The sequence below is a fragment of the Amycolatopsis dongchuanensis genome, assembly GCF_039542405.1.
GTDB lineage: Bacteria > Actinomycetota > Actinomycetes > Mycobacteriales > Pseudonocardiaceae > Amycolatopsis_E > Amycolatopsis_E sacchari.
Window position 1 is genome coordinate 1 of record NZ_BAABIB010000051.1, and the last position, 94656, is coordinate 94656.

Here is a 94656-nt window from a genome sequence, read left to right on the forward strand (position 1 = left end):
CTGGCCTGCGTCCTCGTCTGCTACCGCAAGCTGCCGACTTCATTATGAAACCAGCTGTAAGTGCGTTCGAGCAACAGATCTTCGCCGTAGGCACGGAAAACCATGCCGTTCGGGTGCTCGGGCAGCGAACGTCGCCGGTGCATCACCAGATCCCGGTCCTCGTCGAACCGGATCTCCTGCCTGCCACCGAGGCACAACCGCCCCGAAGACCGGATCGCCTCGACGAGTGCGGGCACGGCGTCCGTGTCGACGTCCTCCGGCGTCTCCCCCGAAAGTCCTAAGAGGACAGCGCGATCGCTGCCGTGCCCGAAACCCGTGGCGCCCAGGGAACCGAACAGCTCCGCCTTCACCCGCCGGACACGCGGCAGGTCGTCGCCGAGCGCCTCGACGAACAACCGCGCCGCGCGCATCGGACCCACGGTGTGGGAACTCGAAGGCCCGATGCCGATCGAGAAGAGGTCGAAGACGCTGATGGCCATCTCAGGCGCGCCGGTAGAACGGCATCGGCACGACCTCGACCGGCTCCACCCGGCCGCGGATGTCGACCGACAGGCCCGTGCCCGGCTCGCTCAGCTCCTTCGCCACGTACGCCATCGCGATGGGATGACCGAGCGTCGGAGAAAGCGCACCGCTCGTCACCACGCCGACCTCGCGCTCACCGTCGAGTACCCGGTACCCGTGCCGGGGCGCACGCCGCCCGGAACCCTTGAGCCCCACCAGGACCTCGGCCGGTTCGCGACGACCCTCCAGCGCGGCCTTGCCGACGAAGTCCGGCTTCTCGAACTTCACCACGCGCCCCAGCCCGGCGTCGAACGGCGCGCGATCGGTGCTGAGTTCGTTGCCGTACAACGGCATCCCGGCTTCGAGACGCAACGTGTCGCGGCACGCGAGGCCCGCGGGCAACAGGCCGTGCTCCTCACCGGCGTTGGCGAGCACGTGCCACAAGTCCACCGCCTCGGTCGCCGGCACGTACAGCTCGAAGCCGTCCTCGCCGGTGTAGCCGGTGCGAGCCAGCAGCACGTCGTGACCGCGTACCTGAGTGGGCATGCTCGCGTAGTACTTGAGCCCGGAGAGATCGGCGTCGGTCACGGAACCGACGATCGCCGCCGAATTCGGGCCCTGCACGGCGATCAGCGCGGTGTCGGCCGACCGGTCCTCGACCGTGACGTCGAATTTCGCCGCACGGGCGCGCAGTTCCGACGCGACCAGCGCCGCGTTCCCCGCGTTGGCGACGACGAGGTACTTCTCCTCGGTGAGCCGGTAGACCACGAGGTCGTCGAGCACCCCGCCGTCCTCCGCGCACATCATCGTATAGCGTGCGCGGCCGGGCTGGACCGCCGAAAGCTTGCCGACCAAAGCGAAGTCGAGCGCGTCCGCCGCCTGCGGTCCGGTCAGCTCGATCTCGCCCATGTGCGACAGGTCGAACAGCCCGGCCGCCTCACGCACGGCGCGGTGCTCGGCGAGCTCGCTGGAGTACCGCACCGGCATCTCCCAGCCGGCGAAGTCGGTGAACAGCGCATGCAGTCCTTTGTGGACGCCATACAGCGCGGTGTGCATGTCAGCTCCCGTAGGCTTCGATGGGCGGGCACGAGCAGACGAGGTTGCGGTCGCCGTAGGCGCCGTCGATGCGGCGCACCGGCGGCCAGTACTTGCCCTTCGGCGAAACGCCCGCCGGATAAACCGCCGTCTTGCGGTCGTAGGGCAGGTCCCAGTCGCTCGTCAGCGTCTCGGCGGTGTGCGGGGCGTTGCGCAGCGGGCTCTGCTCCACCGGCCAGCGCCCCTCCGCGACCTCTTCGATCTCGCGGCGAATCGCGATCATCGCGTCGCAGAAGCGGTCGATCTCGGCGACGTCCTCGCTCTCGGTGGGCTCCACCATGAGCGTTCCGGCGACCGGGAAGGACATCGTCGGCGCGTGGAAACCGTAGTCCACCAAGCGCTTCGCGACGTCCTCGACGGTGACGCCGGTGCGCTTGGTCAGCGCGCGGAGGTCGAGGATGCACTCGTGCGCGACGAGCCCGCCGCGCCCGGTGTACAGCACCGGGTAGTGCGGGGCCAGGCGTGCGGCGATGTAGTTCGCGGCCAGCACGGCGACCTTCGTCGCGGCGGTCAGCCCGGCCGCGCCCATCATCCGCACGTACGCCCACGAGATCGGCAGGATCGAGGCGGACCCGTACGGCGCCGCCGAAACCGGGCCGACCGCGGAGTCGCCGGCCAGGTTCGGGTGGCCGGGCAGGTACGGCGCGAGGTGCGCGCGCACCGCGACCGGGCCGACACCGGGGCCGCCACCGCCGTGCGGGATGCAGAACGTCTTGTGCAGGTTCAGGTGCGAGACGTCGCCACTGAACTCACCGGGCTTCGCCAGCCCCAGCAACGCGTTCAGGTTCGCACCGTCCACATAGACCTGTCCGCCCGCCTCGTGCACGATGCGGGCCAGCTCGCCGATCCCGTCCTCGTACACGCCGTGCGTCGACGGGTACGTGACCATGATCGCGGCGAGGGTGTCGCGGTGAGCGTCCACTTTGGCCTTGAGGTCTTCGAGGTCCACGTCACCGTTCTCGCGGCAGGCGACGACCACCACGCGCATCCCGGCGAGCACGGCGGACGCGGCGTTGGTGCCGTGCGCCGACGACGGGATCAGGCACACGTCGCGCTCGGGCTGCCCGTTGGCCTTGTGGTACGCGCGGATCGCGAGCAGACCCGCGAACTCGCCCTGCGAACCGGCGTTGGGCTGCAGCGAAACCTCGTCGTAGCCGGTGACCTCGGCGAGCCAGCCGCACAACTGGTCGATCAGCTCGCGGTAGCCCTCGGCGTCCTCGGCGGGCGCGAACGGGTGGATGCCTGCGAACTCGGGCCAGCTGATCGGCTCCATCTCCGCGGTGGCGTTGAGCTTCATGGTGCACGAGCCCAGCGGGATCATGCCGCGGTCGAGCGCGTAGTCCTGATCGGACAGTCGGCGCAGGTACCGCAGCATCGACGTTTCCGAGCGGTGCTTGTGGAACACCTCGTGGGTGAGGTACTCGCTCTCGCGCGCCAGCCCGGCCGGGAGCGCCGACGGGCCGGGCTCGGCGTGGGCTTCGAGGTCGAAGGCCAGCAGCACGCGGCGCAGGGTGTCCACAGTGGTCACTTCGTCGCACGCGATGCGCACGTGGTCGTCGTCCACGCGACCGAGGTTGATGCCGAACCGGCGCGCGTCCGCGAGCACCTGCCCGGCGCGGCCGGGAACGCGGGCGAGCACGGTGTCGAAGAAGCCCTCGTGGACGACCTCGACGCCGCCTTCCCGCAGCGCGGCGGCGAGCCCGGTGGCCAGCCCGTGCACGCGCTGCGCGATGGCCTTCAGCCCGTCGGGGCCGTGGTAGACGGCGTACATCGCGGCGAGGACCGCGGGCAGCACCTGGGCGGTGCAGATGTTCGAGGTGGCCTTCTCGCGGCGGATGTGCTGCTCGCGGGTCTGCAGCGCGAGCCGGTACGCGGGGTTGCCGTCGGCGTCGACGGATACACCCACCAGCCGCCCCGGCAGCGAGCGCTCAAGCCCCTTGCGGACGGCGAGGTAACCGGCGTGCGGGCCGCCGTAGCCGAGCGGCACGCCGAAGCGCTGCGTGGTACCGGCGGCGACGTCGGCGCCGAACTCACCGGGCGCGGTGACGAGCGTGAGGGCGAGCAGGTCGGCGGCGACGGTGTAGAGCGCGCCCGCCTCCTTGGCGACCTTGCCGATCGCCTCGTAGAAACCCTTGCCGCGCAACACACCTGAGGCACCGGGGTACTGCACGACGACGCCGAAGAAGTCCTCGGGCAGGCCGGTGTGCAGGTCGCGCACGTCGACCTCGATGCCGACGGCCTCGGCGCGCGTGCGCACGACGGCGATGGTCTGCGGCAGGCATTCCGCGTCGAGGACGACGCGCGAGGACTTCGCCTTCGACTGGCGGCGCATGAGCATGACCGCTTCGGCCACGGCGGTGGACTCGTCGAGCAGGGAGGCGTTGGCGGTGTCCAGGCCGGTCAGGGTGGAGACCATGGTCTGGAAGTTGAGGAGCGCTTCGAGGCGGCCCTGCGAGATCTCCGGCTGGTAGGGGGTGTACGCCGTGTACCAGGCGGGGTTTTCGAGGACGTTGCGGCGGATGACCGGCGGCGTGACCGTGTCGCTGAAGCCGAGGCCGATCATCTGCGTCATGGGCCGGTTCTTCGTGGCGAGCGCGCGCAACTCCGCGGTGGCTTCCTGCTCGCTCGCGGGCGGCGGCAGGCGCAGGTCGCGGTCGGTGCGGATACCGGCGGGCACGGCCGCGTCGACGAGCGCGTCGAGGCTCCCGTACCCGCATTCGGCGAGCATCTTGGCCTGTTCGTGCTCGGCTGGACCGATGTGGCGATCGGCGAAGGTGGACATCGGGAGCTCCTCGTTCAGCGGCTGCGGGAACTCCCCCTCTGTCATCGGCACCTGAGAGTTTCACCGCTGTGGGGCGGCTTTCACCTTGGGTGAGGCGCGGACGTGCGCCTGCTTTCCAGAGTGGCCTGGCCAGAGCGGTAACTGGTACCTGAGAGATTGGCGGGGAGGTTGCTCCTTCGGTGCCCCGTGTGTCGACGGGGGCTCTCCCGCTCCGGCTCGTGACGGCCCATGTTCAGTTGTGGCGTCAGTCTATAGCCAGGGGCACCGGCGAGCGAGGGGACGGCGGGGCAGGTCTCCGGGGCCCTTTCGCGCCCCGGAGTTGTCGACGGTGCGTGATGCGTTGTGCGCGATCCGCTGTCCGGGCAGCGGCCCCCGCCTAGATCGGGGTGACGTAGGCGCCGCTGATCCCGCCGTCGACCAGGAACTGCGAGGCGGTGATGAACGAGGCGTCGTCGCTGGCGAGGAAGGCGACGGCGGCCGCGATCTCCGTCGGCTCGGCGAACCGGCCCATCGGCACGTGCACCAGACGGCGGGCGGCGCGTTCCGGGTCCTTCGCGAACAGCTCCTGCAACAGCGGCGTGTTCACCGGACCGGGGCACAGCGCGTTCACCCGGATGCCCTCGCGCGCGAACTGCACGCCCAGCTCCCGCGTCATCGACAGCACGCCGCCCTTCGACGCCGTGTACGAGATCTGCGAGGTCGCCGCGCCCATGACCGCGACGAACGACGCCGTGTTGACGATCGCGCCCTTGCCCTGCCGCTGCATGTGCGGGATGGCGTACTTGCAGCACAGGTACACCGACGTCAGGTTCACCTCCTGCACCTTCCGCCAGGCGTCGATCCCCGTGGTCAGGATCGAGTCGTCCTCCGGCGGGGAGATGCCGGCGTTGTTGAACGCCACGTCCAACGACCCGAAACGGTCCACAGTGGTCTGGAACAGGGCCTCGACCTGGGCTTCGTCGGTGACGTCCGTGGCGATGAACTCGCCGCCCACCTCGTCGGCGGCCGCCTTGCCGCTCGCCGCGTCGACGTCCGCGACCACCACCTTCGCGCCCTCGCTCGCCAGCCGCCGCGCCGTGGCGAGGCCGATCCCGCTGCCGCCGCCGGTGATGACGGCGACCCGGCCCTCGAACCGCTGCATGTCAGACCTCCGTGCTCAGAAAGACGTTCTTGACCTCGGTGAACGCGTCCAGCGCGTCCGGCCCCAGCTCACGCCCCAGCCCCGACTGCTTGAAGCCGCCGAACGGCGTCCAGTACCGCACCGACGAGTGCGAGTTGACCGACAGGTTCCCCGCCTCGACGGCGCGGGAGACCCGGAACGCTCGTCCAACGTCGGACGTCCAGATGGACCCGGACAGCCCGTACTCGGTGTCGTTCGCCAGCCGGATCGCGTCCGCCTCGTCGGTGAACGGCACGACGGCGACCACCGGCCCGAAGATCTCCTCGGTGACCAGCGGATCGGTCAGCGACGTCGGCGTGACGACCGTGGGCGGGAACCAGAAACCCGGCCCGTCGGGTGCGCTTCCCCGGAAAGCGACTGGAGCATCAGGTAGGACGTAGGACGTCACACGTTCCTTGTGCTGCCGGGAGATCAGCGGGCCCATCTCCGTGCCCTCGGCACCCGGATCGCCCACGACGACCCCCTTGACCGCGGGTTCGAGCAGCTCCATGAACCGGTCGTAGACCGGGGCCTGCACGAGGATCCGGGACCGGGCGCAGCAGTCCTGCCCGGCGTTGTCGAACACGCCGTAGGGCGCGGTCGCCGCGGCCTTCTCCAGGTCGGCGTCGGCGAACACGATGTTCGCACTCTTGCCGCCGAGCTCCAGCGTCACGCGCTTCACCTGCTCGGCGCAGCCGGCCATGATCTGCTTGCCCACGGCCGTCGAGCCGGTGAACACGACCTTCCGCACGGCCGGGTGCGTCACGAACCGCTGCCCGACGACGGCACCCCGGCCGGGCAGCACCTGGAACACGTCCTCGGGGATGCCGGCTTCCCGCGCCAGTTGCGCCAGGCGCAGTGCGGTCAGCGGGGTCAGCTCGGCGGGTTTGAGCACGACGGTGTTCCCCGCGGCGAGCGCCGGCGCGAAACCCCACGCGGCGATCGGCATGGGGAAGTTCCACGGCACGATGATCCCGACCACGCCGAGCGGCTCGTGGAACGTCACGTTCACCCCGCCGGGCACCGGGATCTGCTTGCCGTGCAAGCGTTCCGGCGCGGCCGCGTAGAAGTGCAGCACGTCGCGGACGTTGCCGGCCTCCCACCGCGCGTTGCCGATCGTGTGGCCGGAGTTGGCCACCTCGAGCCGGGCCAGGTGCTCCACGTCGGCGTCGACCGCCTCGGCGAACCGCCGCAGCAGGCGCGCCCGGTCGCCCGGCGCCACGGCCCGCCACGACGGCAACGCCGCCTGCGCCCGCGCGATCGCCGCGTCGGTCTCCTCCAGCGAAGCGAGTTCGACCGTCCCCACGACCTCCTCGGTCGCCGGGTTGATCACGTCCATGTCGTTCCTCACGTCCTTCACGAGCGGGTCGCGTCGACCAGTGCGGCGAACAGGCGCACGTCCTCGACGTCCTGCTCCGGATGCCATTGCACGCCCAGCACGAACCGCGAGCCGGGCACCTCGACGGCCTCCACCGTGCCGTCCGACGCCCAGCCGACCGCGCGCAGGCCCTCGCCCAGCGAAGCGACCGCCTGGTGGTGGTAGCAGTGCCCCTTCGCCTCCACGCCGAGGATCCCCGCGACCCGGCTCCCGTCGGCCAGGGTGATCCGGTTGTGCCCGTACACCGCGGGCGCGGGCTGGTGGTCCGCGTGCCCCACGACCTCCGGCAGGTGCTGGGTCAGCGTCCCGCCGAGCGCGACGTTCAGCACCTGCATGCCCCGGCACACCCCGAGCAGCGGCAGCCCCCGGTCCAGCGCCGCCCGGGTGAGCGCGAACTCGAATGCGTCCCGCTCCGGCCGGGAAACCGTTTTCTCGTGCGCCTGCTGTCCGTACCGCGCGGGGTCAACATCCGCGCCGCCCGCGATCACCAGAGCGTCCACTGCGGACAGTGCCGTGACATCGCTTCCCACAGACGGCAACAGGACTGGCACACCACCGGCCGCGACGACAGCGTCCACATAAGACCGGGGCAGCAGCGCGGCAGGCGTCTGCCACACACCCCAACTCGCCGTCTCGACGTAGGTGGAGATGCCGATGACCGGCCTAGAGCCGCTCGAAACCACGGATCCGCTCCCAGTCGGTGACGGCCGCGTCGAAGGCCGCGAGTTCGACGCGGGCGGCGTTCAGGTAGTGCTCGACGACGTCATCGCCGAACGCGGTTCGCGCGACCTTGCTCTCCGCGAGCAGCTGCGCGGAGTCGCGGAGGTTCGCGGGCACGGTCGGTTTCTCGGCACCGTAAGCGTTCCCGGTGAACTCCGGCTCCAGCGGCAGCTCGTTGTCGATCCCGTGCAGCCCGGCGGCCACGAGCGCGGCCACGGCCAGGTACGGGTTCACGTCGCCGCCGGGCACGCGGTTCTCCACGCGCAGCGACTGGCCGTGCCCCACGACGCGCAGCGCGCACGTCCGGTTGTCGGTCCCCCAGGCGACGGCGGTCGGCGCGAAGCTGCCGGGCATGAACCGCTTGTAGGAGTTGATGTTCGGCGCGAAGAAGTACGTCAGCTCGCGCAGGCACGCCAGCTGCCCGGCCAGGAAGTGCGTCATGAGCGGCGAGAACCCGCCAGGGCCGTCACCCGCGAGCACCGGCTCGCCGTCGGCGGAGCGCAGGCTGATGTGGATGTGGCAGGAGTTGCCCTCGCGCTCGTTGTACTTCGCCATGAAGGTCAGGCTGCGCCCCTCCTGCGCGGCGATCTCCTTGGCACCGGTCTTGTAGATGCTGTGGTTGTCGCAAGTGGACAGCGCCTCGGCGTACCGGAAAGCGATTTCATGCTGGCCCGGGTTGCACTCGCCCTTGGCTGACTCGACGTACATCCCCGCCGAACCCATCTCGTTGCGGATGCGCCGCAACAACGGCTCGATCCGCCCGGTGCCGAGCATCGAATAGTCCACATTGTACTGGTTGGCGGGCGTCAGCTCACGGTAACCGCGTTGCCACGCCTGTTCGTACGTGTCGTCGAAGACGATGAACTCCAGCTCGGTGCCGACGAACGCGGAGAGCCCGCGCTCGGCCAGCCGGCCGAGCTGGCGGCGCAGCACCTGCCGCGGCGAGACCGGCACGTCCCCGCCCTGCACCCGTTCGACGTCGGCGAGCACCAGCGCCGTACCCGGGTGCCAGGGCAGCAGGCGCAGCGTCGTGAGGTCCGGGCGCAGCACGAAATCGCCGTAACCCTTCTCCCACGAGGACAGTTCGTAGCCGTCCACGGTGTTCATGTCCACGTCCACGGCGAGCAGGTAGTCACACGCCTCGGTCGCGTGCGGCACGACCTCGTTGACGAAGTACTCGGCGGCGCACCGCTTGCCCTGCAGCCGCCCCTGCATGTCGGTCATCGCGACGAGGACGGTGTCGATCACACCTTCTTCGACCAGTTCCCGCAGGCGGTCGAGGGTGAGCATGCCTCTGGCACTGTTCATCCGCACACCCTTCCGCGCCACCACAACCCCGTCAAAGGGCTACTATTGGTCCATTGACGAGCGCTGTCAAGGGGGCGGAATGGCCGACGAGATCATCGACGTCTGGATGCAGCAGCCGAACCAGCGTTTCCTCGACCAGCGGTGGCTCGAACCGTTGCTGCGCTGGACGGACCTCGACCGCGCAGCGCCCCCGGTCGCGGCGACGCTCGGCGCGATGGACCGCGCCGGCGTGCGGATCGGCCTGCTGTCCGCGTGGCACGGCCCGCAGGGCGCGCTGATCTCGAACGACGAGGTCGCCGAACTGGTGCAGGCCCACCCCGACCGGTTCGCGGGCATCGCGACCGTCGACCTCACCGATCCCGTGCGCGCCGTGCGTGAGATCCGGCGCTGCGTGCGGGACCTGGGTTTCGTCGGCGTGCGGGTGGTGCCGTGGCTGTGGAACCTGCCGCCGAACGACCGCCGCTACTACCCGGTGTACGTCGCGTGCGTGGAGGAGGACGTGCCGTTCTGCACGCAGATCGGGCACACCGGGCCGCTGTGCCCGTCGGAGCCGGGGCGGCCGATCCCGTACCTGGACGAGGTGCTGCTGGACTTCCCGCAGCTCGTGGTCGTCGGCGGGCACGTGGGGTACCCGTGGCTGGCGGAAGTGCTGTCGCTGGTGCGGAAGTACCCGAACTTCCACGTGGACACCTCGGCGTACGCCGTGCACCGGCTGCCGGCGGAGCTGGTGGAGTTCATGCGCGGCCGGGGCCGGACGCGCGTGCTGTTCGGCAGCAACTACCCCATGCTCACCCCCGCCCAGTGCCTCGACCGGCTGGACGACCTGGGCCTCGGCGCGGAGGCGAGGGAGCTGTTCCTGGGCGGGAACGCGCGGCGGGTGTTCTCGCTACCGCTGTAGAGCCGGGAGATCATCGTTGCCCGCCCGGAAGGGCAGTTGATCAACGGAGGCGCCGATCCGGTCGTACCCTCGCGGTACCGACTGGGGAGGCAGTGCATGAGCGAGGGAAAGACCGTCGTCATCACGGGTGCGAGCGATGGCATCGGCGCCGCGGCGGCGCGCACGCTCCACCGCGACGGTCACCGGGTGGTGGCCGTCGGCCGCTCACCGGAGAAGACGGCCGCCGTCGCGGGCGAACTCGGGGTGGACTCGTTCGTCGCCGACTTCACCCGGCTCGACGAAGTGCGCAAGCTCGCCGACGATCTCAACGCCGCGTACCCGCGCATCGACGTGCTCGCCAACAACGCCGGCGGTCTCTTCGGCGAACGCGCCAAAACCGTCGACGGCTTCGAGAAGACCTTCCAGGTCAACTACCTCGCGCCGTTCCTGCTCACCCAGCTGTTGCGCGACAAGCTGATCGCCTCCGACGCCGCCGTGCTCCAGACGGCGAGCATCAGCGCCCGCCTGGCCGCCAAGCTCGAACTCGACGACCTGAACCACGACCGCGATTTCGCGCCGGTCCGGGTCTACAACTTCACGAAGCTCGAAATCGTCCTGTTCACCAAGGAACTGCACCGCCGGTACCACGCGCAGGGCCTCTCGGCGGCCGCGTTCGACCCGGGCGGGGTCGCGACGAACTTCGCCACCGGGTCCACCAGCCGGCCGATGCGGATGCTCTACACCACCCCGGCGCTGCGAGCCCTGCTGCCCGGCCCGGACAAGGGCGCCAGGACGCTGCGGTGGCTCATCCAGGGCAAACCAGGCGTGGACTGGGAGTCCGGTGGCCTCTACGTGCGGCGCAAGCCCGGGCGGACGAACCGGCAGATCGAGGACGCCGACCTCGCGCGCGCCCTCTGGGACCGCACCGAAGAACTGCTCGAGCGGGCCTAGCCGAGGCCGTCCAGGTACCGGCGGATCTCGGTGACCGCGGCCCGGCCCGCCCGGTTGGCGCCGATCGTGCTCGCCGAGGGGCCGTACCCGACCAGGTGCAGCCGCGGGTCCGCGACGACGCGGGTGCCGTCCATGCGGATGCCTCCGCCGGGGGCCCGCAGGTGCAGCGGCGCCAGGTGGTCCAGGGCCGCCCGGAAGCCGGTCGCCCACAGGATCGCGTCGGCGTGCTGCTCCGTGCCGTCCGCCCACACGACGCTGTGCTCGGTGAGGTGGTCGAACATGGGCTTGCGGTCGAGGATCCCCTGCGCCAGGCCGCGCCGGACGTCCGGGGTGAGGGCCAGCCCGGTCACGCTCACGACGCTGCCCGGCGGCAGCCCCGCGCGCACCCGGCGGTCGACCTTCGCGACGGACTCCCGTCCGACCTCCGGGCTGAACTCCACGTCCAGCCACTCGGGTTCGCGGCGCGTCACCCACGTCGTACCGCTCGCGACCTCGGCGATCTCCAGCAGCAGCTGCACGCCGGAGGCACCCCCGCCCACGACGACGACGTGCTTGCCGCGGAACTCCTCCACGCTCTCGAAGTCCGCGGTGTGCAGCTGGCGGCCGCGGAACCGCTCCTGCCCCGGGTAGTACGGCCAGAACGGCCGGTCCCAGGTGCCGGTGGCGTTGATCACCGCCCTGGCCGCCCACGTGTCGGTCGCGCTCTCGACCAGCAGCCGCTCACCCTCGTCGTGCACGGACAGCACGTCGACGGGCCGCAGCACGGGCAGGTCGAACGTCCGCTCGTAGCGGCCGAAGTACTCCGACACGACCTCCGACGCGGGCCGGTCGCGGTCGGCCTCGCCGAGCGCCATCCCCGGCAGGTCGTGGATCGCGTGCGCCTTGCCCAGCTTCAGCGACGGCCAGCGGTACTGCCACGCGCCGCCCGGCCGCTTGCCGTGGTCGAGCACGACGAAGCCGGTGCCGTTCCGGAAGCCGGTGCGACGCAGGTGGTAGGCGGCGGAAAGGCCGGCCTGACCCGCGCCGATCACCACCACGTCGGTTTCTGTACGCACGCCACGTACAACGGCGAGCGGAGGCCGGGGCTTCCCCCGGCCTCCGAAGTCACTTCCGGCGGATCGCGCGGACGATCGCCACGATGACCAGGAGCCCGGCGACCCCGGCCAGCACCGGGGCGAGGCGCTTGAGCACCGAGTTGCCCGCCAGGTCGAACAGGTCGATGGCCTCGGCCTCCTTCGGCTCGGCCGGCTTGACCGACTCCAGCTTCGGCTTGGGCTCGGCGGCCTCCGGAGCGGCCGTCGTCTCCGGCTCCGGCTCCTCGCCGCCACCCAGCTTCTCCGCCAGGTTCGCCGCGAACTGGTCCAGGATCTTGCCCCCGACCTCGGAGATCATCCCGCGGCCGAACTGGGCGGGGCGGCCGGTGACGTTCAGGTCGGTCGAGACGGTGCCCTTGGTGCCGGTGCCGTCCTCGTGCAGCGTCACGGTGACCGTCGCGGCCGCGGTGCCCGCGCCGCGCGAGTCCTTCCCCGACGCCTTGATGACGATCTTGCGCGCGGCCTCGTCCTTCTCCAGGAACTCGCCCGAGCCCTTGTACAGCAGGGAAATCGGCCCCAGCTTGACCTTGACCGTGCCGGTGAACGTGTCACCTTCGACCTTCGTCAGCGTCGCCCCGGGCATGCACGGCGCGACGCTCTCCGGGTCGATGACAGCCTGCCAGACCTGGGCGGGCGGCGCCGGAACGGTGAACTCGTGGTCAAGCCGCACGGCCTGACCTCCCTTCGTCCTCGTAGGGCCAGGTGCCGGAAAGGGCATCCTGACGGCACTTTACGCCGTCAGGATGCCCTCCGAGCGGTTCCTCTCACCCGGCGACAGCCGCGCTGACCGCCCTACCCGTCAGTACTCGCGCCAGCTCCTGCCGGTACTCCACGTCGGCGTTGCCGTCCGCGGTCGGGTTGGTGCCCTCCGCGGCGTGCGCGGCGGCGGCACGGATCGTCTCCTGCGTCGCCTCCTGCCCGACGAGCGCCTGCTCGACCGCCGTCGCGCGCACGGGCGTCGCGCCCATGTTCGTCAACGCGATGCGGGCCTCGGCGATCCTGCCGCCCTCGGTCCGCACCGTCGCCGCCACGGCCACCATCGACCACGCCTGCGCGACCCGGTTGAACTTCTCGTAGTGCGCCCGCCAGCCGGTGTGCTTGGGCACCCGCACCTCGACCAGGATCTCGTCCGGCGCCAGCGCCGTCGTGAACATGTCCTGGAAGAAGCCGGCGGCGGGCACCGTGCGGCGGCCCGACGTGCCGGCGATGACCATCTCCGCGTCCAGCGCGAGCGCCGGGGCGAGCAGGTCACCCGCCGGGTCGGCGTGCGCGATGGCGCCACCGAACGTGCCGCGGTGCCGTACCTGCGGGTCGGCGACCGTGTCCGTCGCCCTGGCCAGCAGTGCGGCGTGCTCGGCGACGAGGTGGTCGCGCTGCACGTCGTAGTGCGTGGTCATCGACCCGATCACCAGTGCGTCGCCGTCCTCGCGGACGCCACGCAGCTCCGCGATCTTGCCGAGGTCGACGATCGTCGACGGCGCCGCGAGCCGCAGCCGCAGCACCGGCAGCAGGCTCTGCCCGCCGGCGAGCACCTTGGCGTCCTCGCCCGCGGCCGACAGCGCCTGGACCGCCTCGTCCACTGTGGACGGAGCGGTGTAGTCGAAGGCAGCGGGGATCACTGCGCACCTCCCGAAGCGTCGATCGAACCGAGCCCGCCGCCCGCCTCGCTGCCGAGGCCACCGGCGTCCTTGCTGCCGCGGTGGATCGCGGCCCACACCCGCATGGGCGAGCACGGCATCTCGATGTCGTTCACACCCAGGTGCCGCACCGCGTCCACGATCGCGTTCACCACCGCCGGGGTCGAGGCGATCGTGCCCGCCTCGCCGACACCCTTGACGCCCAACGGGTTCGTCGTCGACGGCGTCTCCGTGCGGTCGGTCGTGAACGAGGGCAGGTCCGCCGCGGACGGCAGCAGGTAGTCGGCGAACGTGCCCGTCGTCAGCGTGCCGCTCTCGTCGAACACCGCCTCCTCGAACAACGCCTGCGCGATGCCCTGCGCCAGCCCGCCGTGGATCTGGCCCTCGACGATCAGCGGGTTCACCACCGCGCCCACGTCGTCCACGCACACGTACTTCCGCAGCGTCACGCGGCCCGTCTCGGTGTCCACCTCCGCCGCGCACAGGTGCGTGCCGTGCGGGAACGAGAAGTTCTCCGGGTCGAACACGGCCTCGGAGTCCAGCGTCGGCTCCATGCCGTCAGGCAGGTTGTGCGCGGCGAACGTCGCGAAGCAGACGTCCTGGATCGTGGTGGACTTGTCCGTGCCGCGCACGGTGAACTTGCCCTGCGCGAACTCCAGGTCGTCCGGCGAGCACTCCATCAGGTGCGCGGCGATCGTGCGGGCCTTGGCGACGACCTTTTCCGCCGCCTTGACCACGGCGATCCCGCCCACGGCCAGCGACCGCGAGCCGTAGGTGTCCATGCCCTTGTGCGAGGACTGCGTGTCGCCGTGGATCACCTCGACGTCCTCGAACGGCACGCCCAGCTGGTCGGCGACGATCTGGCTCCACGCCGTCTCGTGCCCCTGGCCGTGCGCGGACGCGCCCGTGACGACCTCGACCTTGCCGGTCGGCAGCATCCGCACCGACGCGTGCTCCCAGCCGCCCGCGGCGTAGTCGAGCGAACCGAGCACCCGCGACGGCGCCAGCCCGCACATCTCGGTGAACGTCGAGATGCCGATGCCCAGCTGCACCGGGTCGTTGCGCTCACGGCGTTCCCGCTGCTCACGCCGCAGACCGTGGTAGTCGAACAACTGCATGGCCTTCTCGGTCGCGGCCTCGTAGTTGCCCGAGTCGTAGGTCAGCGTGGAAACGGTGGTGTACGGGAACTCCTCGTGCTTGATCCAGTTCTTCTCGCGCAGCTCCATCGGGTCCATGCCCAGCTCGGCGGCGAGCTCGTCCATGATCCGCTCGATGCCGAACGTGGCCTCCGGCCGCCCGGCGCCGCGGTAGGCGTCGGTGAGCGTGGTGTTGGTGAACACGTTGGTGCACGCGAAGTGGTAGGCCGGGATCTTGTAGATCGCGTTGAACATGAACGCGCCGAGGATCGGCACGCCGGGCCCGACCAGCCCGAGGTACGCGCCCATGTCGGCGAGCAGCTCGACCTTCAGCCCGGTGACCGTGCCGTCGCGCTTCGCGGAGATCGTGATGTCCTGGATCTGGTCGCGGCCGTGGTGCGCGGCGAGCATCGTCTCCGAGCGCGACTCGGTCCACTTGACCGGCTTGCCCAGCTTCTGCGCGAGCAGCAGGCACATCGTCTCCTCGGGCAGCACGGCGATCTTGCCGCCGAACCCGCCGCCGACGTCCGGTGCGATCACCCGCAGCTTGTGCTCGGGGATGCCGAGGGTCAGCGCCGCCATCGTCTTGAGGATGTGCGGCACCTGCGTGGCCGACCACATCACGATCTGGGCGCCCGTCGGGTCCACCACGCACGAACGCGGCTCCATGAAGGCGGGGATGAGCCGCTGCTGCCGGAACCGCCGCTTGACGACGACCTCGGCGCTCGCGATGGCTTCTTCGACGTTTCCACCCGAGCCCGCTTCGCCGCTGTCGAACACCCACAGGGCGTTGCGGTTCGTGCCCAGTTCCTCGTGCACGAGCGGCGCGCCCTCGGCGAGGGCGTTCTCCAGGCCCAGCACGACGGGCAGTTCCTCGTAGTCCACGTCGATGGCTTCGAGCGCGTCCTGCGCTTCGGCCTTGCTGCGCGCGACGACGACAGCCACGCCTTCACCCGCGAAGTTCACGCGGTCGGCGGCGAGGATCGGCCGTCGCGGGCTCTTCATGTCCGGGGTGATCGGCCACGCGCACGGCATCCCGATGCTGCCGTCCGGGTCCAGGTCGGCGGCCGTGTAGACGGCGACCACGCCGGGCTTGGTCTTCGCCTCGGAGGTGTCGATGCCGTTGATCTTCGCGTGGGCGTACGGGCTGCGCAGGACCGCCACGTGCAGCAGGCCCGGCAGCGTCAGGTTGTCCGTCCAGCGCGTGCGCCCGGTGATGAGCCGGGCGTCCTCCTTGCGGGTGCGGGCCTTGCCGACCTCGGGCTCGATCGTCGCGGTCACGTCACTCGCCCCCGATCGCGCTCGTCTCGCGGACTTCGCTGACGCGCTCGGCCTCGGGGCCGGCGCCGGGGCTCATGTGGCGGGCGGCGTCCTGCACGGCGCGCACGATGTTCTGGTAACCCGTGCAGCGGCACAGGTTGCCTTCGAGACCCTCGCGGACGGCCTTCTCGTCGGGATCGGGGTTGTCCGCCAGCAGGTCGATCGACTGCATGATCATGCCGGGCGTGCAGAACCCGCACTGCAGCGCGTGGTTGTCGTGGAACGCCTGCTGCACGGGGTGGAGCTGCCCGTCGCGCGCCAGCCCCTCGACGGTGGTGATCTCGCAGCCGTCCGCCTGCACCGCGAGCACCGAGCAGGACTTCACGCTCTGGCCGTTCAGGTGGACCGTGCACGCCCCGCAGTTGCTCGTGTCGCAGCCGATGACGGTGCCGACCTTGCCGAGCGTCTCCCTCAGGTAGTGGACGAGCAACGTGCGGGGTTCGACCTCGTCGGAGTACTGGGTTCCGTCGACGGTGACGGTGATACGCATTGAGGCCCTCCAGTGGTGGGAGCTGGGGTGATCGCCTTCACACCGGGAGCCTGCTCCTTCTGTCGCGGTGGGACAAGTCCCCGCTCGGGGAACTTGACAATGCCCTTCCGCGAATGCGCTTTCCTGTCACCGTTCGCTCCGCATCCGCGGAGATCCACAGTGCACGAAGTGACAAAAATCTGCACTTCGATCACCGAGTTGTGGAACTACCCGTGGATGCGCCCCGACAGCTCGGCGAGCCGCTTGCCGCCGCCACCCCACCGCATCGCGATGATCTCCGCGGCGATCGACACGGCCGTCTCCTCCGGCGTGCGCGCCCCGAGGTCGAGCCCGATCGGCGACGACAGCCGCGCCAGCTCCTCGTCGGTCATGCCGATCTCCCGCAGGCGGGCCATCCGGTCTTCGTGGGTGCGGCGCGAGCCCATGGCGCCGACGTAGCCGACGTCCAGGCGCAGCGCGACCTCCAGCAGCGGCACGTCGAACTTCGGGTCGTGCGTCAGCACGGCGATGACGGTGCGGCGGTCGATGCGGCCGGCCTCGGCCTCCGCCTTGAGGTAGCGGTGCGGCCAGTCGACCACGACCTCGTCCGCGCTGGGGAACCGGCTGGCGGTCGCGAACACCGGCCGGGCGTCGCACACCGTGACCTGGAAGCCGAGGTACGCGCCCATCCTGGCCATCGCGGCGGCGAAGTCGATCGCGCCGAACACCAGCATCCGCGGCGGCGGCTCGAACGAGTTGACGAACACCGACATGCCCTCGCCGCGGCGTTCGCCCTCCAGGCCGTAGTGCAGCGTGCCGGTGCGGCCGGTGGCGAGCAGGCCGCGCGCGTCGTCGACCACCGCGTCGTCGATGCGGGCCGTGCCGAGGGTGCCCTTCGTGCGGTCGGGCCACACGATCATGTGCCTGCCGACGCGGTCGGCGTCCTCGTGCTCGATCACCGTGACGACCGCGACGGGCTGTCCTTTGTGGACCGAATCGACGACGTCCTGCAGCTCCGGCATGGTGTCCTTGTCGACGCGCTCGACGTAGATGTCGATGATCCCGCCGCAGGTCAGGCCCACCGCGAAGGCGTCGTCGTCGCTCACGCCGTAGCGCTGCAGCACGGGCTTGCGCTCGGCGACGACCTCCTGCGCCAGCTCGTAGACGGCGCCTTCCACGCAGCCGCCGGACACGCTGCCGACGACCTCCCCGTCCTGCCCGACGAGCATCGCCGCCCCCGGCGCGCGCGGGGCGCTGGAGAACGTGGAGACCACCGTGCCGAGACCGACGGCCTCGCCCTCGGCCCACCGCTTGTACAGCTCGTCAAGTACGTCATGCATCGCGTATCTCCACCAGCAGTCGTTCCAGGGTGGCCAGGCTGTGGCCGGCCAGCAGGTGATCGAGGTGCGGGAGCGCGGCCGCGATTCCGGACTGCACCGGAGCGTAACCGGCCCGTCCCGCGTGCGGGTTCACCCACAGGACAGCGTGCGCCAACCTCCGCATCCTGGCCAGCTGCTCACCGAGCAGGCTCGGGTCGCCGCGTTCCCATCCGTCGGAGAACACAACGACGACGGCACGCCTGGCGATTCCCCGTTGTCCCCAGCGATCCAGGAAAATCCGGAGCGTCTCGCCGAGGCGCGTGCCACCCGCGAAGTCCGGCACCGCCTGGCCGGCACCGAGCATCGCGCGTTCCGGGTCGCGCTGGCGGAGCTGGCGGGAGACGCGGGTCAGGCGCGTGCCGAGGGTGAAGACCTCGGTGCTGGCGGGCGCGCTGCGCACGACGACGTGCGCGAACCGCAGCAGGGAGTCGGCGTACGGGGACATCGAACCGGACACGTCGAGCAGCAGGACGACCCGGCGCGGGCGCGTGGCCTTGGCGCGGCGGGCGAGCTTCACGATTTCGCCCTGGGCGAGCATCCCGCGCAGCGTGCGGTCGGGGTCGAGCGTGCCCTTGCGGGCGGGGCGCCGCCGCAGCGAGCGTTTGACCGGGGGGACCGGCTTGAGCACGGCGAGCAGTTCCCGCAGGTGGCGGCGTTCGGCGGCGGTCAGCTCGGCGAGGTCCCGCTGGCGGAGCAACTCGGTGTCCGTGGCGGCGACGCGCAGTTCGTCGGCCTGGTCCTCGGCCTGGCCGTCCCCGGCGGGCTCGCCGGACATCGCGGCCATCCGGGCCTTCTTCTCCTTGGCGACCGTGACGGGCTTCGGCCCGGGCGGCTCGGCGGCGAACCACTGGGCGAAGGCGTCGTCGTAGCGGGGCAGGTCGTCGGGATCGGCGCACAACGTCACCCGTCCGGCCCAGTACAGGTGGTTGATGTCGGCGAGGTCGACCTGCTCCACGGCGTTCAGGTACGCCTGCACCCGCTGGGGGTTCGCGGGCACGCCGGCCTCGCGGAGGGCGGTGGCGAACCCGACCAGTGCGGGCAGCGGGTCCGTGGTGGTCACCAGTTCATTGTGCCGCCGTTCGGCGGAACCGTCCGCTAGGCTCTTGCGTCAGACGGTCACCGTGGTGGGAGCGGGCCGCGTTGACTTCTCCGGAGAACTCGGGCGCACGATGAGATCGAGTGGACTCCTCTTACTCGCGGTCGCCGCTTCGGTCCTCGCGCTGGCCGCGGCCTGTACCGACAGAACCGGCGGATCCCCGCTCCCACCAGCGACCTCCGCTACCTCGGCGCCGACCGCTCCGAAGGTGAGCAACCCGCTTCCCGCGCTCGCCTCGTACAGCGACAAGCCCTGCGAACTGGTTCCCCCGTCGCTCATCAGCCAGCTCGGCTACTCCGATCCCGAACCCAGTGCCGCCCACGGTCCGCTCGGCCCTGGCTGTGGCTGGATCGATGTCCGCACGGCCCACGGGAAGAACCTGAACGTCGCCGTCGGCGTCATCGACGGCAAGGGCGACGGAGGAATCGCCAGGGTGCAGTCGCTGAACGGCAGCCTCTACGGGTTCGTCGAACCGACCGAGATCTCCGGCTATCCGGCTGCCTACGCGGACACCACGGACCGTCGAGGCCAGGGGAAGTGTGCTCTCGTCGTCGGGGTCACTGATGACAGCACCTTCTCCGTCGACACGGACGGCTACTCCGGCCAACAAGATTCGTGCGCGGCGGCTGAGCAGGTCGCGGCCGCCGTGATCACCACCTTGCAGGGAGGCTCGTGAAGCGGGAGTTGGCCGTGATCGGCGATTCCCGCAGGCGCCCGCGCCCGGGGTGCTGATCAGTTCATTGTGCCGCCGTTCGGCGGAACCGTCCGCTAGGCTCCTGCGTCAGACGGTCACCGTGGTGGGAGCGGGGGAGGTAGCTGTGCTCGAAGCGGACGGAGGGGGCTTCTGGGAGCGGGCCCTCGGCGTGGAGCCCCAGCAGGGCGCGTACACCGTCTGGGGGTCCGACGGCATGATCGGCACGAAGGTGGCCGAAGCCGGCGGCGAGGGCGGGTTCGTCTTCCCGAGCATCGACGAGATGAACGCCGTGCTCGGCATGTGGAAAGACCGCCAGGCGAGTATCACCAAGAAGAAGAACCTGATCGAGTTGGCCCGGGGCCAGCTGAGCCAGCTCGCCGACGACCCGGAGAGCCAGGGCTACCTCCGGCGGGCGCGGGAGTCGCTCGACCTGCTGTACAACCAGCACCAGTCGATGTTGGACTACGTCGGCAACTACATCCAAAAACTGACCGACGCGACCAACGCGAAACAGGCCGACGAGGACGCGCACAAAGCCGCGTTCAAGGGCACTACGGAGAACTAGTCAGCGTGATGAAGCGGCCTCTCGCGATAACCACCGGCATCGTCGCGCTTTCGCTCGCGCTCCTTTCGGGCTGCTCCCAGCCACAGGCCGGAAATCCGGCTCCGTCGCCGACCTCGTCGGGAGCCGCCTCCGCCGCGCCGCGCGTCTCGAACCCGCTGGACCCCAGCGCCTACGTCGGCCGCCCATGTGACCTGGTGCCACCGCAGCTGGTGTCCCAGCTCGGCTTCAGCGATCCGACCCCCACCGACGCCGACAGCCCGTTCGGGCCGGGATGCGGTTGGATCGACGTCAGCGGGGCGAAGCCGAAGAACCTGAGCGTCGGGCTCCAGATACTCCGGGGCGAGCGCAACGGCGGTCTGTCCGCCGTTTACCGGACCCGCGACGCCGGTGGCTACGCGTACGCCGATCCCACCGACCTTTCCGGATATCCGGCGGTCTTCGCCGACACCCAGGACCGGCGTGCACAGGGGAAGTGCTCGGTGTACGTGGGAATCGCGGACGATCTCACGTTCAGCGCGGGAGTCGACGGCTACTCCGGGCAGCAGGATTCGTGTGCTGCGGCCGAGCAGGTCGCGGCCGCCGTGATCACCACCTTGCAGGGGGGCTCGTGAAATGGGGATGAACGGGACCGAGGTCTACCACAACTTCACGCAGGGCAGCTCGCAGTCGCTTCAGGCGGCGGCTCAGGCCGTGCAGCAGCTGGCCAGTGAGTACGAGCAGGAAGCGACCGCGATCCGCGACCTGCAGAACCGCATGAACGCCGCCTGGACCGGCAGCTCGGGGAACGCCGCGTACGCCGGTGCCAACCCGCTCGCGCAGGCGTTCACCGACTCCGCCGAGCCGCTGGTCATCACCAACGCCTCGATGAGCGTTCAGTCCGATCTGTTCGAGAACGCCCGCTCGAACGTCGTCCCCGTCCCGCCCGCGCCCGAGAAGCCCAGCGGGTGGAACCTCGCCTTCAAGTCGGCCATCCCGATCGTCGGGCCGTCGCTTGCGGTGAGCGACGTCAAGTCGTACCAGGAAGGCATGGCGAAGACCAACGCGGCCAACGAGAACAACGTCCGCGTCATGGAGCAGTACAGCTCGGCCACCGGTGACACACGCGGCCGCATCCCGACCGACTACAAGGTGCTGCCCACCGACACAGCCTCCATCAGCCTCGGCTCGTCGAGCGTCACCCACGTCGGTTCCATCGGCTCCGGGTACACCGACGTCACCCGGGCCTCGTCGTCCACGGCCTATTCCTCCGTGGGCAGCCCGCAGGGCGGCGGTCCCGTCAGCGCGCCCCCGACCTTGAGCGGTGCCGCGCCGGTCAACACGCCCCACGTGCAGACCGGCGGCAACCCCGGGCCCGTCAGCGCGCCGCCGAACCTGTCCGGCACCGGCCCGAACACGGGCGGCGGCACCGGTACGAGCGCGTACGTGCCGAACGTTTCCGGCGGCTACGACAACACCCGGCGCCCCGGCCCCACGCCCAACCGCGGCACCACCTCCACAGGCACCGGTGGCGGGCGTGGCAGCGCCGCGAACCGGCTGTACGACGACGAGAACCGTCGCACCACAGGCCGCGGGAGCAGCGCGGCCGAAGAGCGGCTCGGGCGTGGCAGCGCGTCCGAACGACTCGCACGCGGCGGCAGCGGCGAAGGACGTCTCGGCAGCGGCGAGGGTCGGCTCGGCAGTGGCGAAGGGCGCCTCGGCAGCGGTGAGGGCCGCCTGGGCGCGGGCAAGAGCAGCGGAGCGGGCAACCTCGCCAGCGCGGCGTCCGCCGAGGAAGCGGCCGCGAGCCGGAACGCGGCCCGCAGCGCGAACGGCGCCCCGATGGGCGCGGCCGGGCAGCGCGGGCGCGGCGAGGAGGACGAGGAGCACCAGCGTCCCGACTACCTCGTCGAGGCCGATCCCGACTCGATCTTCGGCACCGACGTCCGCACGACTCCGCCGGTCATCGGCGAATAGCCATGCCCGCCGTCCGCAGTGACTACCTGTCCCTGCCGCTCGACGCGCTCGCGGGCGCCGTCGAGCGGGAGAAGGCGGGCACGCTCCACCTCGTCCTGCGGCCCGAACCCCTGTGGCTACCGGACGACGAGAAGCGCGCGGCCGAACGGCGCATGCTGGAGTCGCTCGACGCGGCCGGCCTGCTGGACCGCCAAGGCCGCCTCGACGTCGAGTTCCTCGACTGGCTTCCGTTGCTCACCAACGCTTCCGTCGAGTACTACGGCTGGGTCCACGACGGCCGTCGCACCTACGGGGTCCTCGCCGCGGCCCGCGGGCTGCAGGGCATCGTCGCCGTGCGGGTGGACGACGGGATCGCGCTCAAGCCCGTCCACCGCGACCGGCTGGCCGAATCACTCGTGGCCGAGCTGCCCGACGTGCGGCCCGGCGGCGGGCGCCCACTCGTGATCCGCGTCGCCGAGCTGGAGGAAGCCGGCCGCGAAGACCGCATCCCCAGCTGGGACATCCGCGACCTCGTCAACGTGTTGCAGCGCCCGGTGAGCGGCACCGGCGAGCTGTACGTCGCGCACCGCGACGAGCTGAACCGCTACCACCAGCTCGACACCCCGCTGCACTACGCCGACACCGACTGGGGCCGCTACCTCAACTACGCCACCGGCACCGGCAGCGACGCCCAGATCTACCTCGCGCCGGGTCACCCCACGGCGATCATCGAACACCTGCGGAAGCTGGAGCAGACCCTCCCGAGCTGACGGGCGCACCGAACCACGTCCGGAAAGCGCTTTCCAGGCCCGCCTGTCCCCCGTCGCCCGCCCAGGCGACGAAACCGTCCGGCCGGACCAGCACCGCGGACAGCTCCGGATGAGTGGTGCACTTCGCGCTCAGCACCCGCACCCGAGGCGCCCACCCGGCCGCCAGCCGCCGCAGTTCCGCCGAATCGGCCAGGTCCAACAGCACCCCGCGACCGTCGTGGCAGTGCTCGCCGAACCGGCTGCCCTCGGCGAACTCGAAGTCCGGCGCACTGGAGCCGACGAGCTCGTGCTCCCCCTCGATCGGGTAGCGGTGCAGCATCCCGGATACCTTCCGCGCCACGTAGGTGGCCCCGTCCCGCGTCGCGAGCAGGTCCGCCACCACGTTCCGCAACGCCTTCGTGCGCGGGTCCGTCCGCATCAACGCCACCTGCGCCCGCGTCCACTCGAGCACCCACTCCCCGATCGGGTGCCGCTCCGCGGTGTAGGTGTCCAGCAGCCCTTCCGGCGCCCAGCCCCGCACCGTCGCCCCGAGCTTCCAGCCCAGGTTCACCGCGTCACCGATGCCGAGGTTGAGCCCCTGCCCGCCGAACGGCGAGTGCACGTGTGCCGCGTCGCCCGCCAGCAGCACCCGGCCACGCAGGTACGTCGAGGCCTGCCGGGCGTTGTCCGTGAACCGGGTCGCCGAGTGCACGGCCGTCACGCGAACGTCCACACCGGACACTCGGCGCAGGCTCTCCTCCAGTTCCAGGGCCGTGACCGGGGTCGTCCGGTCGTCCGGCGCGCCTGACTCGACCGTGAGGATGCGGCCGGGGACCGGGCCGTGCACGTAGATCCCCCGGTCCGTCCGGTTCCAGCCCGGCTTCAGCGCCTCCTCGCCGGTCAGCTCCACCAGGGCCTGCCTGCCGGTGATCTCCGGGTCCGTGCCGGGGAAGTCGAAGCCGGCCAGCTTCCGCACCAGACTCCGCCCGCCGTCGCAGCCGACGAGCCAGCCCGCCCGCACGGACTCCTCACCCAGCCGCACGGTGACGCCCGATTCATCCGCGTCGAAGCCGGTGAGTTCGGTGCCCCTGCGCAACTCCACGCCCAGTTCACGCACCTTGTCCGCGAGCACCGTCTCGATCGCCTGCTGTCCCACGGGCAGCAGCCGCATCGCCGGTCCGGCGTCGCGGAGACCACCCACATCCACCAGGTCGGCGTCCACCATCAGTCCCGCGAAGTGCCCGGCGATCCTCGGCATCGCCTTCGGCTTCCCCTGGAACGCGGCGATCCGCTCGAACGCCCGGCGCTGGTGTTCCTCCAGCGCCGCCCACAGGCCCCGCCGGTAGAACGCCTCGGCGGTGGGCACGTTGATCGAGCCCGCCTTGATCGTCTGGTCCACTTCGGACAGTCGCTCGACCACGAGCACCCGCACGTCGGCGAGCCTCAGCTCGAGCGCCAGCATCAACCCCACCGGGCCGCCCCCGGCCACCACCACGTCGAAGTCCATGCCGCCAAACTTATACCGAGTCAAAGTTTTGGTCCAGTAAAATTATGCGCATGGGGCTCCGCGAGCAGAAGAAGCAGGCCACGCGACGGCACATCTCCGACGTGGCGAGCATGTTGTTCCTGCGCCGGGGCTTCGACAACGTCACGGTCGCCGAGGTCGCCGAAGCGGCGGGCGTGTCGAAGATGACGGTGTTCAACTACTTCCCGCGCAAGGAGGACCTGTTCCTCGACCGGCACGCCGACCGTCTGCGGGACCTGGAGCAGGTGATCCGCGCCCGGCCGGAAGGCGAATCACCGGTCGCGGCGCTGCGGCGTTACCAGCACGAACTGCTGGCGCAGCGGCACCCGCTGTCCGCGACGGTGCCGGGGGTGGTCCACTTCGCGCGCGTGGTGGAGGCGAGTCCGGCGCTGCGTGGCCGGGTGCTCGAACAGTCGCGCGAGATCGCGGAGACGCTGAACACGCTGCTGGCCGAGGAGTTCGCCCCACTGGACGCCGAACTCATGGCGAACCTGCTCGCCGCCGCGCTGGAAACGATCTACCGGCACGCCACGAACCGCATGCTCGCGGGCGCCGACCCCGACGAGGTGTACCGCGACCAGCCCGCGGTGGTGGACCGGGCCTTCGATCTGGTGGAGCGGGGGCTGGGGACGGTTGGGTGACCTCGGGTGGGGGTTGAGGGGTGGGGCGGCGGCGCGGCGCGCCGGGCGGCACCACCGGCGGGGCTGCGCGAGGCGGCGGCGCGGGCTAGCGGCGGGGCAATGCGGCGCAGCGGCGCGCGGCGGCGCGGGCCAGCGACGGAGCCGCGAGGGGGGTGGCGCGACACCAGCGGGGAGTGGCGCGCGGGCCGTGCCGGCGGCAGGAAGTGCGGAGGCGAGTGGCGGCGCGGTGCGACGGGCACCGAGGCCGCCGCGGCGCCCCTTGAGCGGCTGGTGGCGCGGCGCGGTGAGGCGAGGCGGGCGTGATGTGAGGCGGCCGCGCGCCACCGGCGGCGCAACACCCTGCGGCCACCGTGAGTAACGGCAGGAAATGCCGCAGTGCGAGCCAGTGGGGGGCCGTTGGGGTGTCGCAGGGGACAGGAGCGCCACGGGGCGGCGGCGCAATACCCTGGCACAGCCCGGTCGCCCGCCCCGCAAGCGCTTTCCGAAGCGCCTCAGGCCAGGAGGGCGTCGAGCTTTGCGCGGACGCGTTCCATGTCCTCGGTGTACTTCAGCACCGCGCCGAGGGTGCGCGCGGCTGCCTCCACGTCCAGCTCGTCGCGCCCCAGTGCCAGCAGCGCCTGCGCCCAGTCCAGCGACTCCGCCACCCCGGGCGGCTTCAGCAGCTCCAGCTCCCGCAGCCGCCGCACGGCCACCGACACCTGCGTCGCCAGGCGTTCGCCGATGCCGGGCAGGCGACGGCGCAGGATGGCGACCTCGCGAGCCAGATCCGGGTGCTCCAGCCAGTGGTACAGGCACCGGCGCTTCAACGCGTCATGCACCTCGCGGGTGCGGTTCGACGTGAGGATCACCAGCGGCGGCTGCTCCGCCCGCACCTCCCCGTACTCCGGGATCGTCACGGCGTTCTCGTCGAGCAGCTGCAGCAGGAACGCCTCGAACTCGTCGTCCGCGCGGTCGATCTCGTCCACCAGGAGCACGCACGGCGCGGTCGTCAGCGCCTTCAGCAACGGCCGCGCCAGCAGGAACCGCTCGGTGTACAGCGACTGCTCCGCCGCCTCCACGTCCAGGCTCTCGCTGCCCGCTTCGAGCGCGCGCAGGTGCAGCAGCTGCCGCGGGAAATCCCACTCGTACAGCGCCTGCGCCGCGTCGATGCCCTCGTGGCACTGCAGGCGGATCAGCGGCAGCTCCAGCGAGCGCGAAAGGGCGACCGCGAGCGACGTCTTCCCCGTGCCGGGCTCGCCCTCGCAGAACAGCGGACGCTGCATGCGCAGGGCGAGGAACGCGGCCGTGGCGACACCTTCGTCAGCGAGGTAGCCGGCGCTCTCGAGCGTCTGCGCCAGCTGTTCGGGAGAGTTGACCGTCACGGTTCCACCCTACGGTGCAGATCGGCCGGAGTGTCCACGTCGAAGCCACTGCCGAGATCACCGCACTCGATCAGACGCACGTCCTGCCGCGGCGCGAGCCAGTCCCGGGCACCGCGATCGCCCCGGGCGCTGTCAGCGATCTCGGTCCACCAGCGGCGTCCGAAAAGCACCGGATGTCCTGGTTTGCCGTCGTACGCCGCGCGCGCCACTACTTCCGGCGACGCGAGCGCGGCCAGCCGGGCGATCACGCGGGCGTCCACCTTGGGCAGGTCGACGAGGTGCACCAGCACCGCGTCCGCCTCCGGCAGCGCCCGCAGCCCGGCCCGCAGCGACGCACCCATGCCCGTCTCCCAGTCCTCGGCGTGCACGGCGAGCGACCGGTCCGGCAACAGCGCCCGCACGTCGTCGGCCTGAGCGCCCACAACCACGCGCACGGGCTCGCACCCGCCCTCCGCCAACGCCCGCAACGCGCGGCGCACCAACGGTTCCCCGTCGAGTTCGACGAGTGCCTTCGGCCGCCCGAAACGCCTGCCCGCGCCCGCGGCGAGCAGCAGACCCGCGCAGCTACCCACGGCGGCGCGCCTGCGGGGCGTGGGCGAGGTCGCCCTCGATCCGTCGCGCCGTGGCGAGCAACCGCGGCAGCATCTCCTCGGCGACCTGTTCACGCGTGGTCCGGCTGGCGTGCGTGGACACGTTCACCGCCGCGACCACCCGGCCCTGCCGGTCCCGGATCGGGGCGGCGATCGAGCGCAGCCCCTCCTCCAGCTCCTGGTCGACGAGCGCCCAGCCCAGCCGCCGCACGGCTTCGAGCTCGGCCCGCAACGCCTCCGGCTCGGTGAGGGTGTGCGAGGTCAGCCTGTCCAGCCGGGTCTCCGCCAGGTACTTCTCCAGCTCCGGCGCGTCGAGACCGGCGAGCAGCACGTGCCCCATCGACGTGGCGTACGCCGGGAAGCGCGTGCCCACGTTGATGCTGACGGTCATGATCCGGGAGACCGCGACCCTGGCCACGTAGACGATGTCGGTGCCTTCCAGCACCGAGACCGAACTCGATTCCCGCACCTCGGCCGACAGCCGTTCGAGGTGCGGCTGCGCGACCTCGGGCAACGTCATGCTGGACAGGAACGAGTACCCGAGTTCGAGCACCCGCGCGGTGAGCGAGAAGTACTTGCCGTCGGTGCGGACGTAGCCCAGGTCCACCAGCGTGAGCAGGAAGCGCCGGGCCGCGGCGCGCGTCAGCCCCGTCGCCCTGGCCACATCGGACAGTGTGAGTTCGGGCGCGCCCGCCCCGAACGCGCGGATCACCGCGAGGCCGCGTTCCAGCGACTGTACGTGGTGCGCCGCGCGCTCCTCGTTGTCCATGCCGAGCAGACTAACGTGGCTGCGCGGAGGGCTCGCCCAGCTCCGCGAGTGTGCGCTGCGCCAGCGCGAACGCGGCGTTCGCGGCGGGTACACCCGCATAGACGCCGGTGTGCAGCAGCACCTCGCCGATCTCGTCCGGGGTGAGGCCGTTGGTGATCGCGGCCCGCACGTGCATCGGGATCTCGTTCTCGCAGTGCAGCGCGGTGAGCACGGCGAGGGTGATGCAGCTGCGCGTCTTGCGGTCCAGGCCCTCGCGGGTCCAGATCGAGCCCCACGCCGCGCGCGTGATGTAGTCCTGGAACTTCTGGGTGAACTCGGTGGTGTTCGCACCCGCGCGGTCGACGTGGGCGTCGCCCAGCACCTCGCGGCGGACCTTCATGCCGGCTTCGTACAGCTCGTCACTCACGCGTCGGCCCCCTTCAGGTGCTCCAGGATCAGCTGGGTGAAACGCTCGGCCTGCTCGTAGCTGCCCAGGTGGGCGGCGTGCTCGACGACCTCGAACCGCGCGCCGTGCACGCCGTCGGCGATGACGCGGCCGTGGTCCGGCGGCAGGGCCTTGTCGTCGGCGCCGGAGATGACCAGCGTGGGCGCGGTGATCTTCGGCAGCGCGGGGACGAGGTCCAGGTCGGCGAGCAGCTCACAGCAGGCCGTGTAGCCGTCGGCGGGCGTCTCCGCCGTCATCGCCTGCAGTTCCTTCGCCTTCTCGGGATGCGCGTCGATCCACTCCTGGGTGAACCAGCGGGTGATGCTGCCCTCGGCGATCTTCGCCATGCCCTGCGCCCGCACCTGCTGGACGCGGTCGAGCCACATCTGCGTGTTGCCGGGCTGGGCCGACGTGCAGCACAGCACGAGACTGCGCACGCGGTCCGGCGCGTTCTGCCCGAGCCAGATGCCCGTCATGCCACCCAGCGACAGCCCCACGAAGTGGGCCGCGGAGATCTCCAGCCGGTCGAGCAGCGCCAGCACGTCACCGCCCACGTCGTCGATGCCGTACGGGCCCGGCGGCACCGGCGAGCGGCCGTGGCCGCGGGTGTCGTACCGGAGCACGCGGAACCCGTTGTCCAGCAACGGTTTCAGCTGCGGGTCCCACATCTCCAGCGTGCTGCCGATGGAGTTGCTCAGCACCACGACGGGCGCGTCGGCGGGACCTTCGAGCACGTGGTGCACCTCGACGCTCACGAACTCCCCTTTCGCTCGGCATGGGCGGCCAGCGCGCGTTCGACGAACACACGCGCGCTGCCAAGATAGTCCGCGGGGTCGAGCAGCCGCTCGATGCGCTCCCGCGAGAGGTGCTTGCCCACCAGCGGATCCTCCGCCAGGAGGTCGGCCAGCGCACCTTCACCGGCCAGTGCGCGCTTGGTGCACGCCGTGACGGCGTCATGGGCCGCGAGGCGCCCGGTGTCCTTCGCCAGCTCGGTGGTGACCCGCTCGGACAGGATCGCCCCGCCGGTCGCGTCGAGGTTCTGCCTCATCCGTGCGGGATCGACCCGCAGCCGCTCGAAGCTGGTGCGCAGCCAGTGGACCGCGGAACCCGTGCCGCGGAACAACTCCGTGAGCGGCCGCCATTCGGCGTGCCACGAGCCGGCGGCACGCTGGTGTTCCTGGGTCATCGCGGCGAGCAGCGTGGCGACCAGCCCCGGCGCCTGCTGCGCGGCCGCCTGCGCGGCGACCGCCGCCACCGGGTTCCGCTTGTGCGGCATGGTGGAGGAGCCACCGCTGCCCTCGGCGATCTCCGCGACCTCGGCCACCTCGGTCTGGGCCAGCAGGGTGATCGTGCGGCTCGCGCCGCCCACCACTCCGGACAGCTCACCGAGCGCCCCGGTCAGCTCCGCGATGCGGGTGCGTTCGGTGTGCCACGGCAACGCGGGCTCCGCCAGGTCCAGCCGACGGCTGAACGCCGCCAGCACCGCGGGCCCGGCTTCACCGAGGGAAGCGAGGGTGCCCGTCGCGCCGCCGAGCTGCGCGGCGGGGCGCAGCTGCGCTAGCCTGCGCGCCGCACTGTCCAAACCGGACAGCCAGCCCGCCGCCGTGAAGCCGAACGTCACCGGGATCGCCTGCTGCAACAGGGTTCGCCCGGCCTGCACCGTGCCCGCGTGCTCCCGGGCAAGGCGCGCGGCGTGCTCGGCCGCTGCCTCGACGTCCTCACGCAGCGCTTCGAGTGCCCGTTTGGCCACGAGCATCGCGGCACTGTCCACGATGTCCTGGCTCGTCGCGCCCAAGTGCACGTACCGGGCCGCCTCGCCGCCGACCTTCGTGGTGATCTCACGGACGAGCGGCGCCGCCGGGTTGCCGACGCCGACCGACTTCGCCCCGATCTCCGCCACGTCGAAGTAGCCCTCGCGGCACACCTCGGCGATGCGCTCGGCGTGCTCGCGCGGGACCACCCCGGCGTCGGCCTCGGCCTGGGCGAGCGCCGCCTCGACGTCGAGGAGCGCCCGCAGCCAGGCCGCGTCGCTCACCTCGTCACGGACGGCACCCGCGGCCAGTACCGGGTCGAACAGCTCAGACATCGAAAAATACTGTCTCGCCTTCGCCCTGCACGCGCACGTCGAACCGGTAGCCGTCCTCGGTCTTCTCCGCGACCAGTGTGTGCCGCCGGTCCTCGGGCACCGACCGCAGCACCTCGTCGGCCGCGTTGGCGTCGGTGTTCTCGGGGAAGTAGATCCGCGTGACCACCCGGTCGAGCATGCCGCGGCCGAACACCGACACGTCGATGTGCGGGGCCTGCGTCCGGCCGTCCTGCCCAGGCACCGCGCCGGGCACGAGCGTCAGGATTCCGTAGCTGCCGTCGGGCTCGGTCGGGCAGCGGCCGAAGCCGCGGAAGCCGGGCACCCGGCCACGCGGGTCGTCGGGGTGGTCGAAGCGGCCGTTCGGGTCGGCCTGCCACGTCTCCACCAGCGCGTCCGGGATCGGGTTACCCGCGCCGTCGGTGACGACGCCGCGGATCCACACCGCGCCCGGGGTGCCCTCGGGCACGACGGTGGGGCCGTCCTCCCAGGGCAGGCCGAGCGACAGGTACGGGCCGACGGTCTGCGAAGGGGTGGTCATTCGTCCTCTTCCTCCTCGTTTTCGAAGACCGACGCCTCGCGGCCGCGCACCACGATGTCGAACTCGAACGCCAGCGCCCAGTGGTCGACGGTGCGGCTCAGGTCGAACTTCGAGATCATCCGCTGGCGGGCCTTCTCGTCCGGGACCGAGTTGAAGATCGGGTCCTGGAAGAACAGCGGATCGCCGGGGAAGTACATCTGGGTGACGAGGCGCTGGGTGAACGCCGTGCCGAACACCGAGAAGTGGATGTGCGCCGGACGCCAGGCGTTGTCGTGGTTCTTCCACGGGTACGCGCCCGGCTTGATCGTGGTGAACTCGTACCGGCCTTCCGAGTCGGTGACCGTGCGGCCGGCACCGGTGAAGTTCGGGTCGAGCGGGCCGGGCCAGTTGTCCCCGATGTGCCGGTAGCGGCCCGCCGCGTTGGCCTGCCAGATCTCGATCAGCGAGTTCGGGATCGGCTTGCCGTTGCCGTCGAGCAGCCTGCCGTGCACGATGATCCGCTGCCCGATCGGCTCACCGTCGTGCTGCTTGGTGAGGTCGTTGTCGTGCTCGCCGAGCCTGCCGGGGCCGAGCAGCGGGCCGGTGACCTCGGTGAGCATGTGCGGCAGCAGGGTCAGCGGCTGCTGGGGGTGGCGGAGCGCCGTGGACCGGTAGCCGGGCGAGTCCAGCGGCGGGTGCGTGCCCTGCGGATCCCGCCGGTACCGCGGCAGGATCAGCTTGTCGCTCGTCGGTGCTGCCATAGCACTTTCCCTTTCCTCTCAGGCTTCCAGGACAACGGCCAGCCCCTGGCCGACGCCGATGCAGATCGCGGCGAGCCCCCAGCCGCCACCGCGGCGGCGCAGCTCGTACGCCAGCGAGCCGAGGATGCGGCCGCCGGACGCGCCCAGCGGGTGCCCGATCGCGATGGCCCCGCCGTTGACGTTGACGATCGACGGGTCCAGCTTCGGCCAGTCGGCCAGGCACGCCAGCGACTGCGCGGCGAACGCCTCGTTCAGCTCGACGGCCTTGAGGTCCTCCCAGCCGATGCCGGCGCGCTCCAGCGCGATCTCCGCGGCCCGCACCGGGCCGATGCCGAAGACGTCCGGGTCGACGCCCGCGGCACCACGCCCCGCGATGCGGGCCAGCGGGGTCTTGCCGAGCCGGTCGGCGGCCTTCTGGTCACCCAGCAACACGGCGGACGCGCCGTCGTTGAGCGGCGAGGCGTTGCCGGCGGTGATCGTGCCGTCCTTGCGGAAGGACGGCTTGAGCTTCGCCAGCTTGTCCAGAGTGGAATCGGGCCGGATGCCCTCGTCGCGGGTCAGCTCGGTGCCGGGCACCGGGACCACGTGGTCGTCGTAGAACCCGGCGTCCCACGCCTTCGCCGCGTTGAGGTGGCTGCGCAACGCGAACTCGTCCTGCGCCTCGCGGCCGATCCCGTAGCGCTCGGCGAGCCGCTCCGTGCTCTCGCCCAGCGAGATCGTCCACTGCTCGGGCATCTCCGGGTTGACCATGCGCCAGCCCAGCGTGCTCGAGTGCAGCGTCTGGTTGCCCGCCGCGAACGCCTTCTCCGGCTTCAGCAGGATCATCGGCGCGCGGCTCATCGACTCCACGCCACCGGCGACGACGAGCGACGCGTCCCCGGTCGCGATCGAGCGGCTCGCCTGCATGACGGCGTCGAGCCCCGAGCCGCACAGCCGGTTCACGGTCGTGCCCGGCACGCTCGTCGGCCAGCCCGCGAGCAGCGCGGCCATGCGGGCGACGTTGCGGTTGTCCTCCCCCGCCTGGTTCGCGTCACCGAGGACGACCTCGTCGACGGTGGCCGGGTCGAGTTCGCTGCGCTCACGCAGCGCCTTCAGCACGTGCGCGGCGAGGTCGTCGGGGCGGACCTTCGCCAGCGCGCCGCCGTAGCGGCCGAACGGGGTTCGGATGGCGTCGAGAACGAATGCGTCTGTCACTTGGCCGCCTTGAGTTCGCGGAGGGTCTGCAGTTCGGCCTCGGTGGGGGGCGGCGTGCGGGACAGCTCGGGCGAGACCTTCAGGTCCCAGCCCGTCGCCTCACGCACCTGCTCGACGTCCACCCCTTCGTGCACCTGGGTGAGCACCAGTTCGCCCGTCTCGTCGGGCCGGAACACGCCGAGGTCGGTGATCACCAGCGTCGGGCCGGCGCCACGCAGGCCGAGCTTCTCCCGGTCACCCCGGCCCGTGCCGTGCCCGAACGAGGTGATGAAGTCGACCTTCTCGACGAAGCTGCGCTTGCTCTGCCGCACCACCACGTACACCTCGTGGCAGGACGCGGCGATCTCCGGCGCGCCACCGGCGCCGGGCAACCGGACCTTGGGGTGCGCGTAGTCGTCCCCGATCACGGTGGTGTTGATGTTGCCGAACTTGTCCAGCTGCGCGGCGCCGAGGAAGCCGACGTCGATGCGGCCGGGCTGCAGCCAGTAGTTGAACACCTCGGGCACGCTGATCACCGCGTCCGCGGTCTCCGCGAGGATGCCGTCACCGATCGAGGCGGGCAGCCTGCTCGGCTTGGACCCGAGCGTGCCGGATTCGTAGATCAGCACGAGGTCGGGCGCGTGGGTGCGGCGCGCCAGGTTGGCCGCGGTCGAGGGCAGGCCGATGCCCACGAAACACCGCTGGCCGCCGGACAACGCGCGGGCCGCGGCGATCGACATCATCTCGTCGGACGTGTACGTCCGCTCTTCGGTCGTGGCCGTCACTTCGCCGCTCCCTCCATGCCGAACACCTTCTCGTCCAGCCACTGTTCGAACGAGTCCCGATTCCGGCCAATGGAATCCCAATACTCGTAGTACTCGTTGTCCCGTTCGTAGTAGCCCTGCGCGTACGACGGGTGCGCCCCGTGCGGCACCTCGGCCACGGCCGTGACGGCCCACGAAGGCAGGATCAGCTGACCCGGCACCGGTTCCAGCTCGTCGACGACCTCCTCGACGGTGACGAGACTGCGCTTCGCGGCGAGCACGGCCTCCTTCTGCACGCCCACCAGACCCCAGATCTGCACGTTGCCCGCGCGGTCGGCGCGCTGCGCGTGGATGATCGACACGTCCGGGTTCAGCGCGGGCACGGCCGCGAGCTGCTCACCCGTGAACGGGCACGTGATCTGCTTGATCGTGTCGGTGTACTTCGGCAGGTCCGTGCCGGTGTAGCCGCGCAGCACCGCGAACGGCAGCCCGGACGCGCCGGCCACGTACCGGTTGGCCATCCCCGCGTGGCTGTGCTCCTCGATCTCCAGCGGCACCGGCCACGAGTTCTGCACCGCGTCACGGAAGCGGTGCAGCGAGCCGACCCCCGGGTTGCCACCCCACGAGAACACCAGCTTGCGCGCGCAGCCGGCGCCGATCAGCTGGTCGTACACGATGTCCGGCGTCATCCGGACCAGCGTCAGGTCCCGGCGGCGCTGGCGGATGATCTCCTGCCCGGCCGCGTGCGGGATGAGGTGCGTGAACCCCTCCAGCGCGACGGTGTCACCGTCGTGCACCAGGCGCGCGACGGCGTCGTGCAGGGACAGTATCTCGGCCATGAGCTACAACCTTCGTTCGCATTACGCACACTCGTTCTGTATGAGAACATACTTGGTGCGGGCCGGTCGCGCAAGGAAAGGTGTGGGGCATGCGGATCGTGGTGACGAGGCGGGTTCCGGAGGCGGCTCTGGTGGAGCTGCGCGCACTGGGCGAGGTGGTGGTTTCGGACGCGGACCGCCCCCTCACACAGGAAGAGCTGCAGGAGGCCGTGGCCGGCGCGTCGGCGATCGTGAGCATGCTGCACGACCGGATCGACGGCGCCGTCGCCGATGCCGCGGGCCCCCAGCTGCGCGTGGTCGCCAACGTAGCGGTGGGGTACGACAACATCGACGTGCCCGCGCTCGTCGAGCGCGGAGTGGTCGTCACGAACACACCGGACGTGCTCACCGACGCGACCGCCGACCTCACCTTCGGCCTGCTGCTCGCGCTCACCCGCCGCATCGCCGAGGGCGACCGGCTGCTGCGGGCCCGCAAGCCGTGGTCGTTCCACCTCGGGTTCATGCTCGGTTCGGGACTGCAGGGCAAGACACTGGGCATCATCGGTCCGGGCCAGATCGGCAAGGCGGTGGCGCGCCGGGCCGAGGCGTTCGGGATGCGGGTCGTCTACAGTGGACGGTCACAGCCGAAGGAGGACCTGCTGCGCGTGGCGGACGTGGTGTCGCTGCACTGCCCGTTGACGCCGGAGACGCGGCACCTGATCGACGCGAAGGCGCTTTCTGCCATGAAGCACACCGCGTTCCTCATCAACACGACGCGTGGCCCGGTGGTCGACGAGTCCGCGCTCGCGGATGCGTTGCTGGCCAACGAGATCGCGGGTGCGGGGCTGGACGTGTTCGAGCGCGAGCCGGAGGTCGAGCCGCGGTTGCTGGAGCTGGACAACGTCGTGCTCACGCCGCACCTCGGTTCGGCGACGGTCGAGACGCGCACGGAGATGGCCCTGCTCGCGGCGCGCAACGTCGCCGCCGTGCTGAACGGCGAGGAGCCGGTAAATCCCGTGCGCCGCTGACTGGTACGGAAGTACTGTTCCGGCGTGCCCACGCTGATTCTCGACGCCGACGACACGCTCTGGGAGAACAACGTCATCTTCGAGCGGGTCATCGACGACTACCTCGACTGGCTCGCCCACCCGACACTGGACCGCGCCGCGCTGCGTGCAGTCCTGGACGACATCGAACGGGCGAACGCGAGTGCGCACGGCTACGGCACGAAGGTGTTCCTGCGCAGCCTGCGCGACTGTTTCGAGCACCTCCGCGAACGCCCGGCGACGCCGGCGGAGCGCGAGGAGATCCTCGGTCTTGCCGACGCGCTGATCCAGCACAAGGTGGAGCTGATCCCCGGGGTCGCCGAGACCCTGGAGGAACTCGCCTCCCGGCACCACCTGCTGCTGCTCACGAAGGGCGACCGGGAGGAGCAGCAGCGCAAGATCGACGCGTCCGGGCTCGACCACCACTTCGCGGCCGTCCACATCGTGCGGGAGAAGCACGCCGGCACGTACCTGGAGCTGATCGAGGAGCACTCGCTGCGGCCCGAACGGACGTGGATGATCGGCAATTCGCCCAAGTCGGACATCCTGCCCGCGCGGCGCGCCGGGCTGAACGCGGTGTTCATCCCGAACGAGCACACGTGGGTGCTGGAGCACGACGAACTCGACCCCGGCGACGACCGCGTGCTGCGGCTGGAGCGGTTCCCGGAGTTGCTGGCGCATTTTTGAGGTGAGCGGGCGGGGGCTGGGACGACGGGCGACGCGGCGGGACCCGGGCGGTGGGCGGGGCTGGAGCGGTTGCCGGGTGGGCGAACCTCCGGGGGCGTGACAGGGACAGGCGGATCAGCGCGGCGACGGCGCGAAGGGGGTGGTCGCCGGATGGGGCCGGGGCCGGAAGCGGGCCAGCGAGATGGCGGTAGCCGACGGGCTGGGCCCCGGTCGGGAGCGGGCCAGTGGCTTGCCTTCGAGTGGCGGGAGCCCGCCGGGCCGGAAGCGGGCCAGCGGGGCTCCAGTGTAGCTGCCGGGCCGAGCTGGGATCGGGCCGGAACCAGCCAGCGGATTGCCTCGGGGGCGACGCCGACCGCCGCGACGGCGCGAAGGTGGCTATAGCTGCCGTGGCGGACTTGAATTGGCTCAGCGGCTGGCCAGGGCGGGGCAGCAGCGGGCCCCGGGCCTGACCGCGACGGGGAGTGGCGCGGCTCCGCCGCAACCCCACCGAAAACGCCAACGGCCGGCTCCCCGCACCCAGGGGAGCCGGCCGTCGAGTGCTGGAGCCGTCAGACTCCCGCGGCCGCGCCGGGGGCCGGCATCACGGCGAAGTTCAGCTGCCCCTGGTCGTCCTGCTGGACGTCGAGGACCTTGTCATCCAGGAACTGGGCCGCCTGCGGCTCGAGGAAGACCCTGGCTCCGCCGTCGGCGCCGAGGACCTGGTCACCCGCCTCCGGCTGCTCCGCCAGGGAGAGCGCGAGCTGCGCGCCCTCGTCCTGCTGGGCCTGCACCGCGAAGCGCAGCCCACCCGTTTCCTGCTTGCCTTCCTGGGCGGTCAGCGCGCTGATCGCCTCGGCGGCGGCGTCGGTCATCGCGAGCATGGTGTTCATCCCTTCGGTTTACGTGCGCTCGTATCCGCGACCGTAGAGGTCTCGGAATGGTCACGCCGGGTGACACCGGCAGCTTCCCCGAAAAAGCGGCCATCTCCCCAGTTCATGCGCTGCGTGACCGATATCACTCCGGCCGCGTGGGCGGGGTCCGGAAGGTCTCCGCGACCGAGCCGCCGGGCTTGTCGGCGTTCTGGTTCTCCTCGACCGAATCCACGCCGTTGGACGACTCGGCGTCCTCGTCCACGAGGGTCGTGGGTGCGCCCGACTCGTCGTCGACCGTCTCGTCGAGCTGCTCGGCCGGGGTCGTCGCCGTCGTGGGCTGGTCCGGGTCCTCGGGCTGGACGTCCGGGCGCTCCTCGCGCAGCCGGTCCTCCAACGGCTTGCCCTCGCGCTCCTCGTTCGGCGTCGTGCCGAAGCCGTCGGAGAAGGCGTAGCGCTCGGGCGGCTCGATGCCCTCCTCGAGCGGATCGACGCGCAGCCGGTCTTCGTCGAGGTCCTCCGCGCTGTTCAACGCGGCCGGGTCGGATTCGACGGAATCGGGTACTGGGTGTCCGTGCGCCTCGCTCATGGGGAGGCGATACCCGAGGTCAGGACCGGGCAAACCCGAGATCAAGGTCACTCGGTTGTAGAGTGCAAGAAGTTGCTGAGGCTAGGTAAATTGAGCGTCATGACCACCGCGCAGTGGAGCGGGCCGCGGGCCGACCGCGGGCTCGACGTCACCCATCCGGTGGTTTGGTACGTGGTGGCAGGCGTGGTCACCACGGGGCTGCAGGAACTCGTTTTCCTCGCCGCCCGCCCCTTCGTCGACTCGTTCGCCGCGAACGTCCTCGCCATCGGGCTCACCACGATCGCCAACACGGAGTTCCACCGCCGCGTCACGTTCGCGCACATGAAGGCTTCGGTCGCGAAACTGCATTTGCAGTCCGCAGGCACTTTCGCGTTCTACGCCAGCTACGGCTCGCTCGTCCTCGTACTGCTGCACTGGCTGGTCGGCTCGCCCTCGGCGACGCTGGAAGCGGTGGTGCTCGCCGCCACGAGCGCGGTGGGCGGCATTTTACGATTCATCGTCCTTCGTTGGTGGGTTTTCACCACTGGCTGACATTTCCCACGCACCGGTATCGGGTGCGCACAGAACTCGCACGTAACCGCCCTGAGTAACCGCGAAGAATGCATTCGTGAGCATTCCGCTGCTGCAAACGGGGTATCTCTTGAACAGTCCTTGTTCAACTTTCACTCGCCGCTTACGATTACGCTCAGTCGCTTCGGGAGCGGGTCGGCAGGGATCTTTTAGGGGAGTGTCCGCTCACCGTGGGTGACAGACGAGGGCCCGACGATGACCGGTCGTAGGGTCGCCGTTGTCGTTGGGGAGTCGACCATGAGAACCGAAGTCCCGCCTGTCACCGCCGTGCCCGCCGAGGCGCAGGTGCCCGGGTTCACCACGCCGCAGTCCTTCCCGCGTGGAGCCGCCTCTCGGCTCACGAAGGAAGAGCTCGACCCTGCCGTCAAGGAGGCCGCCGGAGGAGACCCCGTCGCAGTCAGCAAGCTGATCGCGCTGATCACGCCCGTCGCCGTCCGGTACTGCCGGGCCCGGCTCGGCGGCCGCGACCTGTCCTACCTCTCGGCCGACGACGTCGCGCAGGAGGTCTGCCTGGCCGTCCTGCACGCACTGCCGAACTACCAGGACCGCGGCGGCTCGTTCCTCTACCTCGTGCACGCCATCGCGTCCAACAAGGTCGCCGACGCCTACCGCCTGGTCTCCCGCGACCGGTCGGACCCCGTGGCCGAGCTGCCGGAACGGCCGCTGACGGACAACGAGCCCGAGAAGCGCGTGCTCGACGGCGACCTCGGCGACCGGCTGAGCAAGCTGCTCGCCACGCTGCCGCCGCTGCAGCAGGAGATCCTCACCCTGCGGCTGGTCGTGGGCCTGTCCGCCAACGAGACGGCCGAGGCGCTGGGCATCTCCGCGGGCAACGTCCGCGTCACCCAGCACCGGGCGCTCACCAAGCTGCGCGCGATGATCACGCGCGACGGCGACCTCGTGGACTGAAACCGCTCTCAGCCGAAAGCCTTCTCCAGCGCGGGCAGCAGGTCCGACTTCGCGAACTCGAAGAACGGGTCCTGCTGGTCGCCGCCGATCTGGACGAGCGCGAGGTCGGTGAACCCGGCCTCCGCGAACGGCTTGACCGCCTCGACGATCGCGTCCACGTCCGCCCCGCACGGGATCGACTGGGCCACGTCGGCCTGCCTGACGTACTGCGTCGCGCCCGCGAACGCGACCGTGCCCGGCAGTTCGGCGTTGACCTTCCAGCCGCCCGAAAACCAGCGGAACTGTTCGTGCGCCCTGCGCTCGGCGGCCTCGCGGTCGGTGCCGAACGACACCGGCAGCTGCGCGAACTTCCGCGTCGTGTCCTCGCGCACCTGCGTGCGCTCGGCGTCCCACGCCTTGACCAGCTCACCGTTGGGCTCGGTGGTGATCATCGCGTCGGCGACCGGCGCGAACCGCTCCACCGACTGCTGCCCGGACACCGCGACCGCGATCGGGGTGCGCCGCTCCGGCAGGTCCCACAGCTTCGCCGAGTCGACCCGGAAGTGCTGTCCCGAGAAGTTCACGTACCCGCCGTCGAACAGCTCACCGATGATCTCGACGGCCTCGCTGAGCATCTCGTGCCGGACGTTGGCCGGCGGCCAGCCGCGGCCCACGACGTGCTCGTTGAGGTTCTCGCCGGCCCCCAGCCCGAGGATGAACCTGTTGTCGGACAACAGGGACACGGTCGCGGCCTTCTGCGCGACCACCGCGGGGTGGTACCGCACCGTCGGGCACGTCACGAAGCTCAACAGCTCCACCCGCTCGGTGACCTGGCTGACCGCGCCCAGCACGCTCCACGCGTACGGCGCGTGCCCCTGCTCGTCGAGCCACGGGAAGTAGTGGTCGCTGGAGACCTCGAAGGCGAACCCGCACTCCTCGGCCGCCCGCGCGTGCCGGACCAGCTCCTTCGGCCCGGCCTGCTCGGTCATCAGCGTGTAACCGAAACGCACTCCTGCTCCTTCTCCGCCTCGGCCTGCAGCTGCTTGCGGCGCGCGATGGCGGCGCGGCGCTCGGTTTCGTCGAGCCCACCCCAGACCCCGAACGGCTCCTCGACGGTCAGCGCGTGGTGACGGCACTCGACGATCACCGGGCAGGACATGCAGATGCGCTTGGCCCTGGCGACCCGGTCGGCGCGCGCGAAGCCGCGTTCTCCGTCAGGATGGAAGAAGACCGAGCTGTCGAGGTTCCGGCAATTGCCGTGGCGCTGCCACTCCCAGGTTTCGGCGACCGGGGTGGGCAGCCGTGACGTGTCCGCCATGTTCGAACTCCCTCGCGACGTGCTGTCGCGCCGGGACTACCCCGGTTCTCCCGTCGCTACACCCTGCGGGCGGCAGGAAAGTTCTTCACGAGCCAATGATCCGCGTACAACCGCTCCCCGTACGGCTCGACCTCCTGGTATCCGTGCTTCGCGTAGAGCGCCCTCGCTTCGACGAGATCGGCACGGGTGTCCAGGCGCATCACTTGTGCACCGTTTCGCACCGCTTCTTCCTCCGCCGTCCTCAGCAGGGCCGACGCGAGCGCCCGGTCGATCTCCTCGCCAGTCGCGTGGCTGGGTGGTCTACGGGTACCCGCGTGATCTTCACCGGCGGAGCACGAAGTTCAGCGCCAGCGCGGAGAAGACGATCTCCTCGTCCTGGTTGAGCAGTTCGATGCGGCTGCGCACCAGACCGCGGTCCGGCTTGGACTTCGAGGGCCTGCTCTCCACGACGTGCACCCGCAGCCGCAGCTCGTCCCCCGGCCGCACGGGCTTCGGCCAGCGCAGCTCGTCGATGCCGGGGCTGCCGAGGCTCGACACCGGGGACAGGTAGTTGTCCGCGAGCAGGCGCATCATCAGGCTCGCGGTGTGCCAGCCGCTCGCGATCAGCCCGCCGAACGGACCGTCCGCCGCGGCGGCGGCGTCGACGTGGAAGGGCTGCGGGTCGTACCTCGTCGCGAACTCGACGATCTCGGCCTCGGTCACCTTGACGTTGCCGAACTCGTGCGTCGAACCCGGGACGTAGTCCTCGAAGTACCGGTCGGTCATGAGCGTAGCTAACCATGTGCCGGACATACTCCCGGTATGGTCTTCCGCATGGCTGAGCAGCGGAGCTTCGACCTGGTCCTCCTCGGCGCGACCGGCTTCACCGGCGGGCTGACCGCCGAGTACCTCGCACGGCGCATGCCGGAGGGAGGGCGCTGGGCACTCGCCGGGCGCAACCGGGACCGGCTCGAAGCGGTCCGGCGGCGCCTCGGGGCGAAGTGGGAGTCGTTGCCGCTACTGGAGGCCGACGTGGCAGATCCGGTGTCGCTGCGGGAACTGGCGGGGAAGACGAAGGTCGTCGCGACGACGGTCGGGCCCTACCTCGCCCACGGCGAACCGCTCGTGGCCGCCTGCGCCGAAGCGGGCACGGACTACCTGGACCTGTGTGGTGAACCGGAGTTCTTCGACCGGATGTACCTGCGCCACCACGCGACGGCCGAGCGCACCGGCGCACGGCTCGTCCACGCCTGCGGGTTCGACTCGATCCCGCACGACCTCGGCGTGTTCTACACCGTCAAGCAGTTGCCGGAGGGCGTGCCGCTGCGGATCTCGGGGTCGGTGAGCACGAACGCGACGTTCTCCGGCGGCACGTACGCCTCGGCGCTGGGCGTGTTCGCCCGGCCGCTGCCGATGGTCCGCGCGGCACGCGAGCGGGCCGCCGCGGAGGGCAGGCCGGCGGGACGCCGTGTGCACAGTGGACCGGGTTCGCTCCACCGCGACGCGGAAACCGGGCGCTGGCTGGTGCCGCTGCCGACGATCGACCCGAAGGTGGTGGCGCTGTCCGCACGGCTGTTGCCCGCGTACGGCCCGGATTTCCGCTACCGGCACCACGCGGCGTTCCGGCACCTGTCCTCAGTGGTGGGAGCGACGGCGGGCCTCGGCGCGCTCGCGGCACTGGCCCAGGTGCCCCCGGCCAGGAAGGCGCTTTCCGGACTGCGCTCCCCCGGCAGCGGCCCGGGCGAGGAACGCCGGGCCCGGTCGCGGTTCACGGCGCGGTTCGTCGGCGAGGGCGGCGGCAGGCGGGTGGTGACCGAAGTGTGCGGCGGCGATCCCGGTTACGACGAAACGGCGAAGATGCTCGGCGAATCCGCCCTGTGCCTTGCCTTCGACGACCTGCCCCCGACGTCCGGTCAGGTCACGACGGCCGCCGCGATGGGCGACGCGTTGCTGGGCAGGCTCGTGGACGCCGGGCTGGTGTTCCGCGTCGTGTGATCACCGGCGTGGCAACGGGTGCAGCTCGACGTCGCGCAACCGTCCCTTCGCGATCGTGGCGGTCAGGTACGTGCAGACGGGCTGGCGGCGGCGGTCGGTGGGCGAGCCGGGGTTGAGCAGGCGGAGACCGTTGTCCGCCACCGTGTCCCACGGGATGTGGCTGTGCCCGAACACCAGCACGTCGGTGTCCGGGAAGGCGGCCGCGCACCGCTGCTCGCGCCCCTTCGCCGCGCCGGTCTCGTGCACCACCGCCAGCCGCACGCCGTCCAGCTCCTCGCGGGCGATCTCCGGCAGGCGTTTCCGCAGCTCAGGGCCGTCGTTGTTGCCGTAGACACCGATCAGGCGGCGGCTGCGGGCCGCGAGTTCGTCGAGTAGAGCGACCTCCACCCAATCACCCGCATGGATGACAACGTCAGCCTTGTCCACGGCCTGCCAGACCTCCTCCGGCAGAACGCGGGCGCGTTTGGGCACGTGGGTGTCGGCGAGGAGCAGAAGGCGCATGTCCCACCTGTACACACCCGCTTTTCCGGGCGCCACCGGGCGCCCGTAACCTTCATCCCTGTTGTCCGGATTCCGCCGCCCACCTCAGGGGAAGGTGACCCTTTGCCGCAGGAACCCGTGTGGCCCACGGCCGACGCCGAGCAGACCGACTACCTCGAACCCGTCACGGAGATCATCCCGCCCGCCACGCCGAAGCGGCCGCGGCGCGCGCTCAAGCGCGCCGCCGTCATCGCCGGCTCGGTGCTGGGTGTCCTCGTCGCGCTCTACGCGGTCGACCTGCTGGTGAGCCAGGGCAACGTGCCGCGCGGCGTCACGGTGGCGGGAGTGGACGTCGGCGGGCTCAAGCGCGCGGAGGCCGAGGAACGCCTGCGGGCGCAGATCGAGCCGCGCCTGGTCAAGCCGGTGGCCGTGCGGGCGGGCGACGTCGACACGACGATCGACCCGGCGCGCGCGGGGCTGAGCCTCGACTGGCCGTCCACTTTGGACCAGGCTGGCGACCAGCCGCTCAACCCGTTCACCCGGATCGGTTCGTTCTTCACCAGCCGCGAGGTCGGCGTGGTCACCCAGGCCGACAAGGCGCAGCTGGTCAACACGCTGCAGAACCTCCGCGCCCAGGTCGACCGGGAACCCACCGAGGGCGGCATCCGGTTCGAGGGCGCGACCCCGGTCGCGGTCGAGCCGAAGCAGGGCCAGCAGCTCCAGGTCGACGACGCGGCGATCGCCGTGCTGGCGGACTGGGCGTCGGGGCACCCGGTGACGTTGCCGGTGCGGCAGACGCCGGTCGCCGTGTCGCCGGAGGCCGTGCAGACCGCGCTCACCCAGCTGGCGCAGCCCGCGGTGTCCGGCCCGGTCGTGATCCACGGCGACGGCAAGGACGCCACCGTCAAACCCGAGGCGATCGCGGCGGCGCTGCGGTTCGAACCCGCCGACGGCGGCACGCTCGCGATGAAGGTGGACAACGCCAAGATCGTCGAGGCCGCCGGCCCGCAGCTGAAGTCCACCGAGAAGCAGGGCAAGGACGCGCAGATCGTGTTCTCCGGCGGGCAGCCCACCGTCGAGGAGTCCGTGGACGGCCGGGGCGTGGACTGGAACCCGACCCTGGAACCGCTGCCGGAGCTGCTCAAGCGCACCGGCCAGCGCGAGCTGACCGCGAAGTACGTGGACACCCCCGCGAAGGTCACCACCGAGCAGGCGAACCAGCTCGGCATCAAGGAGGTCATCGGCGAGTTCACCACCGGTGGGTTCGCGGCGGACTCCGGCGTCAACATCCGCACGGTCGCGCAGAAGGTCAACGGCGCCATCGTGAAGCCGGGCGACACCTTCAGCCTCAACGGTTTCACCGGACCGCGCGGCGCCGCGCAGGGCTACGTCGAGGCCGGCGTGATCGAGAACGGCGCGCCCGCGCGCGAGGTGGGCGGCGGGATCTCGCAGTTCGCCACGACGCTCTACAACGCCGCGTACTTCGCCGGGCTGAAGGACGCCGGGCACAAGGAGCACAGCTACTACATCAGCCGCTACCCCGCCGCCCGCGAGGCGACCGTGTTCCAGAACCCGGACGGCTCCAGCGTCATCGACCTGAAGTTCACCAACGACTCACCGACCGGGGTGGCCATCCAGACCATCTGGACCCCGTCGTCGATCACCGTGAAGCTGTGGGGCACGAAGCGGTACACCGTCGAGTCCGTGCCGGGCGAGCGCGTCAACTTCGTCGACCCCACGCCGAAGCCGGGGCCGCCGCAGAACTGCCACGCCTCCAACGGCTCGCCCGGGTTCACCACGTCGGACACCCGGATCCTCCGCGACGCGGCGACCGGGCGTGAGGTGCGGCGCGACAAGCGCACCGTGCACTACAACCCGCAGCCGAAGATCATCTGCGGCGGATGACCGCGAGCCGCGCCTCGACGCCGTCGAGGCAGCGCTCGATGGCGTAGTCGAACAGGTTGTGGTCGGCGTGCTGCTCGGGGTTGGTCACGAGGGTGTGCAGCCAGGCGCTCATCGTGGCCAGCCCGGGCCTCGACTGGTCGTCGACGTGCCGCGTCCAGCGGGCGGCGTCGCGCGCGTAGTCCTCGCTGTTGCGGCGGTGCTCGTCCTCGACCGAGATGAAGTGGCAGATGATGTTGGCGAGGAAGCGGTAGACCTGGGCGCTCTCGTCGCCGAACCCGCCCTGCTGCAGGATGCGGACGCCGCGGTCGATGGACGGGCCCGCCGCCTCCGGGGACAGCCCGTGCACGGCGATCCGCCTCGCGACGCCGGGGAACCGCGTCAGCACGGCGCGCATCTCCGTGGCGAGCGCGGCGAACCACTCACGCCACGGCAGGCCCTCCGGCGGCACGGCGACCATGCCCACGACGCGGTCCACCACCGCGCTCACGACGGCCTCGCGGTCACCGACGTGGTGGTAGATGACCGCGGGGTAGGCCTGCACCGCGCCCGCGAGCTGGCGCAGCGTCCAGCTCTCCAGGCCCTGGCTGGCGGCCAGGTCGAGGGCCGCGGCGATGATCCCGTCCGGGGTGACGGCAGGCAGGCCGGCGGCATCCCGGGAACGGGGCCTGCCGGGGACCGCAGCTGAGTTCGCCATGGGGTTCACCCTAGCTGGCCGCCCCCCGTTACTGGCAGGCTGCCAGTTTCTCCCGGGGTGTCCTACCCTGGGCGGAAAAACCCGGTGGCCAGATGGGTTCGGGCATGCCAGGGTGAGGTGTTCGCGCGTTTTCCCAGGAGGCTGCCATGCCCGAGACCCCGTCCTCTTCCGGTTCCCCGGAGGACGACCAGAAGCGCAAGTTCCGGGAGGCGCTGGAACGCAAGCAGGCGGCGAGCCGCGCCGGTGCCCAGCACGAGCACGGCGGCGGCAAGGGGCAGCACGCACACGGCCCGGCGGCCGCGAAGCGCACCTTCCGGCGGAAGTCGGGGTGACCGGGGGTCGGTGAGGCTGTCCGGGGGGTCGGCTGTCCGGGGAGCGGTGAGGCCGTCCGGGGAGCGGCTGTGGCCGGGCTCGGGGCTTGGCCGGGGCTCGGGGTGGCGGTGCCTTGGCTGCGTAGCGGCGGAGCCGCTATGGCGGCGCGGTGCGGCGACGGGTCGCTGCGGAACCGCTGAGGCGGCGCAGGGTCGCGGGTTGGCAGCGGTGGCTGTCCTGCCGGATCCAGCGATGGCACCGCGGCGCCGGGCTGGCGGTAGCGCCGCGTGGAATCGGAGCCGCCAGGAGGCGGTCGCGGCGGCGGAGCCGTCGCCGGATGGCCGCGGCGGTAGGGCCGCGCCCTGGATCGCGGTGAAGGCTGCGCCTCCGCCGGGTCGCTGGCGGCAGAGTCGCCGCGGGACGGCCGCGATATTCGAACCACCGCCCGATGGCCGCGGTCACGGAGCCGCCCGGTGGCGGTGGTGGCGAAGTCGCCTCGGGACGGCCGCGGCCGCTGAGCAGCCATGCGGATGGCCGTAGTCGCGGAACCGCCCGGTCGCGGAGTGGCCAAGTCGCCACGGGGCAGCAACGGCCCGCGGAGCTGCTGCCGGATAGCCGCGGTCACGGAACCGCCCGGTCGCGGAATGGCCAAGTCGCCACGGGGCGGCCATGGATGCGGAGCCGCCGGATGCGCGGTAGCGGAGCCGCCCGGTGGCGGAGGCCGCGGAACCGCCCGGTCGCAGAGGCCCCAACCCGCCCCCGGGAGGCGGCCACCCGAGCCCCCGCAGGCGAACCGCCGGAGGGTGGCCCGCCCGGGGGGACGGGCCACCGAGCCAGCCGCCTACGCGGGCGTGAGGATCGACCGCAGGCGGCCGACCTCCGCCATGCGCCGTTCCGCCAGGCGGTCGGCCGCCGTGGCCGGGGGGACGCCTTCCGCCTCTGCCAGGGCGAAGACCGCCTTCGTGGTGTCGTAGATCGCGCTCGCCTTGCGCTGGGCCCTCGCGAAGTCGAAGCCGTGCAGCTCGTCACTCACCTGGATGACTCCGCCGGCGTTCACGAGGTAGTCGGGCGCGTACAGGATCCCGCGCTCCTCGAGCACCTTCTCGATGTCCGGGTGCGCCAGCTGGTTGTTCGCCGCCCCGCAGACGACCTCCGCCCGCAGCTCGGGCACGGTCTCGTCGTTGAGGGCGCCGCCCAGCGCGCACGGGGCGAACACGTCCAGCTGCGACCGGACCAGCTCGTCGGCGTTCGCCGCGACCTCGACCTCCGGGTGTGCCGCCCGGACCCGCTCGATCGCCGCCGCCGAGACGTCGCTGATCACGACCCGTGCGCCCGCCTCGACGAGGTGCCCCACGAGCAGGTGCCCGACCTTGCCGACCCCCGACACGCCCACGCGCCGCCCCGCCAGCTCCGGCGACCCCCAGCGGTGGTCGGCGCAGGCCCGCATGCCCTGGAAGACCCCGAACGCGGTCAGCACCGATGAGTCGCCGGCGCCGCCGTCGTCCGTGGAACGACCGGTGACGAACCGGGTCTCCTTCGCGACCACGTCCATGTCCGCGACGTAGGTGCCCACGTCGCACGCCGTGATGTAGCGCCCGGCCAGCGACTGGACGAACCGGCCGTACGCCCGCAGCAGCGCCTCGGACTTCGCCGTCGCCGGGTCGCCGATGATCACGGCCTTGCCGCCGCCCAGATCGAGCCCCGCGAGCGCGTTCTTGTAGGCCATGCCCTTCGACAGCGCCAGCACGTCGGCCAGCGCGTCGTCCTCGGAGGCGTACGGGTAGAACCGCGTCCCGCCGAGCGCGGGCCCCAGCGCAGTGGAGTAGATGGCGATGATGGCCTTCAGGCCGGACGCCCGGTCCTGACAGAACACGACCTGCTCATGACCGCTTTCGCGGCCGAAAACCCCTTCGGTCAAGGTGGCTCCTCGGGTGGGCGGCCCCCGCTTGTGGCGACGACCGGTTTCGGTTGTGGTGAGCCGGCTGGGAAGGTCGTTCCCCGGCCCAGCAGCAACATAGCGCTCCAGCAGCCACGCGACTAGAGATCGCGCCGAACGGCCCACAGCTCGGGGAACAGCGGCCGGAACAACGTCGAGCGCAGGTACTCCGCCCCCGACGAGCCGCCCGTGCCCGCCTTGTCGCCGATCGTGCGCTCGACCATCTTCACGTGCCGGTAGCGCCACTCCTGCAGGCCTTCGTCGAGGTCGACGAGGTGCTCGGCGACGACCGCCGCGCCCTCGTCGTCGGCATAGACGCGCAGGAGGTCGCCGTCGTAGCCCTGGGTCTTGAGGTACGACTGGAACGACTCCCACAGCGAGGGCCGCGCCATCGCCTCGACGATGCGGCGCCGCCCCGGGTCGTCCTCCGGGTAGTGCGCGAACGCGCCCTCGTCCCGGCGGCCCAGCACCACCTCCAGCTCGCGGAACTGCGCGGACTGGAACCCGCTGGACGCGTCGAGCCGGGCGCGGAAGCTCGTGAACTGGCTCGGTGTCATCGTCTCCAGCACGTCGATCTGGGCGACCACGACCTTGAGCACCGTCAGCACCCGGCGGAGCGTGCGGATGGCGCGGGCGGTGTCCCCCGCTTCGAGCCGTTGCTGCAGGTAGGCCAGCTCGTGCAGCAGCTGCTTGAACCACAGCTCGTACACCTGGTGGATGACGATGAACAACATCTCGTCGTGCTCGGTGGAGCGCGGGCGCTGCGCGGCGAGGACCTCGTCGAGCGCGAGGTAGGAGGTGTAGGTCAAAGCGGCGTCATCGGACATGCCGCCAGGCTAGAGCCGCGCCACCCGCCGAGGACGGCACCGACCACCACCTCAGGCCAGCGCCGCGGTCACGTCCAGCTCCACCAGCTGCCCGGGAAAGCCGAGGCAGGCTACGCCGAGGAGCGTGCTCGCGGTGCTGAACGCACGGCCCAGCGCGGATCCCGTGAGCCGGTCCCAGACCGCGGAGAGGTCCGCCCGCTCGCCGCTCGCCACGTAGATCACCGTGCGCACGACGTCGTCCGGGGTCGCACCGGCGTCTTCGAGTGCGGTGAGGGTGTTGGCGACGACCTGGTCGGTCTGCCCGGGCAGCGTGGGCGGGATCGTACCGTCCGGCGCGAGCGGGCACTGCCCGGCGAGGAACACGAGGCGACGGGCCTCGACGACGGTGACGTGGTGGTAGCCCGGAGTGGCGTGCAGCCCCTCGGGATTGCGGCGTTCAATGGGCACGAGGACCAGCCTGGCACGGGAGGCGCGATGCGCAGGACGATCGACTGGGCAGACGGCGCGATCGAGATCCTCGACCAGTGCGCGCTGCCGCACGAGGTGCGGGTGCTGCGCCTGACCACCGTGGACGAGCTGATCGCCGCGATCCGCAGGCTCGCCGTGCGCGGGGCGCCCGCGCTGGGAGCCGCTGGGGCGCTCGGGACAGCGCTTTCCGCCCTGCGCCACAGGGACGAGGACGCCGTGCGGGCGGACGCGAAACGGCTCGCCGACGCGCGGCCGACCGCCGTGAACCTCGGGTGGGGGGTGCGGCGTGCGCTGAACCGGTTGCCGGAGGGTCCGCAATTCGTGCTCGAAGAGGCAATGGCCGTGCTCGACGAGGACGAACGGGTGAATCGGAAAGCGTCCGAACGGGCGGCCGAATTCCTGCTCGACCGTTGTGCGCGCCGTCCGCTGCGGTTGCTCACGCACTGCAACGCGGGCCGGCTGGCCACCGTCGGTTGGGGGACCGCGCTCGGCGTGGTCTGGCACCTCCAGGCCGCCGGGCAGCTGGAGTACGTCTTCGCCGACGAGACCCGGCCGCTGCTGCAGGGCGCCCGGTTGACGGCCTGGGAACTGGGCGAAGCCGGTGTGCCGTACCGCCTGCTGCCCGACTCGGCGGCGGCCTCGGCGATCGCCCGCGGGCTGGTGGACGCCGTGGTCGTGGGCGCGGACCGGATCGCCGCGAACGGGGACGTCGCGAACAAGGTCGGCACCTACCCGCTGGCGCTCGCGGCCGCGCGGCACGGGATTCCGTTCGTCGTGGTCGCCCCGATGTCCACAGTGGACTCCCAGGTCCCCTCGGGCGACGGGATCGTCGTCGAGGAGCGGGCGGCCGAGGAGGTCACGCACGTCGCCGGGCGGCCCGTCGCCCCGCCCGATGCGGCGGTCTTCAACCCCGCTTTCGACGTGACCCCGGCCGATCTCGTGACCGCGATCGCCACGGAAGACGGGTTTTTCCCGTTAGAGTGATTTGCCCGTTTACCGACGAAGTATGGAAATCCGACTTTCCCGCTCGTTACATTTTTTTCCTTCCCCTGGCTCGTTTTCGGATCTAATCTCTGCGCAGTTCCACCTGCTACGTCAAGAGGGGAAGTCCCCAGTGCGAAGAGCTCTGACCCTGTTCGTTTCGCTCGCCCTCGCGGGCGGCGCGGCCGTCGCGGCACCCGCCGTGGCCAGCGCGCAGGGACGCGCGGTGATCCCGCTGTCCCACCCCGACTGGGCCACGCCCCAGTCGAAGGTCGCCGACGCCGCCCCGTCCTCGAAGCTCAGTTTCCGCGTCTACCTGTCGATGCGCGACCAGGCGGGCGCCGAGGCCGCGGCTCAGGCCGTGAGCGACCCGTCGAGCAAGACCTACCGCCAGTACCTCAGCCCCGACCAGGTCCGCGACCGGTTCGCGGCCACGGACGCGACCGTGAAGTCGGTGCGCGACTGGCTGGCCGGCAGCGGCTTCGCCATCGGCGACGTGCCGTCGAACAAGGCGTACGTCGAGGCCAGCGGTACCGCCGACCAGGTGGAGAAGGCGTTCAGCGTCGACCTGGCCAAGTACAAGGTCGACGGCCAGGTGCTGCGTGCCGCCGACAAGGAGCTGTCGGTGCCCGCCGCGCTGGCGAACCAGGTGCTCGGCGTCGTCGGCGTCGACCAGGCCACCCAGCTGCTCAAGCCCGACCACACCGACGGCACCCCGAGCGACGTGCCGCCGTCGGACGGCTTCCGCAACGCGCGCCCGTGCAGCGCCTACTACGGCGAGAAGGTCGACACGACCGACCCGGCCTACGGCGGCAAGGTCCTGCCGTACGCGCCGTGCGGCTACACCCCGGCGCAGCTGCGCTCGGCCTACGGGCTGGACAAGGTCGGCGCGAACGGCAGCGGCACCACCGTCGCGATCGTGGACGCCTTCGCCTCCCCCACCCTGTACGCCGACGCCGCCGAGTACGCGCGGCGCAACGACCCGGCGCACCCGCTGCTGCGTTCGCAGTTCTCCGAGAAGATCTTCCCGACCAACCCGGAGATGGAGCCGCCGGACCAGTGCGACGCCGCCGGCTGGTACGGCGAGCAGACGCTGGACGTCGAGGCCGTGCACGCCATGGCGCCCGGCGCCAAGATCCTCTACGTCGGCAGCGCCGACTGCCAGGACGCTTCGCTGGACGAGGCGCTGAACTGGATCGTCTCGAACCACAGCGCCGACATCATCAGCAACTCCTACGGTGACACCGGCGAGGACATCCCCGCCTCCGAGGTGCGGGTCTGGAACCAGATCGCGGTCCAGGCCGCGATCGAGGGCATCGGCGTCTACTTCTCCTCCGGTGACAACGGAGACGAGGTCGCGCGGCTGGGCACCCCGTCGGCCGACTTCCCCGCCTCCGACTCGTGGGTGACCGCCGTCGGCGGCACGAGCCTCGCGATCGGCAAGAACGGCCAGAAGCTGTTCGAGACCGGCTGGGAGACCGGCAAGAGCACGCTGACCAACGGCGCGTACGTGCCCGGCCCGCCCGGGGCGTACACCAGCGGTTCCGGTGGCGGCACGAGTGTCCTGTTCGACCAGCCCTTCTACCAGAAGGGGATCGTGCCGGACGCGCTGTCCACGCAGAACCAGCACGGCAAGGCCAAGGGCCGCGTCGTGCCGGACATCTCGACGGTCGGTGACCCCAACACCGGCTTCCTGGTCGGGCAGACGCAGACCTTCCCGGACGGCGTGTACTACGACCAGTACCGCATCGGCGGCACGAGCCTGTCGTCGCCGCTGCTCGCCGGGATCGTCGCGGTGTCGGACAGCCTGGCGCACTTCCACCACGGGTTCCTCAACCCGCTGGCCTACCAGATCGCCTCGCGCACGCCGGCCATCACCGACGTCAAGCACGTCGACGCCGCCGTGACCCGGGTCGACTACGCCAACTCGGTGGACGCGTCGGGCGGCCTGATCACCTCGGTGCGGACGTTGGACTACCCGAACCTGACGATCCACACCACCGGCGGCTACGACAACGTCACCGGCCTCGGTTCGCCGAACGGCCTGGCGTTCCTGCTGCTGCCGTAACGCGCACCACGGGAAAGCCCGGTCTCCTCACGTGAGGGGACCGGGCTTTTTCTTTCGCCGCAGGCCGACCGCGCCGTCGCTGCGGGTGGCAGCCACGTCCCTCCGCGTCAGCGCAAGGCTTTCCGGATCAGCTGGGCGAGGTGGACCGCGCGGCGGTCCGACTGCTGGGCGATCTGCGTGCGGCAGCTGAAGCCGTCCGAGACGACCACGGTGTCCGGGGCGGCTTCCCGGATCGCGGGCAGCATGCGGTCCTCGGCCACGGCGACCGACACGTCGTAGTGGCCGCGCTCGAAACCGAAGTTGCCCGCCAGCCCGCAGCATCCCGAGTCCAAAGTGGAGTTCCGGATCCCCGCACGGGCCATCAGCCGTTCGTCCGCGGTGAAGCCCAGTTCCGCGTGCTGGTGGCAGTGCACCTGGGTGACCGCGTCGAGGTCGAGGTCCCGCAGCGGCAGGTCGGCGTCGGCGAGCAGCTCGGCGAACGTGCGGGTGCGGCTCGCCAGCAGCGCGGCCGTCTCGTCCCCCGGCAGCAGGTGCCCGAGGTCGCCGCGGAACAACGCCGTGCAGCTGGGTTCGAGGCCCACCACCTCGTACCCGGCGTCGAGGTACGGCTTGAGCACCGACAACGTGTGCCGAAGCACGCGCTTGGCCACGCCGAGCTGCCCGGTGGACATCCATGTCAGTCCACAACAGACATTCTGTTTCGGGACCACGACGTCGAAACCGGCCGCTTCGAGCACCTCGGTCGCCGCGTGCAGGACGTCCGGGGTGAGGTAGTTGTTGAAGGAATCGGGCCACAGCACCACCCGCTTGCCACCACCGGAGGTCCGCTTGTGGGAGCGGGTGAACGGCCGCGTGGCGAACTCCGGCAGATCCCGCTCCGGAGCCAGCCCGCCCAGCCGTTTCACGAGTGCGGCCACCCGTGGTCGGCGCAGCAGCGCGTTCAGCAGGCGCGGGGCGAGCGCCGAGAACCGCAGCCACAGCGGCAGCCAGCCCATCGAGTAGTGCGACAGGGGCCGCAGCCTGCCCTTGTAGTGCTGGTGCTGGAACTCCGCCTTGTACGTCGCCATGTCGACATCGACCGGGCAGTCCGACAGGCAGCCCTTGCACGACAGGCACAGGTCGAGCGCGTCCCGCACCTCCTCCGAGCGCCAGCCGCCGGTGATCAGCTCCCCGTTGATCATCTCGGCGAGCAGGTGCGCGCGCCCGCGCGTGGAGTGCTTCTCCTCGCGCGTGGCGCGGTAGCTCGGACACATCACGCCGCCACCGCTGGTGTTGCGGCACTTGCCGACGCCGACGCACCGGCGCATCGCCTCGGCGAAACTGCCGTGGTCGTGCGGATAACCCAGCGCCACGGGGATTTTCGCCTCACGCACCCGCAGGTCGGCATCGACGGCACGCGGGCGGACGAGGATGCCCGGGTTCATCCGGTCGTCCGGGTCGAAGATCGCCTTGAACCGCTCGAACAACGCCATCATCTCGGGGCTGTACATGCGCGGCAGCAGTTCCGAGCGTGCCTGCCCGTCGCCGTGCTCGCCGGACAACGAACCCCCGTGTGCGGCGACCAAGTCCGCCGCGTCCTCCAGGAACGAGCGGAAGTTCGCCTTGCCCGGCTGGGAAAGCAGGTCGAAGTCGATGCGCATGTGCAGGCAGCCCTCGCCGTAGTGCCCGTACACCACGGTCTTGCGGCCGTGCCGGGCCAGCAGCTGCTTGAACTCCCGCAGGTACGAGCCGAGCCGCTCCGGCGGCACCGCCGCGTCCTCCCAGCCGGGCCACGCCTCCGAGCCATCGGCCATGCGCGTCGCGAGCCCGGCGCCCTCCTCGCGGATCCGCCACAACCGCCGCTGCGCCGCGGGGTCCGTGTGCACGACGTGCGGACGGCCCAGGTCGCGCGCCAGTCCGGCGGCCCGCTCCCGCGCCTCGTCGAGCGTGTCGCCAGTCAGCTCGACCAGCAGCCAGGCGCGGCCGTCAGGCAGGTCATCACCGCCGGAGGAGGTGAGCTTGACGAGCTCGACGTCCAGGCCCTCCACGGTGAGCGGCTTGCGCTCCAGGATCGCGGGCACGGCGTCGGCGGCGTCGATGTCCGAGGCGAAGCCGAACACGGCGAGCGCCTTGTGCTTCGGCAGTTCGACGAGCCGGAGCGTCGCGTCGAGCACGGTCACGCACGTGCCCTCGCTGCCGACCAGCGCGCGGGCGACGTTGAACCCGTTCTCCGGCAACAGGTGTTCCAGCCCGTACCCCGACACGCGGCGGCCCCACGCCGAGAGTTCCTTGCGCAGCAGGGCGAGGTTGCCGTCCACCAGGTCACGCAGCTCGCGGTACACGCGCCCCTCGGTGCCCGGCAGCGCGGCGCGGCGGTCCGCCTCCTGCCGGGACGTCGGCCCGACCGTCATCCTCGTGCCGTCGTAGAGCAGGACTTCGAGGCTTTCCACGTTGTCGGCCGTGCGGCCCCACGCGACGGAGTGCGAGCCGCACGCGTTGTTGCCGATCATGCCGCCGATCGTGCAGCGGCTGTGCGTCGAGGGATCCGGCCCGAACCGGAGCCCGTGCGGAGCGGCGACGGCCTGCAGGTCGTCGAGGACGGTGCCCGGGGCGACGCGGGCGGTTCGTGCCGCCACGTCCAGTTCCCGCACGCCGGCGAAGTACCGCGAGCTGTCCAGGACCAGGCCGGGACCGCACGCGTTGCCCGCGATGCTGGTGCCGCCACCCCGCGCGATCACGGGCGCGCCGGTCTCGCGGCACGCGGCCACGGCGGCCACTACGTCGTCTGCCGTGCGGGGCAGGACGACGCCGAGCGGCGCGTGCCGGTAGTTGGAGGCGTCGGTGGTGTAGAGCGCGAGGGCCCCCGGGTCGAAGGCCGCGTCCTGCTCGCTCAGAAGCTTCCGAAGGGTGTCGCGCACGCCCCCATTGTGCCGCCTGGCGGGACGGCGGTCTTGCCGGAGGCGGACGCGCGGGGTTGGCTGGGCGCATGGAAACAGCCGCCGTCCGTGAAGTCGCCGACCGCCTGCTGCTCGCCTACGAGAAGGGCGAGCCGACCGCGCCCGTGATCGAGACGCACCCGGACGCCACGATCACCGACGCGTACCGCATCCAGCAGGAACAGGTGCGGCGGTGGGTGTCCGACGGGGACGTCGTCAAGGGGCACAAGGTCGGGCTCGCGTCGAAGGCCATGCAGCAGCAGATGGGTGTCGACCAGCCGGACTACGGGCACCTGCTGGCCGGCATGTTCCACCTGGAGCACCAGCCGATCAGCGCCGCGAGCCTCCTCCAGCCGCGGGTCGAGCCGGAGATCGCGTTCGTGCTCGGGCGGCGGCTCTCCGGGCCCGGCGTGACGGTCGCGGACGCGCTGCGTGCCGTCGATTTCGTGGTGCCCGCGCTGGAGATCGTGGCGTCGCGGATCACCGACTGGCGGATCTCCATCGTCGACACGATCGCCGACAACGCCTCCTCCGGTGGCGTGGTGCTGGGCAGCAAGCCGACGCTGCTGTCCGATGTGGACCTCCGGCTCACCGGCTGCTCGCTGCAGCTGGGCGGCGAGCTGGTCGCCACCGGGGCGGGTGCGGCCGTGCTCGGCTCGCCGGTCAACGCCTTGGTGTGGCTCGCGAACACCATCGGCCCGCTGGGCATCGACCTGGAGCCGGGGCACGTCGTGCTGCCGGGCTCGATGACCCGCGCGTACCCGGTGAGCGCGGGGGACACGGCGGTCGCCGACATGGGCGAGCTGGGCACGGTGACCGCCGTGTTCACCGCCTGACCTCACTCCACCAGCAGGTCCTCGATCGTGATCGGGATGTGGCGGACGCGGATGCCGGTCGCGTTGTAGACCGCGTTCGCGATCGCGGCCGCCACGCCCACCACGCCGATTTCGCCGAGCCCCCGGGCGCCGACGTCGTTGTGGAAGGTGTCCGGGTACTCGACGAACTCGACGTCGACCTGCGGGATGTCGGCGTTCACGGGCACCAGGTACCCGGCGAAGTCGCCGTTCGCGAACCGGCCGTTGTCCTCGATCTCCAGACCCTCGTGCAGCGCCGCCGAGACGCCCCAGATCATGCCGCCGCTCAGCTGGCTGCGCGCCAGCTGGTCGTTGATGATCCGGCCGCCGTCGAACACGCCCAGCAGCCGCGAAACCCGCACCTCGCGGGTGAGCCGGTGGACGCGGACCTCGCAGAACTGGGCGCCGAACGAGCTGAACGAGTGCTTCGTCATCTCCTCGCCGGGCGCGGACGAACCGACCGCGGCGACGGATTCCTCGCCCACCGCCCGCAACAGCTCGCCGTAGGGCATGGTGCGCCCGCCGCCGTGGACCTGGCCCTCGGCGTAGGTGACCTCCTGCCCTTCGAACGGTGCGCCCGGCGCCGAAGCCAGCTTCAGCAGGGCGTCGAGCACCTCCGCGGTGGCGGCCATGATCGCCGTGCCGGTGCTCGCCGTGGCGGACGAACCGCCGGACATGCCGCCCGGCGGGAACAGCGAGTTGCCCAGGCGCGGGGTGATGCGTTCCGGCGCGATGCCCAGCGACTCCGCGCCCACCGTCGACACCACGGTCAGCAGGCCCGTGCCCGGGTCGGCGCCGCTGGTGGAGATCACCGCGGTCTCGTCGGCGTTCAGCCGCACCTCGACCGACGAGGGGAACCGGATCGCGGGGAACATCGCGGTCGCCACGCCGAGGCCCACCTGCCAGTCGCCGTCCGTGCGGCCGTTCGGCGTGCGGTGGATCCAGCCGAAGCGCTGCGCACCGGTGGTGAAGCACTCGTCGAGGTGCTTGCTCGACCACTGCAGGTCCTGCCCCGGCGGGGCGATCGAGTTGTTGCGCAGCCGCAGCTCGATCGGGTCCACGTCCAGCGCGACGGCCAGCTCGTCCATCGCGCTCTCCAGCGCGAACGAGCCGGGCGCCTCGCCAGGCGCCCGCATGAACGTCGTCTGCGGGAGGTCCAGCCGCACGACCCGCTGGCTGATCCGGAGGTTCCGGGTGGCGTACGACCGCAACGAGCTGGAGTGGGAGGTCTCCTCGACGAACGACCCCGAGCGCGGCAGCGTGCACCACGAGTCGTGCTTGAGCGCGAGCAGCGTGCCGTCGCGGTCCGCGCCCAGGGAGATCTCCTGCAGGGTCGCCGGGCGCGTGGCCGTCGCGGTGAACACCTGTTCCCGCGTCAGCGTCGCCTTGACCGGGCGGTTCAGCGCCCTCGCGGCCGCGGCAGCGAGGAAGCCCGGCACGGAGGTCCGGCCCTTCCCGCCGAACGCACCGCCGACGAACGGGTTGACCACATGCACCTGCGCGGGCTCCAGGCCCAGCGCTCCGCTCAGCTCGTACGCCAGCAGGTTGCTGCCCTGGTTGCCGCTGTACACGGTCAGCACGCCGTCCTCCCACACCGCGACCGCGGAGTGCGGCTCCATCGCGGCGTGGTTCTGCGTCGCGGTGCGGTAGGTCGCCGACACGACGACCGGGCTGTCCGCGAGAGCGTCCTCAATGGACTCGACGCCGTCAGCGAGCACGGTGACCACCGGCTCCGCACCGCCCAGGAGCTCGGGCGGGTCCTCGGCGTCGTCGAGGTGGTCCTCCAGTGACGTCCTGGCGGGTAACTGACGGTACGTGACCTCGACGAGCATCGACGCGTCCCGCGCCTGCTCGAACGTCTCCGCCACGACGAACCCGATCGGCTGCCCGTACCACTCGACGTCCCTGTTCCGCAGCGGCAGCCAGGCGTCCCCCGGGATCGGCATCGGCGGGGGCGTCTGGAGCTCCAGCGGGTCGAACGGCGTGTAGACCGCGAGCACGCCGGGCGCGCTCTTCGCCGCCGTCACGTCCATCGCCTCGATCTCCGCGCGGGCGACCGTGCTGGTGACCACGCAGCCGTAGACCATGCCGGGGAAGTTGTTGTCCGCCGCGTACTTCGCCCGCCCGGCGACCTTGAGCGGGGCATCCAGCCTGCCGGTCATCGGCGGCTCCCTTCGGTCAGTTCGAGCAGCGCGCGGACGATCGTCCGCTTGAGCAGGGAAGCCTTGAAAGCGTTGTGCGCCAACGGCCTCGCGCCCTCGACGGCCAGCGCGGCGGCCTGCTCGAAGGACTCCTCGGTCACCGGCTTGCCACGCAGGGCCTCCTCGACGGCGGTCAGCCGCCACGGCACGGTCGCCACGCCACCGGCCGCGACCCGGGCGTCGACGATCCGCGAGTCCTGCACGTCGAGCGCCACCGCAGCGGAGGCGAGCGCGAACTCGTACGACTGCCGGTCACGCACCTTGACGTACGTGGAGTTCGCCGCCCAGTCCAGCCGCGGCACGCGCACCTCGGTGATCAGCTCGCCGGGCCGCAGGTCGTGCTCCACCTCGGGCGTTTCCCCCGGCAGGCGGTAGAAGTCGGTGAGCTTGACGGTGCGGGTGCCGTCCGCGCCCGCGAGCACGACCTCGGCGTCGAGCGCGACGAGCGCCACCGCCACGTCACTGGCGTGCGTGGCGATGCAGGCGTCGCTCGTGCCGAGAATCGCGTGCATCCGGTTGACGCCTGTGATCGCCGAACAACCCGAGCCCGGCTCGCGGCGGTTGCACGGCATGGCGACGTCGCGGAAGTACGTGCAGCGCGTGCGCTGCATGAGGTTCCCGCCGATGCTCGCCATGTTGCGCAGCTGCTGCGACGCGCTGAGCAGCAGCGCCCGCGAGATCACCGGGTACACCCCGGGGTGCGCGGCGATGTCGGCCATCCGTTCGAGCGCGCCGAACCGCAGGCCGTCGGCCGTGTCGATGCCCCGCAGCGGGAGGTCGTTGATGTCCACGACGTGCCGTGGCGTCAGCACGTTGAGCTTCATCAGGTCGACGAGCGTGGTGCCGCCGGCCAGGAAGGCCGCGTCGGCGGAGAAAGCGCTTTCAATGGTGGGAGCGGTGGTCAGTTCAAACGGTCGCATCAGCGTTCTTCACCTGTTCCACGGCTGCGACGATGTTGGGGTAGGCGGAGCAGCGGCAGAGGTTGCCCGACATGAACTCACGGACGTCCTCGACGTCTTGGCGCACGGCGGCCACGGCCGACATGACCTGGCCGGACGTGCAGAAGCCGCACTGCAGGGCGTCCTGCTCGACGAACGCGCGCTGCACGGGGTGCAGATCGTCCTCTGTGGACAGTCCTTCGACCGTCGTCACGGGGCGCCGCACGGTGGCGGCCAGCGTGAGGCACGACAACACGGGCTTGCCGTCGACGTGCACGGTGCAGGCGCCGCACTGGCCCCGGTCGCAGCCCTTCTTCGGACCGGTGATGCCGAGCCGTTCCCGCAACGCGTCCAGCAGCGTCACACCGGGTTCGACGTCCAGCCGCTCGGTCCTGCCGTTGATTTCCAGCGAGATTTCCATGATGTGGTTGGGTCCCTTTCCCCCGGGCCCTCGGTGGAGTGCGACCTGGTTGCGGATAGTCATCCGCTTCGCTCTTCCGAAGCTAGCGGATTACAATCCGCTTGGCAACGGGCGAGCAGGAGGAACCATGGCGACGGGATCGGTCAGTCCGCGGCGGGCGGACACCCGGCGCAACCACGAGCGCATCCTCGCCGTCGCGGCGGAGTCGCTGACCTGCTCGGACGAGGTGTCGTTCAACGCTATCGCGAAGAAGGCCGGCGTGGGGGTCGGCACGGTGTACCGGCACTTCCCCACGCCGGAGTCGCTCATCCTCGCCGTGTACGAGCGCGAGGTGCGGCACCTCGTCGAGGTCGTGGCGGACCTGCTGCGCCGGTACCCGCCGGACCGGGCGTTCCGGGTGTGGGTGGTCGACCACCTGGCGCACTACATGATGTCCAAGCGCGGCCTCGCGGACGCACTCCGCCGGGCGACGTCGGCGCGGGGTGAGCTCCCGGCACACGCGTACGAGTCACTGGTCGCCGCGGTCGCGACCCTGCTGCGCGCGAACATCGACGCGGGCACGGTCCGCGCGGACCTGAGGCCGGAGGCGCTGGTGCGGGGCCTCGGCGGGCTCTGGTACCTCCAGCCGGAGGAGAACTGGAAGGCGCAGACGGAGGAGCTGCTGGACCTGCTTTGGCGGGGCATGCGGACGGAGTGACTCGCACCTAGAGGGCGGCCGCGAAACGCTCCACGTGGGCGGCGACCTCGTCGGGGACCTCCAGCGGGGAAAGGTGCCCGGTGTCGCGGAGGACGGACATCGTCGCGGTCGGGAGGACCGGCAGCAGGCGTTCGGCGAGCACGGCGGGTGGATCGACCCTGTCGTGCTCGCCCGCCAGCACCAGGACCGGCACCTCGATCGCGGCGACGGTGTCCGCGATGTCCTCGATGATGCCGTGCCGGGGCCAGGCCAGGCGGGCCTCCGTCGTGACGTTGAGGCTGTCGGCGACAACCCTTGCGGGATCGGGCAAAGCACGGTGGGTCAGCACGTGGTCCAGCGCCGCGGTCACGGTTTCCGCGTTGTCGTAGGCGTGGGCGAGCGCCTCCCGTTCCTCCGCGCTCACCTCGGCGGGCCTGGGTGGCGCCGGGGCCACGAGTACCAGCCCGGCCAGCCCGTCCGGCCTGCGTGCCGCGACCAGTTGCGCCACCTTCCCGCCCATCGAGTGTCCGATGAGGACATACCGTGACAGCCCCAGCTCGTCGACCACCCGGAGCGCGTCGTCGGCGAGCTGGGTCAGCCCGTACGGTCCCGGCAGCTCACGCGCGGCACCCCAGCCCCGCTGGTCGTAGCGCACCACCGGTCGTCCCGGCAGCCGCTCGGCCACCGGCGCGAAGGTCTCGCCGGAACCACCCCAGTAGTGCAGGAAAACCAGTGCCGTCCCGGTTCCTGGCTCGTAACTCACCGGGAGGCCGCCCGCGACCGTCTTCACATTCTTCGCTTCCATGCCTCCGACGCTAGGCGCGGCACCGGGGCCACGACGAGGTACGCTTCGGTCTGGTCATGGTGAAAAACGGACAGCAGCGCATCAGAACGCTGCACTACCGCGTCGCGGCGGACTCGCCTTCCGGGGTGGAGGTGCTCACCTTTTCCCGGCTGCGTCTGATGCCCGCGGGAAAGCAGTGGGACACCGTGCACCGGGCGGACTTCCACGTGCTCGCGCTGGGCAGGTCCGGTCGAGGCACGGTCGTGGTGGATTTCGTCCGGCACCCGCTCGACGCCGACCGCGTGGTCTGGATCCGCCCGGGGTGGACGCACTCGTGGGCGGACATCGCCGCGGTCGAGGGCCTGGTGGTGTTGTTCCGGCCCGAGTTCGTGCCCCCGTCCTCGCCGGGTGCCGATGTCCTCGGCCCGGTGAGCTGGCAGGTGGACCGCCCGGACCTGGTGCGGCTCGCCGCCGATCACCTGCGCCGCGAGTACGTTGAGGGAGACGCCGAGATCCTGCGTCACCTGCTGGAGGTGCTGCTGCTGCGGGTCGCCGGCGGCGCGCCGCGGCCGGCCGACGGGCGGGAGGTGTTCACCGCCTTCAGCCGCGCGGTCGAGGCGGAGTACGCGCGTTCCCGTGAGGTCGAGTGGTACGCCCGCCGACTCGGCTACTCGCCGAGGACGCTGCGCCGCGCCACGCAGGAAGCGGTGGGCGTCGGAGCGAAGCGGTTCATCGACGACCGGGTGGTGCTGGAGGCGAAGCGCCTGCTCGCGCACACCGATATCACGGTCGCGGAGTGCGCGCGCCGCCTCGGTTTCGACGATCCGGCGAACTTCGCGAAGTTCTTCCAGGCCCGCGCGGGAAGCACACCCGGCGCGTTCGCGGAGTCGGTGCGCTAAGTGGCGGGGGTCAGGTTCCGCCACCCGCACCGCCACGCAAGCCGCTGTACCCGGTCTAAGCCGGTTCCGGGTGGCCGAGTTTGGTGAGCCAGAGGCGGAACACCCGGTGCAGCGACTCGGCCCCGACCAGCTCGCCCGGGGGCTCGAACTCACGGGGGTACAGCAGGAAACCCCGCTCCTGCGGGCCGCCGAAGCCACCGTGGGAGCCGACGTGCGGTTCGAACGGGGAGGCCTCGTCGGTCTCCGGGTCGTAGCGGCTGTTGATCATGATGTCCGGGCAGTGCGGGAACGAGTCCACGCGCTTGATGAGGTCCTTCGCGTGCCGGTTGAGGCGCTGCAACGGATCCGAACCCACGACGAAACCGCTGTCCAGCCGGTGCAGCCCGTCCCGGTCGAGCACCACCGGCCCGAACTCCGCACTGCGCACCAGCAGGAACCCGACACCCGGGTGGTCCACCAGCGCCGGCAGCAACTCCGGGTACTCCCGCTCGATCGTCTCCAGCTCGACGCGGCCCTCGTGCTCCGTGAACGACACCATCGCGACGTGCCCGGACACCGTCACCACCACACCCGGCGCCACGCGCGTCACCTCGCCCGGGCCGCCCGCGTCGGCCCGCGGCCGGTGTTCGAGACGGCCCGCCTTGCGCGCCCTGTCCCGCAGGCGCTGCGCGATCGGCCCGCCGCCCGACGCCACCTCGGCCTCCGGCGTCGGCCCACCACACAGGCGCCCGACCAGCTCCTCCACCGACTCCCCGAACCGGTCCGCGAACGCCCAGCCCTGCGTCTGCCCGTGGTCGGACAGCACGACGAGGTGGTACCGCCGCGGCGCGAGCTTCGACGCCCGGTGCAGCCGCCCGATCTGCTGGTCGATCGCCCGGAGCACGGCGAGCGAGTCGAACCGCTCGATGCCCGAGTGGTGCGCGACCTCGTCGTACCCCAGGAAGTCCGCGTACACCACCGACCGCCCGGCGAGCATGTCCTCCAGCACCGCCGACACCACGACGTCCCGCGCGATGACCGTCGTGCCCGGCCGCGCGAGCGGGTACAGCCCGCCGCGCTTAACCCGCGGCCGCACCCCGGCCCGCCGCTGCTTCGCGGCCGCCGACAGTTCTCGGGCGACGTCCACCAACGCCGATCCCAGCGTGTGCACAGCGTTCACCGGGTTCGCGAAGTACGCGTAGTAGCCCGTCCCGACCCGGTCGGCGCGCCGCCGCCGCAAACCCTTCGGCAGCAGCACCGAAACCGCGCTCATCGTCAGGCTGTAGTGCGGGGCGTCGCCGGTGAACAGGTTGCCGTGGCTCGCCCCGTCGACCGCGAGCAGCCCGCGGCCGTCGGAGTGCCGCCGCTCGATCTCCGCGGCGTCACGCGGGTGCGCGCACGCCATCACGTGGTCGCGATCCTTCTCGTACCAACGGAAACCGAGGATGTCGGAGTTCGAGCCGTGCAGGATGCCCGCGACGCTCGCGCCCGTCTGCGAGCTCCAGTCGGTCTGCCACGACGTCAGCGAGTGGCTGTCGGCGGCCAGCCAGCGCGCCAGCGTCGGCATGTCGCCGTCGCGGACCGCGCGCCGCACCACGTCGTAACCGAGCCCGTCCACCTGCAGGAAGATGACGCCGGGCGGCTGGTCGGCCTGCCGCTCCGGGTGGCGCCTGCTGCGGCGCACCGCGCGGCGGAAGAAGATCTCGTCCTCGTCCAGTGCCAGCACGCTGCTGACGAGCGCGTTCACCACGGAGATGCCCACCACCACGACCACGGCGGTGCGCAACCCCGCGACCTCGACCCCGGGCACCGCGGCGAGCGCGGCGAGGGCACCCGCGCCCAGCAGCAGGAAACTGCCTACGCCGAGCGTGAACAACGCCACCGGCAGGGCGATCCGCAGCACCTGCGGCCACACCACGCTCGTCAGCACCGACAGCAGCAGCGCGCACACGATCGGCTGCCACCAGCTCGGCATGGCGAAGCCGTCGAGCCAGATGTCCAGCCCCCGCAGGGAAAGCGCCACGGTCAGCAGCACCAGCACACCGCGGGCGATGGTGCGGCCACGCCGCAGCAGGCGGCCGCGTTCCGCCTCCGTCATTTCCCCACCCCTGTTTTCGCCCGCCGCCGTTTCGCGACGAGGTTCAGCACGACCGTCACCAGCAGGACCAGCACCGCCGCGAGCGCGGTGGCCACGAGCGGCGAGTCGAAGATGCCCCCGCTCAGCACGCCCAGCAGAGCGTAGGCGACCGCCCACAGCACACACGCGACGAGCGTCGCGGGCAGCAGGCGCCGCCACGGGTAGGAAACCGCGCCTGCCGCGAGCAGCACCGGGATGCGGCCCGCGGGTACGAGCCGCCCGATCACGATCAGCTGCCAGCCACGCCGCTCGAACCGCACGCGCGCGGAGGCGAGCCGGTCCGCCCCCTGCCCGCGCGCGAGCCAGCGCACCGCGGCGGTGCTGCCCAGGCGTGCGGCGGCGAACGTGGCGACGTCGCCGATCCCCGCACCGAGCGTGGCGAGCAGCAGCACCAGCGGCAGGGACAGGTGCGGTGTCGTCATCGCGATCGCGGCGGCGCCGCCGACGAGGGCACCGGTGGGCACGACGGGCACGATCGATCCGATGAGGACACCGAGGAACAGGGTGGGGTAACCGATCGACGACGTGTCCGACCAGTCGAGCGCGAGCGTCACGGGCGTACGCCGGTCAGCCGCACGTGCTCCCCGGGCTCGGTCACCCGCACCTCGGTGTGGGCCGCGGCCGCCTCCGCGAACCGGCGCGGCGGCTCGACCAGCAGCCGGCGCATCTTCTTCGTGCGCGCGATCCCCGGCACCGCGAGCGTGCCCCAGTGCACCGGCACGGTCACCGCGGGCTTGATGAGGCGGGCCGCTTCGGCGGCGCGCACCGGGTCGAGGTGGCCGGGGCCGAGCGACGGCCCCCAGCCCCACACCGGCAGCAGCGCGACGTCGATCCCGCTCAGCTGGGCCATTTCCCCGTACAGGTCGGTGTCCCCCGCCACGTACACCCGCCGTCCGCGCGCCTCGACGAGGTGGCCCACGGCGGGCGCGTGCGGACCGTGGGTGAAGCGCGGACCCCAGCGGTGCCCGGCGTGATCGGCGTACAGGGCGGTGATCGTCAGCTCACCGTCGGTGAGGCTCTCGCCGACGCCGAGTTCGTGCACCCGCCGGAAACCCCGGCGCCGCAACCAGTCCCCGGCCCCGCGCGGCACGACGACCGGCACGTCGGCGCCCAGCAGCCGCAGCGACGGCAGGTGCAGGTGATCACCGTGCAGGTGCGAGATGAGCACGAGATCCGTGCCTGCCCAGGCATCCGGCGGCAACGGCGGCGCGACGCGGCGCAGCCCGCCGACCGTGCCCGTCAGCACGGGATCCGTGAGCACCACCCGGCCGGCTGTCTCCAGGCGGACTGTCGAGTGGCCCAGAAAGCGCATCGCCAGTCCGTCCACACGGTCATTATCCACGGCGGAAGGCCTCCGGCGGCGCACTCGCGGGGCCCGCGCCGCCGTGGGGGAAGTAACACTACGGTTACCGAACCGGACGTGCCACCTGCCCCGGCGAGGCCCGCACAGCCCCGCCCGGATCCCTGTTTCCGCTGCTCAACCCCGGTGCGGGACGGTAAGACCGAAGGAAGGTCGACAGTCAACGCCCGCGTGGCATTTCCCACGCGACGCGAACGACGTATGTCGATAACGCCGAATTCACACTACTGTCATAAGACCCGGCGAACCCGGGAGTAACAACCGCGCCGTCGAAACGGGCCCCACCACGCCCGGGGAGACACGCGCGCTCAAATCGAAGATCGCCCAAGGACGTGCGTACCCGACGACTAGCGGCCACCCGCTGATGTGTGGCCGGGCGATGGCGTCTGCCCTTGTGCCGCCTAGCCCGTTTCCCCTTCTCGACTGACCATCGCGGCCCGGGACGGCTCCGTTAGCAGGTCTGCCAAGACCCGCTCGATCGAGTGAACCCCCGGGCTGCCTACGCCCAAGGAGGCGGCCAGCCGTGACCCGCCACAGTTCGACCGAGCCCCAAGGCTTGTACGACGCGCAGTACGAACACGACGCCTGCGGCGTCGCCTTCGTCGCCGATCTCGCCGGCCGGAGAGACCACGAGATCGTGAAGAAGGCGCTCGTCGCGCTGCGCAACCTCGAACATCGCGGTGCTCGCGGAGCCGAACCCGATACCGGCGACGGCGCGGGGATCCTGATCCAGGTCCCGGACGCCTTCTACCGCGAGGTCGTGGACTTCGCGCTGCCCGAAGCCGGTCACTACGCGGTGGGCACGGCGTTCCTGCCGGTCGACGAGACCGCGCGCGGCCGGGCGATGAGCGCGATCGAGGGCATCGCCGCCGAAGAGGGCATGTCGGTGCTGGGCTGGCGGGAGCTGCCCGTGGACCCCGAACACGTGGGCCCGACGGCGAAGAGCGTCATGCCGCACTTCAGCCAGCTCTTCCTGGCCGCCCGCGAGCCCGAGGTGAGCGGGCTGGCGCTGGAGCGGCTCGCGTTCTGCGTGCGCAAGCGCGCCGAGCACGCGCTGGAGCCCGAGGGCGTCTACTTCCCCAGCCTGTCGTCGCGGACGATCGTCTACAAGGGAATGCTGACCGAGCCGCAGGTGGAGCGGTTCTTCCCGGACCTGACCGACGGGCGCGTCGTGAGCGCCATCGGGCTGGTGCACTCCCGCTTCTCCACCAACACGTTCCCGTCGTGGCCGCTGGCGCACCCGTACCGGTACGTGGCGCACAACGGTGAGATCAACACGTTGCGCGGCAACCGGAACTGGATGGACGCGCGCGAGTCGATGCTCGCCACGGACCTGATCCCCGGCGACCTGTCGCGGCTCTACCCCATCATCACGCGGGACGCGAGCGACTCGGCGACGTTCGACGAGGTGCTGGAGCTGCTCCACCTCGGCGGCCGCAGCCTGCCGCACGCGGTGCTGATGATGATCCCCGAGGCGTGGGAGAACCACGAGGAGATGGACCCCGCCCGCCGGGCGTTCTACGAGTTCCACTCCTCCCTGATGGAGCCGTGGGACGGCCCCGCGCTGGTGTCGTTCACCGACGGCACGCAGATCGGCGCGGTGCTGGACCGCAACGGCCTCCGCCCGGCCCGCTACTGGGTCACCGAGGACGGGCTCGTCGTGCTCGCCAGCGAGGTCGGCGTGCTGGAGCTGGACCCCGCGAGCATCGTGCGCAAGGGACGGCTGGAGCCGGGCCGCATGTTCCTCGTCGACACCGCGCAGGGGCGCATCATCGACGACGAGGAGATCAAGGGCGAGCTGGCGGCGCAGCACCCGTACGCCGAGTGGATCGACAGCGGGCTGGTGCGGCTGGAAGAACTGCCCGAGCGCGACCGCGAGGTGCCCACGCACGCGTCGCTCGTGCGGCGGCAGCAGGCCTTCGGCTACACCGAGGAGGAGCTGGAAACGCTCCTCGAACCCATGGCGCGCAGCGGGGCCGAGCCCATCGGCTCGATGGGCAACGACTCCCCGCTCGCCCCGCTGTCGAGTAAACCGCGGCAGATCTTCGACTACTTCAGCCAGCTGTTCGCGCAGGTGACCAACCCGCCGCTGGACGCCATCCGCGAGGAGCTGGTGACGTCGCTGGGCACCCAGCTCGGCGCGGAGCCGAACCTGCTCGACGCGGGCCCGGAGCACTGCCGCAAGATCGTGCTGCCGTTCCCCGTGCTGGACAACGACGAGCTCGCCAAGCTCGTGCACATCAACGACGACGGCGACCTGCCGGAGTTCCAGGCGGTCACCGTGCAGGGCCGCTACCGCGTCGACGGCGGCGGCAAGGCGCTCGTCGAGCGGCTGAACGAGATCTGCGCCGAGGTGTCCGAGGCGATCGAGGACGGGGCGCGGCTCATCGTGCTGTCCGACCGCGGGGTCGACGAGCGGCACGCGGCGATCCCGTCGCTGCTGCTGACCGGCGCGGTGCACCACCACCTGGTGCGGCAGAAGACCCGCACGCAGGTCGGGCTGATCGTCGAGTCCGGCGACGCCCGCGAGGTGCACCACATCGCGCTGCTCATCGGGTACGGCGTCGCCGCGGTCAACCCGTACATGGCGATGGCGACCGTCGAGGAGCTGGCGCACCGGGGCAAGATCCCGGGTGTCACGCCGCAGCAGGCGACCCGGAACCTGATCAAGGCGCTGGGCAAGGGCGTGCGCAAGACCATGTCGAAGATGGGGGTGTCCACTGTGGCCTCCTACACCGGCGCCCAGATCTTCGAGGCGATCGGGCTCGGCGAGGAGGTCGTCGACACCTGTTTCCGCGGCACCACGTCGCGGCTGGGCGGCGTCGGTTTCGACACGCTCGCCGAGGAGGTGGCGCAGCGGCACAAGCGCGCCTTCCCGCGCGACGGCATGCGCCCGGCGCACCGCGAGCTGGAGACCGGCGGGGACTACCAGTGGCGGCGCGAGGGCGAGCCGCACCTGTTCAACCCGCACACGGTGTTCAAGCTGCAGCACTCCACGCGCACCGGGAAGTACGAGATCTTCAAGGAGTACACGCGCGCGGTCGACGAGCAGTCCGAGAAGCTCATGACCCTGCGCGGGCTGTTCGAGTTCAAGGAGGGCCTGCGGCCGCCGGTGCCGATCGAGGAGGTCGAGCCGGTCTCGGAGATCGTCAAGCGGTTCGCCACGGGCGCCATCTCCTACGGCTCGATTTCGCAGGAGATGCACCAGACGCTGGCGATCGCGATGAACCGGCTGGGCGGCAAGTCCAACACCGGCGAGGGCGGCGAGGACCCGGAGCGGCTCTACGACCCCGAGCGGCGGTCCGCCGTCAAGCAGGTCGCGAGTGGACGGTTCGGCGTCACCAGCGAGTACCTCGTCAACGCCGACGACATCCAGATCAAGATGGCGCAGGGCGCCAAGCCCGGCGAGGGCGGGCAGCTGCCCGGCGCGAAGGTGTACCCGTGGATCGCGAAGACGCGGCACTCCACGCCGGGTGTCGGGCTGATCTCCCCGCCGCCGCACCACGACATCTACTCGATCGAGGACCTGGCGCAGCTGATCCACGACCTGAAGAACGCCAACCCGGCCGCCCGCATCCACGTGAAGCTGGTGTCCGAGGTCGGCGTCGGCACGGTCGCGGCGGGTGTTTCCAAGGCACACGCGGACGTCGTGCTCATCTCCGGGCACGACGGCGGCACCGGTGCTTCGCCGCTGTCGTCGATCAAGCACGCGGGCGGGCCGTGGGAGCTGGGGCTGGCCGAGACCCAGCAGACGCTGCTGGCGAACCGGTTGCGCGACCGCATCGTCGTGCAGACCGACGGGCAGCTCAAGACCGGCCGCGACGTGGTGATCGCGGCGCTGCTCGGCGCGGAGGAGTTCGGTTTCGCGACCGCGCCGCTCGTGGTGTCGGGCTGCATCATGATGCGCGTCTGCCACCTCGACACGTGCCCCGTCGGCGTCGCGACGCAGAACCCGAAGCTGCGGGAGAAGTTCAGCGGCAAGGCCGAGTACGTGGTGAACTTCTTCGAGTTCATCGCGCAGGAGGTCCGGGAGTACCTGGCGCGGCTGGGTTTCCGGTCCATCGAGGAGGCCGTCGGGCACGCCGAGGTGCTCGACAAGCGCCGCGCGGTCGACCACTGGAAGGCGGCCGGGCTGGACCTGTCGCCGATCTTCCACGTGCCCGAGCTGGAGCCGCGGGCGGCGCGGCACCGCGTCGTCGCGCAGGACCACGGGCTGGACAAGGCGCTCGACAACACGCTGATCCAGCTCGCCGAGGGCGCGCTCAACTCGGGCGACAAGGTGAAGCTGGAACTGCCCGTGCGCAACGTGAACCGGACCGTGGGCACGATGCTGGGTTCGGAGCTGACCAAGCGCTGGGGCGGCGAGGGCCTGCCGGACGACACGATCGACGTGACGTTCACGGGCACCGCGGGCCAGTCGTTCGGCGCGTTCCTGCCGCGGGGCATCACGCTGCGGCTGTTCGGCGACGCGAACGACTACGTGGCGAAGGGCCTGTCCGGCGGGCGGGTCATCGTGCGGCCGGACCGGAGCGCGCAGTTCACCGCGGAGGAGCACATCATCGCGGGCAACGTGATCGGCTACGGCGCGACCGGCGGCGAGATCTTCCTGCGCGGCAAGGTCGGCGAGCGGTTCTGCGTGCGCAACTCGGGCGCGCTGGCGGTCGTGGAGGGCGTCGGCGACCACGGGTGCGAGTACATGACCGGCGGGCGCGTCGTCGTGCTCGGCCCGGTGGGGCGGAACTTCGCGGCCGGCATGTCCGGCGGCATCGCCTACGTGCTCGATCTGCCCGCGCTGCGCGTCAACCGGGAGATGGTGGACCTCGACCCGCTGGACGACGAGGACGTCGAGTTCCTCCGCGACGCGGTCGAAAAGCACTACGTGGAAACGGAATCGGCGGTGGCGCACGCGCTGCTGGCCGACTGGGACGCGGCCGTCGCCCGGTTCGGCAAGGTCATGCCCAGCGATTACAAGCGAGTTCTGCAGGCCCAGGCCGCGGCGGAGAGGGACGGCCGCGACGTGAACGAGGCGATCATGGAGGCCGCACATGGCTGACCCGAAGGGTTTTCTGACGACGCCGCGCGAGACGCCGAAGACCCGTCCGGTGCCGCTGCGGCTGCTCGACTGGCGCGAGGTCTACGAGGACTTCCACTCGACCAAGCTGGAGAAGCAGGCCGGGCGCTGCATGGACTGCGGTATCCCGTTCTGCCACCAGGGTTGTCCGCTGGGCAACCTCATCCCGGAGTGGAACGACCTGGTGTGGCGGGAGGACTGGCGGGACGCGATCGAGCGGCTGCACGCCACGAACAACTTCCCGGAGTTCACCGGCACCCTGTGCCCGGCGCCGTGTGAGACCGCGTGCGTGCTCGGGATCAACGACGATCCCGTGACGATCAAGCGCGTGGAGATCTCCATTGTGGACCGTGCGTGGGAGGAGGGCTGGGTCACGCCGCAGCCGCCTGAGGCGAAGACGGGCAAGAAGGTCGCCGTCGTCGGGTCCGGGCCCTCGGGACTGGCGGCGGCACAGCAGCTGACCCGCGCGGGCCACGACGTGGTGGTGTTCGAGCGGGCGGACGCGATCGGCGGGCTGCTGCGGTACGGGATCCCGGCGTTCAAGATGGAGAAGTGGCGGCTGGACCGGCGGCTGGACCAGATGCGCGCGGAGGGCACGGAGTTCCACACCGGGGTGAACGTCGGCGTGGACGTGACCGCGGACGAGCTGCGTGCGCAGTACGACGCCGTGGTGCTCGCCGGTGGGGCGACGGCGTGGCGCGACCTGCCGATCCCCGGCCGTGAGCTGCCGGGCGTGTACCAGGCGATGGAGTACCTGCCGTGGGCGAACCGGGTCGCCTCAGGTGAGCTGGCCGAGCCGCCGATCTCGGCGGACGGCAAGCACGTCGTGGTGATCGGCGGCGGTGACACGGGCGCGGACTGCGTCGGCACGGCGCACCGGCAGGGCGCGCTTTCGGTGACGCAGCTGGAGATCATGCCGCGGCCGCCGGAGTCGCGGTCGGAGGCCCACCCGTGGCCGATGTACCCGATGATCTTCCGGGTGTCGTCGGCGCACGAGGAGGGCGGCGAGCGCCTGTACTCGGTGAACACGCAGGAGTTCCTCGCCGACGACGACGGGAACCTGCGGGCGCTGCGGCTGGTCGAGGTGCGCAACGAGGGCGGCAAGTTCGTTCCGGTCGAGGGGACCGAACGGGAACTGCCCGCGCAGCTCGTGCTGCTGGCGATGGGTTTCGTCGGTCCGCAGCGCGAGGGTCTGCTCGAGTCGCTGGGCGTCGACCTGGACCAGCGGGGCAACGTCGCGCGGAACGCGGAGTACCGCACGAACCTCGACAACGTCTTCGTGGCGGGCGACATGGGCCGCGGCCAGTCGCTGATCGTGTGGGCGATCGCGGAAGGCCGCTCCGCCGCGGCGGCGGTGGACCGCTACCTCGTGCCGGAGCGTGACCTGCTGCCGGCACCGATCCGGCCCACGGACCGGCCGATCGCGTAAGAGGATCACCCGAAAAGCCCTCTGTGCGTCACGTAAGTACGGCGCGCAGGGGGCTTTTCGCTGTCCTCGTTGCGCCATCCGAGTGAAAAGCCCCGCGTACTGCATCCGGGCGGTGGAATTCGGCACTTAGGGAGGTCAGCAGGTTCACCGAAGAGGGGGCTCTCATGGCCGTTGACCTGTCCACCCCGCTGTCCTGGAAAACCGCCGACGGCGACGCCGCCACGATGCTGGACGAGCTGCAGCCGAACATCCTGAAGGCACACGTCCGCGATCACCTTTCCGTGCTGTTCCTGGGTTTCGGGGACGCCGGGGAGGCGAAGACGTTCCTCGGGGCGGTGGCCGGGCTCATGAAGTCCGCCAGGACGCACCTGGAGGAGGTCGAGGCGTTCAAGTCGGGCGGTGGCGGCGGCACGCCGTACGTCGGGGTCGGGCTGACCGCCTCGGGCTACGCGAAGCTCGGCATCACGGCGGTACCGGAGAACGGGCCGTTCCAGCAGGGGGCGAAGCAGTCGGCCGCCACGCTGCGCGACCCGGACCCGGCGACGTGGGAACAGCCGTACCAGGCCACGATCGACGCCGTAGTCCTGGTGGGTGACGCGAGCACGGCGACGACGCGGACGAAGCGAGCCGAGTTGCTCGCGTTGCTGCCGCCGTCCGTGACCGTGCTCGGCGAGGAGACCGGGCGCGGGCTCACCAACGACAACGGCGACGGGATCGAGCATTTCGGGTACGTCGACGGGCGCAGCCAGCCGCTGTTCCTCACCGAGGACGTGGAGCTCGAGCGCGACACCACGGACGGGATCAACGAATGGGACCCGGCGGCTCCGTTGAGCCAGGTCCTGGTTCCCGATCCCGCGGCGCCGGACCCCGGCGTGCACTTCGGCAGCTACTTCGTGTTCCGGAAACTGGAGCAGAACGTGCAGCTGTTCAAGCAGGCGGAGCAGGACCTCGCCGAGGAACTGGGCCTGAAAGGCGAGGACGCGGAACGCGCCGGCGCGATGCTGATCGGCCGTTTCGAGGACGGCACCCCGCTGGTTTCGCAGAGCGCCGCGGGCGCGAACTCGCCGGTGGAGAACGATTTCAGCTACGACAGCGACAAACTGGGGCAGAAATGCCCCTTCCACGCGCACATCCGCAAGACGAATCCGCGGGGCTCGGGTGGTTTCGAGGCGCCGGAGGCCGAGCGGAGGCACCTGATGGCGCGCCGGGGGCAGACCTACGGCAGGCGGCTGGACGACCCCAGCGCGGACCTGCCGCCGGTGGTCCGGCCGACGAAGGACGTCGGACTGCTTTTCATGGCGTTCAACAGCGACCTGGTCAACCAGTTCGAGTTCACGCAGCTCAACTGGGCGAACAACGCCGGTTTTCCGAGCACCCCGGACGGTTCGCGGCCGGGACTGGACCCGGTGATCGGCCAGGGTGAGCGCCCGGACCCGAGTTATTCGCGGGACTGGGGCCGCAATGGCGCGCAGGTGGTGGACCCGATTCCGCAGGCGGTGACGGTGAAGGGGGCGGAATACTTCTTCATGCCGTCCCTTGCCTTCTTGCGGGGTCTGTGAGAAAACGTCGGACAACCCGCCGGAAGACCTCCGGCGGGTTTCCCCGAACAGCCGATTTCCGACGTGCCGGGAAAGCGGGTAGTAGTTGGGCGTGAATCGAGACGAACGCCTGAACACGCTGCTCGAAATGGTCGGGCGGCGGGACAGGATCGAGGTCGAAGAAACGGCGAAAGAGCTTCGGGTTTCCCCCGCCACCATTCGCCGGGACCTCGACCACCTGGCCGGCAGGCAGTTGCTGATCCGGACGCGCGGCGGTGCCGTGCGCAGCTCGGTCGCCTACGACCTTTCGCTGCGGTACGGCGCGGGCAACCACGCGGAGGAGAAACGGCGCATCGGCGAGGTCGCGGCGCAACTCGTCCGGCGCGGCATGATCGTCGGCTTGAACGGCGGCACGACGACGACCGAGGTGGGTCGCGCCCTGGCGGTGCGCCCGGAGTTCAACGAAAGCACGACGGTCCCCGCGCTGACCGTGGTGACGAACGCGCTGAACATCGCACACGAGCTGGCGGTGCGGCAGTGCCTCAAAATCGTGACGACGGGCGGGGTGGCGGGCACGGGCACGTTCGAACTGACCGGTCCACTGGCGACACCCGTGCTGCGGGAAGTACGGCTCGACCTGGCGTTCATCGGAGTGGACGCCCTGGACGCGGCGCGCGGCTTGTACCACGGACAAGAGGCGGACGCGGAAGTCACGCGCCTGCTCGCGTCGCAGGCCCGCGAGGTGGTGGCGGTAGCGGACAGCACGAAACTGGGCGCGTTCGCCTTCGCGAGGATCTGCGCCACGAGGGACGTGCAGATGTTGATCACCGACACGAACGCCGACCCAGCACACATCGCCGCCTTCGAAGCAGAAGGAACACAAGTACTACTGGCGTGACAGGGGGAGGGGCCCACCTCGCAATGCGAAGCGAGCAGGGGCCCACCGCCCACACCCACCCCCGCCCCGATCCCCAGCCGCACTTACGGCCGCTCCGGCGTGTCAAGGGTGGCGAAGCCATCGCGAAGCGACGCCGAAGGCGCCCTTTACACGCCCCGAGCGGCCGTTGAACACTCAAGGATCGGGGCGGGGGTGGGCCCCTGAACAGGGCGGCCACGCCCGGTAGACCCCGGCACCCGACGCGCCCCAGGCGCTGGCCGCCAGGCGCAGGGCGCCCGGCGCCCGACCGCCGAACGGCGGCGGTGGCGGTGGCGGCCGGTGACCGGGCGGCTGGTGGCGGTAGCCGGTGGCGGCCGGGCGGCCGGTGGCGGCCAGTGGCGGAACGCCAGGTGCAGAGCGCCGAGCACCCGACCGCCACCGGCCCGTGGCGGCGGCGGTGGCGCTGGCCGGGGCCGGTGGCCGGTAGCCAGTGGCCGCCGGGCGCACGGCGCTGGGCGGCCCGACCGCCGAACGGCGGCGGTGGCGGTAGCGGCCAGTGGCCGGTGGCCGGGCGGCGGCCGGTAGCCGGTCGCAGTAGCGATGGCCGGTCGCGATGGCTGGTGGCGCTGGCCGGGGCCAGTAGCCGGTCGCCGGTCGTCAGTAGCCGGTAGCCGGTGCCGGTGAGACTTCCCGCCGAGCACCAAGCACCCCCCCCCCCACCCCACCACCCCGGAACCCCTCCACATTGACCCCACCCCGCCCCTGGTTTACCGTGGGACGGCAAGGCGATGGCGACCGGAAGCGGTGAGAATCCGCGCGGACGCGCCACTGTGACCCGGGCCTAGGTCCCTGGGAAGTCAGACCCGGACCATCGCGAGCACCCCGAGCAGGCCGCGCACAGCCCGAGGAGGACCTCATGACCCAGGCCGCCCACACCATCCCGGCGCCGATCCCCGTCCGCATCCCGATCCGGCAGATCGTGCCGTGGGCGGTGCTCGTCGGCCTGCTCGCGTTGATCGCACTTTACTTCGTCACCACCGAGCAGGGCGCCGCCTCGGTGATCGCGAACCACTACGTCCACGAGTTCGTCCACGACGGACGGCACCTGCTCGCCTTCCCCTGCCACTGACATGATGAGGACACTGCTGGTCCGCGGGATGCTCGCGGGCCTGGTCGCCGGTGTGCTCGCCACCCTCTTCGCCTACGTGTTCGGCGAACCGTCGGTGGACCTCGCCATCGGGTTCGAGCACGAGCACGGCGAGGAGCTCGTCAGCCGGACCACCCAGAGCACCATCGGCCTGTTCGTCGGCGTCGGGGTGTACGCGATCGCCATGGGTGGCTTGCTGGCCTTGGCTTTCGCGTTCGCCTACGGCCGGATCGGGCGGTTGCGGCCGCGGCACACGGCGTTGCTCGTGACCGCGGCGGCGTTCGTGGTGGTCGTGCTGGTGCCGTTCCTCAAGTACCCGGCCAACCCTCCCGCCGTCGGCCAGGAGGGGACCATCCAGTCCCGCACGGAGCTGTACTTCGCGTTCGTCGCACTGTCCATTGTGGCCGGTATCATCGCGACGCTCGCGGGCCGCACGCTCGCCGACCGGTACGACGCCTGGACGGGCGGGATCGCCGCGTGCCTCGGTTACGTCGTCGTCATGGCGTTGTGCGCGTGGCTGCTGCCGGTCGTCGACGAGGTGCCCGCGGACTTCCCCGCCACGACGCTGTGGAGCTTCCGCACGTCCTCGCTCGGCACGCAGCTGACACTGTGGACGGTGTTCGCGCTCGTGTTCGGCACGCTCGCCGACCGCGCGTTCACAAGATCCGCTGCCCGTCCGGTGCCCCAGCCCGGATGAGCCGCAGGAGCACGTCCGTGTCGAGGTGCTCCGCCACGGCGTCGGCGAGTCTGTCCACCATGGACTCCCGCAGTGCCGAAAAGCCCGGCGCCCCAACGCTCGGGGACCACGACACCCCTGCCTGCGCCGCTGCTTCGGTCAGCCACGCCCGGCGGAAGCCGTCGTTGTCGAGCGTGCCGTGCCACGTCGTGCCCCACACCGGGCCGACGCGCCAGCCGTCGAGGAACGGTTCCGCGTCGCCGTGTGCTAGCGCGCTGCCGTGGTGGATCTCGTACGCCTCGACCTCGTGCCCGCGCCAGCTGCCCACGGGACGCGCCAGCACCTTCTCCGGCGAGAACGACACCGTCGTCGGCAACAGCCCGAGCCCGCGCACGCGGCCGGCACCGGACTCGACGTCGTCGTCGATCTCCTCCGCCAGCATCTGGTAGCCCCCGCAGATGCCCAGCACGGGACGGCCCGCGCGGACCCGCTCGGCCAGCACGTCGTCGAGGCCCCGCGCCCGCAACCAGCCGAGGTCGTCAACCGTCGCGCGTGTGCCCGGCAGCACCACGATGTCGCTCGTGCGCACCACGTCCGGTTCGGCCGTCAGCTGGACGTGCACGCCGGGCTCGGCCGCGAGGGCGTCCACATCGGTCGCGTTGGAGGCACGCGGGAAACGCACCACGGCCACGCGCAGCGAACCGCCGTCCTGCTCGCGGCGCCAGCCCGCCGCGGCCAGCGCGTCCTCGGAGTCGATCCACACCCCGTCGAGCCACGGCAGCACACCCAGCACGGGACGCCCGGTCAGCTCCTCGATCCGGTCGAGGCCCGGCCGCAGCAACCCCACGTCACCACGGAACTTGTTGACGATCCAGCCCGCCAGCAGTGCCTGGTCGGCCGGTTCCAGCAACGCCTGCGTGCCGTACATCGCGGCCAGCACGCCGCCACGATCGATGTCGCCGACGACGAGCACCGGCAGGTCGAACCGCCGTGCCAGCCCCATGTTCACGTAGTCACCCGCGCGCAGATTGATCTCCGCGGGACTGCCGGCGCCCTCGCACACGACCACGTCGAACCGGCTCCGCAGCTCCTCGAACGTGTCAAACGCGAGTTGTGCAAGCGCTTTCCGGCCCGTCGCGTACTCACCCGCTTCGAGCGTGCCGAACGGTTTGCCGAGCGCGATGACGTGACTGCGGTGGTCGCTGCCGGGCTTGAGCAGCACGGGGTTCATCGCCGCTTCGGGCTCGACACCCGCGGCCCGCGCCTGCAACCACTGCGCTCGCCCGATTTCCGCGCCGTCCGCGCAGACCATCGAGTTGTTGGACATGTTCTGCGCCTTGAACGGCGCGACCCGCAGCCCCTGCCGCGCCAGCCACCGGCACACGCCCGCCGTGACGAGGCTCTTGCCGGCGTCCGAAGTGGTGCCCGCGATGAGCAGTCCCCTCACCGCGCCACCGCCGCGGCGAGTGCGGCCAGTCCGACGGCCTTCGACAGCCGGACCGAGCGGTGCAGGTCGGCGGTGCCGGGCGCGGGCCCGTCACCGAGCGTCCCGCGGTCCTCCGTGCGGCCGCCGTAGCTGTTCACCCCGCCGAGCCGGACGTCCAGCGCTCCGGCGAAGGCTGCCTCGACCTGCCCCGCGTTCGGGCTGGGATGACGACCGCCGTCGCGCCGCCACACCCGCCACGCGCGCGCCGGGCTGCCACCCACGAGCGGGGCGCAGGCGACCGCGGCGAGGGCGCCGAGCCGGGCGGGCACCAGGTTCGCCACGTCGTCCGCGCGGGCCGAGGCCCAGCCGAAGCGTTCGTAGCGGGGCGAGCGGTGGCCGACCATCGCATCGAGGGTGTTGAGCGCGCGGTAACCGAGCAGGCCGGGCAGCCCGGCGACCGCACCCCAGTACAGCGGTGCGACGACGGCGTCCGACGTGTTCTCGGCGATGGATTCGGTGGCGGCGCGCGCCAGCTCCTTGGTGTCCAGTCCGGTCGCGTCACGACCGCAGAGGTGGGACAGGCGGTGCCGCGCGGCGAGCACGTCTCCGGCGTCGAGCAGGCGGGCCATGGTGGCGCCTTCCCGCGCCAGGCCGCGGCCGCCGAGGACGGTCCACGTAGCCAGCGCGGTGGCGGCGAAGCGGGCGACGGGACGGCGTCGCGTGGCGACGTGGGCAAGCGCGCCGAGCCCGGCAGCTGCCCCGGTGCAGATCGCGGTGTAGGCGGCGCCCCGGGGTCGCGAGTCGGCCCACATCCGGCGTTCCAGCGCTCCCGCGACCCGCCCGAACAACGCGACCGGGTGACCGCGGCGGGGGTCGCCGAAGGCCGCGTCCAGCGCGTATCCGGCGGCCAGCCCGAGCCTGGTCAACGATCTTGCATACACCACGCACACGACCGTAGCGCTTGCACGAGAATGCCGGGTATGACCAAGCTGACCCAGCGGCTCGCCTCCTCGCTCGAGACCGCCGCGCGGCTGCTCCGCCGGTACTCCAGCGACGAAGCGAAGGTGCTCGTCCTCGGCGGCGTCCGCTCGGGCAAGTCCCGGCACGCCGAACGCCTGATGAACCGGCACCCCGAGGTCGTCTACGTGGCGCCCGGCTACCCGGCGAGCGACGACGACCCCGAGTGGGCCGCGCGCATCGCGCTGCACCAGGCCCGGCGCCCGGCGAACTGGCGCACGGTGGAGACGTCCGACCTGGCCGCGACCGTGCGCAGAGCGTCCCGCCCGCTGCTGATCGACTGCCTCGGCACGTGGGTCAGCAGGGTGCTGGGCGAGGTCGGCGCCTGGGAGCAGGCGAAGGGCTGGGAGCTGCGGCTGGACGACCGGCTGGAGGAGTTCCTGGCCGCCTGGGTGAACGCGCACGTACCGATCGTGGCGGTCAGCAACGAGGTCGGCATGGGTGTGGTGCCCGCGACGGTGTCCGGGCGCGTGTTCCGTGATGTGCTGGGGGCGTTGAACAACCGGGTCGCCGCGGAGTCGGACAGCGTCCAGCTCGTGGTGGCCGGGCGCGTGCTGCGCCTCGGCGAAAGGGCATTGCTGTGATCGACGTTCCGCTTCCGGACTCCCGCGCTCGCGAGGAGGCACTGGCCCGGCTCGATGCGCTCGTGAAGCCGGTGGGCGCGCTGGGCAGGCTCGAAGAGCTGGCGGCGTGGCTGTCCGCCGCGCACGGCGTGGTGCCGCCACGGCCCATCGAGGACGTGCGGGTGGTGGTGTTCGCCGGTGACCACGGGGTTTCGGCGACGTCGGCGTACCCGCGCGAGGTCACCGCTGCGATGGTGCGCGTGTTCCTGGCGGGCAAGAGTGGCGTGAACGTGCTGGCGAAGCAGGTCGGCGCCCGCGTGCGGGTGCTGGACATCGCGGTGGACGACGACCTGGCGGACGTGCCCGAGGACGTGCGGGCGTACAAGATCCGCCGCGGCTCGGGCTCGATCGACGTCGAGGACGCGCTGGCACCGGGCGAGGCTTCGCGGGCGTTCGACGCGGGCCGCGAGGTGGCCGACAAGGAGATCGACGACGGCGCGGACCTGCTGATCCCCGGTGACATGGGCATCGGCAACACGGCGGTGGCGGCGGCGCTGGTCGCGGCGGTGCTCGGGCTGCCCGCGGCGGACGTCGTCGGCACCGGCACCGGGATCGACGAGGCCGGGCGGGCGCGCAAGATCGCCGTGGTGGAGCGGGCGCTGGCGCGGCCGCGGGGTGACGGCCCGTTCGACGTGCTGACCGCGATGGGCAGCGCGTGTGCCGCCGCGACGGCGGGTTTCCTGGTGCAGGGCGCGGTGCGCGGGGTGCCGGTGTTGCTGGACGGCGTGTTCTCGGGTGCGGCGGCGTTGGTGGCGCGGGAGATCGCGCCGGACGCGGTGCACTGGTGGCTCGCCGGGCACCGGTCGACCGAGCCGTCGCAGGCGTACGCGCTCAAGGCGCTGGGGCTGGCGCCGATCCTCGACCTCGGGCTGCGGCTCGGCGAGGGCAGTGGCGCCGTGCAGGCGGTGCCGACGCTGCGGGCGGCGCGGGCGGTCCTCGCCGAGATGGGGCTGCTGGCCGATCTTGCTTGACGCACTGCGCATGGCGGTCGGCACGCTGACGGCGCTGCCCGTCCCGCCGCCGTCCCGGATCGACCGCCGCGTCGCGGGCGGCGCGATGGTGCTGGGCCCGGTCGCGGTGCTGCCACTCGCGGCGTTGGCGGGGCTCGTGCTCTACGCGGGGCAGCTGCTCGGGCTGCCGCCGCTCGCCGTCGCGGGCGTGGCGGTGGGCGCCGTGGCGCTGGGCAGCCGCGGGCTGCACCTGGACGGGCTGGCGGACACGGCGGACGGGCTCGGCGCTTCGTACGACCGCACGCGGGCGCTGGAGATCATGCGGCGCGGTGACTCCGGGCCGACCGGGGTGGCCGCGCTGGTGCTGGTGTTGATCGTCCAATGTGGAGCGATGGCCGCGGCCGGGCCGTGGGCCGGAGCGGCGGCGGTCGTGCTGGGGCGGTGCGTGCTTTCGTTGTGCTGCACGGGGTTCGTGCCGTCGGCGCGGCCGGAGGGGCTGGGCGCGACGGTGTCCGGCTCGGTGCCGGTGCCGCTCGCGGGGCTCGTCTTCGCGCTCGCGGCGGGGTTGTCGGTGCTGTTGCCGGGGTTGCCGTGGTGGCGCGGCCCGCTCGCGGTCGCCGTGGCGTACGCCGTCGCGGGGCTGTTGTTGTGGCGCTGCGTGCGCAGACTGGGCGGGATCACCGGGGACGTGCTGGGGGCGTGCGTCGAGGCGGCGACGGCGGCGGCGCTGGTGGCGCTGGCCTGACGGCTGCGGGGGTGGCTGGGCTGACGGCTGGGATCCGCCGCGACCGCGGCGGCGCTGGCAGCGCTGGCCCGCTGGCTCGGCGGCCGAGAACCGCGAGCGGCGGTCGCCGCGCTGGCGGCGCTGCCCTGGTGGCGCTGGCGCCGAGGCTCACGTGCGCCAGCAGCCGATGGCTGAGATCCGCCAGCGGCGGCCGCGCCATGCGTCGTGGCGCGGATCGCGCTGCTAGCCGCCGAGATCCGCCGCCGCGCCGCGCCAGCCGCCCCACACCGCGCCAGCCCGCCAAACCGCGCCCGCCACGCCACCCGCGCCGCGCGCGGCCCACCGCCGCGCCTACTCCTCCGCCCGGTCCACGGCGTGGCGCAGCGCGTGCTCGGTGATCCGGAAGTGCTCCCGCGCCACGGCGGCCGCCGCGTCCGGGTCGCTGTTCGTGATGGCCTCCACCAGTGCCCGGTGCTGCGGCAACGCCATCTCCCGCAGCTCCGGCGTGAACGGCTCGTGGCTGATACCCAGGCTCACCTGCGCCAGCAGCTGACGGCTGAGGTCCGCGAGCGGCGGGTTGTGCGCCGCCGTGGCGATGCTGCGGTGCAGCTCCACGTCCGCGGCCCGGGCGCTCACCCCGTCCTGCGCCTCCTCGTACCGCCGGAGCGCGCCGAGGATCGCCGCGTCGTCCTCCAGCGTGTGCCGTTCGGCGGCGGTGCGGGCGATCAGCGACTCGATGAGCCGCCGCAGGTCGAACAGCTCCTCCAGCTGGTCCCAGTCCTTGCCGAGCAGGTCGCGCACCACCCCCGCGGTCCGCTCGCCCCAGTCCTGCCGCACGAACGACCCGCCCGTGCGGCCACGCCGGATTTCGACGTATCCCGCCTCTCGCAGGTCCGCGAGCGCGGCTCGCACCGTCACGCGGCTGACGGCCAGCATGTCGGCCAGGTCCCGTTCGGCGGGCAGGCGCTCCCCCGCCGAATAGTCACCCACGGCGATGGCGGCGATCAACCGGTCGGCGACGGCCTTGGCCGCGGACACCGGTTGGACGGGCGTCGACAACTCGCGCTCTTCGGACACCCGCACATCGTAAATTCCGGATTAAAGGTATAACTGGAGTACCTTTGCGGAGTACCCTACCCGCCATGGTCCCCTCCACCACCGGCTTCGCCCCCTTCCGCGACTACCGCACCTGGTACCGCGTCACCGGGAAACTGGGCTCCGGCGTGCCGCTCGTCGTGCTCCACGGCGGCCCCGGCTGCACCCACAACTACGTGCTGAGCATCGCGGGCCTGGCGAACCAGCACCGCCCCGTCGTCCACTACGACCAGCTCGGCTGCGGCGAATCCACCCGGCTGCGGGACGCCGATCCGGGTTTCTGGACCGTCGAGCTGTTCCTCGAAGAGCTCGACAACCTCCTGACCCACCTCGGCATCGCGGACGAGTACGACGTCCTCGGGCAGTCGTGGGGCGGGATGCTCGCCGCCGAACACGCCGTCCGGAAACCCGCCGGACTGCGCAAACTGGTCATCGCCGACTCGCCCGCGTCGATGCGCGACTGGACCGCGGCGGCCGAAAAACTCCGCGCGGAGCTGCCCGACGACGTCCGCGAAACCCTCGAACGGTACGAAGCCGCCGAGGACTACGAGAACCCCGAATACAAGGCGGCGACGGACGTCTTCTACGCGCGGCACGTCTGCCGGATCGTGCCGAACCCGCCGGAGGTCCAGCGCACCAACGAGGCGCTGGCCGAGGACCCGACGGTCTACCGCGCGATGAACGGCCCCAACGAGTTCCACGTCATCGGCTCGCTGCGCGACTGGAGCGTCATCGACCGGCTGCCGGCGGTGGAGGTGCCGACGCTCGTGGTCAACGGCCGGTACGACGAGGCCACCGACGACTGCGTCCGGCCCTATCTGGAAAGGATTCCGGACGTTCGTCATCACCGTTTCGAAAACTCCTCCCACATGCCCCACGTGGAGGAGCAGGATGCCTACCTGGAGATCGTCGGCGCGTTTCTGGAGGCGGCGGAATGAGCGAGCCCGAACTGCAGCGTTTCGGCTACCAGCAGGAACTCCGGCGGACGATGACCGTGCGCGACCTCGTCGTGTACGGCATGGTCTTCATGGTCCCGATCGCGCCGTTCTCGATCTTCGGTTCGGTGTTCGACGGCTCTTCGGGCATGGTGCCGCTGACCTACGTCATCGGCTGGGTCGCGATGATCTTCACCGCGATCAGCTACCGCGAAATGTCCCGCGCCTTCCCGATCGCCGGCTCGGTCTACTCCTACGCGGGCCGCGGCATCGCCCAGCCCGCGGGATTCCTGGCCGGCTGGGCGATCCTGCTCGACTACCTCCTCGTGCCGACGCTGCTCTACGTCATCGGCGCGCAGGCCATGGCCAACGTCGTGCCCGGCGTGCCGCAGTGGGCGTGGATCGTGTTGTTCGTCCTGCTCAACACCCTGATCAACCTGCGGGGCATCGAGACGACGGCGACGGCGAACAAGGTGTTCCTCTACGCGCAGCTGCTCGTGCTGGTGGTGTTCGTGGTGCTCGCGGTCATCGGCATCAGCCGCGGCTCGGGCGGGGCGCACTGGTCGGGCACGCCGTTCTTCAACTCCGCCGAGTTCTCGCCGTCCCTGGTGTTCGGGGCGTTGTCGATCGCGGTGCTGTCGTTCCTCGGGTTCGACGCGATTTCCACCATGTCCGAGGAGGTCAAGGGCGGTTCGCGTGTGATCGGCCGGGCCACGCTGCTTGCGCTGACGCTCGTCGCGGTGCTGTTCGTCGTGCAGACCTACCTCGCGGCGCTGCTCGTACCGGGCAAGACGCAGTTCGAGAGCGACGACGCGGCCAACAACGCGTTCTACGACATTTCGAACCTCATCGGCGGGCGGGCGTTCGAGATCGTCGTGGCGCTGGCGGTCGCGATCGGCACGGCGATCGCGAACTCGCTCGTCGCGCAGGCGGCGACGTCGCGGCTGCTGTTCTCGATGGCCCGCGACGGGCAGCTGCCCCGGTTCCTGCGCCACGTGCACCCGGTGCGCCGCGTGCCGGAGAAGGCCATCCTGCTCGTCGCGGGGATTTCCCTGGTGCTGGGCCTGTTCCTGGTCGGGCAGATCTCGCTGCTGTCGTCGCTGGTGAACTTCGGTGCGTTGTTCTCGTTCCTGCTGCTGCACGTTTCGGTGGTGTCGCACTACCTGTTCCGGCAGCGGGACCGGAACTTCGGGCTGCACCTCGTCGTGCCGCTGATCGGGTTCGTGATCATCGGGTACGTGCTGGTCAACGCCGACATCCACGCGAAGGTCGGCGGGCTGGTCTGGCTCGCGATCGGGGTGCTGATCCTGGTGTTCTTCAAGGTGACCGGGCGCTCGGCGAACCTCACGCTGGAAGAAGGCGAGCCAGCACCCGGAGAAACGCACTCGTCGTAGCCTCGTCGCGCACGGCGAGCCGCAGGTGGTCGCCGTCCAGCCCGGGGAACGTGTCACCTCGGCGGACGGCGTACCCCTCTTCGCGAAGCCGCTCCCGAATGCCTTGCGCCCCAGGGATTTTCACCAGCACGAACGGGGCACGGGGCTCGCCGAGCACCTCGACGCCGAGGTCCCGCAGCCCCGCGACGAGCCGCTCACGGTCGCGTTCGGCGGCGACGGCGAGCTTGTCGGCCTCGTCGAGCGCGGCGGGGCGGCAGCAGGCGACGACGGCCCGCGCCGCCAGCGTCGAGACCGACCACGGCGGCTGCACGGCTTTCAGCCGCCGTACCACGTCGGGTTCGGCCAGCAGGTAACCCGCTCGCAGTCCGGCGATCCCCCAGGTCTTGGTGAGGCTGCGGAGCACGACGAGCCCGGAAAGCGCTTTCCCCGCCAGCGACTCGGGCTCACCCGGGACCGCGTCGAGGAAAGCCTCGTCGACGACCAGCACCCGGCCGGGCCGCAGCAACGCTTCGAGCGTGGCGGCGGGGTGCAGCACGGACGTCGGGTTCGTGGGATTGCCGACGAACACCAAGTCGGCGTCTTCGGGCACCAGCGCGGGATCGAGCGTGAAATCCGGCCGCAGCACCACCCGCCGCGGCTCGTGGCCGGCGGCCCACAGCGCGGCCTCGGGTTCGGTGAACTGCGGGTGCACCACAACGGCGTTCCGGCCGCGGAAAGCCGTGGCCAGCAAGGTGAAGGCCTCCGCGGCACCGGCGGTGACCAGCACTTCTTCCGGTCGGCGCCCGTGCCGGGTGGCGACGGCTTCGGTGGCGGCCGTGGGATCGGGGTACGCGGCGAGGTCGCGCAGGGCCCCGGCCAGCTCGTGCCGCAGCCACTCCGGTGGCTCGGGCAGGCGGACGTTCACCGCCAGGTCGACCAGGCCGTCACCGACCTCGCGGTCCCCGTGGTGGTGCAGGTCGTAGTCAGCCATGCCGGTGCACCGCGTCCGCGAACCGTCGCGCGAGCGACGGGTGCCCGGCCCAGTGAACGTGCAGGTACGAGGCGTGCAACGTCGGCGTCGCGAAGCCCTCGGCCTTGCCGTCCCATTCCCACGCGGGCGTTTTCCCGTGGCGTGGCAGGACTTCCGTGCGGTGGAACTCGTGCCCGGTCACGCGGTCACCCGCTTCGCCCAGCAGGTGCGGCTGGGGCGTCACCGCGCGCCGGTAGCCGAGCGCACCGCGTTTCGTCATGCGTGCCACCGCGTCGAGCACGCCGACCATCGGCTGCCCGTCGAGTTCCCGGCACAGGTACAGCAACCCGGCGCACTCCGCCACCACCGGCATTCCACTGTGGACAGCGGCGGCGATCTCCTCGCGCAACGGCACGTTCGCGGACAGCTCCTCGACGTGCACCTCCGGGAACCCGCCGCCGAAGTACAGCCCCGCGCACCCCTCCGGCAAAGCCTTGTCGCGCAACGGATCCAGGTCCACCACATCGACGCCGTGCGCCGCGAGCAGCTCCACGGTCTCGGTGTACCGGAACGTGAACGCCTCCCCGGCGGCCGCGGCCACGACCTTCCGGGGCCCGTCCCACGACACCCCGGGCGACCACGGCTGCCCGCTCAACCGCGAAGCTCCCCGCGCCACCCGGACGACGGCTTCCAGGTCCACGCCCTCGCTGATCCACGCCGCGAGCTTCGGCAGCAGCCGCTGCGACTCCGCCGCCCGCTCGGCGACCGGCACCAGCCCGAGGTGGCGGCTCGGTGCGTGGATGTCGTCGGTGCGCCGCAACGCTCCCAGCACGGGAATCCCGGTGGGCGCGAGCGCGGCGCGGATCTCGTCCTCGTGCCGCTGCGAGCCGAGCTTGTTGAGGATCACTCCCGCGAGCCGCACGCGCGGGTCGTACGTCGCGAAGCCCAGCACGGTCGCCGCGACGCTGCGGCTCGCCGCACTCGCGTCCACCACGAGGACCACGGGCGCGTCCAGCAGTCGCGCGACGTGCGCGGTCGACGCGAAGCCCTCGGTGCCCAGCGCGCCGTCGAACAGGCCCATCACGCCCTCGATCACGGCGAGTTCGCCCGCACCGTGCAGCAGCAGCGGGACGAGCAGTTCTTCGCTCTGCAGGAAGGGATCCAGGTTGCGCGGCGGACGGCCGGTCGCGAGCGCGTGGTAACTCGGGTCGATGAAATCCGGGCCGACCTTGTGCCCGGAGACGTCGATCCCGCGTGCCCGCAGCGCCGCCATCAACCCGGCCGCGATGGTGGTCTTGCCGTGTCCGGAGCCGGGGGCCGCGATGACGAGCCTGGCTACCATTCGATCCCCCGCTGGCCCTTCTGCCCGGCGTCCATGGGGTGCTTGATCTTCGTCATCTCGACCACGAGGTCCGCGGCCTCGACGAGTTCCGGCGCGGCGTCGCGGCCGGTGATCACGACGTGCTGCCGCCCCGGCCGGTCGCGGATCGCTTCCACCACGTCGGAAACATCGATCCAACCCCATTTCAGGGGATAGGTGAACTCGTCGAGCACGTAGAAGTCGTGGCGCTCCTCGGCCAGGCGCCGCTTGATCTCGGCCCAGCCCTCGCGGGCGTTGGCGGCGTGGTCCTCCTCGGAACCGGCCTTGCGGGACCAGCTCCAGCCCTCGCCCATCTTGTGCCACTCGACGGGTCCGCCCTGACCGGTGCTCTCGTGCAACTGGCCGAGCGCCTTGAAAGCGCTTTCCTCGCCCACCCGCCACTTCGCGGACTTGACGAACTGGAACACGCCGATCGACCAGCCCTGGTTCCACGCCCGCAACGCCATCCCGAACGCGGCGGTGGACTTGCCCTTCATCGGTCCGGTGTGGACGGCGAAGATCGGGCGGTTGCGGCGCTGGCGCGTGGTGAGCCCGTCGTCGGGCACGACCTCCGGCTTGCCCTGCGGCATCAGGCGGCCCTCCCCAGGCGGGACTTCACGGCGCCGGTCAGCGCATCCGCGGCGACCTCGCCCAGTGGCACGTGTTCCGCGCCGAGGTGCTCGGCCAGTTCGGCGGCGAGCCCGAGCCGCATCCGGCCGGACTCGCAGTCCATCACCACCGACGTGACCCCGGCCAGCAGCTCCGCGGCCGCGTGCGAGCGGCGCACGGCGTCGGGCCCGCTCGTGGCGCGGCCGTCGGTGACGACGACGAGCAGCGGGCGGCGGCGCGGGTCCCGCAGCTCCTCCACGCGCAGCACCCTCGCCGCCTCCAGCAGCCCTTCCGCCAGCGGCGTGCGGCCACCTGTCGGCAGCGCCTCCAGCCGAGCCGCGGCGGCTTCGACGCTGATCGTCGGCGGCAGCGCGAGTTCCGCGCCCTGCGCCCGGAACGTCACCAGTCCTACCTTGTCCCGCCGCTGGTAGGCGTCCAGCAGCAGCGACAACACGGCGGTCTTCACCTCGCGCATCCGCGACCGCGCACCCATCGAACCGGACGCGTCCACGCAGAACAGCACGAGGTTGCCTTCGTTGCCCTCACGCCGCGCGTACCGCAGATCTCCCTTGCGCAGCACCAACCCTGGGCCCGCACGGCCACGGTCACGCTGGTGCGGCGCGGCCGAACGCAGCGTGGCGACGAGGTGTGGCTTGCCCTCCCGGACGCTCGTCGGCTGCACCCCGATCGTGCGGCCCGACTCGGTGATCGCGCGCGACCGGCGGCCACGCTCGCCCTCACCGACCCCGGCGACCCGGAACAGCCTGGCTTTGAACGGTTTTCCCGCTCCCGCACGCTGTTCACCGCCGCCCTGCTGCCCGGCTGTCGGGGTCTGCCCGCCGTCGCCACCTTCCGGTGGAGCTTCCGACGGCGCCTCGGAACCCGAACCGGGACCGTCGTCGTCCGGCTCCGGCGGTTCGGCGTCCCGCAGGGCCTGTTCCAGCTGCTCCTCGTCGATCCCCGGCGCGTCGAAGGGGTTGCGGCGACGGCGGTGCGGCAGCGCCAGCCGGGCCGCGACGCGAATGTCCTCAGTGGACACTTCGGTCCGCCCGGCCCACGCGGCGTGCGCGACGGCTGTGCGCGCGGTGACGATGTCCGCCCGCATGCCGTCCACGTCGAACGAGGCGCAGACCTCCGCGATCTGGCGCAGCGCGTCGTCGGTCAGCGCCACGGACGGCAGCAGTTTCTGCGCCGCCTGGATCTCGGCGGCCAGCGCGGCGTCCTCCTCGGCGTAGCGGCCGGCGAAACCGTCCGGGTCCGCCTCGTACGCCAGGCGCCGCCGGATCACCTCCGCGCGCTGCCCGGGATCACGGCTGGAGGCGACCTCGACGGTCAGCCCGAACCGGTCGAGCAGCTGCGGCCGCAGCTCGCCCTCCTCGGGGTTCATGGTGCCGATGAGCACGAACCGCGCCGCGTGCGAGACCGAGACGCCCTCGCGCTCGACCGTCGCGCGGCCCATCGCCGCGGCGTCGAGCAGCGTGTCGACGAGGTGGTCGTGCAGCAGGTTCACCTCGTCCACGTACAGCAGGCCGCGGTGCGCGGCGGCGAGCAGGCCCGGCTGGTAGTCGGTGACGCCTTCGGCCAGCGCGCGTTCCAGGTTCAGGGAGCCGACCACGCGGTCCTCGGCCGCGCCGACCGGCAGCTCGACGAGCCGCGCGGGGCGGCGCGTCGCGGCGGCACCGGTGTGCGGACCGTCGGGGCAGGCGGGATCGGGGCGCGCGGGGTCGCACGAGAAGCGGCAGCCCTCGACGACGTCCACCTCCGGCAGCAGCCCGGCGAGCGCGCGGACCATCGTGGACTTCGCCGTGCCCTTCTCGCCCCGCACGAGCACGCCGCCGATCGCGGGTGAGATGGCCGACAGCACGAGCGCGAGCCGCAGATCCGGCATCCCGACGACGGCGGTGAACGGATACGGCCTCAAGGGAGAGCTCCTTCGCCACGCGCGGGTGTCCTCGCCCGCTCGAACAGGGCACGTGCCGCACGCCGGCACGCAACGGCCGCCGAAGCTCTGGCTCCCGGCCGGGAGGGCCGGATCACAGTGGCGGGACCGCCCCGGATTCGCACCGGGTTCCACGACGGCCGTCCCCGGCATCATCGCATACGGTTCTCCGACGTGACGATTGTTGTGGTGGGCCTCGGCGCCGACGGCTGGGCCGGGCTGCCCGAGCCCGCGCGGGCGGAGCTGGCCGCGTGCGACGTGCTGTTCGGCTCGGCCCGCCAGCTCGACCTCGTGCCGCTCGACCTGCCCAAACACGCCTGGCCGAGCCCGCTGCTGCCCGCGCTGGACGAGCTGCTGTCCGGCCACGCCGGCAAGCGGTTCGGGGTGCTCGCGAGCGGCGACCCGCTGCTGTCGGGCATCGGCACGACGCTCGTGAAGCGGTTCGAGGACGTGCGGATCGTGCCCGCGGTGTCCTCTGTCACGCTCGCGCGGGCGCGGCTGGGCTGGTCCGCGGAGGAGACCGAGGTCGTCAGCGTCGTGGGGCGCAGCGTCCATCGCGTCAGCAGGGTGCTCACGCCGAGCGCGCGGGTGCTGGTCCTCAGCTCGGACGCCGCGACCCCCGCGGCGGTCGCGGAACTGCTGACCGCACAGGGCTTCGGCGAGAGCGGGATGACCGTGCTGTCGCGGCTGGGTTCACCTCGGGAACACCGGGTCGACGGCGTCGCCCGCACCTGGTCGGCCGAAGTGGACCCGTTGAACGTCGTGGCGATCGAGTGCGTGGGCCCCGGGCTGCCGACGCTGCCCGGCCTGCCCGACGACGCCTTCGAGCACGACGGGCAACTGACCAAACGGGACCTCCGGGCGTCCGCGCTGGCGCGGCTGGCACCGCTGCCAGGGCAGTTGCTGTGGGACGTCGGCGCCGGGGCGGGCAGCGTCGCGATCGAGTGGTCACGCGCCCATCCGCGCAACCGCGCGATCGCCGTCGAGCGGGACCAGGTGCGGGCGGACCGGATCCGCCGCAACGCCGAGCGCCTCGGCGTGCCCGAACTGCGCGTGGTGACCGGTCCGGCACCCGAGGCGCTGACCGGGCTTCCCGCGCCGGACGCCGTGTTCGTCGGCGGCGGGCTGGCGTCGCTGGACGTGTGCCGGGAGGCGCTGCGGGACGGCGGGAGGCTCGTCGCGCACGCCGTCACGCTGGAGTCGGAGCAGGTCCTCGCGGCCGCCTACCGGGAGCACGGCGGCGAGCTGGTCCGGCTCGCCGTCGAGCACGCCGCGCCACTCGGCGGGTTCACCGGCTGGACACCCGCCCGCACCGTCACCCAATGGAGCTACTCGAAATGACCGTCTTCTTCATCGGTGCCGGCCCGGGCGCCGCGGATCTCATCACCGTGCGCGGCCGGGACCTCGTCGCCCGCTGCCCGGTGTGCCTCTACCCGGGCAGCCTCACCCCGCCCGACCTGCTCGCGCACTGCCCGCCCGGCGCGAAGCGGATAGACACCGCGGACCTGTCGCTGGACCAGATCGTCGGCGAGCTGGTGGCGGCCGACCGCGCCGGGCACGACGTGGCGCGCCTGTGCTCGGGCGACCCGTCGATCTACAGCGCCGTGGCGGAGCAGATGCGGCGGCTCGACGCGGCCGGGGTGGCGTACGAGGTGGTGCCGGGCGTTCCCGCGTTCGCCGCGGCGGCCGCGGTGCTGGGCCGGGAACTGACGGTGCCGACGATCGGGCAAAGCCTGGTGATCACGCGCGTCCAGGCCCGCTCGACGGCCATGCCGCCGGGCGAGACGCTGGCCGCGTTCGCCGCCACCGGCACGACGCTCGCGGTGCACCTCGCGATCAACCGCATCGAGCAGGTCGCCGACGAACTGCTGCCGCACTACGGCGCCGACTGCCCCGTCGCCGTCGTGCACCTGGCGACCCAGCCGGGACAACGCGTCGTGCGCGGCACGCTCGGCGAAATCGCGCCGAAAATCCGGGCAGAAGGGATCAACCGGGCGGCGGTCATTTTCGTCGGCCGCGTATTGGCCGCCGAGAATTTTCCGGACAGCTACCTGTATTCCGCGGCGCGGGACCGTTCGGAGAAATTCCGCGATATCGATTGAGAAAAGGTGTTTGCCCCCACCGGCCGCGCACGACAGGATGATCACCTTCTCGATTTCGCTGGGGGTTTTCCGATGCGGTTTTCCGTTCGCGCGGTGGTGTGCCTCGTGCTGCTCGCGGCCTTCCCGGTCGTCGTGCTGGCGGTCGCGGCCGGGCTGGGTGCGCTGGAGGTCTTCGCGCTGCGGGCGAACGCGTTCACCGGGGTCAAGATCGGCCTCATCGTGCTGCCCGTGCTCTTCGTCCTGGTGAAGGCGGTGTTCACGCTCGACCGGCTGGGTGACGGGGAACGGGGTGGTGTCGTGGTGACGCCGGAGGCGCAGCCCCGGCTGTGGGGGCTCGTCCGGCGCCTCGCGGCGGACGTCGGCACCGCGCCGCCGGACGAGATCCGGCTCGTGCCCGCCGTCAACGCCGGGGTGAGCGAGGACGCGCGGCTCGCCGGGCTGCGCGTCACGAAGCGCCGGATGATCATCGGCGCGCCGCTGCTCGCCGGGCTGAGCGAGGCGCAGCTGACCGCGGTGCTCGCCCACGAACTGGCCCACTACAGCAACCGCGACACGCGCTTCGCCGCCGCGACCTACCGCGGTTTCGTCCGGATGGCCCGAACCTTGGGACAGCTGTCCCGACCGGGCTGGTTCGACCAGGTCGTCGCCGCGTTCTTCGCCGCCTACGCGAGGTTCTACCTGCGCCTGTCCTCGACCCTGAGCCGGCGGCAGGAGCTCGCGGCCGACGCACTAGCGGCCACCATCGCGGGCCCGCACGCGGCGGCGAGCGCCCTGCGTGAGGTCGAAGCGCTCGCGTTCGCCTGGCACCGGTTCCTGAGCCGGTACGCGGGGCTCGGCTGGTCCGCCGGCTACCTGCCGCGGCACATCTTCGGCGGGTTCACGGCGGTGCTCACCGATCCGGGCAACCGCGCCGAGCTCGACGCCGTCCGGGCGCAGCCGGGCACGGACGCGACCCCGTACGACTCGCACCCGCCCACCGCCGAACGCGTCGCGCTGCTCGAAACGCTGCCCGGTCCCGCCGTCACCGCCGACCGGCCCGCGCGGGACCTGCTGGAGAACCCGGACGCGACGTTCGAGGCCGTCATGGCGGGGGCGCTGCGCGAGGGCGCGGACGCGAAGTTCCGGCTGGACTGGCCGTTGCTGGTGCACGTCAGCATCCGGCACGATGCCGGGCGCGCGGTGGAGCCGTTGTTCCGCTCGGCGGGCTACACGATGCAGCAGCAGCCGGCGACGCTCGCCACCGTGCTGGACGCCTTCGAGACGGGGCGGCTGGCCGGGCACCGGGAGCTGCGGCAGGAGATGGAGCTGCTGGTGACGGTCGCGCTGGCCGACGCCGGGCTCGCGCGCTGGGAGCTGTCGTGGTCCGCCCCGGCGCAGCTGACCTACGAGGCCGGCTACGGCGAGCGGCTCACCGCGGTCCTCGACGCCGGGGACGCGGCAGGCCTGCGCAAGCTGGTTGCCGACGCGGGCCTGCCGCTGGACTGGCGCCCCTCGGCGAGCGTCAGCTACCCCCACCCGGAGGCGGTGCGGAGCTGACGCTCACCGGCCCGGCCGGAACGAGTCGATCAGCTTGCGCGTGGGAGAGCCCAAACCGGTCGTGGTGTTGTACCCGGGACCGAATTCCAGGTCGCTCTTGTCCATCTGCCCCGGGGTGACGAGGTCGACCTCCCCGTGGTCGACGACCGCGAAGCTGACCGTCTCCGTCGTCCCCGCCGGGTTGCCGAGGATCTCGTGGAAACGGCCGTCACCGTGCCGCGCGTACAGCGCGGGGTTGGCGAACCCGAGCGGGCCCCGTTCCTGCACGAGAAGGGCCGCGATGCCGGCGAACAAGGGCGAGGACAGGCTCGTGCCCCCGCCATTGCTGACGGCATACGCCAGGTTGCCTTGCAGGTCGTACTCGGTCTCCCCGACGAGCAGACCCATCTCGTAGTCGGCGAGCGCGGACACGTCCGGCACGGTGCGCATCGGCGGGCTGCCCGCGAACCTCGGCGCCACGACGCCACGCTGGTAGGACGGCTGCGGGAACACCGTGCTGGTGCCTCCCCCGGAGGCCTTCGACTGGTAGCCGGGCGGTTCCGCGACCCACCGCGTGCCGTCCTCGGACAACGGCGTCGTGTAGCTGGCCCAGCCGATTTCCCACAGGTATTCGTTGCCCCGGCCCAGCGCGAGCGTCGTGCCGCCCACGCCGGTGACCCAGGGACTGGACGGCGGGTACTCCACGGTGCGCACGCCGTCGATGACCCCGCCACCGGAATCGCCGCTGGCGAAGGTGAAGGTGATGCCTTCGACCGCGGCCTCCTGGAACAGGCGCTCGTACGCGGCGATCGCGTCCGGGGCAGCGCCGGGGGTGTAACCGGTGATGACCGAACCCGACACGACGTCCGCCAGGTGCCTGTCCACGACCTGCGCGATCGCGTCCAGCAAGCGGTCTCCCAGGCGGGCACGCGAACCCACGACGTAGGCGATGTTCGCGTCGGGGGCCATCGCGTGCGCGGCCTGGACGTCCATGGTGAACTCGCCGCCGGCCTGGGACTGCGGCGCGTCGGACGGGAGGTACGTGGTGAACTGCCCCGGCGCGAAGGCCGGTTCGCCGTGTTCGGTGGCGATGCGGTTCGAGTCGGACAGCACGTTGACCTCGTAGTCCAGGGCGAGGATGCCGATCGTCACGCCCTTGCCGGTGAGCCCGGTTCCGGTGATCCCGTAGGCGTCACGCACCTGTTGGGGCGTGTAGCCGCACGGGGCCCACTGGGTGACCTGGCCGTAGGCGGGAGGGAGGTCGGTGGCCGGGGCGGCACCGAAGTAGGCGGGACAGGGGTTGGCCGGCGTCCCGGCCGCCTTCCGCGCGGCGTCGGTGGTGGGGATCGTCGGTTTTCCGGTCGTGGTCGAAACGGTCAGCCCGGTGATGGTGAGGACGTCGGGAGCGACGGCGGCGGGCACGGTGACCGGGTCCACCGCCGCGCGGTAGGGGGAGCCCAGGAAGGTGTAGTTGTCGAACCGCGTGCCGAACGCGGTGGTCGCCTGCGCGAGGGTGCCGTGCACGACGACGGCACGCGGGCCGGCGTCGTCGATCGACAGCCCGGCCCCGCGCAGCCAGGCGGTGACCGCGTCGATCCGCTGCGGGGTGGGGCCGAAGCGGGCGCGGGTCTGCTCGGGTGTCAGGTAGTGGCCGTAGAGCGGGTCGGCGGGATCGGACACCGCGCGGGCGTAGTCGGCGAGGCCACGGGCGTCGCCCGCGAGGAACACCTGGGCGGTGAACGTGCTGGACGGGTCGGCCGGACCGGTGTCCGTACCCTCGCGGGCCACCCGGTCGGCCCACGTGTCCGCCAGGTGGGCCACCGGCACCCTGGGCGGCTCGTCCGCCTGGGCGGTCACCCCGCCGAGGACAACGGCCGTGGCGACGAGGTACCCCGTCACGGCCAGGAGATGGCGCTTCTTCCGCATGATTCTCCTTTGTGCGAGAACGCTGCCTCCCTCCAGACGCCGCGTTCTCCGGAGCTGGTTGCGGGGCCGCCCGGGGTGGCCGGGGATGCGGCCCGATCGGGCGCATGATCGACCGCTGGGCTAGGTGTGATGTCCAGGGACGTTGTCCCGGGTTGAGGTGACTGGTGACGGCCTGTCGTGCAGACAGGTGAAGGCCTCCGGATGTGAAGTGGAGCTGTCGGGGAACCGCTTCACCGACTGGAGGCCTTCGTGTCCCACCCTAACGCCACTCTGACCCCACGCACCCGGCTCCGACTCGCCCAGCTGATTGTCGAACAGGGCTGGACCT

The 94656-nt window shown here is 71.4% G+C and carries 86 protein-coding genes, 1 pseudogene and 3 riboswitches; of the genes and pseudogenes, 34 read left to right on the forward strand and 53 right to left on the reverse strand.

The window, feature by feature from the left end; translation table 11 throughout:
- Positions 1-56: 56 nt before the first annotated feature.
- The 7 genes and pseudogenes from ABFX51_RS10500 to ABFX51_RS10530 all read right to left on the reverse strand — a co-directional run.
- Positions 57-479 (reverse strand): annotated as a pseudogene (locus ABFX51_RS10500) (serine dehydratase beta chain); the annotation flags it as partial.
- A gap of 1 nt (position 480) precedes the next feature.
- Complete coding sequence (gcvT, locus tag ABFX51_RS10505) at positions 481-1557, reverse strand: glycine cleavage system aminomethyltransferase GcvT (protein WP_346053603.1); 1077 nt, start codon at positions 1555-1557, stop codon at positions 481-483.
- Position 1558: 1 nt separating this feature from the next.
- Positions 1559-4378: an aminomethyl-transferring glycine dehydrogenase gene (gene gcvP, locus ABFX51_RS10510; protein ID WP_346053604.1), complete on the reverse strand. Its 2820-nt coding sequence runs from the start codon at positions 4376-4378 to the stop codon at positions 1559-1561.
- 31 nt (positions 4379-4409) lie between these two features.
- Positions 4410-4502, reverse strand: a riboswitch (glycine riboswitch).
- 1 nt (position 4503) lies between these two features.
- A riboswitch (glycine riboswitch) is annotated at positions 4504-4597 on the reverse strand.
- A 157-nt stretch (positions 4598-4754) separates the two neighbouring features.
- The gene (locus ABFX51_RS10515; protein ID WP_091504519.1) at positions 4755-5519 is read right to left on the reverse strand and encodes a 3-oxoacyl-ACP reductase; all 765 of its coding nucleotides are present in this window, start codon (positions 5517-5519) and stop codon (positions 4755-4757) included.
- Position 5520: 1 nt separating this feature from the next.
- Positions 5521-6876: an aldehyde dehydrogenase family protein gene (locus ABFX51_RS10520; protein ID WP_177228559.1), complete on the reverse strand. Its 1356-nt coding sequence runs from the start codon at positions 6874-6876 to the stop codon at positions 5521-5523.
- 17 nt (positions 6877-6893) lie between these two features.
- The gene (locus tag ABFX51_RS10525) at positions 6894-7598 is read right to left on the reverse strand and encodes a gamma-glutamyl-gamma-aminobutyrate hydrolase family protein (RefSeq protein WP_091504520.1); all 705 of its coding nucleotides are present in this window, start codon (positions 7596-7598) and stop codon (positions 6894-6896) included.
- Positions 7579-8943 carry a glutamine synthetase family protein gene (locus ABFX51_RS10530; RefSeq protein ID WP_346053605.1) on the reverse strand — a complete coding sequence of 455 codons (1365 nt, stop codon included), beginning with the start codon at positions 8941-8943 and terminating at the stop codon, positions 7579-7581. The genes ABFX51_RS10525 and ABFX51_RS10530 overlap by 20 nt, the downstream gene beginning before the upstream one ends.
- Positions 8944-9022: 79 nt before the next feature.
- On the opposite strand from ABFX51_RS10530, the gene ABFX51_RS10535 reads away from it, so the two are divergent.
- A complete protein-coding gene (locus ABFX51_RS10535; protein ID WP_346053606.1) occupies positions 9023-9841 on the forward strand; it encodes an amidohydrolase family protein in 819 nt (272 codons plus the stop codon).
- 96 nt (positions 9842-9937) lie between these two features.
- Positions 9938-10771, forward strand: coding sequence for an SDR family NAD(P)-dependent oxidoreductase (locus tag ABFX51_RS10540; protein WP_346053607.1), 834 nt, complete (start codon positions 9938-9940; stop codon positions 10769-10771).
- On the opposite strand, the gene ABFX51_RS10545 is transcribed toward ABFX51_RS10540, so the two are convergent.
- The 7 genes from ABFX51_RS10545 to ABFX51_RS10575 all read right to left on the reverse strand — a co-directional run bounded on the left by ABFX51_RS10545 (position 10768) and on the right by ABFX51_RS10575 (position 18869).
- Positions 10768-11826 carry an NAD(P)-binding domain-containing protein gene (locus ABFX51_RS10545; protein WP_346053608.1) on the reverse strand — a complete coding sequence of 353 codons (1059 nt, stop codon included), beginning with the start codon at positions 11824-11826 and terminating at the stop codon, positions 10768-10770. The genes ABFX51_RS10540 and ABFX51_RS10545 overlap by 4 nt on opposite strands.
- A gap of 49 nt (positions 11827-11875) precedes the next feature.
- The gene (locus tag ABFX51_RS10550) at positions 11876-12535 is read right to left on the reverse strand and encodes an SRPBCC family protein (RefSeq protein ID WP_346053609.1); all 660 of its coding nucleotides are present in this window, start codon (positions 12533-12535) and stop codon (positions 11876-11878) included.
- Positions 12536-12629: 94 nt separating this feature from the next.
- The gene (locus ABFX51_RS10555; protein WP_346053610.1) at positions 12630-13484 is read right to left on the reverse strand and encodes an FAD binding domain-containing protein; all 855 of its coding nucleotides are present in this window, start codon (positions 13482-13484) and stop codon (positions 12630-12632) included.
- A complete protein-coding gene (locus tag ABFX51_RS10560; protein WP_346053611.1) occupies positions 13481-15919 on the reverse strand; it encodes a xanthine dehydrogenase family protein molybdopterin-binding subunit in 2439 nt (812 codons plus the stop codon). Before ABFX51_RS10560 ends, ABFX51_RS10555 begins: the two co-directional genes overlap by 4 nt.
- 1 nt (position 15920) lies before the next feature.
- Positions 15921-16448: a (2Fe-2S)-binding protein gene (locus tag ABFX51_RS10565; protein ID WP_346053612.1), complete on the reverse strand. Its 528-nt coding sequence runs from the start codon at positions 16446-16448 to the stop codon at positions 15921-15923.
- Between the two features lie 206 nt (positions 16449-16654).
- Positions 16655-17767 (reverse strand): XdhC family protein, encoded by a 1113-nt coding sequence (locus tag ABFX51_RS10570; protein WP_346053613.1) that lies wholly within the window; start codon positions 17765-17767, stop codon positions 16655-16657.
- Positions 17760-18869 (reverse strand): vWA domain-containing protein, encoded by a 1110-nt coding sequence (locus ABFX51_RS10575; protein WP_425425793.1) that lies wholly within the window; start codon positions 18867-18869, stop codon positions 17760-17762. Before ABFX51_RS10575 ends, ABFX51_RS10570 begins: the two co-directional genes overlap by 8 nt.
- Before the next feature lie 40 nt (positions 18870-18909).
- Here ABFX51_RS10575 and ABFX51_RS10580 point away from each other — a divergent pair, with 40 nt between their 5' ends.
- From ABFX51_RS10580 to ABFX51_RS10600, 5 genes are all read left to right on the forward strand, one after another.
- Positions 18910-19578, forward strand: coding sequence for a DUF3558 domain-containing protein (locus tag ABFX51_RS10580; RefSeq protein WP_346053614.1), 669 nt, complete (start codon positions 18910-18912; stop codon positions 19576-19578).
- 142 nt (positions 19579-19720) lie between these two features.
- Positions 19721-20161, forward strand: a complete 441-nt coding sequence (locus tag ABFX51_RS10585; protein WP_091504532.1) for a hypothetical protein — start codon at positions 19721-19723, stop codon at positions 20159-20161.
- Between the two features lie 8 nt (positions 20162-20169).
- Positions 20170-20772, forward strand: coding sequence for a DUF3558 domain-containing protein (locus tag ABFX51_RS10590; RefSeq protein ID WP_091504533.1), 603 nt, complete (start codon positions 20170-20172; stop codon positions 20770-20772).
- 7 nt (positions 20773-20779) lie between these two features.
- A complete protein-coding gene (locus ABFX51_RS10595; RefSeq protein ID WP_177228546.1) occupies positions 20780-22114 on the forward strand; it encodes a PPE domain-containing protein in 1335 nt (444 codons plus the stop codon).
- A gap of 2 nt (positions 22115-22116) precedes the next feature.
- Complete coding sequence (locus ABFX51_RS10600) at positions 22117-22863, forward strand: ESX secretion-associated protein EspG (RefSeq protein ID WP_245782906.1); 747 nt, start codon at positions 22117-22119, stop codon at positions 22861-22863.
- Here the strand turns inward: ABFX51_RS10600 and ABFX51_RS10605 are convergent.
- A complete protein-coding gene (locus ABFX51_RS10605; protein ID WP_091504535.1) occupies positions 22820-24349 on the reverse strand; it encodes an FAD-dependent monooxygenase in 1530 nt (509 codons plus the stop codon). The two genes, ABFX51_RS10600 and ABFX51_RS10605, sit on opposite strands and share 44 nt — an antisense overlap.
- A gap of 50 nt (positions 24350-24399) precedes the next feature.
- On the opposite strand from ABFX51_RS10605, the gene ABFX51_RS10610 reads away from it, so the two are divergent.
- The gene (locus tag ABFX51_RS10610) at positions 24400-25008 is read left to right on the forward strand and encodes a TetR/AcrR family transcriptional regulator (protein ID WP_346053615.1); all 609 of its coding nucleotides are present in this window, start codon (positions 24400-24402) and stop codon (positions 25006-25008) included.
- Positions 25009-25499: 491 nt separating this feature from the next.
- Here ABFX51_RS10610 and ABFX51_RS10615 read toward each other — a convergent pair whose 3' ends face one another.
- From ABFX51_RS10615 to ABFX51_RS10665, 11 genes are read right to left on the reverse strand one after another with little or no spacing between them, the layout of a single operon-like run.
- Entirely contained in the window at positions 25500-26369 is an 870-nt protein-coding gene (locus ABFX51_RS10615; RefSeq protein WP_091504537.1) for an AAA family ATPase, read from the reverse strand.
- Entirely contained in the window at positions 26366-26941 is a 576-nt protein-coding gene (locus ABFX51_RS10620; RefSeq protein ID WP_091504538.1) for a nucleotidyltransferase family protein, read from the reverse strand. The genes ABFX51_RS10615 and ABFX51_RS10620 overlap by 4 nt, the downstream gene beginning before the upstream one ends.
- Positions 26934-27728, reverse strand: a complete 795-nt coding sequence (locus ABFX51_RS10625; protein WP_091504539.1) for an IclR family transcriptional regulator — start codon at positions 27726-27728, stop codon at positions 26934-26936. The genes ABFX51_RS10620 and ABFX51_RS10625 overlap by 8 nt, the downstream gene beginning before the upstream one ends.
- 10 nt (positions 27729-27738) lie before the next feature.
- Positions 27739-28134, reverse strand: a complete 396-nt coding sequence (pcaC, locus tag ABFX51_RS10630; protein WP_091504540.1) for a 4-carboxymuconolactone decarboxylase — start codon at positions 28132-28134, stop codon at positions 27739-27741.
- Positions 28131-28907 (reverse strand): 3-oxoadipate enol-lactonase, encoded by a 777-nt coding sequence (pcaD, locus tag ABFX51_RS10635; RefSeq protein WP_091504541.1) that lies wholly within the window; start codon positions 28905-28907, stop codon positions 28131-28133. The genes pcaC and pcaD overlap by 4 nt, the downstream gene beginning before the upstream one ends.
- The gene (gene pcaB / locus ABFX51_RS10640) at positions 28904-30238 is read right to left on the reverse strand and encodes a 3-carboxy-cis,cis-muconate cycloisomerase (protein WP_091504542.1); all 1335 of its coding nucleotides are present in this window, start codon (positions 30236-30238) and stop codon (positions 28904-28906) included. The genes pcaD and pcaB overlap by 4 nt, the downstream gene beginning before the upstream one ends.
- Complete coding sequence (gene pcaG, locus ABFX51_RS10645; RefSeq protein ID WP_091504543.1) at positions 30231-30776, reverse strand: protocatechuate 3,4-dioxygenase subunit alpha; 546 nt, start codon at positions 30774-30776, stop codon at positions 30231-30233. Before pcaG ends, pcaB begins: the two co-directional genes overlap by 8 nt.
- Positions 30773-31516 carry a protocatechuate 3,4-dioxygenase subunit beta gene (gene pcaH / locus ABFX51_RS10650; protein ID WP_091504544.1) on the reverse strand — a complete coding sequence of 248 codons (744 nt, stop codon included), beginning with the start codon at positions 31514-31516 and terminating at the stop codon, positions 30773-30775. The genes pcaG and pcaH overlap by 4 nt, the downstream gene beginning before the upstream one ends.
- Positions 31517-31534: 18 nt before the next feature.
- Entirely contained in the window at positions 31535-32710 is a 1176-nt protein-coding gene (locus ABFX51_RS10655) for a thiolase family protein (RefSeq protein WP_091504545.1), read from the reverse strand.
- Positions 32707-33432 (reverse strand): CoA-transferase subunit beta, encoded by a 726-nt coding sequence (locus ABFX51_RS10660; protein ID WP_091504832.1) that lies wholly within the window; start codon positions 33430-33432, stop codon positions 32707-32709. Before ABFX51_RS10660 ends, ABFX51_RS10655 begins: the two co-directional genes overlap by 4 nt.
- A gap of 38 nt (positions 33433-33470) precedes the next feature.
- Entirely contained in the window at positions 33471-34292 is an 822-nt protein-coding gene (locus ABFX51_RS10665) for a CoA transferase subunit A (protein WP_091504546.1), read from the reverse strand.
- A gap of 89 nt (positions 34293-34381) precedes the next feature.
- On the opposite strand from ABFX51_RS10665, the gene ABFX51_RS10670 reads away from it, so the two are divergent.
- Both ABFX51_RS10670 and ABFX51_RS10675 read left to right on the forward strand, forming a co-directional pair.
- On the forward strand, positions 34382-35299 hold the full coding sequence (locus ABFX51_RS10670; protein WP_346053616.1) for a 2-hydroxyacid dehydrogenase: 918 nt from the start codon (positions 34382-34384) through the stop codon (positions 35297-35299).
- A gap of 24 nt (positions 35300-35323) precedes the next feature.
- Positions 35324-36004 carry an HAD family hydrolase gene (locus tag ABFX51_RS10675; protein ID WP_346053617.1) on the forward strand — a complete coding sequence of 227 codons (681 nt, stop codon included), beginning with the start codon at positions 35324-35326 and terminating at the stop codon, positions 36002-36004.
- A 548-nt stretch (positions 36005-36552) separates the two neighbouring features.
- Here the strand turns inward: ABFX51_RS10675 and ABFX51_RS10680 are convergent.
- Together ABFX51_RS10680 and ABFX51_RS10685 are read right to left on the reverse strand one after the other, a co-directional pair.
- Positions 36553-36864, reverse strand: a complete 312-nt coding sequence (locus tag ABFX51_RS10680) for a HesB/IscA family protein (protein WP_091504833.1) — start codon at positions 36862-36864, stop codon at positions 36553-36555.
- A gap of 133 nt (positions 36865-36997) precedes the next feature.
- Complete coding sequence (locus ABFX51_RS10685) at positions 36998-37441, reverse strand: hypothetical protein (RefSeq protein ID WP_091504549.1); 444 nt, start codon at positions 37439-37441, stop codon at positions 36998-37000.
- A 99-nt stretch (positions 37442-37540) separates the two neighbouring features.
- On the opposite strand from ABFX51_RS10685, the gene ABFX51_RS10690 reads away from it, so the two are divergent.
- Both ABFX51_RS10690 and shbA read left to right on the forward strand, forming a co-directional pair.
- Positions 37541-37972 (forward strand): GtrA family protein, encoded by a 432-nt coding sequence (locus tag ABFX51_RS10690; RefSeq protein WP_091504550.1) that lies wholly within the window; start codon positions 37541-37543, stop codon positions 37970-37972.
- A gap of 276 nt (positions 37973-38248) precedes the next feature.
- Positions 38249-38920, forward strand: a complete 672-nt coding sequence (shbA, locus tag ABFX51_RS10695) for an RNA polymerase sigma factor ShbA (RefSeq protein WP_177228547.1) — start codon at positions 38249-38251, stop codon at positions 38918-38920.
- A gap of 8 nt (positions 38921-38928) precedes the next feature.
- Here the strand turns inward: shbA and ABFX51_RS10700 are convergent, their stop codons facing one another.
- The 4 genes from ABFX51_RS10700 to ABFX51_RS10715 are packed head-to-tail and all read right to left on the reverse strand — an operon-like array spanning position 38929 to position 40982.
- Positions 38929-39909 carry a TIGR03557 family F420-dependent LLM class oxidoreductase gene (locus ABFX51_RS10700; protein ID WP_091504551.1) on the reverse strand — a complete coding sequence of 327 codons (981 nt, stop codon included), beginning with the start codon at positions 39907-39909 and terminating at the stop codon, positions 38929-38931.
- Positions 39888-40217: a WhiB family transcriptional regulator gene (locus ABFX51_RS10705; protein ID WP_091504552.1), complete on the reverse strand. Its 330-nt coding sequence runs from the start codon at positions 40215-40217 to the stop codon at positions 39888-39890. Before ABFX51_RS10705 ends, ABFX51_RS10700 begins: the two co-directional genes overlap by 22 nt.
- Positions 40218-40273: 56 nt before the next feature.
- Complete coding sequence (locus ABFX51_RS10710; protein WP_346053651.1) at positions 40274-40489, reverse strand: GNAT family N-acetyltransferase; 216 nt, start codon at positions 40487-40489, stop codon at positions 40274-40276.
- Positions 40490-40538: 49 nt separating this feature from the next.
- Complete coding sequence (locus tag ABFX51_RS10715; RefSeq protein ID WP_245782908.1) at positions 40539-40982, reverse strand: MaoC family dehydratase; 444 nt, start codon at positions 40980-40982, stop codon at positions 40539-40541.
- Between the two features lie 48 nt (positions 40983-41030).
- Between ABFX51_RS10715 and ABFX51_RS10720 the strand changes: the two genes are divergently transcribed.
- The gene (locus ABFX51_RS10720) at positions 41031-42191 is read left to right on the forward strand and encodes a saccharopine dehydrogenase family protein (RefSeq protein WP_346053618.1); all 1161 of its coding nucleotides are present in this window, start codon (positions 41031-41033) and stop codon (positions 42189-42191) included.
- Here ABFX51_RS10720 and ABFX51_RS10725 read toward each other — a convergent pair whose 3' ends face one another.
- Positions 42192-42692, reverse strand: a complete 501-nt coding sequence (locus ABFX51_RS10725; RefSeq protein WP_346053619.1) for a metallophosphoesterase family protein — start codon at positions 42690-42692, stop codon at positions 42192-42194. It lies immediately after the preceding gene.
- 102 nt (positions 42693-42794) lie between these two features.
- Between ABFX51_RS10725 and ABFX51_RS10730 the strand changes: the two genes are divergently transcribed.
- On the forward strand, positions 42795-44576 hold the full coding sequence (locus ABFX51_RS10730) for a VanW family protein (RefSeq protein ID WP_091504554.1): 1782 nt from the start codon (positions 42795-42797) through the stop codon (positions 44574-44576).
- Here the strand turns inward: ABFX51_RS10730 and ABFX51_RS10735 are convergent.
- Positions 44560-45270 (reverse strand): TetR/AcrR family transcriptional regulator C-terminal domain-containing protein, encoded by a 711-nt coding sequence (locus tag ABFX51_RS10735; RefSeq protein WP_091504555.1) that lies wholly within the window; start codon positions 45268-45270, stop codon positions 44560-44562. The two genes, ABFX51_RS10730 and ABFX51_RS10735, sit on opposite strands and share 17 nt — an antisense overlap.
- 146 nt (positions 45271-45416) lie before the next feature.
- On the opposite strand from ABFX51_RS10735, the gene ABFX51_RS10740 reads away from it, so the two are divergent.
- Positions 45417-45602 (forward strand): DUF5302 domain-containing protein, encoded by a 186-nt coding sequence (locus tag ABFX51_RS10740; RefSeq protein WP_091504556.1) that lies wholly within the window; start codon positions 45417-45419, stop codon positions 45600-45602.
- A gap of 821 nt (positions 45603-46423) precedes the next feature.
- Here the strand turns inward: ABFX51_RS10740 and ABFX51_RS10745 are convergent.
- From ABFX51_RS10745 to ABFX51_RS10755, 3 genes are all read right to left on the reverse strand, one after another.
- Complete coding sequence (locus ABFX51_RS10745; RefSeq protein ID WP_346053620.1) at positions 46424-47500, reverse strand: Glu/Leu/Phe/Val family dehydrogenase; 1077 nt, start codon at positions 47498-47500, stop codon at positions 46424-46426.
- 119 nt (positions 47501-47619) lie between these two features.
- Positions 47620-48345, reverse strand: a complete 726-nt coding sequence (locus ABFX51_RS10750; RefSeq protein ID WP_091504558.1) for a tryptophan 2,3-dioxygenase — start codon at positions 48343-48345, stop codon at positions 47620-47622.
- Between the two features lie 51 nt (positions 48346-48396).
- Positions 48397-48792, reverse strand: a complete 396-nt coding sequence (locus ABFX51_RS10755) for a RidA family protein (RefSeq protein ID WP_091504559.1) — start codon at positions 48790-48792, stop codon at positions 48397-48399.
- Positions 48793-48819: 27 nt separating this feature from the next.
- On the opposite strand from ABFX51_RS10755, the gene mtnA reads away from it, so the two are divergent.
- Positions 48820-49797, forward strand: a complete 978-nt coding sequence (mtnA, locus tag ABFX51_RS10760) for an S-methyl-5-thioribose-1-phosphate isomerase (RefSeq protein WP_091504560.1) — start codon at positions 48820-48822, stop codon at positions 49795-49797.
- 130 nt (positions 49798-49927) lie between these two features.
- Complete coding sequence (locus ABFX51_RS10765) at positions 49928-51862, forward strand: S53 family peptidase (protein ID WP_091504561.1); 1935 nt, start codon at positions 49928-49930, stop codon at positions 51860-51862.
- 107 nt (positions 51863-51969) lie between these two features.
- On the opposite strand, the gene ABFX51_RS10770 is transcribed toward ABFX51_RS10765, so the two are convergent.
- Entirely contained in the window at positions 51970-54759 is a 2790-nt protein-coding gene (locus ABFX51_RS10770; protein WP_346053621.1) for an FAD-binding and (Fe-S)-binding domain-containing protein, read from the reverse strand.
- Between the two features lie 68 nt (positions 54760-54827).
- On the opposite strand from ABFX51_RS10770, the gene ABFX51_RS10775 reads away from it, so the two are divergent.
- Positions 54828-55613, forward strand: a complete 786-nt coding sequence (locus ABFX51_RS10775; RefSeq protein WP_091504562.1) for a 2-keto-4-pentenoate hydratase — start codon at positions 54828-54830, stop codon at positions 55611-55613.
- Between the two features lie 2 nt (positions 55614-55615).
- On the opposite strand, the gene ABFX51_RS10780 is transcribed toward ABFX51_RS10775, so the two are convergent.
- The 3 genes from ABFX51_RS10780 to ABFX51_RS10790 are packed head-to-tail and all read right to left on the reverse strand — an operon-like array spanning position 55616 to position 59191.
- The gene (locus tag ABFX51_RS10780) at positions 55616-57793 is read right to left on the reverse strand and encodes a xanthine dehydrogenase family protein molybdopterin-binding subunit (protein ID WP_091504563.1); all 2178 of its coding nucleotides are present in this window, start codon (positions 57791-57793) and stop codon (positions 55616-55618) included.
- A complete protein-coding gene (locus tag ABFX51_RS10785; RefSeq protein ID WP_346053622.1) occupies positions 57790-58752 on the reverse strand; it encodes an FAD binding domain-containing protein in 963 nt (320 codons plus the stop codon). Before ABFX51_RS10785 ends, ABFX51_RS10780 begins: the two co-directional genes overlap by 4 nt.
- A complete protein-coding gene (locus ABFX51_RS10790; RefSeq protein WP_346053623.1) occupies positions 58739-59191 on the reverse strand; it encodes a (2Fe-2S)-binding protein in 453 nt (150 codons plus the stop codon). Before ABFX51_RS10790 ends, ABFX51_RS10785 begins: the two co-directional genes overlap by 14 nt.
- Before the next feature lie 127 nt (positions 59192-59318).
- On the opposite strand from ABFX51_RS10790, the gene ABFX51_RS10795 reads away from it, so the two are divergent.
- Positions 59319-59888 carry a TetR/AcrR family transcriptional regulator gene (locus ABFX51_RS10795; protein WP_346053624.1) on the forward strand — a complete coding sequence of 190 codons (570 nt, stop codon included), beginning with the start codon at positions 59319-59321 and terminating at the stop codon, positions 59886-59888.
- Between the two features lie 7 nt (positions 59889-59895).
- Here the strand turns inward: ABFX51_RS10795 and ABFX51_RS10800 are convergent, their stop codons facing one another.
- Entirely contained in the window at positions 59896-60672 is a 777-nt protein-coding gene (locus ABFX51_RS10800) for an alpha/beta fold hydrolase (RefSeq protein ID WP_346053625.1), read from the reverse strand.
- Between the two features lie 56 nt (positions 60673-60728).
- Here ABFX51_RS10800 and ABFX51_RS10805 point away from each other — a divergent pair, with 56 nt between their 5' ends.
- Complete coding sequence (locus ABFX51_RS10805; RefSeq protein ID WP_346053626.1) at positions 60729-61550, forward strand: helix-turn-helix domain-containing protein; 822 nt, start codon at positions 60729-60731, stop codon at positions 61548-61550.
- Between the two features lie 55 nt (positions 61551-61605).
- On the opposite strand, the gene ABFX51_RS10810 is transcribed toward ABFX51_RS10805, so the two are convergent.
- The 3 genes from ABFX51_RS10810 to ABFX51_RS10820 are packed head-to-tail and all read right to left on the reverse strand — an operon-like array spanning position 61606 to position 64993.
- Complete coding sequence (locus tag ABFX51_RS10810) at positions 61606-63627, reverse strand: phage holin family protein (protein WP_346053627.1); 2022 nt, start codon at positions 63625-63627, stop codon at positions 61606-61608.
- Positions 63624-64220, reverse strand: coding sequence for a DedA family protein (locus ABFX51_RS10815; RefSeq protein WP_346053628.1), 597 nt, complete (start codon positions 64218-64220; stop codon positions 63624-63626). The genes ABFX51_RS10810 and ABFX51_RS10815 overlap by 4 nt, the downstream gene beginning before the upstream one ends.
- Entirely contained in the window at positions 64217-64993 is a 777-nt protein-coding gene (locus ABFX51_RS10820) for an MBL fold metallo-hydrolase (protein ID WP_346053629.1), read from the reverse strand. The genes ABFX51_RS10815 and ABFX51_RS10820 overlap by 4 nt, the downstream gene beginning before the upstream one ends.
- 556 nt (positions 64994-65549) lie before the next feature.
- On the opposite strand from ABFX51_RS10820, the gene gltB reads away from it, so the two are divergent.
- The 6 genes from gltB (at position 65550) to ABFX51_RS10850 (ending at position 75785) form a co-directional block, all read left to right on the forward strand.
- On the forward strand, positions 65550-70079 hold the full coding sequence (gltB, locus tag ABFX51_RS10825; RefSeq protein WP_346053630.1) for a glutamate synthase large subunit: 4530 nt from the start codon (positions 65550-65552) through the stop codon (positions 70077-70079).
- On the forward strand, positions 70072-71526 hold the full coding sequence (locus tag ABFX51_RS10830; protein WP_346053631.1) for a glutamate synthase subunit beta: 1455 nt from the start codon (positions 70072-70074) through the stop codon (positions 71524-71526). Before gltB ends, ABFX51_RS10830 begins: the two co-directional genes overlap by 8 nt.
- Positions 71527-71690: 164 nt before the next feature.
- Positions 71691-73085 (forward strand): Dyp-type peroxidase, encoded by a 1395-nt coding sequence (locus tag ABFX51_RS10835; protein ID WP_346053632.1) that lies wholly within the window; start codon positions 71691-71693, stop codon positions 73083-73085.
- 91 nt (positions 73086-73176) lie between these two features.
- Entirely contained in the window at positions 73177-73962 is a 786-nt protein-coding gene (locus ABFX51_RS10840; protein WP_346053633.1) for a DeoR/GlpR family DNA-binding transcription regulator, read from the forward strand.
- Between the two features lie 895 nt (positions 73963-74857).
- The gene (locus tag ABFX51_RS10845) at positions 74858-75070 is read left to right on the forward strand and encodes a CbtB domain-containing protein (RefSeq protein WP_346053634.1); all 213 of its coding nucleotides are present in this window, start codon (positions 74858-74860) and stop codon (positions 75068-75070) included.
- A gap of 1 nt (position 75071) precedes the next feature.
- Positions 75072-75785 (forward strand): CbtA family protein, encoded by a 714-nt coding sequence (locus ABFX51_RS10850; protein ID WP_346053635.1) that lies wholly within the window; start codon positions 75072-75074, stop codon positions 75783-75785.
- On the opposite strand, the gene ABFX51_RS10855 is transcribed toward ABFX51_RS10850, so the two are convergent.
- Together ABFX51_RS10855 and ABFX51_RS10860 are read right to left on the reverse strand one after the other, a co-directional pair.
- Positions 75745-77211, reverse strand: a complete 1467-nt coding sequence (locus ABFX51_RS10855) for a cobyric acid synthase (protein WP_346053636.1) — start codon at positions 77209-77211, stop codon at positions 75745-75747. The two genes, ABFX51_RS10850 and ABFX51_RS10855, sit on opposite strands and share 41 nt — an antisense overlap.
- Positions 77208-78134 carry a cobalamin biosynthesis protein gene (locus ABFX51_RS10860; RefSeq protein ID WP_346053637.1) on the reverse strand — a complete coding sequence of 309 codons (927 nt, stop codon included), beginning with the start codon at positions 78132-78134 and terminating at the stop codon, positions 77208-77210. The genes ABFX51_RS10855 and ABFX51_RS10860 overlap by 4 nt, the downstream gene beginning before the upstream one ends.
- Positions 78135-78170: 36 nt before the next feature.
- Here ABFX51_RS10860 and cobU point away from each other — a divergent pair, with 36 nt between their 5' ends.
- Genes cobU through ABFX51_RS10875 form a run of 3 tightly spaced genes read left to right on the forward strand, consistent with a single transcriptional unit; the run spans position 78171 to position 80525 of the window.
- A complete protein-coding gene (gene cobU, locus ABFX51_RS10865) occupies positions 78171-78791 on the forward strand; it encodes a bifunctional adenosylcobinamide kinase/adenosylcobinamide-phosphate guanylyltransferase (RefSeq protein WP_346053638.1) in 621 nt (206 codons plus the stop codon).
- A complete protein-coding gene (cobT, locus tag ABFX51_RS10870; protein WP_346053639.1) occupies positions 78788-79801 on the forward strand; it encodes a nicotinate-nucleotide--dimethylbenzimidazole phosphoribosyltransferase in 1014 nt (337 codons plus the stop codon). Before cobU ends, cobT begins: the two co-directional genes overlap by 4 nt.
- A gap of 10 nt (positions 79802-79811) precedes the next feature.
- Positions 79812-80525: an adenosylcobinamide-GDP ribazoletransferase gene (locus ABFX51_RS10875; protein WP_346053640.1), complete on the forward strand. Its 714-nt coding sequence runs from the start codon at positions 79812-79814 to the stop codon at positions 80523-80525.
- A 330-nt stretch (positions 80526-80855) separates the two neighbouring features.
- On the opposite strand, the gene ABFX51_RS10880 is transcribed toward ABFX51_RS10875, so the two are convergent.
- Positions 80856-81581 (reverse strand): FadR/GntR family transcriptional regulator, encoded by a 726-nt coding sequence (locus ABFX51_RS10880; protein WP_346053641.1) that lies wholly within the window; start codon positions 81579-81581, stop codon positions 80856-80858.
- Between the two features lie 65 nt (positions 81582-81646).
- Here ABFX51_RS10880 and ABFX51_RS10885 point away from each other — a divergent pair, with 65 nt between their 5' ends.
- Both ABFX51_RS10885 and ABFX51_RS10890 read left to right on the forward strand, forming a co-directional pair.
- Positions 81647-82537 (forward strand): proline iminopeptidase-family hydrolase, encoded by an 891-nt coding sequence (locus tag ABFX51_RS10885; protein WP_346053642.1) that lies wholly within the window; start codon positions 81647-81649, stop codon positions 82535-82537.
- Positions 82534-83928 carry an APC family permease gene (locus ABFX51_RS10890; RefSeq protein ID WP_346053643.1) on the forward strand — a complete coding sequence of 465 codons (1395 nt, stop codon included), beginning with the start codon at positions 82534-82536 and terminating at the stop codon, positions 83926-83928. The genes ABFX51_RS10885 and ABFX51_RS10890 overlap by 4 nt, the downstream gene beginning before the upstream one ends.
- Here the strand turns inward: ABFX51_RS10890 and cobC are convergent.
- The 4 genes from cobC to ABFX51_RS10910 are packed head-to-tail and all read right to left on the reverse strand — an operon-like array spanning position 83879 to position 88767.
- Positions 83879-84898: an Rv2231c family histidinol phosphate aminotransferase CobC gene (gene cobC, locus ABFX51_RS10895; RefSeq protein WP_346053644.1), complete on the reverse strand. Its 1020-nt coding sequence runs from the start codon at positions 84896-84898 to the stop codon at positions 83879-83881. The genes ABFX51_RS10890 and cobC overlap by 50 nt on opposite strands.
- Positions 84891-86219, reverse strand: a complete 1329-nt coding sequence (locus ABFX51_RS10900; RefSeq protein WP_346053645.1) for a cobyrinic acid a,c-diamide synthase CobB — start codon at positions 86217-86219, stop codon at positions 84891-84893. The genes cobC and ABFX51_RS10900 overlap by 8 nt, the downstream gene beginning before the upstream one ends.
- Positions 86213-86827: a cob(I)yrinic acid a,c-diamide adenosyltransferase gene (cobO, locus tag ABFX51_RS10905; RefSeq protein ID WP_346053646.1), complete on the reverse strand. Its 615-nt coding sequence runs from the start codon at positions 86825-86827 to the stop codon at positions 86213-86215. Before cobO ends, ABFX51_RS10900 begins: the two co-directional genes overlap by 7 nt.
- A complete protein-coding gene (locus tag ABFX51_RS10910; protein ID WP_346053647.1) occupies positions 86827-88767 on the reverse strand; it encodes a putative cobaltochelatase in 1941 nt (646 codons plus the stop codon). The genes cobO and ABFX51_RS10910 overlap by 1 nt, the downstream gene beginning before the upstream one ends.
- An 89-nt stretch (positions 88768-88856) precedes the next feature.
- Positions 88857-88918, reverse strand: a riboswitch (cobalamin riboswitch).
- A gap of 41 nt (positions 88919-88959) precedes the next feature.
- Here ABFX51_RS10910 and cbiE point away from each other — a divergent pair.
- The 3 genes from cbiE to ABFX51_RS10925 all read left to right on the forward strand — a co-directional run bounded on the left by cbiE (position 88960) and on the right by ABFX51_RS10925 (position 92423).
- Entirely contained in the window at positions 88960-90126 is a 1167-nt protein-coding gene (cbiE, locus tag ABFX51_RS10915; RefSeq protein ID WP_346053648.1) for a precorrin-6y C5,15-methyltransferase (decarboxylating) subunit CbiE, read from the forward strand.
- Entirely contained in the window at positions 90123-90887 is a 765-nt protein-coding gene (gene cobM, locus ABFX51_RS10920; RefSeq protein WP_346053652.1) for a precorrin-4 C(11)-methyltransferase, read from the forward strand. Before cbiE ends, cobM begins: the two co-directional genes overlap by 4 nt.
- Positions 90888-90959: 72 nt before the next feature.
- Positions 90960-92423 (forward strand): M48 family metallopeptidase, encoded by a 1464-nt coding sequence (locus ABFX51_RS10925; RefSeq protein WP_346053649.1) that lies wholly within the window; start codon positions 90960-90962, stop codon positions 92421-92423.
- A gap of 3 nt (positions 92424-92426) precedes the next feature.
- On the opposite strand, the gene ABFX51_RS10930 is transcribed toward ABFX51_RS10925, so the two are convergent.
- Positions 92427-94328 carry a S53 family peptidase gene (locus tag ABFX51_RS10930; protein ID WP_346053650.1) on the reverse strand — a complete coding sequence of 634 codons (1902 nt, stop codon included), beginning with the start codon at positions 94326-94328 and terminating at the stop codon, positions 92427-92429.
- Between the last annotated feature and the right edge of the window lie 328 nt (positions 94329-94656).

Excerpts from the sequence above, each read along its gene's own strand:
- gcvT (WP_346053603.1), bottom strand. The coding sequence starts at position 1,557 with ATGCACACCGCGCTGTATGGCGTCCACAAAGGACTGCATGCGCTGTTC.
- gcvP (WP_346053604.1), bottom strand. The coding sequence starts at position 4,378 with ATGTCCACCTTCGCCGATCGCCACATCGGTCCAGCCGAGCACGAACAG.
- ABFX51_RS10515 (WP_091504519.1), bottom strand. The coding sequence starts at position 5,519 with ATGCAGCGGTTCGAGGGCCGGGTCGCCGTCATCACCGGCGGCGGCAGC.
- ABFX51_RS10520 (WP_177228559.1), bottom strand. The coding sequence starts at position 6,876 with ATGGACGTGATCAACCCGGCGACCGAGGAGGTCGTGGGGACGGTCGAA.
- ABFX51_RS10530 (WP_346053605.1), bottom strand. The coding sequence starts at position 8,943 with ATGAACAGTGCCAGAGGCATGCTCACCCTCGACCGCCTGCGGGAACTG.
- ABFX51_RS10535 (WP_346053606.1), top strand. The coding sequence starts at position 9,023 with ATGGCCGACGAGATCATCGACGTCTGGATGCAGCAGCCGAACCAGCGT.
- ABFX51_RS10540 (WP_346053607.1), top strand. The coding sequence starts at position 9,938 with ATGAGCGAGGGAAAGACCGTCGTCATCACGGGTGCGAGCGATGGCATC.
- ABFX51_RS10565 (WP_346053612.1), bottom strand. The coding sequence starts at position 16,448 with ATGCGTATCACCGTCACCGTCGACGGAACCCAGTACTCCGACGAGGTC.
- ABFX51_RS10570 (WP_346053613.1), bottom strand. The coding sequence starts at position 17,767 with ATGCATGACGTACTTGACGAGCTGTACAAGCGGTGGGCCGAGGGCGAG.
- ABFX51_RS10590 (WP_091504533.1), top strand. The coding sequence starts at position 20,170 with ATGAAGCGGCCTCTCGCGATAACCACCGGCATCGTCGCGCTTTCGCTC.
- ABFX51_RS10595 (WP_177228546.1), top strand. The coding sequence starts at position 20,780 with ATGAACGGGACCGAGGTCTACCACAACTTCACGCAGGGCAGCTCGCAG.
- ABFX51_RS10600 (WP_245782906.1), top strand. The coding sequence starts at position 22,117 with ATGCCCGCCGTCCGCAGTGACTACCTGTCCCTGCCGCTCGACGCGCTC.
- ABFX51_RS10605 (WP_091504535.1), bottom strand. The coding sequence starts at position 24,349 with ATGGACTTCGACGTGGTGGTGGCCGGGGGCGGCCCGGTGGGGTTGATG.
- ABFX51_RS10610 (WP_346053615.1), top strand. The coding sequence starts at position 24,400 with ATGGGGCTCCGCGAGCAGAAGAAGCAGGCCACGCGACGGCACATCTCC.
- ABFX51_RS10625 (WP_091504539.1), bottom strand. The coding sequence starts at position 27,728 with ATGGACAACGAGGAGCGCGCGGCGCACCACGTACAGTCGCTGGAACGC.
- pcaB (WP_091504542.1), bottom strand. The coding sequence starts at position 30,238 with ATGTCTGAGCTGTTCGACCCGGTACTGGCCGCGGGTGCCGTCCGTGAC.
- pcaG (WP_091504543.1), bottom strand. The coding sequence starts at position 30,776 with ATGACCACCCCTTCGCAGACCGTCGGCCCGTACCTGTCGCTCGGCCTG.
- pcaH (WP_091504544.1), bottom strand. The coding sequence starts at position 31,516 with ATGGCAGCACCGACGAGCGACAAGCTGATCCTGCCGCGGTACCGGCGG.
- ABFX51_RS10660 (WP_091504832.1), bottom strand. The coding sequence starts at position 33,432 with ATGATGTCGATCGCCGCGGCCCGCGCGTTGTCCGGCGGCCAGCGGTGT.
- ABFX51_RS10665 (WP_091504546.1), bottom strand. The coding sequence starts at position 34,292 with ATGGCCGAGATACTGTCCCTGCACGACGCCGTCGCGCGCCTGGTGCAC.
- ABFX51_RS10670 (WP_346053616.1), top strand. The coding sequence starts at position 34,382 with ATGCGGATCGTGGTGACGAGGCGGGTTCCGGAGGCGGCTCTGGTGGAG.
- ABFX51_RS10680 (WP_091504833.1), bottom strand. The coding sequence starts at position 36,864 with ATGCTCGCGATGACCGACGCCGCCGCCGAGGCGATCAGCGCGCTGACC.
- ABFX51_RS10685 (WP_091504549.1), bottom strand. The coding sequence starts at position 37,441 with ATGAGCGAGGCGCACGGACACCCAGTACCCGATTCCGTCGAATCCGAC.
- ABFX51_RS10690 (WP_091504550.1), top strand. The coding sequence starts at position 37,541 with ATGACCACCGCGCAGTGGAGCGGGCCGCGGGCCGACCGCGGGCTCGAC.
- shbA (WP_177228547.1), top strand. The coding sequence starts at position 38,249 with ATGAGAACCGAAGTCCCGCCTGTCACCGCCGTGCCCGCCGAGGCGCAG.
- ABFX51_RS10705 (WP_091504552.1), bottom strand. The coding sequence starts at position 40,217 with ATGGCGGACACGTCACGGCTGCCCACCCCGGTCGCCGAAACCTGGGAG.
- ABFX51_RS10715 (WP_245782908.1), bottom strand. The coding sequence starts at position 40,982 with ATGACCGACCGGTACTTCGAGGACTACGTCCCGGGTTCGACGCACGAG.
- ABFX51_RS10720 (WP_346053618.1), top strand. The coding sequence starts at position 41,031 with ATGGCTGAGCAGCGGAGCTTCGACCTGGTCCTCCTCGGCGCGACCGGC.
- ABFX51_RS10725 (WP_346053619.1), bottom strand. The coding sequence starts at position 42,692 with ATGCGCCTTCTGCTCCTCGCCGACACCCACGTGCCCAAACGCGCCCGC.
- ABFX51_RS10735 (WP_091504555.1), bottom strand. The coding sequence starts at position 45,270 with ATGGCGAACTCAGCTGCGGTCCCCGGCAGGCCCCGTTCCCGGGATGCC.
- ABFX51_RS10740 (WP_091504556.1), top strand. The coding sequence starts at position 45,417 with ATGCCCGAGACCCCGTCCTCTTCCGGTTCCCCGGAGGACGACCAGAAG.
- ABFX51_RS10750 (WP_091504558.1), bottom strand. The coding sequence starts at position 48,345 with ATGTCCGATGACGCCGCTTTGACCTACACCTCCTACCTCGCGCTCGAC.
- mtnA (WP_091504560.1), top strand. The coding sequence starts at position 48,820 with ATGCGCAGGACGATCGACTGGGCAGACGGCGCGATCGAGATCCTCGAC.
- ABFX51_RS10775 (WP_091504562.1), top strand. The coding sequence starts at position 54,828 with ATGGAAACAGCCGCCGTCCGTGAAGTCGCCGACCGCCTGCTGCTCGCC.
- ABFX51_RS10780 (WP_091504563.1), bottom strand. The coding sequence starts at position 57,793 with ATGACCGGCAGGCTGGATGCCCCGCTCAAGGTCGCCGGGCGGGCGAAG.
- ABFX51_RS10785 (WP_346053622.1), bottom strand. The coding sequence starts at position 58,752 with ATGCGACCGTTTGAACTGACCACCGCTCCCACCATTGAAAGCGCTTTC.
- ABFX51_RS10790 (WP_346053623.1), bottom strand. The coding sequence starts at position 59,191 with ATGGAAATCTCGCTGGAAATCAACGGCAGGACCGAGCGGCTGGACGTC.
- ABFX51_RS10795 (WP_346053624.1), top strand. The coding sequence starts at position 59,319 with ATGGCGACGGGATCGGTCAGTCCGCGGCGGGCGGACACCCGGCGCAAC.
- ABFX51_RS10800 (WP_346053625.1), bottom strand. The coding sequence starts at position 60,672 with ATGGAAGCGAAGAATGTGAAGACGGTCGCGGGCGGCCTCCCGGTGAGT.
- ABFX51_RS10805 (WP_346053626.1), top strand. The coding sequence starts at position 60,729 with ATGGTGAAAAACGGACAGCAGCGCATCAGAACGCTGCACTACCGCGTC.
- ABFX51_RS10810 (WP_346053627.1), bottom strand. The coding sequence starts at position 63,627 with ATGACGGAGGCGGAACGCGGCCGCCTGCTGCGGCGTGGCCGCACCATC.
- ABFX51_RS10830 (WP_346053631.1), top strand. The coding sequence starts at position 70,072 with ATGGCTGACCCGAAGGGTTTTCTGACGACGCCGCGCGAGACGCCGAAG.
- ABFX51_RS10835 (WP_346053632.1), top strand. The coding sequence starts at position 71,691 with ATGGCCGTTGACCTGTCCACCCCGCTGTCCTGGAAAACCGCCGACGGC.
- ABFX51_RS10845 (WP_346053634.1), top strand. The coding sequence starts at position 74,858 with ATGACCCAGGCCGCCCACACCATCCCGGCGCCGATCCCCGTCCGCATC.
- ABFX51_RS10850 (WP_346053635.1), top strand. The coding sequence starts at position 75,072 with ATGATGAGGACACTGCTGGTCCGCGGGATGCTCGCGGGCCTGGTCGCC.
- cobU (WP_346053638.1), top strand. The coding sequence starts at position 78,171 with ATGACCAAGCTGACCCAGCGGCTCGCCTCCTCGCTCGAGACCGCCGCG.
- ABFX51_RS10875 (WP_346053640.1), top strand. The coding sequence starts at position 79,812 with ATGGCGGTCGGCACGCTGACGGCGCTGCCCGTCCCGCCGCCGTCCCGG.
- ABFX51_RS10885 (WP_346053642.1), top strand. The coding sequence starts at position 81,647 with ATGGTCCCCTCCACCACCGGCTTCGCCCCCTTCCGCGACTACCGCACC.
- ABFX51_RS10890 (WP_346053643.1), top strand. The coding sequence starts at position 82,534 with ATGAGCGAGCCCGAACTGCAGCGTTTCGGCTACCAGCAGGAACTCCGG.
- cobC (WP_346053644.1), bottom strand. The coding sequence starts at position 84,898 with ATGGCTGACTACGACCTGCACCACCACGGGGACCGCGAGGTCGGTGAC.
- ABFX51_RS10900 (WP_346053645.1), bottom strand. The coding sequence starts at position 86,219 with ATGGTAGCCAGGCTCGTCATCGCGGCCCCCGGCTCCGGACACGGCAAG.
- cobO (WP_346053646.1), bottom strand. The coding sequence starts at position 86,827 with ATGCCGCAGGGCAAGCCGGAGGTCGTGCCCGACGACGGGCTCACCACG.
- cobM (WP_346053652.1), top strand. The coding sequence starts at position 90,123 with ATGACCGTCTTCTTCATCGGTGCCGGCCCGGGCGCCGCGGATCTCATC.
- ABFX51_RS10925 (WP_346053649.1), top strand. The coding sequence starts at position 90,960 with ATGCGGTTTTCCGTTCGCGCGGTGGTGTGCCTCGTGCTGCTCGCGGCC.
- ABFX51_RS10930 (WP_346053650.1), bottom strand. The coding sequence starts at position 94,328 with ATGCGGAAGAAGCGCCATCTCCTGGCCGTGACGGGGTACCTCGTCGCC.